This window comes from Qipengyuania sp. SS22 (genome assembly GCF_025736935.1).
GTDB lineage: Bacteria > Pseudomonadota > Alphaproteobacteria > Sphingomonadales > Sphingomonadaceae > Qipengyuania.
Window position 1 is genome coordinate 1963247 of sequence record NZ_CP107048.1, and the last position, 111421, is coordinate 2074667.

A 111421-nucleotide genomic window follows, 5' to 3' on the forward strand; every position below is an offset into this window, starting at 1 on the left:
CTTCTGCAGCGTGTAGATGTCGACGCCAGACTGGCCGGCTTCGACATCGCCGATCGCGCGGATGACGATACGCGTCGCGTCGACCTGGTCGACGATGCCGCCGCGGGTCGCAGCGATCGCCGCGCCGCTGTCACGCGCTACGGTTTCTTCCATGCCGGTACCGACAAAGGGCGCCTCGGCCTTGACCAAGGGCACAGCCTGGCGCTGCATGTTCGAGCCCATCAGTGCGCGGTTGGCGTCATCGTTTTCCAGGAACGGAATGAGCGATGCAGCAACCGAGACGAGCTGCTTGGGCGACACGTCCATCAGCGTGATGGTTTCGCGCGGTGCCATGAGGTTGTCGCCATCGTGGCGGGCCGAAACCAGCTCTTCCACGAACGAGCCATCGTCGTTGAGATCGGCCGATGCCTGCGCAACGGTGTGCTTCTGTTCTTCCATCGCCGAAAGATAGACCACCTCTTCGGTGACCTTGCCGTCGAGGACCTTGCGATACGGCGTTTCGATGAAGCCGTACTTGTTGACGCGCGCAAAGGTCGAGAGCGAGTTGATCAGGCCGATGTTCGGGCCTTCGGGCGTTTCAATCGGGCAGATACGGCCATAGTGCGTCGGGTGAACGTCGCGGACTTCGAAGCCGGCGCGCTCACGCGTAAGACCGCCGGGGCCAAGCGCCGAGACGCGGCGCTTGTGGGTGACTTCCGACAGCGGATTGGTCTGGTCCATGAACTGCGAGAGCTGCGAGGAACCGAAGAACTCGCGCACGGCAGCCACGGCAGGCTTCGCGTTGATCAGATCGTTCGGCATCACGGTCGAGACATCGACCGAGCTCATGCGTTCCTTGACCGCGCGTTCCATGCGCAGCAGGCCCACGCGATACTGGTTTTCGAGCAGTTCGCCGACCGAACGCACACGGCGGTTGCCGAGATTGTCGATGTCGTCGACGTCGCCCTTGCCGTCCTTGAGGTCGACCAGTTCCTTGACCACGGCGAGGATGTCTTCCTTGCGCAGCGTGGTCACGGTGTCTTCGGCGTCGAGTTCGAGACGCATGTTGAGCTTGACGCGGCCGACGGCGGAAAGATCGTAGCGCTCGCTATCGAAGAACAGACCTTCGAACAGCGCTTCGGCGGTTTCCTTGGTCGGCGGTTCGCCCGGACGCATGACCTTGTAGATCGCTTCGAGACCCTCGTCGCGGTTCTCGGCCTTGTCGACCTGCAGCGTGTTGCGGATCCACGGGCCGGTGGTGACGTGATCGACGTCGAGCAGGACCATCGAATCCACGCCCGCGGCGTCGAGCACTTCGAGGTTCTCGGCCGAAACTTCCTCGCCCGCTTCGATGTAGATGCGGCCGGTCTTCTCGTCGATCATGTCGCGGCTGGCATAGCGGCCGAAGATTTCCTCGGTCGGCAGCAGCAGCGTTTCAAGACCATCCTTGGCGGCCTTGTTGGCGGCACGCGGGCTGATCTTCTGGCCGGCGGCGAAGACTTCCTCGCCGGTCTTGGCATCGACCAGCGCGAAGGCCGGCTTCTGGCCACGCCAGTTTTCGGGGACGAAGGGTATATTCCAGCCTTCGCCCTTTTTGCCGGTTGCGCGCTTCCAGATGACGGTCTCGTAGAAATGCGCGAGGATGTCTTCACTATCGAGGCCAAGCGCATACAGCAGCGCGGTGACCGGCAGCTTGCGCTTGCGGTCGATCCGGACGTTGACGATGTCCTTGGCGTCGAATTCGAAATCGAGCCACGAACCGCGATAGGGAATGATGCGGGCGGCGAACAGCAACTTGCCCGAGGAATGCGTCTTGCCGCGGTCGTGGTCGAACAGCACACCCGGCGAACGGTGCATCTGCGACACGATCACGCGCTCGGTACCGTTGATCACGAAGGTGCCATTGCCGGTCATGAGCGGCATATCGCCCATGTAGACATCCTGCTCCTTGATATCGAGGACCGAGCGGGTCTCGGTTTCCTGGTCGACCTCGAACACGATCAGGCGCAACGTGACCTTCATCGGCGCGGCATAGGTGATCCCACGCTGGCGGCATTCGACAATGTCGTATTTCGGCGCTTCGAGTTCGTAGTGGACGAAGTCGAGTTCGGCGGTACCGGCGAAGTCGCGGATCGGGAACACCGAGCGCAGCGTCTTCTCGAGGCCGGAGACGTAATCGATCTCCTTGTTCGAGCGCAGGAACTGTTCGTAGCTCTCGCGCTGCACCTCGATCAGGTTAGGCATATCGACGACTTCGTGGATGTCGCCGAAGATCTTGCGGATCCGGCGTTTCGCCGTGCCCTGCGCATTTGCTCCGCGTGCCTTCTTGGGGGACTTCGCGGGAGCTTTCGCCTTGGTAGCCATAAGGGGTACGTACCTCTTCTCGTGTGCGCCGGTCCCGTGCGGGAAGACCGGTGATTGTTTCTCATGCGCGTGAGATCCATGGTCGGGACGCGAAAAGGCCGCAGCGTATGGCACACCGGTTGCGGTGGCTGCTGCAGCTTCTCGAGCGTCGCGATTATGGAAACGCCGCTTCCATCCTGTGTCCGATTCCCGCGCATGAATCGGACTCGCTCGAAGCGTGCGGTCGGAGCAGCATGTAGGAATTGCCCCCGCGCCTGTCAAACGCGGAATCTATCGGGCCGGATTGTCGTGTGGCTCAACCCTCCGCGCGGGCGCTCCACATCATCCGCTCGATCCTCCAGTGACCTGCGGCATCGGGGCGGGCGTGGATGATGTAATGGCCGCGCTGTGCGATGCGGGTGCCGTCGAAGACGAAGGCGATTTCGCTGTAGCCAGTGATCGCAGCCAGCGCGACCGAACCTTCGACATCGATCGTGCGATGGTCGATATATTCGATTCTGGTCGGCGGGGCGCCTTCGGGAAACCAGAAGCCGCGCAATTCCTCTATCCCGGACAGCGGGCCGCCGCCGCGCCCGGGATAAACGATCGCATCGGGCGCGAACAGCTTCAGCAGCGCCTCCGCCTGCGCCTCGGTACCATCCTCGCGCCAAGCTTTGACATAGGCCCGGTCGAGCGAATGCAGCGCCTCGCGATCCCCTGCGGTCAGCCCCCCGATCCGCACTTCGGTAGGGACGGGCGCATCGGCGGCGGACCCGGAACAGGCCGCCAGACCAAAGGCCGCCACCAGGGGCGCCAGGCGATACATACAGTTCCTCCTTCGATCCAAGGACGCGGTGGCCGATCCGACCCGCAGGGTCGAAACCTCCTCCACCAATGACCGCCAGCACCCGGCGAATGGCATGACCCAACCGACCCCACCGAATTCGGTATGGTCGATTGACGATAATTGGCAGCGTTGTCATATCGAAACTCGATAAGGGGAACCACCTATCTTTCCCCTCATAGTCAACGGCTTGCATGCCGCCAACCAGCGCAATCGGGTTGTCGCCGAATTGCGGGCACTTTTCTTTCTGCCCAGGTGTATCAGGATGGGACAATCTGATGGCGCGGCCGCGCCGCCGCCATTATTGCCATGCGGTCGGGCGAGCCGATAATCTATTCCGAAACCGGGGGGACCGACACGATGACCACTTTCCTATCCGCATTCGGTACCGTTCATACGCGAAGTCTCGCCTTTGCGGCGGCGCTGCCGCTCGTCGCGGCGATCCCACTGGTGGCCGAGTTCATCCAGCACGTCGTCGAAATGCGCAGCGGCATGTATGCTGGTCCCGAAGTGGCGCAGGCGCTTGAAGGCGACCCGGACCGGATGATCGCCGGATTTTTCAAGACGGTCGCGTTGGGCCTGCCTGCCTATTTCCTCATTCGCTGGCTGCATACGCAAGGCGATCGCGCCTTCGCGTCGCGGCTCGACAAGCGCGCAGTGACGCTGTTCGCCCTGGTCATTGCGCTGCAGGCGCTGCTCGCCTGGCTCGGGCTCTATGTCTGGACCGAAGGACCGATGAGTATCGGCTTCTTTGTCTTTGGCCTGATCTTCATGCCGCTGATCGTGCGCTTTGTCGTCGCTGCGCCGCTGGGTAGCTTCATCAGTCCGCTGCAGTCGATCCGCGTGATGGCGCCAGACGCGCTGTTCGCGATCCTTTTCCCGCTGATTGCGATACTTCCACTGATGGTGCTGCATTATGCGCTGGGGATCGGCGCGATCTTCGTCGAAAGCACGGCGCTGAAATGGGGGATGCTGGCGCTCGATAGCGTTGTCACCGCAGGGCTCGCGCTGGTGATGATCGCTGCCCAATATGTGACCGCCACACGCCCCGCACCGATCGAAGCGTCATCCGGGTCCGTCGCGGGATAGCGCCAAACGCTTGACAGAATCGTCCAAATCCTTAGAGGCCCGCGGTCGAACGGCGGGTCTCTTTTGATTCCACCCGTTCATCCGTCCGAGACAGTTGGTGAAGGCGAATTGGCGCCTTCTTAATTTCCAGCCTAGGCGGGGACAGAGATTTCCGGTGCTTCGGCACCGTTTCGCGCCACCAGGCGCACTCCTTCCCCATCAACGGACTCGCCCGTTCCGGTTCGCCGGGGCGGACAAACGTAGCCGGTCGCGGCGGGTCTTCCCGGCGTGGCCATAGTGAAGGAGTATGGCATGGATCGTTCGCAGAAAACCGATGCGGTCGCCCAGCTCAACGAAGTCTTCGCCCAGTCCGGCGTGGTGGTCGTCACCCGCAATCTGGGGCTTACGGTGGATCAGTCCACCGAACTGCGTACGAAGATGCGTGAAGCCGGTGCGTCCTACAAGGTTGCCAAGAACCGTCTCGCCAAGCTCGCCCTGAAGGACACCGACTATACAGGTCTCGAAGAGTACCTGACCGGTCCGACCGCCCTTGGTTATTCCGAGGATCCGGTTGCTGCGGCGAAAGCCGTGGTGGAGTTCGCCAAGACCACCGACAAGATTGAAATCGTCGGTGGTTCGATGGGCGCGCAGAAGCTCGACGAAGCAGGGGTTCGGGCGCTTGCCTCGATGCCCAGCCTCGACGAACTTCGTGGCACTATCGTGGGCCTCCTCAACGCGCCGGCAACCAAGGTTGTCCGCACGATCAAGGAACCCACGTCGATGCTTGCACGCGTTGTTGGCGCCTATGGCGCCAAGGAAGCCGCGTAAGAGCTGGTTCGACGTACGAACACACATTCATCGGGGCATTCGTCCATCAGGACACCCCGGCCTTATATTTGGAGTGAAACATCATGGCCGATATCGCCAAGCTTGTTGAAGAACTGTCGAAGCTGACCGTCATGGAAGCCGCTGAGCTTGCCAAGGCACTTGAAGAAGAGTGGGGCGTGAGCGCCGCCGCTGCTGTTGCTGTTGCTGGCCCCGCCGCCGGCGGCGATGCCCCCGCAGCCGAAGAAAAGGACGAATTCGATGTCGTCCTGACCGGCGACGGTGGCAAGAAGATCCAGGTCATCAAGGAAGTCCGCGCCATCACCGGTCTGGGCCTCTCGGAAGCCAAGGCTCTCGTCGAAGGCGCGCCCAAGCCCGTCAAGGAAGGCGTCAACAAGGCAGAAGCCGAAGAAATCAAGGGCAAGATCGAAGCAGCCGGCGGTACCGTCGAGCTCAAGTAAGCTACTGCCCGTTTGGGCGCTTACGCTTCGATCTCGCGTGCGAGATCACGGAAGGGCGGTGCCGTAAGGCGCCGCCCTTTTCGTGTGTCGGGGTGGCGCGCTCGCTAGGTCGTGGTCGTGACTCGCAAACCGATCGCGCCGACCAGCACCATGGCGATGCACGCATACTGGATCGCGCCAAGTTTCTCGTCGAACGCCAAGACCCCGATCGCCGCCGCGGCGACGATGCCCACGCCCGCCCATATCGCGTAGACGATCCCGACGGGCAGGACCTTCATCGCCGGCGCGAGCACCCAGAAGCAGGCCGAATAGCACGCGATCGACAGCGCCCCCCAATGCCATTTCTCGAAGCCGTCCGACAGCTTGAGCAGAAAGGTGCCCGTTACCTCCAATGTGATGGCGAGGCCGAGATATATCCATGCGTTCATAGCGGGTGTTCCTGTGTGGGGAATGGCGATCGGGCCGCGAAAAGTGTGCCTCTATGGCTGCACCGACAGGACGAATTCAAGCCATAGGCCAGATCGCGATTGGCGTCGGCACCCCTCGCCCCTATCCGGTCCGGCTGCATGACGAACGCAACCGCCATGGAGCCCACGCCTCCTGGCGGTGATGGCTGGCGCACCGAGCTGCGCGCGACGCTGCGGCTGAGCTGGCCGCTGGCGGCCGCAAACCTGTTGCAGATGCTGACCTATGCCATCGACGTGATCTTCATCGCGCGGCTGGGCGAGGACCAGCTAGCTGCCTCGGCGCTGGCAATCGCGCTGTTCGGCCTCGTGCTGTGGGCGCTTTCGGGCCTGACCGGGGCGGTGGCGCCGGTGGCGGCTGCCGAGCTGGGCGAACGGGCCCCCGCGCTGCGTCCGGTCCGGAGGACGGTGCGCATGGCATTATGGCTGGCGTTGTTCTCGGGTGTGGCCGGCATCGGTGTGTGCCTGCTGCTCGGCCCGCTGATGCGCGTGACCGGGCAGCAACCGCAGATCATCGCGATGGCGATCGAATACAACTCGCTCCTGGTGCTCAGCCTGGTGCCGATGCTGTTCTGTAATGTGCTGCGCAGCTTCGTCTCCACGCTCGACCGGCCGATCTTCGCCACCGCGATTACTGCGGGCGGCATCTTCGTCAATGCGCTGGCCAATTACGCTTTCATCTTCGGCAATCTGGGCGCGCCCGAGCTGGGGCTGCAGGGCGCCGCCGTGGCGACGATCCTCACCACGCTGACCACGCTGGGCGCCTATGTGGTCGCGATCCGGCTGGACCCCAAGCTCCACCGTTACCGCGTGTTCGGACGGTGGTGGTCGCCCGACTGGGCGCGCTTCATGCACATCGTCCGCGTGGGCACGCCAATCGCGCTGACCATCACCGCCGAGGCGGGCATCTTCGGCGCGGCCGCTTTCCTGATGGGCAATATCGGCGCGAGCGAACTGGCTGCGCACACGGTGGCGCTGCAGATCGCGGCGCTGGCGTTCCAGGTGCCCTTCGGCGTCGGTCAGGCAGCGACGATCCGGGTGGGCTATTTCTATGGCGCACGCGATCCGGAGGGGGTCAAGCGCGCGGGATGGACCGCGATCATTGTCGGTACGGGCTTCATGGCGCTGACCGCGCTGGCGATGGTGGTGATACCCAAGCCGCTGATCGCGATCTATGTCGATCCTTGGGACCCGAAGAATGCCGTGCTGGTTGGCTTCGCGCTGCAATATATCGTCATCGCCGCGGCCTTCCAGCTGTTCGACGGGATGCAGGCGGTCGCCGCAGGCGCGCTGCGCGGGCTGCAGGACACCCGCATCCCGATGTGGATCGCCGCCTTCGCCTATTGGGTCCCGGGGATCGGCACCGCTCTGGTGCTGGGCTTCTACACCCCGCTGCAGGGCATCGGCGTATGGATCGGGCTGGCGACCGGGCTGACCGTGGCCGCCGCGCTGCTCGGCTGGCGCTGGCACCGGCGCGAGGCGCTGGGATTGACCCGGCACCCGCTGAAGGCATAGCTCAGGCGGCGCGCTGCACCACCTCGCGCTGCGGGAACGGGATGGAAATGCCGACATCGTCGAAGCGCGCCTTGACCGCTTCGGTGAGGTCCCATGACAGGCCGAGATAGTCGGCCGTGCCGCACCACACACGCAGACCGATACCGACCGAACTGTCATCGAGCGAGCTGACGAAGGTGACCGGTTCGGGTTCGGACAATACACGGTCGTCGGTCAGTGCCAGCTTCAACAGCTCTTCGCGCGCGCGCTGCATGCTGTCGCCATAGGCAATACCCACGACCAGCTCAAGCCGCCGGTTCGGATGGCGGTGAAAATTGACGATCGCCTGGTTCCACAACTGCGAATTGGGCACCATGACGAACAGTCCGTCGAACTGCTTGAGTTCGGTAGTAAACAGGCCGATCTGCTGGACTGTGCCGGTCACCGATCCGGCCGAGATCGCCTCGCCCACCTTGAACGGCTTCTGGACGAGGATCATCACGCCCGAGGCGACATTGCTGAGGGTCCCCTGCAACGCGAGGCCGACCGCGAGCGCCATGCCGCCGAGCGCCGCGAGGATGCTGGTGGTTTCCACTCCAAACTGCGCGAGCACGGTGACCAGCACCACCGCCCAGAGAGCGTATTTCACGATGCTCGAGAGGAAGTTGGCCACTGTGGGCTCGAACCGCGGCGAGCGCGTCATCGCGCGTTCCGCCCAGCGCGAAAGCACCCCCGCAAGCAGCAGGCCGATGACCAGCACCGCGAAAGCACCCGCGATATCCATCATGTGCAACCGCAGCCACAGCCAGATCTGTTCGGGAATCGTCAGTGCGGAAATGGCTTGGTCGGTCGTCATTCGTGGGCGGCCCTTTATCGCGGCATATTCATATCGGTCCGGGTCGGCCCATCGGGGATCGGCCAACCCGCTTCGCCACCCCCAACGCAGCACTGGCGCAAGAGTTCATTTTTTGCTCGCCGACCCGTTGACTCTGCAAACCCGCGCACCCAAATGCCCCGTGCTGGCACTCTCACCGAGTGAGTGCCAACATTCATTTCAACTCTTAGAAGAGAGGTCATCATCATGGCATTTCGTCCGCTGCACGACCGCGTACTGGTCCGTCGCATCGAAGCCGAAGAAAAGACCGCCGGCGGGATCATCATTCCCGACAGCGCCCAGGAAAAGCCGAGCGAAGGCGAAATCGTCGCTGTCGGTTCGGGCGCCAAGGCGGAAGACGGCACGGTCACCGCGCTCGACGTCAAGGCCGGCGACCGCGTTCTGTTCGGCAAGTGGTCCGGCACCGAGGTCAAGCTCGACGGCGAAGACCTGCTGATCATGAAGGAAAGCGACATCATGGGGATCATCGGCTGATCGCCGGATCCTGACGCTTTCCACCAGACACACGAATTCCAGGAGAAACACCAATGGCAGCCAAGGACGTAAAGTTCGGCCGCGACGCGCGCGAAGGCATCCTGCGCGGCGTCGATACCCTCGCCAATGCCGTCAAGGTCACGCTCGGCCCCAAGGGCCGCAATGTCGTGATCGACAAGAGCTTCGGCGCCCCGCGCATCACCAAGGACGGCGTCACCGTCGCCAAGGAAATCGAACTTAAGGACAAGTTCGAGAACATGGGCGCGCAGATGATCAAGGAAGTCGCATCGAAGGCGAACGACGCCGCCGGTGACGGCACCACCACCGCCACCGTGCTGGCACAGTCGATCGTGACCGAAGGCATGAAGTCGGTCGCCGCGGGCATGAACCCGATGGACCTCAAGCGCGGCATCGACCTCGCCGTCATCAAGGTCGTCGAAGACCTCAAGAGCCGTTCGAAGGACGTGTCCGGCAGCGAAGAAATCGCCCAGGTCGGCGTGATCTCCGCGAATGGCGACCGTGAAGTCGGCGAAAAGATCGCCGAAGCCATGGAAAAGGTCGGCAAGGAAGGCGTGATCACCGTCGACGAATCGAAGGGTCTCGAATTCGAGCTCGAAACCGTCGAAGGCATGCAGTTCGACCGCGGCTATCTCAGCCCGTACTTCATCACCAACCCGGACAAGATGACGGTCGAACTCGAAAACCCGTATATCCTGATCCATGAAAAGAAGCTGTCGAACCTGCAGGCAATGCTGCCCGTGCTCGAAGCGGCTGTTCAGAGCGGTCGCCCGCTGCTGATCATCGCCGAAGACATCGAAGGCGAAGCGCTGGCCACCCTCGTGGTCAACAAGCTGCGCGGCGGCCTCAAGGTTGCAGCGGTCAAGGCTCCGGGCTTCGGCGATCGCCGCAAGGCCATGCTGCAGGACATCGCGATCCTGACGCAGGGCGAGATGATCTCGGAAGACCTCGGCATCAAGCTCGAGAACGTGACCCTCGGCATGCTCGGCGAAGCCAAGCGCGTCACCATCGACAAGGACAACACCACGATTGTCGACGGTGCCGGTGACGAAGGCGACATCAAGGCGCGCGTGTCGGAAATCCGCACCCAGATCGACAACACCAGCAGCGACTACGACCGCGAGAAGCTCCAGGAGCGTCTCGCCAAGCTCGCCGGCGGTGTGGCCGTGATCAAGGTCGGCGGTGCCACCGAAATCGAAGTCAAGGAACGCAAGGACCGCGTCGACGACGCGCTGCACGCGACCCGCGCAGCCGTCGAAGAAGGCATCGTCCCGGGCGGCGGTACCGCGCTGCTCTACGCCATCAAGGCACTGGACGGTCTCGAAGGCAGCAATGACGACCAGACCCGCGGCATCGACATCATCCGTCGTGCGCTGCAGTCCCCGGTTCGCCAGATTGCCACGAATGCGGGCCATGACGGTGCCGTGGTCGCAGGCAAGCTGACCGACGCCAACGACATGTCGCTCGGCTTCAACGCGGCGACCGACACCTATGAAGACCTGGTCAAGGCCGGCGTCATCGACCCGACCAAGGTCGTGCGCACCGCGCTGCAGGACGCCGCTTCGGTGGCCGGCCTGCTGATCACCACCGAAGCCGCAATCGTCGAGAAGCCCGACGACAAGGCAGCCGCTCCGGCAATGCCCGACATGGGCGGCATGGGCGGTATGGGCGGCATGGGCTTCTAAGCTCACCCGACCACCGGACAGACAAGAGGCCCGGCGGGAGCGATCCTGCCGGGCCTTTTTACTGGCTCACCGCGCGCTGGAGAACGCGCGACCTACAACCCTGGCGCGGCGGGGGTCTCCGGTGCGAACACTCCCTCGATATCGGCATCGGCAGACATCGGATCGACGCAGACCCGCGCGATCAGGGGGAGGTGATCGGAGCCCACGTCGTCGCCGATCACCAGATCTTCCACCTTGACCCCGTCCTTGACGAAGATCTGATCGAGCGGCCAACCGATCCAGGCATAGTCGGCGGGGAAGGTCGCAAAGCTGCCCCGACCCGCGCGCGGATCGCGATAGCCGCCTTCGCGGGCGAAACGCGCGGTGGTTTTCGACCATGGGACATCGTTGAAATCGCCGATCGCGAGCACGTTCGAAAGGCCGTCGGGTGTGCGCGCACCCGCCCGCGCGATATTCGCATCCCGGCTTTCGGTCGATTGCCCCGGCAGCGGCGGACGCGGGTGGAGGCCGATCAGTTCGAACCGCGCGCCATCTTCCATGCGCATGGTGGCATAGAGCGTCGGGGTATTGGAACTGGTGTTGGCGACCATCTCGGCGCGGTCGACGGTCAGCCGGGTGGCGAAGGCCATGCCGTATTTGTTGCGGAGCGGCTGGTCGAGCCGATAGCCATAGCGCGCCAATTGCGGTTCGAGCGCATCGAGCCACGGCTGGTGGGTTTCCATCAGCAACAGGATATCGGGATCGACCCGCTCGATCAGCGTCGCGGTGTCATCATAGCGGTCGTTGTCCTGCAGCACATTGAACGACAGCAGCCGCGCACAGCTCATCCCGTCGACCTCGTCGGGCAGGGGGACCTGCGCAGTGGCGAGGAAGCTATAGGGCCACAGACGCCACATATTGATACCGATGGTGATCGCCGCGAGACCCAGCACCACCGCCCGTTTGCGCGACAGGATCAGGCCCAGCACCGCCAGCGCGGCGGCCAGATAGACCGACGGCTCGCGCAGCATGTCGAGCATGCGCACCGAACCGCGATTGGTATCGAGCAGCGATATCAGCGCCGCGATGGCGAGCAGCGCAAGCAGGCCGATGACCAGCCTCGCCCCGATCATACGGCTGCGTGAGCGGGCGCCGTTCCGTTGGTCGAGAGCCATCTTAACCGCCCTTGCGGCTGGCCTCCGCCGCCGCGACAACGTTCGCCGGCCAAGTCACCTGCGTCTGTGTCTGCGGATTGAACAGCTCGCGTCCGTATTGCGCCGCTTCGGCCGCCGCGATTTCCTCGGTGGTGAGGAATTCGCTCGGCTCGAGCGCGAAGACATCGAGCCCGCGGGTAATCTCGGTCGCGTAGATGCGGCCATTGTACCAATAGGCCGACCAGTAACCGCCGGTCACCAGCTGGTCCGCGTCGACTGGCCCGCGGTCGAAATAGGCGATCTCGAACGGCTTTTCCGCATCGGTGAAATCGATCACCGAGATGCCGCCCTGATACCATGCCTGGACGAAAATATCGCGTCCCGGCACCGGGATGATCGAGCCATTGTGCGCGACGCAGTTTTCCTTGTCGGTCTGCGGTGCGGGCAGCTTGTAGAGGCTGCGGAACTCGAGCTTGCCATCCTCGATCGCGTAGATCGCATTGGCACCCCAGGTCATCGGATCGCCCGCCTGGCAGCGCGGTCGCCCGCCGCCGCCCCATTCGTCGGTGAACAGCACCTTGGTGCCGTCATTGTTGAAGGTCGCCGAGTGCCAATAGGCAAAGCCCTGGTCGGTCACATCGTCGATCCGCTGCGGTTTGAGCGGGTCGGCAATGTCGAGGATGATGCCATTGCCCGAACAGGCGCCCGCCGCGAGGTTGAGCGACGGGAAGACGGTGATGTCATGGCACTGGTCGGTGACGCGGGTGTCCTGCGTGCCTTCGCCATGATCGCCGCCCCGCCAGAGGCCCGCAATCTGTCCGTCGTTGGCGAAGATACGCGGGCTGTCGACGATCCGCGCCGCGCCCGGATCATTTACGGGAATCGCGATCACGTCGATGCTGAACAGCGCGGTGCTGTCGCCGCCGCTTTCGAAACAGCCCGCCAGTTCCTTGCCATCGCGGACGTAGCTGGTGCCCGAATTATAGACCACCACGCGATCCGCGTCGGCGCTGACGACCGAATGCGTATGGCTGCCACGGCAGGTCTGCACCTGCCCGACCTGGCGCGGGCGGGTGACATCCGAGATGTCGAAAATCCTCAGGCCGCGGAAGCGTTCGTCGCTGACATTGTCGGCAATGCCCTGCAGCCCGCAATCCTTGCGCGCGCGGCTGTCCTGAACGCTCATCAGCAGCAGGTCGCCGACGATCGAGACATCGCCCTGCCCGCCGGGGCAGACGGTCGAACTGACCAGTTGCGGGGCGCCGTCCGCGCCCAGCCGGTAGGTGTTGAACCCGTGGTAATTGCCCGCCACCAGCAGGTCGCGGCTAAAGGCCATGTCGGTATTGGCAAAGCTCAGCAGCGAGCCGCGCTCGCCGAAGCGGGGCTGGCCGTCCTCGTCTTCTTCGTCGCGAATATCGGGGCGGGTCGCATCGACCAGCTCGGCGGCGTCTTCGGTGTCCTCGTCGTCCTCGATCAGCGGCGCAAGCTGGGCCGGGTTCTCGGGATCGAAAAAGCCGGTCGGCTTGGGCAACGCACCGACCAGGCGCAGATTGCTGATCGCTTCCCCGGCATCGCGGAAACCGGCGGCGAGGCTGGCGCGCGGATCGCTCGACAGGGTTGCGAGGATACCGTTCATCCGGTCGATTTCGGATTTCTGTTCCTTGACGATGTCGTTGCTGAATTCGAACATCACCGGGTCATAGGCGCTGCCGGGTTGGCGATGCAGCGTCTCGACCATATCGATCGCGCCTTCGTGATGGCGCACCATCAGCTGCAGGAACATGCGGTCGAAGTCGGTCCCCTCCAGCGTCGCCAGTTCGGCCATCTGTTCGGGCGTCGCCATCCCCATCATCAGGTGATGCGCGGAATGGTCCATCCCCGCGTGGTGCATCATCGCGGCGGGTTGCGCGCGTTCGGCCAGCCAGTCACGCATGAAGGTAATCTCGTCCGCCTGGCTCGCATCGATGCGTCCGGCGAGCTTGGCCAGATCGGCGTGATTGCTGCGGCCATCGACCAGCGCGGCCAGATCGACCGCCTGCTGGTGATGGACGATCATGTCCTGCATGAACTTGACGTCGGCGGGCGAGAAGCGGGTGTCGGACAGGCGGATCGCCTCGTCCTCGTCGATCACGCGCGAGGCCGCGCCCGGTGCACCGGGCAGCACGATCGGCGCAGGCTGGGCGATGGCCGCAGCCGAGGTGGACAGAAGCAGGCCGGTCGCCAGCGCTCGAAGCGTAATTTTCATAGTGTCGATCCCCAAGTTTGCGTGGCCAAAAGGCCCTGCGATCCGCAGCCGGTCAAGCGCCAATTTCGGGAACCGTCTATGCGTCCCGGTCAGGCGCCCAAGAACTTCCCGCGGCGCGGCCCGAGATAGCCGAACAGATAGGCCCCGACCTTGCGCATCTGAATTTCCTCCGCTCCTTCGGTGATCCGATAGCGACGGTGGTGGCGGTAGATATGCTCGAACGGCTTGTGCCGCGAATAGCCGATCCCGCCATGCACCTGCATCGCCCGGTCGGCGGCTTCGCACACCAGCCGGTTCGCCCAGTAATTGCACATCGAGACTTTGTCCGAGATCGTCTTCTCGATCTCTTCATGCGGCATATTGTCCATGTCCCAGGCGGTCTTGTAGATCAGCAACCGCAGCATTTCGCATTGCGTTGCGAGCTCGACCAGCGGGAACTGGATCGCCTGGTTGCGCGCCAGCTCTTCGCCGAACGGCTTACGGGTCCGCGCGTATTTAACGCTTTCCTCGACGCAATATTGCGCCGCGCCAAGGCTCGATGCTGCTTGCCGGATGCGGTTCTGGTGAACGAAGCTTTGCGCCAGCGCGAGTCCGCGCCCCTCCACGCCGAGGATCGCCTCGTCGGGCACCCAGACATTGTTTATCGACAGCCGCGGGTGATCGGTGGGCATGTTGAAGGTCCACATCCATTCCTCGATCTCGAGACCGGGCGTTGGATTGGGGACGAGGAAACAGGTGATCCCGCTGGCATCGCCATTCTCACCGCCCGTGCGCGCGAACATCGCGCAATGCGTGGCGACATGCATGCCGGTGATCCACATCTTCTCGCCGTCGATGCGCCAGCCGGCGACACCGTCGCGCGTTTCGCGCACCGCCCTGGTCTCCATCCAGGTCGCATCCGATCCGTGATCGGGCTCGGTCAGTCCGAAGGCGACGCGGCGCGTGCCCTCGAAGCCGCCGGTGATGAATTCCTGTTTCTGGTCTTCGGTGCCGAAGGTTTCGAACATCGCGACGAAGGGGAAATTGCCGACGATCGAATGCTCGTTCTGCAAATCGTTGTGCAGCCCCAGCCCGCGCTGCGCGAAGCGGTCGCGGATCACCGCCATCCACAGGTTCGAACCATCCCTGCCGCCGTATTTCTTCGGCGCGGAGAAGCGCCAGTGGCCCGCATCGTCGGCGGCCTTGCGGCATTCGCGCAGCAGGTCTTCCCAATCGTGGCTCGGCAGGCCGCCGCGGTCCCAATCGGTGCGCGCATCTTCGCGGCGGTGATCGAAAAAGCGGATGTTGTCGTCACGCGCCACCAGCGGCGCGATCGCATTGTCGATGAAGCCTTCCAGCTCGGCGTAATAGTCCTCCAGCTCCTGCGGTATCGCGAAGTCCATCAGTCCTCTCCTGTCCATTTCGCCTGCGCGAGCGCGAGCATCGGGTATTTGGGTACGTCGGCGGCCAGCTTGTCGAGCGCGGCACGGCGCAGCATCGCCAGCAGGCCGGGGGTTGCCAGCGTTGCCTTGCCGTCGAGCAGATCCTGCGCGAGCATGGCGTCTTCGCTCTGCGTGGCGGCCGCGTCATTGCGCGCGATCATGCCCAGCGCATTGCGCGCAACCGCCAGCTGGAAGCGGTCATGCCCCTCCATCCGGTCTTTCACCGTGGCGAGCCATTCGGTGATCGCAGTGGCGATTTCGCCGGCACTCGCTTCGCCCTCGGGTTCGAGCGGGTCGTCGGCCGGGGGCACGGGCCGGGCCTGTTCGGCCGGAGGGGCATCCTCTTCCATAAGAAGCAACAGGTCGAGCTCCTGCTCGCTCGTCCGCCGCGAGATGACCACGCGTTCGAGCATGCGATCATCGCCGCTGCGCCAGAAGCTCGCCATGCGCAGGCAGCCGAGCGCCCACCACACCGTGCGAAAGACCAGCCAGAAGCGGAACCGCCCGGCATCCACCTGCGCGCCGCTTTCGGCTTCATACGCGTGGACATAGTCCTGCAGCGATCCCAGCCCGAGCGCCGGCCGGTCGACCCGAGCAAACCGCCACACTGCCATGCAGCCGAAGGCGAGGTCCTCATGTCGGTCGCCAAAATGCGCGAGTTCCCAGTCGAGTACGCCGGTAAGCTGCGAATCCTCGGCGAGCAGATTGCCCAGCCGGTAGTCGCCGTGATTAAGCACCGGCTCGACACGGTCGGGGAGGTGATCGCGTAGCCAGCGCAGGCCCAGCGCGATGATCGGGCGGTCGGCCCCGGCCTCGTCGAACTGCTCGGCAAGGCCGTCGACCGCCTCGGCATAGTCCATTTCGGGCACATCGTCGGGCAAGCCATCGCGTGGCAGCGAATGGATTTTCGCCAGGTCGCGCGCCACCTGGCGCAGCAATTGCGCGGCATCGTCCATCGCCAGGATCGCGCGCGGATCGGGCGTCCCGGGCAAGGCACGCATCACGAAACCGCTGCCGATCCCGTCACCGGGCTGCAATTCGACAAGCACTTCGGGAGCGGTGACGCCCGCGCCATGCGCGGCGCGGATGATCGCGGCCTCGGTATCGTGGCCGAAGGGGCGGTCTTCCATGAACGACAGGCTGGGCGCGCGGCGCAGCACATAATCTCCGCCCCCACTCGCAAAGCGCCAGCTTTCCATGGTTGCGCCGCCCGTCAGCCGCGTGATCCCCTCAGGTGCGGCCATACCGACGCGTGCAAGCGCCTGCGCCAGTCCCTGCTCCAGCGCGCCCGCGCTTTCCGTCTCTCCCATGGAATCAGTTGTGCAATGAAACGGGCCGTTGCTCAAGCCCGGACCTGATCGCCGCCTCGGCCGTTGTCAGGGCAAGCAACAATCCAGAGGAGACTCCATGCGCCTTCCCACCAATGCCCATGTCGCCATCGTCGACGGCGAGAACTTCATCGTGATGCGCAACAGCGGCCAGCCGCTCGAACCGAAACTCGGCGCGGCCGAAAAGCCCGATCTGTCGGCGACCAATTTCAGCGCCGGAGTGAAGCATCAGGACGCGGGCAGCCAGCAGCATGGGCGCACCGATCTCAATGAACTCGCGCATGGCGCCGCCGCCAGCGAATGGCTCAATGCCAAGGCTGTCGCGGGCGAGATCGACGATGTGCTGATAATCGCGGATCCCAAGACGCTGGGCGAAATGCGTCGCCATTATCATTCCGAACTCGAAAAGCGGCTGGTCGGCGAGATCGACAAGACCATGTCGGGCGAGCCGACCGAGCGGATCGAACAGGCGATTGCGAACGCCTGACCCATGCTTTCCGCATCAAAGTAACGCGGCGATCATCGAACCTGTCGTGCACGCAACACTTTTCGTCGCGGCGCCCTTGTCTGGCCCCAATCGATCAGCATTAAGCTTCGCCTAACCTTGAAAGGTATACAGGGTCGTTATGGGTAAAAGACTTTTCGGACGATTGCTGGCGATTGCGGCGATGGCGTGCGCCACGCCCGCGCTGGCGCAGGGCACTGGCTTCGAATCGCAGTTCGACACCGTTCTGGGTACCGAAGTCCGCACCCCGCCCAGTTATGATGCGCTGTATGCGACCCCGCTCGAACAGCAAATTGCACAACTGGCCGATGGATCGAACGGGCGCATCGGCGTCTATGCGATCGATCTGTCGACCGGGCGTGAGATCGGCGTATTGGCCGACCAGCGCTTCCCCATGGCCAGCACCAGCAAGGTTGCGATCGCCGCGACCTATCTGGCCGGTGTCGATGCGGGCAAGTGGAGCCTGACGAGCGAATTTCGCCTGTCGCGTCCGGGCGGCGCCTACATGCCCGCTTACCGTCATCTCAGCCTGATGATCAGCAAGAGCTGCAACGATTGCACTGACGCATTGCTTGCCGCAGTCGGCGGCCCGCGCGCAGTCAACAAATGGATGGAAGATGCCGGGATCGAAGGGTTCCAGCTGACCCGCGATATCGCCACGCTTATCCGCGAGGATGGCCGCATCGACCCAGCATGGAGCGTCGATACCAAGGATAGCGCGACGCCGCGCGCGATGGGCCAGCTGCTCGCCGGGATCTACCAGGGCAAATGGCTGAGCGATTATTCGCGCCGCGTCCTGCTCGACGCGATGGAAGAAACCACGACGGGCAAGAAGCGCATGCGTTCGGTGCTGCCGCTCAGCGCCAATTTGGCGCACAAAACCGGCACGCTCGCCCGCACCGCCAGCGATATCGGCATTTTCCACACGCCTGATGGCCGCGCGATCGCCGCTGCGATCTATGTCACCGGACAAAGCCCGTCGATGGCGGTGGAGAATGGCAGCCGCACGCGCAAGCTCGAGGCGCGCTACAATCGCGATTCGCGGATCTCGACCATTACCCAGGCGCTGTATGACGGCTTTGGCCGCGAAGCGCGGGACGGTCGCAACTGGGCCACGGCGGACTACGGCGGGGACTGACCCCAGCTTACCATCCGGACAAACAAAAAGGGCGGCGCCGTGAGGCACCGCCCTTTCTGTTCGTGAACGTAAAACCGTCCGCGAAGCGAGGTTGACTTAGTCAGCCTGTGCTTCAGCAGCAGTTTCGTCGCCTTCGACAGCAGCTTCAACTTCAGCAGCAGCCGCATCGCTTTCGGCAACGACTTCGTCAGCGCCGGCTTCCATGGCTTCGCCAGTGGCTTCCATGTTGGCTTCAGCGTCGGCAGCAACCGAATCGGCAGTTGCTTCGGCGCTGTCTTCGGTAGCTTCCGAGCAAGCGGCGAGGGTCAGGGCAGCGGCCGAAGCAGCAGCGAAAAGAGCGATCTTGCGCATAGTTCTAAATCCTTGAACAGCGAGTGTTGGGTGCGGTGCGACGGCCAGTGGCCCCCTCCCCGCGCGAACCCCCAATTGGGGCCTCACAGTGTCTAAATAGTGGCAGAATTGGGGCGCGGCAAGAAGATTCACCGCATTCTCGCCACATTCTGGTCTTATTTCGGCCAAAATTGCCTGAATCCCGCGACTTATGGGGATCGGCGAAAATCGCGCTCCCCATTGTGCCAACCCGTTGCTAAGCCGCTTCGCCATGGCTGAAACACCGCACCTCTACCTCGTCGATGGCTCGGCCTATATCTTCCGTGCCTATCATCGCCTCCCCCCGCTGACCGACCCCGAAGGGACCCCGGTGGGCGCGGTTTATGGCTATACCACCATGCTGTGGAAGCTCGCCGATGATCTGCACAAGGCCGATGGCCCGACGCATCTGGCCGTAATTCTCGACAAGTCGAGCCGCAGCTTCCGCAACGAGATCTACGACAAGTACAAGGCCAACCGGCCCCCGCCCCCAGAGGATCTGGTGCCCCAGTTCCCGCTGATCCGCGATGCCACCCGCGCCTTCAGCCTGCCCTGCATTGAGGAACCCGATGTCGAGGCGGACGACATGATCGCGTCCTATGCGCGCGAAGCACAGCGGCAGGGGTGGAACGTGACGATCGTCTCGTCCGACAAGGATCTGATGCAACTCGTCGGCGAGCAGGACGGCGCGCGGATCGACATGCTCGACACGATGAAGAATGCGCGCATCTATATCGAGGAGGTCGAGGAGAAATTCGGCGTCCCGCCGGAAAAGGTCGGCGATGTCCTCGCGCTGATGGGCGATTCGGTCGACAACATCCCGGGTATCTTCGGTGTCGGCCCCAAGACTGCCAGCCGGTTGATCGCCGAACATGGCGATCTGGTTGCCGCACTCGATGCCGCCACGGGCATGAAAACCAGCAAACTCAAGGAACGCCTGCTCGAGTACCGGGCCGATGCCGAACTCAGCCGTGTGCTGGTGACACTGCGCGAGGATTGCGGCCTGCCGGTGTCGCTCGACGACATGAAGCTCGACCAGGTGCCCAGCGAACCGCTCGCCGCCTTTCTTGGCAAGCATGGCTTCACCAGCCTGCTCAAACGCCTCGATGCCGGCACCGGCAGCCCTTCGCGCACCACCGATCTCGACCCGGCGAAGCGCGACAAGGCCGGGGCGCCCGCCGATGCGGCGGGCAATCGCCAGCCGCTGCCCGATTTTCCCGCGGTCGATCGCAGTGCCTATGAATGCGTGCAGGCGCTCGACCGGCTCGAGGCGTGGGTCGAACGTGCGCAGGCCGCGCGGCTGGTCGCGGTCGACACCGAAACCAGTTCGCTCGACTGCATGCAGTGCGATCTGGTCGGCATCAGCCTGGCGCTGGGCGCCAATGATGCCTGCTATATCCCGCTCGGTCATGGCGGCAGCGACATGTTTGCCGAGAAGCCGACGCAGATCGACAAATCTTCCGCGCTGCAGGCGCTCGCGCCGCTGCTGGCGAACGACGCCGTGCTCAAGGTGTTCCACAACGGCAAATACGATCTCAACGTGCTCGCCCGCAATGGCGTGGCGGTGTCGCCGGTCGACGATACGATGATCATCAGCTTCGATCTCGATGCCGGGCGCCAGCTCGACGGGATCGGCGGCGGTCACGGCATGGACGAACTGGCCGAACGCCACCTGGGCCACACCTGCCTGACCTTCAAGGAATTGTGCGGCACCGGACGCAAGGCGATCCCCTTCGGCGAGGTGCGACTCGACAAGGCGACCGAGTATGCCGCCGAGGATGCCGATGTCACCTGGCGGCTCTACCAGCAGCTGAAGCCGCGGCTCGCGACTGAAGGCGGGACCAGGATCTACGAGCGGGTCGACCGCCCGCTGGTCCCGGTGGTGGCGCAGATGGAACGGCACGGAATCAAGGTCGACCGCGCACGGCTGGCTAAACTGTCGGAGGAATTCGCTGGCGAAACCGCCCGGCTGGAGAAGGAAATCCACGCCATTGCGGGGACCGAATTCACCGTCGGAAGCCCCAAGCAATTGGGCGAAGTGCTGTTCGTCACGCTCGGCTACAAGGGCGGCAAGAAGGGCAAGAGCGGACAGTATTCGACCGATCAGAGCGTACTCGAACGCCTTTCCGGCGAAGGCGCGCCGATTGCCGCCAAGGTCCTCGAATGGCGCCAGCTGGCCAAGCTCAAGAGTACTTATACCGATGCGCTGCAGGAAGCGATCAACCCGCAGACGGGCCGCGTGCACACCAGCTACAGCCTGGTCGGCGCGCAGACCGGGCGGCTGAGCTCGACCGATCCCAACCTGCAGAACATCCCCATCCGCACCGAGATCGGTCGCCAGATCCGCGAGGCTTTCGTCGCCGAGGAAGGCAATGTCCTGCTCGCCGCCGACTATTCGCAGATCGAATTGCGGCTGGCCGCGCATATGGCCGATGTGCCGAGCTTGAAGGAAGCCTTTGCGCAGGGCGAGGACATCCACGCGCGCACGGCGATCGAGATGTTCGGCGAGGTCAATCGCGACACGCGCGGGCGCGCCAAGACAATCAATTTCGCCATCCTCTACGGCATCTCGCGCTGGGGCCTGGGCGGACGGCTGGGCGTCGAGGCGGATGAGGCGCAGGCGATGATCGACACCTATTTCCAGCGCTTCCCCGGTATCCAGAAATACATCGTCCGTACGCTCGAGGAAGTCCGCGAGCGGGGCTATTCGGAAACGCTGTTCGGGCGCAAGACCTGGTTCCCGCGGATCGGTTCGAAGAACCAGGCCGAACGGCAGGGCAGTGAGCGCGCAGCAATCAACGCGCCGATCCAGGGGACCAGCGCGGATATCATCAAGCGCGCGATGGTGCGCATGATGCCCGCCTTGCAGGAGGCCGGGCTGGGTCATGTCCGCATGCTGTTGCAAGTGCATGACGAACTGGTGTTCGAATTGCCCGAAGACGATGTGGCTGCGGCTTCCGCGGTTATCGAGCGGGTCATGGCGGGCGCCGCCGAACCCGCGGTGACGCTCGATGTCCCGCTGGGTGTCGATATCGGCACCGGCACCAGCTGGGGAGCAGCACACTGACCGAGATCGAGGAATTCGTCGCGCGCACGCGCGATCCGCGCTGGATGAATGTCGCGCTGCTCGGCATCATCGCCGCGGCAATGTTTGCAACCCTGTTCCTGGCCTACCAGACGGTCGAGGCCGAACGCGCGCAGCGCGAACAGGTCCGCCGCACGGTCGAGGTGCTCGAGGAGCTGCGCCAGGTGAACCGCTCGGTGCTGAGCGGCGAGACCGGCCAGCGCGGCTATCTGATCACGCTCGATCGCCGCTACCTCGCGCCCTACCAGGCAGGCAGGGAACAGATCGATCCGGCGCTCGACCGCATTCGCACGCTGATTGGCGAGGAAGCGACCGCGCGCCAAATCGAGCTGATCGACCAGATCGACGCGCTTGCCCGCGCCAAGTTCGACGAGATGGGCGACAGTGTCGAACTGCTCGAAGACGGGCGGTTGCTCGATGCTCGCCGCGCGGTGCTGACCGATGAAGGCATCGAATCGATGGAGCGGCTCATCCGCGCGATCGCCGAGATGGAGAACATCGAGAACGAGATCCTCGCCGATCACAGCGCCGAGGCCGCACGCTCAGAAGCCCGCGTCTTGCCGCTGCTCGGTGCGCTGCTGGTGCTGCTGGTGCTCGCCATGTTTGCCGGGACCCGGTTGGTCGGGCGTGCGGCACGCGCGGAGGCGGAAGCAGCGCAGGCGGCGATCGTCAGCGAAGCGCGCGACCGCGCCGACCTGCTTGCGCGCGAACTCAACCACCGCGTGAAAAACCTCTTCGCGGTGATCCTCGCGATCGTTCAGATGAGCGCACGCGACAAGCCCGAAGCCAAGGAAGTGACCGACAGCATTGCGCAGCGCATCCGCGCCCTGCTGACCGCGCATGAGGTAAGCCAGGGCGAACTCGAGCGCCCCGTCGCCTCGCTCCGCGCACTGGTCGAGACCTCACTTGCGCCCTATCGGTCGAGCAAGCACCCGGCACAGATCGAGGGACCCGACATCATGCTGCCCGCCAAGCGGGTCACCCCGCTCGGCCTCGTACTGCACGAACTGACCACCAATGCGGTCAAATATGGCGCGTGGAAGAACCAGGGCACCGTGCATGTCAGCTGGACCGAAGAGGACGGCACGGTGATGCTCAGCTGGCGTGAAACCGGAGCCGAACTGACAGAGATGCCCGAACGCAAGGGTTTCGGCAGCCTGCTGATGACCAGCGCGGCGCGCCAGTTCGGTGGCACTTTCGAACGCAGCTTTACCGAAGACGGCCTGCAGGTCACGATTGAGCTTCCCGCCGACGACTAGCTTGCGTTAACCCGGCTGCGCCCATACCCCAGCCGCAGATGCTCGAACGCTACGATCCGCGCAATTGGCCGATTTCCTATGAGGGCCTGATCCACACGCTCATCGTGCTGGGCAGCGCGGTGGTGGTCGCGCTCATCGCGCACTGGATCATCTTCGCCGTCCTGCGCCGCCTGGCGCGCGCTTCGGAAAGCACCCTCGACGACGTGGTGGTCGAAGCGGTGCGCAAGCCGTTGCGCTGGGCCGCGATCGCTTTCGCAATCACCGCCGCCGCGGAAAACGATGCGCTGGTCGGGCGCGGCTGGGACCTGCTCGCCAAATTCCTCATTCCCGCCGTGATCGGCTGGGTCGCCTATGCGGTCGTGCGCGGCCTGGCGCGTGGCTACGAGGCGCAGATTTCGGAAGCGGGCGACCCGGTGGCGCAGCGCGGCCGGCTGACTCGGATCGCGATCCTGTCGCGCACGGTGAAGGTGGGGATCATCATCATCACCGTGTCGCTGATCATGCTCAACATCCCCGGCGTGCGAGATATCGGGACGACCATGCTCGCGTCCGCGGGCCTCGCTGCACTCGCGGTCGGTGCCGCGGCGCAGCCCGCGCTGAAATCGCTGATCGCGGGCCTGCAGATGGCGATCACCCAGCCGCTGCGGATCGGCGATCTGGTCAAGGTCGACGAGCAGGCGGGGCGGGTAGAGGAAATCCGCATGAGCTTCGTCACCGTGCGCACCTGGGACGAGCGCGTGCTGGTGGTCCCGACCATGCGCTTCCTCGACGAAAGTTTCGAGAACTGGTCGCGCGTCGATGAAAAGCTGACCGGCCCGGTCATGCTCAATCTCGACCCGATCGCCGATATCGACCCGATCCGCGCGGAATTCGAACGCTACGTCCAGGCCCACCCGCTGTGGGACGGGCGCAACCTCCAATTGCTGATGACCGAAGCGCATCCCGAAAGCGTTGAACTGCGCCTGTCGATGAGCGCAGAGACGATCGGCGATCTGTGGACGCTGCGCTGCGCGGTCCGCGAACACATGCTGGGCTGGCTGAAGGCCAACCAGCCCGAGGCGTTGATTCGCCACCGGCTCGAGGTCGAAGCCGCCAACGCGCGCGCTGCGGGCGGCGGCTAGCCTTCGGTCTCGGGCCCGTGCTTCGCGTCGCGGGTGCTTTCGACCATGCCGTCGTAGAGAAAACCGATCGGGCGCACTTCGGCGGCACGCTTCTTCAGCTCGCCGCGCATCTTCTTGTACTCGGCTTCCATCTTCGAGGTGACTGTCGCGCGGCTGTCTTTGAGCGCTTCGGTGAAGTCGACTCCCGCCACTTCCTGTACATCGCCGCCCGCGCGGTGGAGCGCGTTGAGGCCCGCCCGGCGGACGACATCCTCGAGATCGGCCCCGGTGAAGCGCGCGGTCTTGCTCGCCACGTCGCCAAGGTCGACATCGTTGGCCAGCGGCATGTCCTGCGTATGGATACCGAGTATCTGTTCCCGGCCCGGCTGGTCGGGCGTACCGACATAGACCAGTTCATCGAAGCGGCCGGGGCGAAGCAGCGCGGGATCAACCAGCGTCGGGCGGTTGGTTGCCCCGATCACCACGACCGACTGCAGTTCTTCCAGCCCATCCATTTCGGCGAGGATCGTGTTGACCACGCGCCCGGTGACCTGCGGTTCGCCCTGGCCCGACCCGCGCGCGGGAACGAGGCTGTCGATTTCGTCGATGAACAGGACACAGGGCGCCACGGCGCGGGCGCGTTTGAACATGCGCGCGATCTGCTGCTCGCTTTCGCCATACCATTTGGACAGCAGGTCCGAGCTTTTCATCGAAATGAAATTGGCCTTGGCCTCGCGCGCCACCGCCTTGGCCAGCAGCGTCTTGCCCGTGCCCGGCGGGCCATAGAGCAGGAAGCCCTTGGCCGGGCGAATGCCGAGACGATGGAACGCCTCGGGGTTCTTCATCGGCAGTTCGATGCCTTCCTTGAGCTTGCCAATGGCATCGCCGACGCCGCCGATGTCGGACCAGCCGACCTTGGGCATCTGGACCATGACTTCGCGCATGGCGGAAGGCTGGATCCGCTTGAGCGCGGAGAGGAAGTCCTCGCGCCCGACGTAGAGCTCGTCGAGCACTTCGGGCGGAATGGTCCGCTCGTCGAGATCGATCTTGGGCATGATCCGGCGCACCGCGTCGATCGCCGCCTCGCGCGCCAGCGCCGCGATGTCGGCCCCGACAAACCCGTAGGTCGCCTTGGCCAGTTCATCGAGATCGACCTTGTCCCCCAGCGGCATGCCGCGGGTATGGATGCCGAGGATTTCGCGGCGGCCCTGTTCGTCGGGCACGCCGATCACGATTTCGCGGTCGAAGCGCCCCGGGCGGCGCAATGCCTCGTCGATCGCGTCGGGGCGATTGGTCGCTGCGATCACCACGAGGTTCGAGCGCGCTTCGAGCCCGTCCATCAGCGTCAGCAACTGCGCCACGAGGCGTTTTTCGGCTTCGCCGGGCACACGGTCGCGCTTGGGAGCGATCGAATCGATTTCGTCGATGAAGACGATCGCAGGGGCGGATTTACCCGCCTGTTCGAACACCTCGCGCAGCGCCTTCTCGCTCTCGCCATAGCCCGAGCCCATGATTTCGGGACCGTTGATGGTGAAGAAATTGGCGTCGCTTTCATTGGCGACCGCCTGCGCGAGCCGGGTCTTGCCGGTCCCCGGCGGGCCATGCAGCAACACGCCCTTTGGGGGATCGACGCCGAGACGGGTGAACAGTTCGGGATAGCGCAGCGGCAGTTCGACCATCTCGCGCAATTGTTGGATGGTGTCTTCCATCCCGCCGACATCGTCGTAATTGACCACCGCGCGGGCATCGCGCGGGGCTTCGAATTCGGCGCGCAGCTCGACCTCTGTATCCTCGTCGATATGGACGATGCCCTTGGGCGTGGTCGAGACGACGCTGAGGCGGATTTGCGTCAGTGCATAGGCGGGCGCATTGAACATGCGGCGCACTTCGGGCGGCATGTTCTGCACCGGCTGCTGGCCGGTGGTGGCGACCAGATCGCCCGCGACCAGCGGTTTGCGGAAGAAATTGCGCTTCAGCGCCTGCGCCGGCCCCTGCAGCCGCATTTCGCGCTGTGCAGGAGCGAAGACGACACGCGTCGCGGGGCGCGATTGGCCCACTGCAATCTTTACATGTTCGCCCGAACCGACCTCCGCATTACCACGCTGGAGCCCGTCGAGCCGCACCACGTCGAGGCTCTGGTCCTCGTCATAGGCGGCCATGGCGATTGCCGCGGTGGCGCGCTTGCCGGTGATCTCGACCACATCGCCTTCGGTGATCCCCAGCGTCTGGAAGGCCGAGCGCGGCATGCGCGCAATGCCTTGCCCGCTTTCATCCTGGCGCGCGGCTGCAACCTGCAGTCTGACGGTGGTTTCCTCTGCCGCTGTTGAAGCGTCCGCATCGGGCATCTGGGTGGGGCTCCGGTTACCTGTGGTCTGGTGAGGCCCCACTTGGGGACCGGTCGCCGCCGATGCAATGCAAGAGCGCGGGCAGCGCGTTTGCCACAGACAGAAAAAAGCCCGGCTGGCGAACCAACCGGGCTTGGAAGTCTTGGGAGAGGATGCCTAAAAGGCACGAGGAGATATGCGCGGCAAGCGGATATTGTGCAAGTGCGAAAAGAACAAGTTTTGTTGCATGAACCGCAACAGACAAGGTTGCAAATATCGTAAGCCCTTGATTTACCGTAGCTCGAAGATGCACGGAATGCACATTTCCATATTGCGCCGCACAATACGCATCGCCGATTGCGCCGCGCGTCGGCAGGTGACAGCGCCCGTTCGGCGGATTAGGCAGGACGCGAGGAGAATGCGATGCCGGACACCGTCGCCGCGATCGAGCAGCTGGTCACCGATGCCTATGCGGTAATCTCCGGTCCCGCAGGCGCGGAACGTGACTGGGCAGCGATGCGCGCACTGTACTGGCCCCAAGCGCGGATGACCGCGCTGCGTCCCACCGGCAGCGAAAGCTGTACGGTCGAGGAATATATCGCGGGCAAGCGCGCCTTTCTCACCGATAACGGCTTTGCCGAGACCGCGCTGGTCAACCGCGTGGAGGTCTATGGCGACATTGGCCATGCATGGTCATCCTATGATGGCGCGTGGACCGAAGCTGGCGGCACCACCGGTGCGACTCGCGGCATCAACTCGTTCCAGGTAAGACGCGACCAAACCGGACGCTGGCGGATCCATTCGCTGCTCTGGCTGGGCGAGACGCCCGCCTACCCCCTTCCCGCCGATATGGAGACCCGCCGATGACCCGATTTTTCCTGCTTGCCGTGAGCACCCTTACGCTTGCCGGTTGTGCAACCGTGGACGCGCCCCCGATCGCCGCTGCTCCGATCGCAGCCACGAGCGACGACCAACCCGCCCCCGACACAATGCGCTGGCTCTATGGTTCTGGCGAGGCTGCGGGCGCATCGATCCAGACATGGCGCCAGCTGGCCGATTACACCATCGCAGTTTCACGCCAGCGCAGCGCGCCGCGCTCGGTGCCGCTTGGTCTGCCCGATGCAGCGGGCGGGATCGGGACGCCGTCATGTGTCTCTGAAGACGGAACGGCGAAGCCCTTCGCCGCGGTGTTCGATGTCGACGAGACCGTGCTGCTGAACACCGGCTATGAATATTGGCAGGCCCTGACGGGCAAGGCTTTCGACCCGGCCGAATGGAAGCAATGGGCGGATCAGGGTGCAGGGATCGCCCCGCCGGTCCCGGGCGCGGTGACCGGTCTCAGGCGGCTGCGCGAGGCAGGCATCACGGTGATCTTCAACACCAACCGCAATTCGGACACGGCGGCAGGCACCATCGCCGCGCTTGACGCTGCAGGGACCGGACCGGCAGTCCATCTCGAAACGCTCTATCTGCGCGGCGACGACGATATGGGCAGCCGCAAGGATGGCCGCCGCGCGGCGATCGCGGAAAACTATTGCGTGATCGCCATGGCGGGCGACAATCTCGGCGACTTCGCCGATGTCTTCAATAACGACGAGAGCGCGATTGCCGCGCGCCGCGCGATGGTCGCCCGGGGTGAATATGCGCAATTGTGGGGCAATGGCTGGTTCCTGATGCCGAACCCGGTCTACGGCGGCTGGCAGCACGGCAGCGTGGGCGAGGTCTTCCCCCCGGCCACCCGCTGGAAGCCTGCGCCGGGCGATGCGCCGGAAATCATGGACGGCCAGTAAAGCCCGCTTGCACCGGCGCGCCTTGCGGATAGGGTGACCTTCGAGAGGAGACACCTATGCCGATGAACCGCGTGTGCGAAATGACCGGGGCCGAATTCCCGCTCTTCGCCTTCAGTCACTGCCGCGATGTCGTTGCCGCAGTCAGCAAGGCGGGGGGCTTCGGCGTGCTCGGTGCGACGCGGTTCAGCCCCGAACAGCTCGAGGAAGAGCTCGCCTGGATCGACGCGCATGTCGATGGCGCGCCCTATGGCGTGGATGTCCTCGTTCCCGAAGTCGTGGACCCGCGGGTTCGCGAGATGGAGGACAACAAGAGCCGCGCGGCGGTGATCGACCCGTCATACCAGGGCTTCGTCAATTCGGTGCTGGGCGAATATGGCATCGCGCCCGAAGCGGAAATGCCGATCCTGCGCGAACGTATGGGTATCACACCTGAAAACGGGCTCGCGCTGATGGAAGTCGCATTCCGCCATCCGATCAAGCTGATCGCCAATGCGCTGGGCATCGCACCGCCCGCAATGATCGAGGAAGGCAAGCGGCGCGGCGTCCCCGTGGCGGCGCTGGTCGGCGCCAAGGAACACGCGATTCGTCAGGCGGAGGCCGGGGTCGACATCATCGTTGCGCAGGGCACCGAAGCGGGCGGGCACTGCGGCGAAGTCTCGACACTTGTGCTGATCCCCGAAGTTGTCCGCGAACTGGCGCGCGCGGATCACGATATTCCGGTCCTTGCCGCGGGTGGGATCATGACCGGGGGACAGATGGCGGGGATGATGGCGGCGGGCGCGCAAGGTGCGTGGACCGGATCGATCTGGCTCGCCACCCCCGAAGCCGAAACCTCCGATGCCTTCCGCGAGAAGATGGTCGCCGCGCGCAGCCGCGATACGGTGCGTTCGCGCAGCCGCACCGGCAAGCCCGCACGCCAGCTGGGAACGCCGTGGCATGCCGCTTGGGACGCCGCCGAAGGGCCGGGCACCTTGCCCATGCCGCTGATGGGCATGGTTTCCGAACCCGCCTTTGCGCGGATCGAGCGCGAGGCAGCGGCGGGCAATGCAGGCGCGCGTGAACTGGTCAGTTATTTCGTCGGCCAGGGTGTCGGACTGGTCGAGCAGGTCCGCTCGAGCCGGCAGGTGGTGCAGGATTTCCGCGAGGAGTTTATCGACTCGGTAAGCGGGCTAATGGCGGCGATGGACACGCAGTGACTTGACCGCCGGGTCAAGGCTGCGCAAGCCGCGGGCCATGTGGCTCGATCAACCGCGCAACCCGCAGGCTCCTCTCGCCGGACTGAAAGTCCTCGAACTCGCCCGCGTCCTGGCAGGGCCCTGGGCCGGACAGATCCTCGCTGATCTCGGCGCAGACGTGATCAAGGTGGAAAGCCCCGAGGGGGATGGGACACGGCTGTGGGGGCCGCCATGGATCGAACGCGAGAATGGCGACCGTGAAGCGGCCTATTACCATGCCGCCAATCGCGGCAAGCGCTCAATCGTCGCCGATTTCAAGGACCCGCAAGATTTGGCGCGGGTGCGCGATCTCGCCGCCTCGGCCGATGTCGTGCTGGAAAATTTCAAGACCGGAACGCTGGCCAAGTTCGAGCTCGATTACGCCAGCCTTGCGGCGACCAACCAGGCCCTTGTCTATTGCTCGATCACCGGTTTCGGCCAGACCGGGCCGCGCGCGCATGAGGCGGGATACGATTTCGTCGTCCAGGCGATGAGCGGCTTCATGGCGCTGACCGGCGAACCCGCGGGCCAGCCGATGAAGATGGGCATTTCGATTTCCGACCTTACCTGCGGACTTTATGCCGTGATCGGGATCCAGGCCGCGCTGGCCATGCGCGCGCGGACCGGACGCGGACAGCATGTCGACATGGCGCTGCTCGATTGCTCGGTCGGGCTGCTGGCGAGCCAGGCGACGCATTTCTTCACGACCGGCGAGAACCCGCCGCGCATGGGCAATGAGCATGCGCAGGTGAGCGCTTATGGCGTCTTCCCCGTGGCGGATGGCGAAGTGGTGCTGGCGCCCGCCAATGACGGGCTGTTCCGGCGGCTGCTGTCGCTACTGGGCCGCGACGATCTGCTGGGCGACGCGCGCTTCGCCACCAATGAAAGCCGCCTCGCCAACCGCGCCGAGCTCGACGCTATGATCGCCGATGAGACGCGCAAATGGCAATTGGCAGAACTGCTCGGCGCATGCGGCGAAGCGGGGATCCCCGCCGGACCGATCAACCCGATCGACGCCGTCTTCGCCGATCCGCAGGTGCACGCGCGCGGCATGCGGATCGAACTCGACGGTATAGCGGGCGTACGCAGCCCGTTCACCTTCTCGGACGCCGAACTCGCGCTCGACCACCCCAGCCCGCGCAAGGGCGAACACGGCTAATACGCGTCACATCAGATTAGGCCGTAGCGGGCACAGCGGATGGGCGATCCTGCCCACCCTACCCGGTCAGGCCAGCGCCGCCTTGAGGTCGTCGACCAGATCGGTCCGTTCCCACGGGAAGAACGCGCCTTCGGCCTGCCGCCCGAAATGGCCATAGGCGGCGCTCTTGCGGTAGATCGGCTGATTGAGTCCGAGATGCGTGCGGATACCGCGCGGGGTCAGCCCGCCGAGCTTTTCGATCCCGCGGATGGCCTCTTCGAGCGCTTCGTCGGTCACGCCCGCCGCACTGGTTCCATGCGTATCGACATAGAGCGACAGCGGCTGCGACACGCCGATCGCATAGGCCAGTTGGATCGTGCAGCGCCTGGCTAGGCCCGCTGCGACGATGTTCTTGGCGAGATAGCGGGTGATATAGGCGGCCGAGCGATCGACCTTGGTTGGGTCCTTGCCGCTGAACGCACCGCCGCCATGCGGCGCGGCCCCGCCATAGGTATCGACGATGATCTTGCGCCCCGTCAGGCCGGCATCACCATCGGGCCCGCCAATTTCGAACGCCCCCGTGGGGTTGATGTGCCATTGCGTATCGGCGTCGACCCATCCATCGGGCAGCAATTCGGTGACGACGCCCTTTATATAGGCCTTCAGCTCGGCTTCCTTGGGACCTTCGTGATAGCCCTTGGCGTGCTGGGTCGAGACGACCACCGCGGTGCAGGCGACCGGCGTGCCGTTCTCGTAGCGCAAGGTGACCTGGCTCTTGGCGTCGGGTTCGAGGAAAGGCGCGGCGCCGCTCTTGCGGTCCGCCGCCAGCCGTTCAAGGATCTTGTGGCTGTAGTCGATCGTCGCCGGCATGAGATCGGGCGTCTCGTCGCAGGCGAAGCCGAACATGATGCCCTGGTCGCCCGCGCCCTCGTCCTTGTTGCCATTGGCATCGACGCCCTGCGCGATTTCGGCGGACTGGCCATGCAGATGGTTCTCGAAGGTCAGCGTCTTCCAGTGGAAGCCGTTCTGTTCATAGCCGATTTCACGCACCGTACGGCGCACGGCCTTCTCGATTTCTTCCTTGGCGCCCGGCGCCCAACCCGCATTTTCGGCCCAGTCGAGGTTCTTCGCATCATACATCGGCGCGCAGCGAATTTCGCCCGAGAGGATGACCCGTTGCGTTGTGGTCATGGTCTCGCAGGCAACCCGCGCTTCGGGGTCCTTGGCCAGCATCAGATCGACGATGGCATCGGATATCTGGTCGGAAACCTTGTCCGGATGGCCTTCCGAAACGCTCTCGGAAGTGAAGAGGAAACTGGCGCGCATGAAGGTCGAATTCCCGATATAAAGAAATCTTTATGTGTTCTTTACGGGGTAGCCTCCCGAACGACGCATGGCAACCAGCGATAGCGCCAGCAGCGCGATCGCCCAAAGCAGCGTGAGCCAGTGACCCAGCTGCGCAAACCAGGTGGGCGCCTGCGGCGGGGGGACGTGCGTATCGATCCGGTCGGCGATATTGCGCCCGATATGCTCGCGCACCACCCCGCGCGCATCGATCACCGCGCTGATCCCGGTAGTCGTCGAACGCAGCACGGGCAGGCCCTCCTCGGCCGCGCGCATCCGGGCTTGCGCCAGATGCTGCGGCGGGCCCCACATGCCGAACCAGCCGTCATTCGAGGGGTTGAAGATATAGTCGGGCCGGTTCGCGCGGTCGACGGTCTCGCCCGAGAAGACGATCTCGTAGCAAATCTGCATGCCGGCGGTGCCGTGATCGCCCAGATCGTAGCTTTGCGGCCCCGGCCCCGGAATGAAATCGAGCGTGCCCGCAACCAGCCGCGAAAGGCCAAGCGGTTCGAGCCAAGTGCGCAGCGGCAGATACTCGCCATAGGGCACCAGATGCGCCTTGGCATAGCGCGCGCCCAGCCGTCCCGCGGAGTCGATCGAGCTGATGGCGTTATAGGCACCCACCGCGCGCTCGCGCCCGTCGACCGTAGCAATCTCCAGATCGACCATGCCGGTCAGCAGCAGGCTGCCCTCGCCGATCGCATGGCCAATGCGTACGCGGGCAAAGGCAGGATCGCCGGCTGCGGTCATCTGGGTATAATAGCGCTGCGGATAGCCATCGCGCAGGTAATCGGGGATGCCGCTTTCGGGCCACAGGACGAGGCGGTGGCTTTGCGGCTTCAGCGGCCTGCTCAACCGCGCAGTGCGTTGGAATTGCTCCTCGAACCGTGAAGCGTCGTTGATCTCGTCCTGCCCGAGATTGGGCTGGACCAGCGTCAGCGGCAGCGTGCCCTCGCGCCCTGCACCGGCGGGCAGGTAGACCAGCGCGGCAAGCGCGATGGCGGCCAGCCCGAAACCTGCCCAACGGCGCCTGCGCACCAAATCGGCGAGCAGGATGGCGAACCCCGCCGTAAGACCAGACAGCGCATAGCTACCGACGAAGGGCAGCGCCATGGCCAGCCCCGGTCGGTCCCACGGGCCCAGCAGCATCATCGACAGCGGTCCCCAGGCATATCCGCTGAAGACCCAGCTGCGCAGCCACTCGGCGGCAATCCACATCGCGGCGAAGGCCAGCGCGAACGCGACCAGGCTGCCGCGCCGTGCCACCAGCCATGCGGCGCAGGTCGCCAGCGCGGGCCACAGCGCGAGATAGAGCGATAGCAGGGGCACCGCCGCCCAGCCGAGGACGGCAGGCATTTCCGCCTGATAAGTGAAGGCAGTCGCGATCCAATTATTCGCGACCGAGAAATGCGCCACGCCGAACAGCCATCCGGCGAGCAGCGCGCGTTGCCAGCTGGGCATACGCCACGCGAGCCAGCCGAACGCCCCCACTGCGGCAAGGCCCAGCGGCCACACATGGAAGGGCTGGAACCCGAACGCCGACAACACGCCCAACAGGAGCGCGGCGAGTTTCGGGTGGGTGCGGGCCAGGCCGGGGATTCTCTCCATCGGCCTGCCCCTTAGATCGTCAGGTCAGCGGTGCAAGCGCGATCAACCGACCGCGCTCACTTCGCTGTCGTCGTCCTGCTTGCGCTTGCGTCGACGCGGTGCGGGCTTGGCATCCCCTTCGGCGTCGTTGGCGCCGATCGAGGGCGGCAGGACCGTCGCATCGATTTCGCCTTCGCTGCCGGGTGTGCCTTCCTCGTCCTTTTTCGCCTTGCGCGGAGCGCGGCGCTTCTTGGGCGCTTCGCTTTCTTCCTCGCGGGTGAAGGGATTGTCCGAGGATTCGAATTCGGCGGAATCACCGTCGTCGCCAGCGCGCGGCTTGCGCGCCCGCGGCTTGCGATTGCCGTCGTCCTGGTCATCGCGGCGGCTCCGTTGGCGATTGCCGCCGTCCTGCTCGTCGCCGCGACTGCGCGGACGACGGTTGCTGCGGCGATCGTCGCCACCATCATCATCGTCGTCATCGTCCGACTGGTTCTGGCCGCGATCGTCGCCGCGCTTGCCCTTGGCTTCTTCCTGGCGCGCCTTGTTGTCGGCGATCACACGCAGATAGTGGTCGGCGAACTGCAGGTAGTATTCGGCCTGCACGCGGTCGCCATTGTGCTGGGCGTCCTGCGCAAGCTTCTTGTACTTGTCGAGCAGCTGCGGGGCATTGCCGCGCGCGCGGCTGTCGATGCGGTTGGCCGAATTGGCGCCGCCCTGATTGCGGTTACCGCGTCCACGACGACGGTTATTGCGATTCATGTTCAAGGGTAGTTGGTCCTCATACAAAGCGCGGCGCGAACCTTATCCGGTTCGCAAATGGCCGCGTGACCCCTTGCGCGCCTGCGCTTGTCGCAGCCCGCGTGCTCCGGTTTGTGCATGGTATGCGTAGCGGTAGGCTGCGCACCGTAACTGCAATGTCGGAGCTGGAACCGGCGGGGTGGCGTTAGCCGTACACCGCAGGCCTAGGGCCAGAAGTAAAGGCTCGAGTCGGCTTTGCCAAGTCTTTTATCGCAGGACCAGCGCGCGCGGGCGTCCGGCCAGATCGCGCCGCAGGGTAACGGCGAAGCCCGATTCGCTGGCAAGAGCGCTCACTGCCGCGTCCTGCGTGGCCCCAATCTCCAGCACAGCCACACCGCCGGGGCGGACCAGCTTGCCAAGTTGCGGAATGATCACGCGATAATCATCAAGCCCCGCATGCCCGGCGAAGAGCGCGGAGGCAGGCTCGAAGTCGCGCACATCGGGCTCTAGTTGCGCATCGGCCTCGACATAGGGCGGGTTGCACAGGATCAGGTCGAACTGGCCCAGCCCGTCGGCCCAGCCGGGCATGGTCCAGTCGGCGGTCAACATGCGTGCCCGATGCGACATCCCGACCGTGGTCGCGTTTTCTTCCGCCACCGCGATGGCAGCCGCGCTGCGGTCGATGCCAATCCCTTCGCCGCCCTGTTCCGCCAGCACGGTCAGCAGCAGCGCGCCGGTGCCGGTGCCCATGTCGAGCACGCGGCCCGGCCCGGCGCTGGCTTCGAGCGCGGCCTCGACCACCGCCTCGCTATCGGCGCGCGGAATCAACGTGTCGCGGGTGACGCGGAATTCGCGGCCATAAAATTCCTGGTGCCCGAGGATATAGGCGACGGGTTCGTGCGCTGTACGACGGGCGAGCAGATCGTCGAACCCAGCGGGCACACTCTCGCCCATACGCTGCAGCAGCATATGCGAGCGCGAAACGCCAAGCGCCTGCGCCATGAGCAATTCGGCGTCGAGACGCGGGGTCGGGCTGGTTGCGCCGAGCCGGGTCGCGGCCGCGCGCAGCGCATCGGTAACCGTCTGTCCGTCGCTCACTCGGTCATCGCCGCAAGACGCTTGGCTTCGTCCTCGGCAATCAGTGCATCGACCAGTTCGCCCAGCCCGGTCCCGGCGAGGATTTCGGGCAGCTTGTGCAGTGTCAGCCCGATACGGTGATCGGTCACGCGCCCCTGCGGGAAATTATACGTGCGGATGCGTTCGGAGCGATCGCCCGAACCGACCATCGCCTTGCGCGCCTCGGCCTCGGCACCCTCGGTCGCCTCGCGCTGCTGTTCGAACAAGCGTGCGCGCAGCACCTGCATCGCCTTTTCGCGGTTCTTGTGCTGGCTGCGGCCATCCTGGCAGGTGACCACCGTATTGGTCGGCAAATGGGTGATGCGGATCGCGCTGTCGGTGGTGTTGACATGCTGGCCGCCCGCGCCGCTGGCGCGGTAGGTATCGATCTTGAGATCGCCCGCATCGATCTGGACATCGACCTCGTCGGGTTCGGGCAATACGGCCACGGTCGCCGCACTGGTATGGATGCGTCCGCCGCTTTCGGTTTCGGGCACACGCTGGACGCGGTGGACGCCGCTTTCGAACTTGAGCCGCGCGAACACCCCGGTGCCGGCAATATTGGCGACCACTTCCTTGAAGCCGCCGACTTCGGCCGCGCTCATGCTGACCGGTTCGACCTTCCAGCCCTGTTCGGCCGCGAAGCGTTCATACATGCGGTAGAGATCGCCCGCGAACAGGGCCGCCTCGTCGCCGCCCGTGCCCGCACGAATTTCGAGCATGGCGGGTTTGGCATCGGCGCTGTCGCGCGGGAGCATGGCGATGGCCAGCTCGCGTTCGGCTTCGGGCAGGCGCTGGCGCAGTTCTTCCAGCTCCTCCTCGGCCATTGCTTTCATCTCGGGATCGGCGAGCATCTCCTCGAGGCTCGCCACTTCCTCGCGCGCCGCCTTCACCTCGGCGGCGACCCTGGCGACCGGCTCGAGCTCGGCATAGTCGCGGCTCGCCTGGACGAAGGCATCGCCCACTAACTGGCCCGACGCCATCCGCGCCTCGAGCTCGGCGAAGCGATGGGCGATCTGGTCGAGGCGTTCGGCGGGGATGGTCAAGGACTACACTCAATCTTTCGTCATCCCGGCTTTCGAGCCGGGATCCCGCTTACTTAATCGCCCGCCGCGAGAAGAAAAGCGGGACCCCGGATCAGGTCCGGGGTGACGGCTTATTTATATTCGGGAAGCGTTTCGAGAACCTGCGGATTGGATTCGTCGTCTCCGCTGATGCTGTACTCCATGTCCTGTTTGAGCGAAATGATCGTCTTGGGTGACCGTTTGACCGCCTTGTCATAGCGCTTGCGAGGCGATCCGCTGGCGATCAGTTCGCCCGAAAGTCCGGCATCGCGCGCCCGCTTGAGCGCCGACACCGCTTCGGGAATGCGCGCATCGTGTTCGACCACGATAACCACATCAGCAGCCGGCTCCGCTTTCTCGCCCACCAGCATCGCCAGCCGCTCGATTCCCGCAGCCCAGCCCACCGCAGGCGTCGGCGCGCCGCCGAGGCTCTCCATCAGCCCGTCATAGCGCCCGCCGCCGAGGATCGTACTCTGGCTGCCGAGCTTGCCCGCGGCCTCGCTGCCCTCGTCGGGAATGAATTCGAAGGCGGTGTGGCGATAATAGTCGAGCCCGCGGACGAGGCTTTCGGCGCGCGCCCATTTCACGCCTGCCGCATCCAGCCCGCTGGTGACCGCGTCGAAGAAGGCGCGCGCATCGTCCGAAAGGAACTGGTCGATCTTGGGTGCATCGGCGACGAATTTCTGGTCGCGGCGGTCCTTGCTGTCGAGGATGCGCAGCGGGTTCTTTTCGAGCCGCTCCTGCGAATCCTCGCTCAGTTCGTCCTTCACGCCAAGGAAATAGTCGACCAGCGCGGCGCGCCAGGCCTCGCGGCTGTCGCCATCACCCAGCGTGTTGAGGTGCAGCGTCACGCCGGTGATGCCGAGTTCCTTGAGCAGCTGGTCGGCCATGGCGAGCAATTCGACATCCGCCTGCGGTTCACCCGCGCCGATGATTTCCGCGTCGATCTGGTGGAACTGGCGATAGCGCCCTTTCTGCGGGCGTTCGTAACGGAACAGCGGTCCATGCGTCGCCAGCTTGACCGGCGCGTGCTGCTGCCACCCGTTCGACAGGAAAGCGCGCGCGATCCCGGCGGTAAACTCTGGGCGCAGCGTCAGGCTTTCGCCGCCGCGATCGTCGAAGGAATACATTTCCTTGCTGACCACGTCGGTCGTCTCGCCGATCGCGCGGCTGAACACTTCGGTCTTTTCGAACACGGGCATTTCGACGCGGCGGAAGCGATAGAGCTTGCGCACGCGCTCGAAGGTTTCGACGACGAATGCGAACGCTTCCGCCTCGGCGCCGAAGATGTCCTGCGTGCCGCGGATTGCCTGGGGTGTCTTTGCCATGGTGCGCGCGATTAGGACCATCGTCCCCCTTCCGCAATGCTTCACAAGCCGCTATCGGCGCCGCGAAGTCTTTCCGGGAGAGGGGCTGACCGCAAAGAGAGAAGACATACAATGCGCATCGACATGATCCCCATCGGCGACAATCCGCCCGAAAGCCTCAACGTCATCATCGAAGTCCCGACTGGCGGCGAACCGGTGAAATACGAATTCGACAAGGATTCGGGCGCGCTGTTCGTCGATCGTATCCTGCACACGCCGATGCGCTATCCGGCCAATTACGGCTTCATCCCGCACACGCTCAGCCCCGATGGCGACCCGCTCGACGCGCTGGTCATCGCGCGCTCGTCCTTCGTCCCGGGCTGTGTGGTGCGTACCCGCCCGATCGGCGTGCTCAACCTCGAAGACGAGCATGGCGGCGACGAGAAGCTGATCTGCGTGCCCGTGGACACGACCTTCCCCTATTATTCGGACATCGCCGAAACGAAGGATCTGCCGAGCATCATCTTCCAGCAGATTGAGCACTTCTTCACCCATTATAAGGATCTCGAAAGCGAGAAATGGGTGCGGATCGGCAATTGGGGCGATGCCGCAGAAGCGCGCCGCATCGTGCTCGAGAGCATCGATCGGCATAACGCCGAGAAGTAGCGGCTATTCGACCGGGCGGGAGGAGTCGAGCAGGTCGGTTTCCTGCTCCCCTCCGGTCCGGCGTTCTTCCTCGACCATCGCGGCGATCTCGTCGGAGGGGCGCACGTCCTCGTCGGCTTGCGCGGTAGCAATAGTCTGGACCGGGCGCGGTTTTTCCGTCGCAGCCGTATCGGACGATGCGGTCGCTTCGGTGGCGAAGGGAACGCTGGCCGAGCGCGGGTCGAAACGCAGCCGGTAGATCGGCTCGGGCAGGCCGAACCCGGCATCTTCGAGCGCTTGCTTGACCGCCGGAATCGCCTGGCTTTGTGCCTTCCACCAATCGGTTTCGCGCTGGTCGATCCAGCCGAGGAACCGGATCACCACATTGGAATCGCCCACTTCCATGATCCGCGCCTCGGGCGGCGGATCGGCGAGCACGAATTCGAGGCCCGCCAGCGTATCGCGGCCCAGCTGGCGCGCCGCGCGGGCATCGTCATCGGCATCGACACCCAGGTCGAATTCGAAGCGGCGCTGCGGGTTGCGCGTGTAATTGAGGATCACCGCGCGAAACACCTGCCCGTTGGGAATGCGCAAATGGTTGCCGTCGAGCGTCATCAGCACAGTGGCGCGGCTGGTCAGCCGGATCACGCGACCGTCGAAAGTGTCGATCCGCACCCAGTCATTGGCGCGAAAGGGCTGGCGCAGGCTCAGCATGAGCGAGGCGACGTAGTTCTCGATCGTGTCGCGCATGGCGAAACCGAGCGCGATGCCGATCACCCCCGCGCCGCCAAGCACGGCGCCCAGCAGCGCAGTCGCGCCGATCATGTCGAGCGCGACCACCAGCCCGCCGACGAGGAACACGAAGCGGATCGCGCTGGCGATCAGTTCGGCGAGGAAATTGTTCGGCGCGACGCGCTTCCACAACCGGCCCAGCCCCGCGATCAGATAGCCGATCGCCGCGATAACCAGCCATACGCCCAGCGCGGCGGCGATCAGCGGCAGCATGCGGACGAAGGAGCTCCAGCGTTCGGCGAGGCTCGAAATGCCCGCGCTGTCGGCGGAGAGCGACAAGTCGCGCTCGAGCCCGTTCTCCACCGTCACCACGCCCGTTACGCGGTTCACGATCGCTTCGGCGCGAGCGATATCCTCGGGCTTGGGCACTGTGCCCGAAAGCGAAACCACGCCTTCGCTGACGGCGACCTCGACCGCGCCAAAGGCCGGCAGTTCGGCGAAAATGCCCGAGATCCGCTCGGCGATACGCTCGTCGTCCCCCGCATCCTGCGTTGCGGCGATGGTCTGGACCGGGGTCGGGGTGGCAACAGGTTCGGCGGTGGTTTCAAGCTGCGCCGCCAGCGGCATCGCCCACATCAGGGCAAACGCGGCGAGCAGACGCTTCATTGGCCCGCCACCGACATGCCGTCGATGCGGAAGGTCGGCACGTCGATCCCGCGCTGCAATTCAAGGTCATTGGCGGGCACCAGCGCGCGGAACATCTCGGGCAGCGTACCCGCGATGGTGATTTCCGCCACCGGCCCCGCCAGCTCGCCATTGCGGATGCGCAACCCGCTGGCGCCGCGGCTGTAATCGCCGGTGACGAGGTTGACGCCCTGGCCGAACAGGTCGGTGACGAAGACGCCGTCCTCGATATCGGCGATCAGCTCGGCGACGCTGGGGCCGCCCGCTTCCATATAGACATTGCCCGGCGCAATCCCCGGCGCACCGCCGCCGCCACGGCTGGCATGGCCGGTCAGCCCAAGATCGAGCTGCGCCGCGCTGGCGACATTGGTCAGCCAGCCGGTGATCCGGCCTTCCGCGACCAGCGCGCGCTGGACACTGGCAACGCCTTCGCCATCGTAATGCCGCGAGCGCAGGCCGCGCAGGCGGTGCGGGTCCTCGACGATCCGCAGCGCGCTGTCGAACAGCTGCTCCTGGTCGCGGCCGATCAGGAAGCTCGCCTTGCGCGCGATCGAGGGGGCGGCCATCGCGCCAAGCAGATGACCGAGGATCCCGCCCCCCACGCGCGGGTCGAACACCACGGGCATCTTAGCGGAGGGAATCGAGCCGGGTCCGACCTTGCGCACCGCGCGCTCGCCCGCCTCGCGGCCGATCCCCGCGGGATCGGGCAAATCGCTGCGGTGGCGCTGGGTGCGATAGGCGTAATCGGTCTGCTTGTCGCTGCCCTCGCCCGCGACGACGCTGGCCGAAAGCGTGTGCGCCCCGCCCGAATGGCCGCGCGCAAAGCCATTGCTGGTGACCAGGGCGAAAACCGAGCGCGAACTGGACGCGCTGCCGCCGTTGGAATTGGTCACGCCGGCCACCGCCCTCGCGGCATCCTCGGTCGCCAGCGCGGCCTCGCGCAAATCGCCGGGCGACGGTTCACCGCCATCGGACAGATCGAGATCGGGGCCGTCACCGCTGAACAGCGCCTCATGCGGCACCAGCCCGCCATAGGGGTCCTCGGGGGCCAGCCGCGCCATTTCGACTGCACGCTGGGCCAAAGTCCTCAGCCCGTCGGGCGCGAAATCGCTGGTGTTGATCGAAGCGGAGCGGCGGCCGACGAAGACGCGCAGACCGATCTCCTCGCTTTCCGACCGTTCGACCTCCTCCAGCGCACCGAGCCTGACGCTGACGCTTTCGGAAGAGGAGGCACGGGCAACCGCATCGGCTTCATCCGCGCCCATATGGCGCGCGAGCTCGACGAGGTCCTGGCAGCAGGCAAGCGCCGCGTCGGAGGTGATCATGGCAGGGTCCGGAAGTGGGCAGTCATGCGCGCGAGGTAGGCCCCGCGCCGCCTACTGGCAACCGCCCGGCCCGTCAGGAAAAGATCAGCTTGAAGATGAGCGTAAGCACCACGGGAAGCCCGATCGCCAGCACCCACAGCATGATCTGGTCGCGGCGGAAGGCGGGCTTGAACGCGAGGTCGGCGGCTTCGTCGTCCGACAGATCGGACCAGCGGCGCTCGAACCAGCGACAGGCGGGGATAATCCCGGCGACCAGGATGATCAGCGCGAGATAGGGCACGATGGAGGAAACGCCCTGTTTCATCGCCCCCACGGTCATGAAGATCTGGAGGCCGGTATAGACCAGCAGCGCGAGCGCGACATTGTCGCTCATGGCCTTGCGCCAGTCGCGCCTGCGTTCGGTCATCGGACCGCTGACGATATCGTTTTCCCGGAGCGCCTTGTTCAACGCGTCTCTCCTTGCTCTCTCCAACCCGAATCGTATTGTTTCAAAATTGCTTCCGTGTGGCAAGCAATCCTGCGTAATTGCGATGTGCGGCGTCCTTTTGCGGCACAGGCCCGCATCGACTGCCGCCCATGCACAAATCCTGCCAGATTATCGAAAAGGCGTGCCTGCGGGGTTTTCACGCGCAGTTGGCATGCTATGTCGCCGCGCATGGCCGATATCGCAACCGACCCGGACCACGCTGCGCTGCACGATGCCGCCCCGCCGATCCCGCAGGGCGGGCTCGAGGTAATCTCGATCGCCAAGAGCTATGACAAGCGCGCGGTCCTGACCGATATATCGCTGTCGGTGGGCAAGGGCGAAGTGCTCGGCCTGCTTGGACCCAATGGGGCGGGCAAGACCACCTGCTTCTATTCGATCATGGGGCTGGTGCGCCCCGATGCCGGACGCATCCTGATGGACGGCGAGGATGTCACCAACCTGCCGATGTACCGCCGTGCGATCCTGGGGCTGGGCTACCTGCCGCAGGAAACCAGCATCTTCCGCGGCATGACGGTCGAACAGAATATCAATTGCGTGCTCGAAATGGTCGAGCCCGACAAGGACACGCGCGCCGCGGAGCTTGAACGCCTGCTCGGCGAGTTCGGGCTTACCCGCCTGCGCGCCAGCCCCGCGATGGCACTGTCGGGGGGCGAACGCCGCCGCTGCGAGATTGCCCGCGCGCTGGCCGCCAAGCCTTCGATCATGCTGCTCGACGAACCCTTCGCCGGGATTGATCCGCTGTCGATCAGCGACATCCGCGACCTCGTCAAGGATCTGCGCACGCGCGGGATCGGCGTGCTGATCACCGATCACAATGTCCGCGAAACGCTCGAGATCGTCGACCGCGCCTGCATCATCTATGGCGGACAGGTGCTGTTCGCCGGGACGCCCGAAGCGCTGGTCGCCGACGAGAACGTGCGCCGCCTCTATCTGGGCGAGAGCTTTACGCTGTGATCCACACGGAACCCGGAACGTAACGCATGGCGCTGGGTCCGCGCCTCGATCTGCGGCAAACCCAGTCGCTGGTGATGACGCCGCAGTTGCAGCAGGCGATCAAACTGCTGGCGCTGTCCAATCTGGAAATCGAGACCTTCGTCGCCGACGCACTCGAATCCAATCCCCTGCTGGAAATGGGCGAGGTCCAGCGCGAAGCGGGCGAGGATACCGCCCCCGAACCGCAGGAACATGACAGCGCGCCCGATTTCGATGGCGACAATGCGCTCGATATTGCGGACCATGCGATCGACCCCGAAGCCGCGCCGGGCGACATGGGCGACTGGAGCCGCGCCGATATCGGCAGTGGCAGCGCCGAACTGCCCGATCTCGAAAACCGCTCCGCCAATGGGCCGACGCTGGCCGAGCATTTGTCCGACCAGGTCGGCGCGGTGGCGCATGACAATCGCGAAGCGCTGGTCGCGCAGCGCATCATCGGCGATCTCGACGAGGCGGGATATCTGCTCGGCGAGCTGCGGTTGATTGCCGAGGAAATGGGCGTCCCGCTGGCCGAGGCCGAGCGCGCGCTGGCCACCGTCCAATCGCTCGACCCGACCGGCGTGGGCGCGCGCAGCCTCGCCGAGTGCCTCGTGCTGCAGGCGCAGGAAGCCGATCGCTACGATCCCTGCATGGCGCGGCTGATCGACAATCTCGACCTGGTCGTGACCGGCGATATCGCGCGGCTCAAGCGTATGTGCGAGGTCGATGACGAGGATTTCGCCGACATGCTCGGCGAATTGCGCGGCTACGACCCCAAGCCGGGGCTGGCGTTCGGTGGCACTGCCGAATCCGCCATCGTGCCCGATGTGCTGATCGCACCGAGCGCGGATGGCTGGGATATCCGCCTCAATGAAGCGAGCCTGCCGCGGCTGGTGGTCAATCGCGACTATTATCTCGAGCTCAAGACGGGCGCGCGCGACAAATCTTCGCACAGCTGGCTCAACGAACAATTGGGCGAGGCCGACTGGCTGATCCGCGCGCTCGACCAGCGGCAGAAGACGATCCTCAAAACCGCCGCCGAAATCGTCAAGAAGCAGGAAGGCTTCTTCCGCGAAGGGGTGACCGCCATGCGCCCGTTGACGCTGCGCGAGGTCGCCGAACAGATCGAGATGCACGAAAGCACCGTCAGCCGCGTCACCAGCAACAAATATCTCGCCTGCCCGCGCGGCACCTTCGAACTGAAGTATTTCTTCTCCAGCGGTGTCTCGGCGGCCGATGGCGAAGGCGCCTCCTCCGAAGCGATCAAGGCACATATCAGGACGCTGTGCGACGCCGAGGATCCCAAGAAGGTCCTGTCCGACCAGAAGCTCGCCGACCTGCTCAATGAAGAGGGCTTCGACCTCGCGCGGCGCACCGTGGCCAAGTATCGCGAGGCCATCGGGATCGGCTCGAGTGCGCAGCGGCGGCGGCAGAAAAAGCTCGCAGCGATTTGATTTTCCACGATCCTTGCAGAAAAAGTTAACGTCTTTTACCTCGCGTTAACCTTTTCCATTCAGATGTTGTGTGGTTAATACAAGGCAACCCCCCTTACCGGGGAGTTACCGCGAGACACTAGGGGCCAACAGGGGAGTTCCCATGCGTGTACTGCTGATCGAAGACGAGCCGACAACCGCCAAGGCGATCGAGCTCATGCTCACGACCGAAGGCTTCAATGTCTACTCGACCGACCTCGGCGAGGAAGGCCTGGATCTGGGGAAGCTGTATGATTACGATATCATCCTGCTCGACCTGAACCTGCCCGACATGCATGGCTACGACGTGCTCAAGAAGCTGCGCGTCGCCAAGGTGCAGACCCCGGTCCTGATCCTCTCGGGCATTGCCGAAATGGATAGCAAGATCCGCAGCTTCGGCTTTGGCGCCGACGATTACGTGACCAAGCCCTTCCACCGTGAAGAACTGGTCGCCCGCATCCACGCCGTGGTGCGCCGGTCGAAGGGCCACAGCCAGTCGATCATCCGCACCGGCAAGCTGGCGGTGAACCTCGACGCCAAGACCGTCGAAGTCGATGGCGCCCGCGTCCACCTGACCGGCAAGGAATATGCGATGCTCGAGCTGCTCAGCTTGCGCAAGGGCACCACGCTGACGAAGGAAATGTTCCTCAACCATCTCTATGGCGGGATGGACGAACCCGAACTCAAGATCATCGACGTTTTCATCTGCAAGCTGCGCAAGAAGCTCAGCCATGCCTGCGGCGGCGAGAATTACATCGAGACCGTCTGGGGCCGCGGCTATGTGCTGCGCGACCCGAACGAAGAGGCCGAAGCGGCCTAATCCAGCTGCCCGGGACGGGATAGCAAGCGACGCCCGGAGCTTCGGCTACCGGGCGTTTCGCTTATGCGGGGCAGACCAGGCAGATAAATCAGCGGTCACGATCGGGTCGCTGCGCGTCACGCCGGTGTGGCCAGAACCTGCAAATCAAGCCCGCTCGGCTGCTGGTAAACGCGCAGGCCGAATTCGGGCAGGATCGCCAGCATATGGTCGAAGATATCGGCCTGGATCGCCTCGTATTCCGCCCACTCGATCGTGTCCGCAAAGCAATAGATTTCGAGCGGCAGGCCCTGCGGGCTGGGCGGCAGCTGGCGCACCATCAGCGTGAAGCCCTTATCCGCAATCCGCGGATGGCTTTGCAGATAGGCGATCACATAGGCACGCAGCGTGCCGATATTGGTGATCCGGCGGGCGTTGATGGCATCCGAATCGCTCGCCAGTTCATGGCGGTTCCATTCGGCGATCTCGTCCTGTTTGCGCGCCAGATACTTCTCGAGCAGGCGGAACCGCTTGAACCCCGCGACCTCGTCTTCGCCCAGGAACCGGATCGAGTTCTGGTCGAGCACCAGCGCCCGCTTGATCCGCCGGCCGCCGCTGTCGCTCATCCCGCGCCAGTTGCGGAAGCTGTCGGCGATCAGCTTGTGCGTCGGGATGGTGGTGATGGTCTTGTCGAAATTCTGCACCTTCACCGTGTGCAGCGCGATATCGATGACATCGCCATCGGCATCCATGCTCGGCATTTCGATCCAGTCGCCCACGCGCAGCATGTCGTTGCTGGTCAGCTGGACACTGGCGACAAGGCTGAGGATGGTGTCCTTGAACACCAGCAGCAGGACCGCCGCCATCGCGCCCAGTCCCGACAGCAGCAGCAGCGGCGACTGTTCGATCAACACCGCGATCATCAGGATCGCGGCGCCGCAGAACATCGCGATCTTGACCACCTGGATATACCCCTTGATCGGGCGGCTACGCGCTTCGGGGCGGCGCGCATAAAGCTCGTTGGCGTAATCGAGCGCCCCGCTGATCGCCATCGCCACCGACAGCACGATCAGCGCGCGCACGACATTGACCGTGATGGTCACCAGTTCGGGGGGCAAATTGGGGACCAGATCGATCCCGCGCGACATCACGAGCAGCGGGATCACCGTGGCGAGCCAGGCCACCGCGCGATCGACGGTATCGGTGCGCCGGTCGAGATAGGGCGCCGCCGCGCGCAGCAGCACCCGTTTGATCAGCCAGTTCACCGTCAACGCCACCACCACCAGCCCGGCGAGGGCGATCAATGACTGGAGCCACAGTGCGAGGCCGGCATAGCGGTCGAGAAGTCCGTCCATGGCGCGCTGCCTAGCCGCAGGCGGGAGCCCGCTTCAACCCCCGAGACCGGCAGAGATTTTCTATCTCGCGCGGTTTCGCGAGTCGCTGTAGATGCCGCTGGTATCAACAGCGAAAGGCCCGCCCCCGCAATGGAGGTGTTCGGTTTCGATCTGGGGCCCATCGCCCCATTCATCCTGATCGGTTTTGCAGCACAAATGGTCGACGGCGCACTGGGGATGGCCTTTGGAGTCATCACCAATACGCTGATGGTCGGCCTGCTTGGCGTGCCGCCCGCGCTCGCCTCGCAGCGTGTGCATCTGGTCGAGTGCTTCACCACCGCGACGTCGGGCATCAGCCATCTGCTGCACGGCAATATCGACAAACGGCTGTTCTTCCGACTGCTGGTTCCCGGCGTGGTCGGGGGGCTGCTGGGCACCTATCTGATCACCTCGATCGACGGTGATACGATCAAGCCGTTCGTGCTGATCTATCTTGCCGGGATCGGCGTGTGGCTGCTGATCCGCGGCCTGCTGTATCCGCCCAAGCTGCGGCAGGCGAAGCATGTCGCACCGCTGGGGCTGGTCGGCGGCTTCCTCGATGCGGCGGGTGGCGGCGGCTGGGGCCCGGTGGTGACGTCCAATTTGCTGGTCCAGGGGGCCGAACCGCGCAAGGTCGTGGGCACGGTCAATTCGGTCGAGTTTTTCCTCACACTGAGCATTTCTGCGAGCTTCATCTACCATCTCGGCATCTCGCATATCGCGGGGGCGACGCTGGGGCTGATCATCGGGGGGATCGCCGCGGCGCCCTTCGGCGCTATGGCAGCCAAGCATTTCAGCCCCAAGCTGATGCTGGTCCTTGTCGGCATCGCGCTGAGCGTGACCAGCGCCTACGGCATCTGGACGGCGTGGGGGTAGGCTTGTAGGCGCCCGCGCCATGAGCGCGTTTAAAGAAGGCGACCCCACTACCCTCAACCGGCTGTACGGCCGTAGCCAGGGCAAGCCGCTGCGCGCGTCGCAGCAGGAGCTGGTCGACAAATTGCTGCCGCAGATCGCGGTGTCCGCGGAAGGCCCGGTGACAGCCGAGAGCCTGTTCGGCTTCGATCGTCCACTGCATTTCGAAATCGGCTTCGGCGGCGGCGAGCATATGGCCGAACGCGCCGACATGCTGCCCGACCACGGCTTCATCGGTGCCGAGCCCTTCGTCAACGGCGTGGCGCAGGCGCTCACCCATGTGCGTGACCGGACGCTGGCCAATGTCCGCATCCAGCATGGCGACGCGCTGGATGTGCTGCGCCGCATACCCGATGGCGCGCTGACCATGGCCTATCTGCTCCACCCCGACCCCTGGCCCAAGAACAAGCACGCCAAGCGGCGAATGATAAACGACGGGCCGGTGCGGATGATCGCCGACAAGCTGAAGCCCGGCGGCGAGTTTCGCTTCGGCACCGATCACGCCGTCTATCTGCGCCACGCACTGATGGTGATGCGCCGGTTTACCGACGAATTCGAGTGGGTCGCCGACAGCCCGGCGAGCTGGCAAAATCGTCCCTCTGGGTGGCCCGAAACGCGCTACGAGCACAAGGCGCGCACGGTCTATAACCACGAAGTCTGGTATTTCCGCTTCCGCCGTAAATAGCAGAAGGCCGCCCGGTCGCCCGGACGGCCCTCCATCATGCCGGTTGGCACAAACTCGAGATCAGAAACGCAGGCCGAGCCCGGCCACGACCTGGTCGGTCGTCGCATCGCCGAAATCGCCGGCGATGTCGTCATATTGCGAGCGGCGGTATTCGACGCGTCCTTCGAGCGGTCCGGGCAGCTGGATCTGCAGCCCGCCGCCGAACCGCAGCCCGCTGGCATTCTCTTCCAGATCGTCGAGCGATCCGGCGCTGGTGAAGGCCTTGGTGTCGAGCGCGGTATAGCCAACCTTGCCATAAGCCGCGATCCCCGGGGTCACCGCGAAACCGGCGCGGGCGCCGATGTAATACTGGCCATCGGCATCGAGCCCGTCACGGGCACCGCCGAAGCTGTCGGGGAATTCGGTCGAACCGCCGCTGGTGGACAGTTCGCCCTCAACGCCGACGAAGGCGCTACCAAGCGAGAGGTCGTAGCCGGCAGTAACGCCGTAAACCGCCGAATCGGCATCGGCGCTGACGCTGCCGTCGCCCGAATCGACATTGAGTCCTTCATAGCCGGCCAGTGCGCCGACATAGAACCCGCCCGGGGCGGTGTTCTGGGCCTGCGCCATGGCAGGGACGGCCAGCATGCCGGCGGCGATGGCGAGCGTTGCGATTGTCTTTTTCATCTCGATTCCTTTCGCGTGCGTTGGGGGGATGCACAGTCAGGCCGCTTGCAGATACCGCGCTTGCGCCCGGATGAACCGCGCGACGATCCGGCACAGCGCGGCGATGGACGACGCCAATTTTCGACCAAGGGTTTTGCCAAGCCGCCCAAAGGCGAGCTAGCCTGCCGCGAAAGGCACAAGGGCCGGCGGAGAGCAAGACATGGCAGACAGGACGGTATTCATTCTCGGGGCATCGCGCGGGATCGGGCTTGGCCTCGTCGAGGAGTTCTTGGCGCGCAAATGGCGCGTGGTGGCAAGCGAGCGTTCGCATGGCGACGGCTTGCACGCGCTGGAATGCGATGCGCTGCGTATCGTAACCTGCGACGTGACCGAACCCGGCAGCTATGCCGACCTCGGCCTTGGCGCGGGCGAGCTCGACACGATCATCATCAATGCGGGGATCGGCGGGGCGCGCCACCAGGACGCCATGCAGGCGACCACCGAGGACGTTGCCGAGATCATGATGACCAATGCCTTTGGTCCAGCCCGCGCGGCCAAAACGCTGCTGCCGACGGTGAAGGATGGCGGCACGCTGGCCGTCATGTCCTCGCAGCTGGGTTCGATCGCCAACAGTTCCGGCGGCTTCGAGCTATACCGCACGAGCAAGGCGGCGCTGAACATGCTGGCCAAGGGCATTGCGGTGCAGCTGGCCGAACCGCGCGGGATCGGCGTGCTCGCGCTTCATCCGGGCTGGGTGCAAACCGAAATGGGCGGCCCGCAAGCCACGCTGACAGTGACGGAAAGCGTCAAAGGGATCGCCGACGTGATCGAGGGCGCAGGGCCCGACAGCGGATTCCGCTACCTCGACTATAGCGGCAAGACGCTGCCTTTCTGATTGAAGGCACCGGGCGGCATCAGGCCAGACGTCCGGCGCCCACGGCGAACCCGGCGGTAGCCACCGGCCCGCGACACAGGCGGGCCGGTGCGGCCTGTCTCACCCCACGATACCCGCGCTGGCCAGCACTGCGAGCGTCAGCAGGTCGGGCGCGATCGCGGTCATCGGGGCGATCTGGACCGGCTTCTCGCTGCCGATCATCATCGGGCCGACCATCGTCTCGCCGCCCAGCTCGCGCAGCAGCTTGGCCGACAGATTGGCCGATTGCAGCCCGGGCATGATCAGCACGTTCGCGGGCCCCGACAGGCGGCTGAACGGATAGAGTTCCATCACCTTGCGGTTGAGCGCGGCATCGGGTGCCATTTCGCCTTCATATTCGAAGTCTACCGCGTCGTCCGCGTCGAGCAGCGCGACAGCATCGCGCAGATTGCCCAGCCACTGGCCCGAGGGGTTGCCGAAGGTCGAATAGGACAGGAAGGCGACGCGCGGTTCGTGGCCCATGCGGCGGGCGACCGCGGCGGTTTCCTTGGCGATATGCGCCAGCTCGGCGGCGCTGGGGCGTTCGTTGATCGTGGTGTCGGCGAGGAAGGTGGTCTGGTTCTTGCCGATCATCATGTGGATGCCGAAGGGCGTCGCGCCGGGCTTGGGATCGATCACCCGCGCCACTTCGCGCGCAGTCTGCGCATAGGTCCGCGTCAGCCCGGTGATCATCGCATCGCCATGGTCGAGCGCGACGAGCAGCGCGGCGAAAACGTTGCGTTCCTGATTGACCATCCGCTGGACGTCGCGCTGCGTGTAGCCGCGGCGCTGGAGGCGCTTGTAGAGATAGTCGTTCATCGCCGGGACCTTGTCCGACAATGCCGAATTTTCGATAATCCAGTCGTCGGGATCGTCCACGCCCAATTCGCTCAGCTTCTCGAGCACTTTCTCGGTGCGACCGACGAGGATCGGTTCGCCATAGCCGAAATCGCGGAACTGGATCGCCGCGCGCAGCGCGACATCCTCCTCCGCCTCGGCGAAGACCACGCGCTTGGGATTGGCCTTGGCCTGTTCGTAGATATTGGTCAGCGCCGCGGTGGTCGGATTGAGCCGTGCCTTGAGCGAGAGGCGATAGGCGCCGAAATCCTCGATCGGGGCTTCCGCGACGCCGCTGTCCATCGCCGCCTGCGCAACCGCGCTGGAAACGACCTCCATCAGCCGCGGATCGAACGGTGCGGGAATGATGTATTCCTCGCCGAACTGGTGGCTGACGCCATAGGCCGCGGCGACTTCGTCGGGCACGCGTTCGCGCGCGAGTTCGGCGATGGCATGCGCGGCAGCGATCTTCATTTCCTCGTTGATCGCGGTGGCGCGCACATCGAGCGCGCCGCGGAAAATGAAGGGGAAACCGAGGACATTGTTGACCTGGTTGGGATAGTCGCTGCGCCCGGTGGCGATGATCGCGTCGGGACGCACCGCCTTGGCATCTTCGGGCATGATCTCGGGCACCGGATTGGCCATGGCGAAGATGATCGGCCGGTCGGCCATCTTGGCGACCCATTCGGGTTTCAGCGCGCCCGCAGCGGACAGGCCGAGGAAAATGTCGGCACCGACCAGCGCTTCTTCGAGACTTGTCGCTTCGGTGGGCACGGCATGCGCGCTCTTCCACTGATCGACCTTGTCACGGCCCGGCGTGATCGGACCCGAACGATCGCAGACGATCACGTTCTCGTGCGGCACGCCGATCGCCTTGATCAGCGCGGTGCAGGCGAGCGCGCTTGCACCCGCGCCGTTCACGACCATGCGCACGTCCTTGAGGTCGCGGCCGGTGAGGTGGCAGGCGTTGATCAGCCCGGCGGCGGCGATGATCGCGGTGCCGTGCTGGTCGTCATGCATGACGGGGATGTTCATCCGCTCGCGCAGGGCCTGCTCAATGATGAAACATTCGGGCGCGGCGATGTCTTCCAGATTGATGCCGCCGAAACTCGGCTCCATCAGCGCGACCGCTTCGATGAACTTGTCGGGATCCTCGGTATCGAGCTCGATATCGATCGAATCGACATCGGCGAAGCGCTTGAACAGCACCGCCTTGCCTTCCATCACCGGCTTCGATGCCAGCGCGCCGAGATTGCCCATGCCGAGAATGGCGGTGCCGTTGGAGATGACCGCGACGAGGTTGGAGCGCGCGGTGTAGCGCGCGGCGTCCTGCGGATTGGCGGCGATCGCTTCGACGGGGGCAGCCACGCCGGGCGAATAGGCCAGGCTCAGATCGCGCTGGCTCGCCATCGGCTTGGAGGCGATGATCTCGATCTTACCGGGGCGAATAGTCTCGTGATAGAACAGCGCCTCACGCGTGGTGAAAGCGGATTTTTCGTCGGCCATGGGTGTCCTCGTCTCGCTGCCCCCTGCCCCTAACCGCTCGCGCGGCGAAGTCATAGGGGAAAGGGGGCCGCGGCGACTCCCCAATCGCGAGCGCGCTCGCTAGGTCCGGCGCCATGGCCGACACGCCCACCCCGATGATGCAGCAATATCTCGCGCTCAAGCGCGAGGCGGGCGATGCGCTGCTGTTCTACCGCATGGGCGATTTCTTCGAACTGTTCTTCGAGGATGCGCGGGTCGCCGCGGGCGTGCTCGATATCGCGCTCACCACGCGCGGCGAACATGCCGGGGAACCGGTGCCGATGTGCGGCGTGCCGGTGCATGCCGCCGAAGGCTATCTCGCGCGGCTGATCAAGGGCGGCTGCCGCGTCGCCATTGCCGAACAGACCGAGACGCCCGAGGAAGCGAAGGAACGCGCCCGGCGCGACGGGACGCCGGTATCCAAATCGCTGGTGGCGCGCGATATCGTGCGCTTCGTCACTGCCGGCACGCTGACCGAGGAAGCGCTGCTCGAACCGCGCCGCGCCAATCTGCTGGTGGCGGTTGCCCCGGTGCGCGACGGCGTGGGGCTGGCGTCCTGCGATATCTCGACCGGGCGGATGGAGCTGGAGCAATGCACCCCCGATGCGCTCGACGCGGCGCTGGCACGGATGGGCGCGAGCGAAATGGTCGCACCCGATGACTGGGACGCTGCCCCCGCCGACATGATCGCCCGCCCGCGCGCCGATTTCCGCAGCGAAGATGGCGAAGCGCGGCTCAAGGCCATCCACGGGATCGCCACGCTCGACGGGCTGGGTGATTTTACGCGACCGATGCTGGCGGCGGCGGCGGGTCTGATCGCCTATCTCGACCATGCCGGACGCGGAACCCTGCCCTTCCTGCTGCCCCCGATCGCGCGCGGGACGGGCGCGCATCTGGCGATGGATGCAGCGACGCGGACCAGCCTGGAGATTCTCGAAGCGCAGGGCGGCGGGCGCCCGGGCAGCCTGATCGCCTGCGTCGATCGCTGCGCCACCGGCGCGGGCGCGCGCCAGCTGGCCGAAGACTTGTCCGCTCCGCTCGCGGATCGCGGCGCGATCGAGCAACGGCTGGCCAGCGTCCATCATTTCCACACCGATCCGCTGCTGCGCGCCGACCTGCGCGCGGTGCTGCGGCAAGCACCCGATATCGGGCGCGCGCTGGGGCGGCTGGTTGCGGGGCGCGGCAGCCCGCGCGATCTCGGCCAGATCCGCGACGGCCTGTCCGAAGCGCGCCGGGTACGCGCGATGCTGAGCGACAGCACGGACCTGCCCGCGCTGCTACAACGGATGATCGAGGCGCTGGGCGGGCATGCGGCGCTGGTCGACCATCTCTCGCGCGCGCTGGTCCCCGCCCCGCCCACCGAGCGCGGCCAGGGCGGCTATGTCGCCAGCGGCTACGACCATGCGCTCGACGCGCTGCGCGAAACCTCGGGCAATGCGCGCAAGGCAATCGCCGCGCTCGAGGCGAAGTATCGCGCGGATACCGGCACCCCCTCGCTCAAGATCAAGCACAACAAGGTGCTCGGCTATTTCATCGAAGTGCCCGCCAAGCACGGCGACAAGTTGATGGCGGCGGACAGCGGCTTCACCCACCGGCAGACCATGGCGGGCGCGGTGCGCTTCAATTCGCTCGGCCTGCACGAGGAAGCCACGCGCATCGCGGAAGCCGGCGCGCATGCGCTGGCGGCCGAGGAAGCGCATTTCGAAATGCTCGTCGGCGAGGTGGTGGCCGCGCGCGAAGCGATTGCCGCGACTGCCGCGGCGCTGGCGCGGATCGACGTATCGGCGGCGCTGGCCGAGCGTGCGGTCGAAGGCGACTGGGCCCAGCCCGAAATGCTCGACGAGCCCTGTCTCGAGATCACCGGCGGGCGGCATCCGGTGGTCGAGGCGGCGCTGGCGCAAGCCGGCGAGCGCTTCGTCGCCAATGATTGTTCGCTGGGAACCGATGACCGGCTGTGGCTGATCGGCGGGCCCAACATGGGCGGTAAATCGACCTTCCTGCGGCAGAATGCGCTGATCATGCTGCTGGCACAGGCGGGCAGTTTCGTGCCTGCCCGCGCTGCACGTATCGGGCTGGCCGACCGTCTGTTCAGCCGGGTCGGCGCGTCCGACAATCTTGCACGGGGACGCTCGACCTTCATGGTCGAGATGGTCGAGACCGCCGCGATCCTCAGCCAGGCGACCGCGCGCAGCTTCGTGATCCTCGACGAGGTCGGGCGCGGCACCTCGACCTATGACGGGATGGCGCTTGCCTGGGCAGTCGTCGAGGCGGTCCATGAGAACCTGCAATGCCGCTGCCTGTTCGCCACGCATTACCACGAGCTCTCACGCCTCGCGGACACCTGCGACAGACTGAGCCTGCACCATGTCCGCGCACGCGAATGGAAGGGCGACCTGGTGCTGCTGCACGAGCTTGCCAAGGGCGCGGCGGATCGCAGCTACGGGCTTTCGGTGGCCAAGCTGGCAGGTGTCCCCGCCCCTGTCATCAAGCGCGCGCGCACGGTGCTCGACAAGCTCGAAAAGGGCCGCGAACAGACCGGTGGGCTCGCCGCGGGACTGGGCGAACTGCCGCTGTTCGCAGCGACCGCGCAGCAGCCGGAGGACGAACCCGATGCGGTGCGGACTGCGCTCGAGACGCTCGATGTCGATGCGCTCTCGCCGCGTGAGGCGCTCGAGACGCTCTACGCGCTCAAGGCACAGGCCAGCGAAACGGACACTTAACCCGCTTGCGTGTAGGGTGCGTCGCTATGGATGACGGACTGCCTCCCGGAGTGCTGAAAAAGCTGGCGATGGTCGGCCTTTTCCTGCTCGCCGTGCTGCTGCTGGTGGGCGGCGAAGACGACCCCGGACTGATCGGCCAGCTTGGCGACGGCGCACCGGGCGATGCCGACTATGGCGAACCGCGCGAGACAGAGGTCGTTTCGTCCAGCCCCGAGCCGCCGCCACCGGCACGGCGCCCGGACCCGTCGCTATCCGCATGGTATGCCGAGAGTGAAACCTCCGGGCCCGCCGAACCGACACCGCTCTCCCCCGCCCCGCTCGATGACAGCTATCTGATCAACGATGCCGCACCGACCGTCGACACGTCAGCCTCGGCCCCGCCGCCTGGTGCGGTAGTGAGCCGGGAGGCCCCGCCCGAGATCATCGAGTAACGGCGGAACCGGCGCGCCGATCCGCGATTGATATCCTATGGCGCAAGACGATCCCCCCGACTATCCCGACAAGTCGACCGAATGGGCCGAATTGCGCACCGATCTTGCCGAAGACCGTAATATCATGGCGCTGGAGCGCACCTTTGCCGGGTGGATGCGCACCGCCTTCGCAGCGATCGGTATCGGCCTGGGGTTCAAGGCGGTCTTTGGCGCATTCGATCCGCCATGGCTGGCGAAGGCGATTGCGACGGTGTTCATCCTCGCGGGCGGGTGGCTGGCAATTACCGCACAGCGCCGTGCCTGTCATACGATGGCGAAGCTGAGTGCACACAAGTTCGAGGCCGTATCGGCCCCGAACTTCCGTGTGCTTGCTTATGCGATTGCTGCCGGTGCGCTGATCCTGACCGCGGGTCTGTGGATCCTCAATGACGGCAGCCTGACGAACTAGGTCCCGTCGCCGCGCAATCCGTCGGGTTTGGCGGGCTTGCCGTATTTGTCGACATTGTCGTCATGGTTGGGTTCGCCGCGATAGGCCGACATGTCGATCCGGCCCGAGCTTTCCATGTCGCGCATGTGGTCGATCGTGTCTTGCGTCGAATCGCCCATCAGGTCGCTCTTGTTGTCGCCCTTGCTGCTTTCGGTTGGCGATCCCGTTTCGGGGGTCTGCGCTTCCTCGGACACTTCCTGCGCCTGGTTGCGATGATCGTCCTGCTCGTCGTTATGCGTTTCGGGCGCGAGGTCGGCCTGGCGCTCCTCCTGGCTGCTTACCTTCTTGTCGGTCATGCGTAGTCTCCTTTGCCTGACCAACGGAGAGCAAGGGCGCAGGGTTCCTGCGGAGATGTTTCTTGTAGGGTGCGCAAACGGCATCCGCCGCCAGCTAGCGGCTGCACCAGCCCACGCCCCCACCCGGCCACCCATAGAATATCGTGCCGTGAGTGGCCGGGTGGGGGCGTGGGACGGAACAGCAAGGTCAGGACGGATGTCCTGACCGCACCCACAAACTACCGCGTCGGCACCGGCTCTTCGCCCGTGTAATCGTAGAACCCGCGACCCGTCTTGCGGCCGAGCCAGCCGGCCTCGACATACTTCACCAGCAGCGGTGCGGGGCGGTACTTGGCATCGCGGGTGGTCTTGTAGAGCACCATGATGATGTCGAGGCAGGTGTCGAGCCCGACGAAATCGGCCAGTTGCAGCGGCCCCATCGGGTGGTTGAGGCCGAGGCGGCAGCCCTTGTCGATATCCTCGATCCCGGCAGTCGACTGGCCCAGCACGAACACCGCTTCATTGATCATCGGCAGCAGGATGCGATTGACGACGAAGCCCGGCTCGTCCTGCGACAGCACGACTTCCTTGCCCAGGCTTTCGGCAAAGGCGGTGGTGCGGTCGGTGGTCGTCTGCGCGGTCGCAAGGCCGGGGATGACCTCGATCAACTTCATCACCGGCACCGGGTTGAAGAAATGCAGCCCGATGAAGCGCGCGGGATCGGGCGCATAATTGGCCATCCGCGTGATCGGGATCGAGCTGGTATTCGAGGCCATGATCGCATCGGCGGACAGGTATTGCCCGGCCTTTTCGAAGATCGCCTGCTTGATCGCTTCCTTCTCGGTCGCCGCCTCGATGATCAGGCTGGCGTCCTGCATCGGCGCGTAATCGGCGACCGGTGTGATGCGCCTCAGCGTGGCTTCGGCATCGGCGATCTCGATCTTGCCCTTGCCGACCAGCTTGCCCAGCGCCTTGTCGATCCCGGCGTGCGCCTGCTCGGCGACCTCCAGGCTGACATCGGCGAGCAGCACATCGATGCCGTTCGCGGCCACGGTCTGCGCTATTCCCGAGCCCATCTGGCCCGCACCGATGATGGCAACCGTATTGTTCATCGAAATTTCCTTCGCGTCTGCAGCATTGCCGCTGCACTAGCGAAGGTGCGGAGCGCTGGCTAGCGCCTCAGCGGTTGGCGCCAGGCACCCACTTCACGTCTGCGCGCCCATCATCATTGGCAACGCGCGCCAGCACGAAGAGGTAATCCGACAGGCGATTGATATAGGCGAGCGCCTCGCTGTTGGTGGGCATTTGCGCCGCCATCGCGGTCATTGCGCGCTCGGCTCGCCGGGCGGAGGCGCGGGCGACATGCAAGCGCGCAGCGGCTTCGCTCCCACCGGGAAGGACGAAGCTGGTCAGCGGTTCGAGCCGGGCATTCGCATCGTCGATTGCACTTTCGAGCCATGCGACCTGTCCCGCGACGATCCGCAGCACCATTTCCGAAGGCGCGAAATCGCCATCATCGCCCGCGGGCGTCGCCAGATCCGCACCGAGATCGAACAAATCGTTCTGGATACGATAGAGCGGTGCGGCGAATTCGCCGTCGGCCAGCGCAACTGCGGCCTGGCCAAGCGCGCTGTTGGCTTCGTCGACCGCGCCGATCGCTTCCATCCGCGCATCGTGCTTGGGCAGGCGCGAACCATCGACGAGACCGGTGGTGCCGTCATCACCCGTGCGGGTATAGATCTTGTTGAGCTTGACCATGCTGCGGAGGCCGTCCGGCTCAGTTCGCGATGGCGAGGATCACGGCGACCACCACTACTGCCAGTGCTTGGTACTTGATGCGGGCGAACATCATCTTGTTCTGCATCAGCTGCATGTCGGTGGCATCGGTCTGCTCACCACTTTCCAGATCGATCTTGGTGCTTTTCATGAAGGCGACGATCCCGCGGATGAGCGAGGCGACCACGAGAACCATCAGGATGACGAGGAGAATGATGAGGAATGTGTTCATAGCCCAACGGACTTAGGCGCTCGCGAGCGAAATGCCAGCCGGAAAACTGTGCAAGCGCAGTTGCTCTGCAAGCAACAGTCCGTCCTCGCCCGCCTCCCGCCGATCGGCCAGCGATGGCGACCCGCGCCGCTTGGCGAGCTTCTGCCCGCTATCGTCCACCAGCAAGCCGTGATGGTGCCAGCGCGGCACCGGCAGGCCGAGCAGCGCCTGCAGCAGACGGTGGATCGGCGTTGCCGCGAACAGGTCCATTCCGCGCGCCACCAGCGTCACCCCGTCGGCTGCATCGTCGAGCGTCGCGGCAAGGTGATAGCTCGCGGGGGCATCCTTGCGCACGATCACCACATCGCCCGCCTCGCGCGGATCGGCGGTCTGCGGGCCGGCCAGCGCATCCTCCCATGTCAGCGCGCCGACATCGGCCAGCGCCCGCGCGACATCGAGCCGCAGCGCCGCGGGTCTGTCCGGATCGGGCGGACGGGTCTTGCACGTACCGGGATAGACCACGCCCTGCGACCCCATCTGCGGTGCGAGCGCCTCGATCTCGGCGCGCGTGCAGGTACAGCGATAGAGGTAGCCGCGCGCAAGCAGATCCTGCGCGGCGGCGGCATAGGCCGCGAGCCGGGTCGATTGCGCGGGCACTTCCTCCCATTCGAGCCCCAGCCACGCGAGATCGCGGCGAAACGCATCGGCCAGTTCGGGCCGCGACCGCGGGCCGTCGATATCCTCGATCCGCAGCAGGAACCGTCCCCCCGCCTGCCGCGCGAGGTCATGCGCGACCACTGCCGAATAGGCATGACCCAGATGCAGCGGGCCGTTTGGACTGGGGGCAAAGCGGGTGACGGTCATACGTTCTGGAAAGGAGAGCGCGGAATAGCGCCGGTTGCGGATAAGTTTGTGGACAGCCTGTCTGTAACAGGCTTGACGCTTTTCCTTGCAAGTGCATTTTCTACTGCATCAGGGAGGAACGCACAGGTGTTCAGGGCCGAACTGCTTGAACGGGCCGCAAGGTTCCGCAGTACCGACGAAGATCCGACGCGTAATCTGCAGTCGTGCCCTTCGCTCGTCCTCAATGCCGATTACACGCCGCTGTCCTATTACCCGCTGAGCCTGTGGCCGTGGCAGACCGCGATCAAGGCGATCTTCCTCGACCGGGTCGACGTGATCGAGACCTATGACCGCGAGGTCCATTCGCCTTCGCTCGACATGAAAATCCCCAGCGTGATCGCGCTCAAGCAATATGTGAAGCCGAGCGAATTTCCCGCGTTCACCCGCTTCAACCTGTTCCTGCGCGACCGCTTCAGCTGCCAGTTCTGCGGCGCGATGCACAATCTGACCTTCGACCACGTCGTCCCGCGCCGGCTGGGCGGCAAGACGACATGGGAAAACATCGCCACCGCCTGCGCGCCCTGCAACATGAAGAAGGGCGGGCGCACGCCGAAGCAGGCGGGGATGCAGCTTTACAACGAGCCGATCCGCCCGACGCACTGGCAGCTGCAACAGCACGGCAAGCAGTTTCCGCCCAACTACCTCCACAAAACCTGGCGCGACTGGCTCTACTGGGACATCGAACTGGAGGCGTGAGATAGTCCATCTAGGTCAATCTTACATCTTTTGGCGTTTCAGCTCAGGAATTTCTCTATCGCTACAAGCGCAAGCAACCAAAAAATGACCCGCAGACTCTTCCGTTGCCAAATTGGTTTAGAGTCCTCGTATGCGTCGACATCCGTAATTCTAATTCCTGGATCTTTGTAACGTCGACCACTCCAAGAATAAACCGAGCGAAACTTGGTCATCAAGTCCCCTCGCCTTGCTTCCGCCGAGTTCGAACGCGCAGCAATTAGATTTGCGTAGATGTGGCGACCCTGATCGCGATCATAAGCTTCCTTGCCCTCCCCTTTCCGAAGGGATGGGTGCGTCGGCCGCAGTCCGCAATCGATACAGGGGTCGAAAAGGCTGTATCTCGGCGCACCGCAATTGAGACAGACTTGAGTCATGGGCTCCGCTTAGCTTCGGATGCTAAACAATGATTTACAACCGCGGCTCGGTTCAGGTCACGGCTGCCCGCTCGCGGAATTCTGCGCGCTGCCATTCGCCTGTTTCGACCACCTCGCCAAGGTGCCGCGCGGCTTCGGCGATGTCCTCGAACCGCAGATAGGCGGGGGCGAAGCCGAACCGCAGGATATCGGGATCGCGGAAGTCGCCGATCACGCCGCGCGCGATGAGCGCCTGGCAGATCGCGTAGGCTTCCCGGTGGCGGAAAGAGAGCTGGCTGCCGCGCTGTGCGGGATCGGCGGGGCTGACGAGATCGAGCGCGACGCCGCGTTCCGACAGGCACTGGCGGAAGAATTCGGAGAGCGCCTGCGACTTGGCGTACAGCTGGTCGACACCGATCTCCGCGATGAGGTCGACGCCCACTTCGAGCGCTGCCAGCCCGAGGATCGGGGGCGTACCGCAGAGCAGCTTTTCGATCCCCGGCGCGGGTTGGTAATCGTCGCTGAACGCGAAGGGCGCTGTGTGTCCGAACCAGCCGGTCAGCGGCTGCTGTGTCTCGCCTAGGTGCCGTTCGGCCACGAAGGCGTAGGCAGGCGCGCCGGGCCCGCCGTTGAGATATTTATAGCCGCATCCCACCGCGAAATCGGCCGCGCATCCGCCCAGATCGACGGGCAGCGCACCGCCCGAATGCGACAGGTCCCACAGCACCAGCGCCCCCGCCTCATGCGCGGCGCGGGTCAGTTCGGCCATGTCGAACAGTTCGCCGGTCTTGTAATGCGCATGGGTCAGCAGCAGCAGCGCGACATCGTCATCCAGCGCCTCGGCCAGCCGCTCGCGCGGGGCCAGCCGCCGCTCGGCAAGCCCTTGTTTTTCCAAGCCATCGATCATGTAGAGATCGGTCGGGAAATTGCCCGGCTCGCTCAGCACCACCTTGCGCCCGGCGCGCATCCTGAGCGCCGCGGCAATCAGCTTGAACAGATTCACGCTGGTGGAATCGCAGGCAATGACCTCCTGCGGCTGCGCGCCGATCAGCGGCGCGATCTTGGCGCCGATCCGGGCCGGCCAATCGACCCAGCCGGCCGTATTCCAGCTGCGGATAAGGTCCTGCCCCCATTGCTCGCGCACCACCTGTTCCATCCGCTGCGGTGTCGCTTTCGGCAGGCACCCCAGTGAGTTGCCATCGAGGTAGATCACTCCTTCGGGCACGAGGAACCGGTCGCGGAATTCGGCCAGCGGATCGCCTGCATCGAGGATCCGCGCGCGCTCGAGCCCTGTCTCAGTCATTGGGCAGCTCGCGCAGGATGGCACGGGTAAGACCGGCATCGCCGCCTGCTATCTTGAGTGGCAGTGCGATCAGTTCGTAACGCCCCTCGGGCACGTCATCGAGCACCAGCCCTTCGAGGATACGCATGTCATGCTCGAGCACCGCCTTATGCGCATCCATCGTCTTGCTGTCCTGCGGATCGACGCTGGGCGCATCGGTGCCGACGAGTTTGACGCCCTGCAATGCCAGCCATTCGATCGCTTCGGCATCGATGGCGGTGAAGCTGCTGTTCCATTCGCCATGCGGAAAGCGTTCGAAGGTCCGGAACAGCACGCGGTCGGCGCTGTCGATATGCGGAAGATCGCCGACCGAAATCCTACCGCCGCCGACGCGCGTGGCATCGACCACCAGGCACTCGCCGATATAGGGATCGAGCGCGACATTCGCGATATCGGGCGCGGTTGCCGAATAATGCAGCGGCGCATCGCCATGCGTGCCCGAATGCGTGCTCATCGTCATCCGCCCGACATTGACCGGCGAGCCGTCCTCCATCTTCCATGTCCGGTCGAAGGCGAAGGCGGTGTCACCCGGCCAGACGGGCAGGCCGGGGCGCAGCGTCTGCGAAATATCCCAGATCCGGCGCGCGCTTTCCCAACTGCTCATATCGCAGTCCTCACGCTGAGAAGCTCGGGGAAGAAGGCGGCCTTGAGCACGCTGGCGAGATAGGGAACGCCGGGGGTGCCGCCGGTGCCTTTCTTGAAGCCGATGATCCGCTCGACCGTCTTGAGATGACCGAAGCGCCAACGCTGGAAATGGTATTCCAGATCGACCAGCTTCTCGGCCAGTTCGTAAAGGTCCCAATATTCCTTCGGGTCGCGGTAGATCTCCGCCCAAGCCGCCTCGACCGCGGGTGCGTGTTCCCACGGACTGGCGTGATCGCGCGAAAGCACATCCTCGGGAATGGCGAAGCCGCGCCGCGCGAGCAGCGCGATCGCTTCGGCATAGATCGATTTACGTGTGAGTTCAGCGCGCAGGCCGTCGGCCACCTCGGGTGTCGCCTCATGCATGGTGATCATGTCCGGATTGCGCCCGCCGAGGAGGAATTCCATCATCCGGTATTGCGCGCTCTGGAACCCGCTCGACCCGCCCAGATGCGGGCGGATGGTCGAATAATCATGCGGGGTCATCGTGCTGAGCACGTCCCAGCTCTGGATCAACTGCCCCTGCGCCCGCGCCACGCGGGCGAGCATCTTGAATGAAGGCCGCAAGCGATCCTCGCAGATACACTCGCGCGCTTCGGACAATTCGTGGAGGCACAGTTTGAGCCATAGCTCGCTGGCCTGGTGGACGATGATGAACAGCATCTCGTCATGCGCATCCGAGGTCGGATGCTGCGCCGCCAGAATGCGGTCGAGATCGAGATAGCTGGAATAGGTGACGTTGGATGCCATGCGGGCTGCCCTAGCGCGCATCAGTCACCGATGAAACTACCCCTCGATCACCTGCGTATGCGGGTGGTGCGTGTCGAGGTGTTTTTTCACGATGCGCAGGTTCTTGGTGTTCGAGCGATAGACGACGTCGAAGGCATCGCCGATAAGCGGAACGCTGCCCACGGTGCTGTCGATCGCGATATTGCCGATCATGCGCCAGAGCTTCCAGCGCGGCAGGCCGAGGTTCTTCGCTTCCCAGACGATATAGCCGGCCAGCGCGGCGGTGATGATATCGCCGGCTACCGGGATGAAGCCGATGATCGTGTCGAGACCGATGGGATATTTCGTTCCGGGGACCACCAGGCTGCGTTCGAGCAGATGCTCCATCGCCTCGATCCGTTTGCGGATCGATACCGGATCGGTGCCGGTCGGGAGGTCCAGCCCCATCGGGCGCGGGCGGTTCGGATTGTCCATGATGCCCTAGATGGGTGCGCGGGAAAGGGGGAACAAGGGATGAATACTCCACGGGTTCTCGGTAAAGGCCTCGATATCCGCGCGGACCAGCGACCAACGGATCGGCGCGCCAAGCGGGATATAGAGATTGGTCCCCAGCAAGGTGGCTTCGGCTTCGTAGAGGTATGAAGCTTCCTCCCCGCCATCGCGCGCATCGAGCGCGAGCGTGACGAGATAGTCGGCATCCTCGCTGCATTGCCGGCGGCTGACGGTACAGTTGAACTGGTTGAGGAACCAGCGCGGCGAGGCATAGCGCGCCACGCGGTCCCGCAGCGTAAGATCGGCTGTATCGAGAGTATCGGCGCGGGTAGCCGAGACACCGATCGCGGCGAAATCCTCCGCCAACCCTTCGAACAGGAGGTCGGACCCGGGTCCTGCCGGCAGGAACAGGCTGACCTGCGGTTCCTGGCCGCTGCCCGCGCGCCATTGCGCAACTCGCTGGCGGGCGTCGGTCCGGCGTTGCTCGAGCGAGAGCGCTGCCCAGCGCTCGCTGCGCGATTCCGCCGGAGTTGACAGGATAGTCGGCACAATCCGGGTCGAGGCGATCCAGCCGCCGATGTTGAACGGCTGCATCAGGCCTTCGCGGTCGATCGCCATGGCCAATGCCTCGCGGGTACCGATCGTGCCGAGGAAGCCCGCCGCGCGGCGGACATCCAGACCGAACAGGCCGACCGCCGCGTCGAGCCGCACATTGCCGCGTGACAGCGGGCCGGTGCTGGCCAGCGGCAGTGTCGCCACCCGCCCGCCGAGCACGACGTCGAACCGGCCCTCCGCGAACCCATCGGTCGCGGCTTGCGCGCTCGCCGAGCGCACCCGCACGGTGCGCACGATTTCGTCCCAGCCCGGCTGTTCGGGAAGTCCGCGCAATTCGGGTCGCAAGGGGGACAGCAGCAGCCCATCGTCCTGTACACTCTGCGTCATGAGACCCACGCTCTGCTCGCCGAAAGCGATCCCGAGTTCGGGTTGCGCGAGCACCTGGAGGAAATCGGGCATCAGGCTGGTCAGGCGAATTTCGATCACTCGCCCGGTCATCGCGCGGATATCGCGGACCTTGGCGAGGTCGAGGCCGAGCGAAGTGCCCTGCAATTGGCGCATGCGACGCTGGAGCGCATCGCGGACCGCCTGCGCGGTCAGGCGTGAGCCGCCGGGCAGGTCGAATTCTTTGATGCGGAAGATATAGCTCGCGCCGCCATCGGTCACGATCCAGCGTTCGGCCACGCCGGGGACCACTTCGCCGCGCGGGTCGAGCCGCACTAGGCCGGTTGAAACCGCGGCCCGGACATGCTGGCCAGCGGGGCTTAGCCGGACGCCTTCCGCGGCCAGTTCCCCCGGCTCGGCAATAAACGCGACATCGACGATACCGTCATCGGTGCCCGCGTTGCACGCAGCCAGCGAAGCAGACAGGAAGGCGAGGAGCCACGAGCGCATTAAAGCCGGTTAGCAGCCCCCGCGCCCGGCGTCAGCCGAACAATTCAGAGTTTGCGGAGACGACGTTCTTCGTCGGAGAATGTGGTCGGCTGGGTTGTCGGATGGGTATAGCGCGGCGCTGGCACCGTGGAACCGACGGGGGCGCGTACGATCTTGGGATCGATCTCGTTTTCGAAAGCCACGCCGAAGCGGTTGCCCTGCGCCCAGGCGACGCTGCCCTTGACCATGCCGATATTGCGCAGTTCGATCATCAGCCGGTCGCCGCGCGAGGCTGTGACACCGCTTTCTTCAGCCATCATCCCGCCGGCCGACAGATTGCGCACCTTGACCCGGATCGCTTCCGAGCGACCTTCGAAGGTCAGCTGGGCGAACAGGAGCAGACTATCACGCGAAACATTGCGAGTCTCGACCGAGGACATGGCGTTTATCGTATCCCTACATGCGTTGCTCGGGCCCGGGGCCCGGACGATTGCTGGACCGATACTACACTAGCGACGAGACATAAACATTCGGTTATCTTACGCCTAGTCGTCTAGTCGTCGCGCGAGATCTTCTCGCGGCGCTCGTGCGCTTCCTGGGCTTCGACGGTCATGGTGGCGACGGGGCGGGCAATCAGCCGCTTGAGGCCGATCGGATCGCCGGTCACTTCGCACCAGCCATACTCGCCCTGCTCGATACGGCGTAGCGCGGAATCGATCTTCGAGATCAGCTTGCGCTGCCGGTCGCGCGTCCGCAGCTCGATCCCCCAATCGGTTTCGGATGAAGCACGGTCGTTGAGGTCGGGTTCGCGGATCGGGCCATCCTGCAGCGACTGCAGCGTCTGCCCGGCGGCGTCATGGATCGACTTTTTCCAGTCGAGCAGCAGCATGCGGAAGTAATCCTGCTGCTGCCTGTTCATATATTCTTCGTTTTCGTCGGGAACGTAGGAATCGCCAAGCGCAGCGCGCGCTTCGGCAAGTTTTTTCTTTTCGTTTGCCACGGAGGCCATTGAGGACCCTCTCACCACAGTCGAATACTGACGTCAGGCCATCGTCGTCCTGTCGGCCCGAAGTTTTCCGGTGCCCCCGATGACCCGTTGGGCGCGGCCTATAGGCAAGCGCTACCGGAGGCACAAGCGCCAATCCGACGAGCCGTTGAATTGCCCTCCGGACATGGCGGGTGCGGCTTTATTGGGGGACCAGTTAAGAAATCGAATGCCCCATTAACCGTTTATTGACCATGATTTGAGCATTTCTTGATTGTCCGGTTCATCAACCGGTCTTTTTTGGGGGAATGACAATGCAACTTACCAGTATCGAAGGAGGCAGCGGGACGATCGTCCAGGGCGAAGAAGCCGCGGCGCTGGTCGCCGATTGCCTCGCACAATTCGCACAGGGCCGCATCGCCGCGCTGTATGATCTGGGTGTCGCCTTTTCGACCGGCAGCCACGGGACGGCCTGCGATCTGATCGAAGCCCACAAATGGTTCAACATCGCTGCTTCGAAAGGGCACGAGGAAGCCAGCTGGTGCCGCGCCGACATTTCGGAGGAAATGACGGCCCGCGAAATCGCCGAAGCCCAGCGCCGCGCCCGCGAATGGCTGGCAGAAGACCGCCGCCGCGCCGCCTAGGTTTTCCGGAACGGCGTCCGCGTCGCCAGATAATTGCGATCGGCCGCCACGCCCGCACGCTCGCGTTCGAGGAAGTCCGCAATCGCGGCGCGAAACCCCGGGTCGGCGATCCAGTGCGCCGAGACCGTTTCGACCGGTTGATACCCGCGGGCCAGCTTGTGCCCGCCCTGCGCCCCGGCCTCGACCCGCGCCAGGCCCAGTTCGATCGCCGCATCGATCGCCTGATAATAGCACAGTTCGAAATGCAGGAAGCGCACCTCGCGCGTACAGCCCCAATAGCGGCCATAAAGCGCCTCGCCGCCGATAAAATTGAGCGCGCCGGCGATCGGCTCGCCATCCTGTAGCGCCAGCACGAGCAGTATTTGCTCGCCCATCCGCTCGCTCAGCAGGTCGAAAGCCGCGCGGGTCAGATAGGGTGTCCCCCATTTGCGCGCGCCGGTATCCTGGTAGAATTCCCAAAAAGCATCCCAGTGTTCGGCGCGAATGTCCGCGCCGCGCAAGCGCTGAATCTCGACCTCCGCCTGCGCCGCCGCGCGTTCCTTGCGCAGATCCTTGCGCTTGCGCGAAGCAAGCGTCGCGAGGAAATCCTCGAAGCTGGCGAAATTGTGATTGTGCCAATGGAACTGGAGGTCGGCGCGCAGCATCCATCCAGCCTCATCGAACAGCGCCTGCTGGCCAGGCTCGATAAAGGTCGCATGCGCCGAGGAGAAACCGTTCTGCAGGCACAATTGCTCGGCCGCCGCCAGGAGCGGTGCGGCATAGGCGGGATCCGACAGCAGCAGGCGTGGCCCCGTCGCAGGAGTGAATGGCGCGGCGATCTGGAGCTTGGGGTAATAGCTGCCCCCTGCCCGCTCGAACGCATCCGCCCAATGATGGTCGAAGACATATTCGCCCTGGCTGTGGCCCTTGAGATAGGCGGGCATGGCGGCCACCAGCGGTCCACCCTCTTCGCTGATCACCAGCGGGGTCGGCTGCCAGCCGGTGCCCGGCCCGACGCTGCCCGAATCTTCCAGCGCAGTAAGGAATTCGTGGCTGACAAAGGGATTGTCCGCGCCCGCGAGCGCGTTCCATTGGTCGCGGTCGAAGGCGCCGACCGACCCGCCGACCCGCGCGGCGAGACCGCCATCGCTCATGCGACACCGGCCCCTTCGGCAATCGGGGCATCGGCATGGTGGCGGGCATGCGCGAGCAGTTCGGGCGTGTTCACCGTCCAGGTGAGCACCGGCATGCCGCCCGCGCGCAAAGAGGAAACCATCGGACTGGGCAAAGCCGCGACATGATAGGCGATGAATTCGGGCCGCGCGACCCACAGCGCCAGATGCCGCTGCCACGCCTGCTGGGTCATGCCGTGCGCATCCTCGCGCATGACCAACCCGCGCACGATGGACGGCGCATGGTGGCGGAACCAGCGCGCCACCCGCGGATCGAAGCTCATCACGGCATGGCGGCCCGTATAGCCGGCCAGCGCATCGCGCACCGCGATGCAGCTTTGCTCGACATCGTAGTGGCGGCGCGACTTGATCTCGATCAGCAGCGGGACCTCGCCGTCGACCAGCGCCAGCAAATCGTCCAGCCGCGCAAGCCGGTGTTCGCTGTCGAGAAACGCGATCTGCGCCAGTTCTTCGGCGGTATAGCTAGCGGTCGGTCCGGTCACACCAGTCAGCCGCTCGAGCTCCCAATCGTGCACCAGCATCGCGGCGTGATCACGGCTGCGCTGGATATCGCATTCGATCCCCATGCCCCGGTCGATCGCCCCGGCAAAGGCCGCGAGCGAGTTTTCCGGGACTCCCTCCCCATGCAATCCGCGATGGGCATAGGTCCAGTCGCGCAACCAGCCGACCCGCGCAGGATCGGGAGCAGCTACGAAGAAACGATCAAGCCTTGAGAGCAACGATCGCATCGACCTCGACCGCGGCGTTGAGCGGCAGGACCGGGACACCCACCGCGCTGCGCGCATGCTTGCCGGCATCGCCGAACACTTCGGCCATCAGGTCCGAGGCGCCATTGGCGATCTTGGGCTGGTCGGTGAAATCGGGGGTCGAGGCGACGAAACCGCCGAGCTTGACCATATGCGCCACGCGCTCGATCAACCCCGCCGCTTCGAGCTGCGCCAGGATCATCAACCCGCAGGCGCGGGCCGCTTCCTGCCCCTGTTCAAGCGTGACGGTATCGCCGAGTTTGCCGGTGACCAGCTTGCCGTCGATGAAAGGCAATTGTCCCGAGACATAGGCGGTGTGGCCGTCGACCACGACCGGCTGGTAACTGGCGACGGGCGCAGCGGCATGCGGGAGCTCAAGCCCGAGTTCGCGGAGGCGTGTGTGAATGCTCATGCGGTTTCCTTCTCGATTTCGTCCAGCAGCCACGGCAGCGCGGCATCCCAGCTGTCGATCCGCGCATCGGCGTGGCCCGACGTATGCGCGCAGTCTATATGCGGGGCGAGCAGCGGTTCGCCGCACAGATGCAGCGTGGTGATGTTCCCCACCGTCTCTCGCGCAGAGCGGTGGTGCTGCGCAAGGTCGTCGATGAAGATCGCCTTTGAGGGATTGTATTCGTCGACGATCGCCTGCAGCGCCGGACCCTTGGGGCCCTGATTGGTGAAGACGCGCGCCTCCAGCCCGTGATCGAGCAATTGCGCTCGGCGCATTTCCTGCCGCTTGTCGACGAGATTGGTGAGGATCACTACATCCGCGTTCTCGCGCAGCGCGCCCAACCCCTCGATCGCGCCGGGAATCGGCGTCTGGCGGTACATTTCGGTGTCGAAGAACCCGCCCAGCTTCTGCCAGATTTCTTCCGGAGCGAGGAACTCCCCGCTCTCCTGCCAGCGCAGCGCCTTGGCAAAATCATTGCCTTCCATGCGGAATTCGACGCCCTGCGTTTCGGCCAGCCAGTCGCGGAAGGGCGAGACCATATAGAGCAGCACTTCGTCGCAATCGGAAATGATCAGCGGGCGGCTCATGCGTTCAACTCCCGTGCAGCGGCGACCAGCGTTTCGGGTGCGGTCCCCAGCGCATCCGCGGCGAGGACCAGGTCGGGTTCGTGATTGGCGAGAAAATCGAGCACTGCTGCCTGAACGCCGCGGTCGCTCAACCCGTTCCGCAGATGGTCTGGGGTGAGACCGGTCAACGACAGCAGCCGCTCCGCGCGCTTATCGTCGGCCAGCGCCCAGCCAAGCGCTTCGAGGGCCAGCACTTCGGGTGCCCGCGTATCACTGCCTTTTGGTTCGCGAATAATTGTCAGCGCTCCCGCTTTTGCATAAGGCCACGCGCATTGCATGGAAGGTCTGGCCAAGTGGCAAAGAGAATCCTCGTTGTCGAGGACAACGATCTCAATCGTAAACTGTTCTGTGACGTGTTGAAGGCCAACGGCTACGAGGTGGTGCCCGTGTCCGATGGACAAAACGTGCTTGCCACTGCCAAGCGCTTCGGGCCTGATCTGGTGATCATGGACATCCAGCTGCCCAACATCAGCGGGATTGACCTGATCGCGCAGCTCAAGCGGGAAAGCACGCTCGCCGAAGTGCCGGTGCTCGCGGTGACGGCCTATGCCGGCAAGGGCGACGAGGAACGGATCCGCGATGCGGGCGCGGCGGACTATCTGGCCAAGCCGGTGTCGATCGGCCCCTTTATGGCTACGGTCCGCGCGCTGCTGCCCGACTAGCTGATCGCCATTTCGATACCGAACACCGCCAGCGTCACGAACAGTCCGGTCATGAACACCTTGTAGGCCAGCGCGAGGAAGCGGTACTTCTTCCCCGCCAGCACTTGGCCGTTCTGGTACATGTCATGCGCCATCGTCTCGAACACGGTGCGGTCGGTTTCGAGCCGGGCGAGCAGTTCCTTGGTCCATTCGTCCTCGTCCATCCACGTGTAATGGCCGAAGAAAATCAGGTTGCGGTTCTTCACCGGGCCATCCGGCCGCCCGACCTTGGGCAGCACCGCCATCACCGCGCAGAGCGAGCTGGCGAAGCTGAAGCTGGCAAGGATCATCAGCGAGACCGGCATCTCTCCGGTCAGCGCGCGGCTGACCGAGAGCGAGAAGACGAGGAAGGTCGCACCAAGCAGGATCGAGGCCTTCTGGTCGGCCATTTGCGACAGCTTGAGCGTGCTCATCTGCGCGGTGCGCATCAGGTGGATCGCGTGGTTGGAATAGGTCGCCTCGCGCTTCGCCCGGACCGAATCCGCTGGACGTCCGTCGTTCGCGGCGGGACCTTCCGTCGGTGCCGGTTTTGCGCTTGCTGTATCGCTCATCCGTTTTCCCCTGTTCGAACAGACGATTGCGACTTTTTCCCAAGCTTGCCATTGCGGCCTGCGCTTGACAAGGACCGCCACAAGCCGCTTTGCCGCGGCAATCATACGCACGCTGCCCTGGTAGCGGGTGCGCGCACCACAAGGATTGGAAACCCCCGCCATGGACCGAGCCACAGTCGACGCCAAGATCCGCGAACTGGCCGAACCCTTCAACAAGAAGGGTGTGGAGATCACCGAAGCCACCACTTTCGCCACCGATCTGGAATTCGACAGCCTGACCGTGATGGATTTCGTCGCCGCCATCGAGGACGAGTTCGACATCATCATTTCGATGAACCAGCAGGCCGAGATCGAAACCTACGGCCAGCTGGTTGATACCGTCACCCGGTTGCAGGCCAACTGATGAGCGAGGGCATTTCGCAACCCGACAAGCCGCGGGCGCTCGAGGGAGAGGGCAGGGACCTCTTCTCCAAGTTCGACGACATTATCGCGCTGCGCGAGGGACTGCTGTCGGCCGGACAGGAGGATCCCTTCAACCTGGTGATGGAGAAGGTGCTCTCGCCGACCCGTGCGATCTGCAACGGGCGCGAGACCATCCTGCTCGGCACCTATAACTACATGGGCATGACCTTCGACCCCGACGTGGTCGAGGCGGGCAAGCAGGCACTCGCCGATTTCGGCAGCGGGACCACGGGCAGCCGCGTTCTAAACGGGACGTACCAAGGTCATAAGGAAGTCGAGCAAGCGCTCATGGACTTCTATGCCATGGACCACGCGATGGTCTTCTCGACTGGCTACCAGGCCAATCTCGGGATCATCTCGACCATCGCCGGCAAGGGCGATTACATCATCCTCGACATCGACAGCCACGCCAGCATCTGGGACGGCTGCGCGATGGGCAATGCCGAAGTCGTGCCGTTCAAGCACAACGACATCGAGGCGATGGAAAAGCGCCTCCGCCGCGTTCCCGAAGGTGCCGGCAAGCTAGTGGTGCTCGAAGGCGTCTATTCGATGCTGGGCGATATCGCCCCGCTCAAGGAAATGGTCGCGGTCGCCAAGAAGTACGGGGCCATGGTGCTGGTCGACGAAGCGCATTCGATGGGCTTCATCGGCGAGAACGGGCGCGGCGTGGTCGAACAGGCCGGCGTGCTCGACGATGTCGATTTCGTCATCGGCACGTTTTCCAAGAGCGTGGGCACGGTGGGCGGCTTTTGCGTTTCCAACCATCCCAAGTTCGAGATCATGCGGCTGGTTTGCCGGCCCTATGTCTTCACCGCTTCGCTCCCGCCGAGCGTGGTGGCGACCGCCTGCGTCTCGATCCGCAAGCTGATGCACGGATCGAACAAGCGCGCGCATCTGTGGGAAAACTCCAAGACGCTGCACAAGGGGCTCAAGGATCTCGGCTTCCAGCTCGGCACCGAGGAACCGCAAAGCGCGATCATCGCGGTGATCATGCCCGATCTCGAAAAGGGCGCGGCGATGTGGGAGGCGCTGATCAAGGGCGGACTCTACGTCAATCTCGCCCGTCCCCCCGCGACCCCGGCCAACATGACCCTGCTGCGCTGCTCGCTCTGTGCCGAGCATAGCGAAAGCGAAGTCAGCGAAATCCTCTCGATCTTCGAAGAAGCCGGCAAGGCGGTCGGGATCATCTGATCCGGAACGAACCGACCCGATGAGGCGTCCCATGGTGGAAAGGAGATTCCACCATGAAGACGACCAATTCAGGCAGCGCGCGCTACGAGGGGCTGGGCAAGGACGGCAAGGGGCATGTCAGCACGCAATCGGGCGCGCTCGACGACCAGCCCTATGGCTTCCAGACCCGGTTCGAGGATGCGGCGGGCACCAACCCCGAAGAGCTGATCGCGGCGGCGCATGCCAGCTGCTTCACCATGGCGCTGTCGTTCAAGCTGGCCGAGGCGGGCCATGCTGACGGATCGGTCGAGACCGAGGCCAAGGTGACGCTGGAAAAGGGCGATGACGGGTTCGTGGTCACCCGCTCTGCCCTGTCGACCAGGGCCAAGGTGCCCGGGCTCGACCCATCGAAATTCGAGGAACTGGCGGCCGATGCCAAGGCGACCTGTCCGATCTCGAAACTGCTCAATGCCGAAATTACGCTGGAAATCGCCTTCGAAGGCTGACCGCCGCAGTGCTCAAGCGGCCGAGACGATCTCGGTCGCCTGCGCGCACGGGCCGCCGTCTTCGCCTTCGCTGCCGCCAATCTGCGTCAGCGCGATCACCCCGCCGACCACCAGCAGCACGAAGATCGTGGTCACCGTGCCGAGATATTCGTCGATCACGCGCTTGATCGGCGCGCCGAAGACGCGGAACAGGATGCCCACGGTCATGAAGATCAGCGCGCGGGCGAACAGGCTGGCGAGCACGAAGGTGACGAGGTTCATGCCGATGAAACCGGCGGTGATCGTCAGCAGCTTGAACGGTACGGGCGTGGCACCCGCAATCAGGATCGCTTCAAAATCATATTCGCGCAGGTGGCAGGCGGCGATGGGGAAGGCCTCGGTCAGGCCCAGCGCGCCGATCAGCCACACACCTACAGTATCATAGAGCCCCCAGCCGATCGCATAGCCCAGCAACGCGCCCGCCACCGATGCCAGCGTGCAAACCACCGCGAATTTGACCGCCTTTTTGGGTTCGGCGAGACACATCAACCCGAGCAGCGGGTGCGGCGGGATCGGGAAGAAGCTCGACTCGACAAAGCTGAACAGCGCCAGCCACCCCACCGCATGCGGATGCGAGGCCTTGGCCATGGTCCAGTCGTACAGCCCGCGCAGCGGTTTCATGATCATGGTATTGGGGAAATCCCTGGGATCGCGTGATGCGACGGGATTAGGCGAGGCCCGCAGCGTAGGCAAGCGCGACCGAATAACCTATTTGGTTCTTTTCTATTGACATCGTCACGCTGTTTGGGTACATAAAAGGAACATCGCGATAGTGTGATTCACCGGCCAGCGGGTCGGAACGGGGCGGCCTTCTACGGGCCGCCCTTCGTCGTTTTGCGCTACGCACACAATCGGAGAACCATCATGCCGAAGGCGGCCAAGGCCCGCACGAAGCGGACCAAGATCGCCGACGTCTACCGGCGCGGCGAAAAGGACAATCTCGACCGCCACTGGCGCGGCTTCTTTCTCGACCATCTGGCCGAGACGTCCAACGTGACCGCCGCTGCGCATTTTGCCGGGGTGAATCCCGGCCGGGCCTATAAGGTGCGCCGCGAGGATGCTGCATTCGCGCGCAAATGGTATGCCGCGCTGCTCGAAGGATATGAGCATCTCGAACTCGAAACGCTGCGCCGCCTGCGCGAAGGCGTGCCCGCCGACGGACCCAAGTTCGACATCGCCAATGCGCTGCGGCTGCTGACGCTGCATCGCGAGACGGTGGCGCGCGAACGGACGCAGCTCGAAAATTCGGACGAGGCCAGCGTGCTTGCCTCGCTCAACGCCAAACTCGAAGCCATGCGCCAGAACGAAATGGCGCTGCAGGCGGCGCTGGCCGAGGACGAGACCGATCCGGTCGATCCCGCCGATGCTGGGTGACGGCTTCCTCGACTGGCTGCGCAAACAGAACGACTGCACCAAGACGGGGCTGATCGCGCAGCTGGAAGAGCGCGAACGCGCGCTGATCCGGCATGACTGGCCGCTCTGGCGGCGCGAGGCACAGTCCCCGCCGCGCGGCGCCTGGAATTGCTGGGTGATCTGCGCGGGGCGCGGCTTCGGCAAGACCCGCACCGGAGCCGAATGGGTGCGCGAATCCGCCATCCTCGACCCCGATGCGCGGATCGCGCTGGTTGCCGCGTCGCTTGGTGAAGCGCGCAGCGTGATGGTCGAAGGTGAAAGCGGGGTGCTGGCGATCTGCCCGCCGAACTACCGGCCGTTCTACGAACCCTCGCTCAAGCGGCTGACCTGGCCCAATGGGGCAATGGCCTTTCTCTACTCGGCCGCCGAGCCCGAAAGCTTGCGCGGCCCGCAGCACAGCCACGCCTGCGGGCCAGGCGCAGAAAGAACTTTTCGTCAACGAGGCGTTTTCGCGGATCGATGCGCTGCTCCATCCGGTCGTCGAGGGTGCGGCCAGCGCGCCACCAGCCTCCCCCGCCGCAGGCGAGAGCTGGGTAGTCGCCGATCCGGCCAGTGGCGAATGGGCGGGCCATGCGCATGAGCTGGCCAACTGGGACGGCGCACAATGGACCTTTTGCGCCCCTGCCGACGGCACGCAAGTCTTCGACCGCACGCTCGGTGCACGCCGGGTCTTTTTTGGATCATGGCAGTGTCCGACGCGGCCCACCCAGCCCATGGGCGGGACCGTTATAGACAACGAGGCACGCGCAGCGGTCACCGCGATCATCGACATGCTTGCAACACTCGGGATTATTCCGCCAGAATGACGGGAACCGCCGGGCCTCACTGTCGTTCGGCTGTCACGGAAGGGGTCCACTCGACGGAACTCATTCTCATCGTGCGGGAAAAGCGGTATTATTACCACAGTTCCCGGCGATTGTTTGCTTGCCACCTTTGGGGTAGAAAGTTAGATATGTTCCACTCGGTGGCTCCAATTCGCAAAAAGGGGAAACTATAATGCGGAAATTCGTCATAGGAATGGCGATGGCCTCTACGGCCCTTGCATCGCCTGCCCTGGCAAAAGACGACAGCTGGTATATCGGTGCCGAATTCGGCTCGATGCTTGTCGAAGATGCCGATTTCGACATCAATGATACGGCCGAAGCGCACGAAGTCAGCCATGACTTCGGCTTCGACGGCGGTGGCTACGTTGGCTACGACTTCGGCGGTTTCCGTCTGGAAGCCGAAGTCAGCTATCGCCAAGCCGACATCGATGGTATCACGGTCGGTGCGCCTGGCCTGACCTACGGTCCCGGCTCGGTTGCTCCAGCAGGCTTTTACGATGTTGGCGGTGACGTCAACGCGCTTTCGTTCATGCTCAATGGCTTGCTGGACTTCGGTCCGGAGGACAGCCTGCAGGGCTATGTCGGTGGCGGTGTTGGTGTTGCTCGTACCAGCTACGAAGTGACCCCCTACTCAAACTTCACATCGTCGATCGATGATTCGGACAGTGGTCTTGCTTGGCAGGTTCTGGCTGGCGTGCGCGCTCCGCTGACCGACAATGTCGATGTCGGCCTGCGCTATCGTTACTTCAACGCGGAAAGCGTGGAACTGGTCGATCTGGGCGGCAACTCGCTGGAAGATACCTTCACCAGCCACTCGCTGATGGGTACGCTCGAATTCAACTTCGGTGAACCGGCTGCTCCGCCGCCGCCGCCGCCGCCGCCCCCGCCGCCGCCTCCCCCGCCGCCTCCGCCCCCGCCGCCGCCGGCGCCGGTCTGCGAGACGGGTCCGTACATTGTCTTCTTCAACTGGGACAAATCGGACATTACTCCGGAAGCAGCGACGATCCTCGACAACGCGGTTTCGGCCTACGCCAACTGCGGCACCGCCGCAGTCATGCTGGCCGGTCACACCGACCGTTCGGGTTCGACGACCTACAATATGGGTCTCGCCGAGCGTCGTAACGCCTCGGTCCGTGGTTACCTGAGCTCGCGCGGTATTCCGGATACCCGGATTACCAGCGAAGCCTTCGGTGAATCGCAGCCGCGCGTTCCGACTGCAGACGGTGTTCGCGAACTGCAGAACCGTCGCGTCGAAATCACTTACGGTCCGGGTTCGGGCATGTAAGCGAGGCGACACGCCAAAAAACATGAAAGGGGCCGGAGCGATCCGGCCCCTTTTTCGTTGGCTAGAGAAGATCGCTGTTCAATTCGAAAGGATCGTCATGTCATCCCGTCTTCTGTTGCCCTCGCTCGCCGCCCTGCTCATTGCAGGTTGCACTACGGTCGACGACCTGCCGAGCAACCGCGTTGGCGAAACAACACTGTATTTTGCCAACGGGCTGCCCGCGGGCACCGTCCAATTGTTGAGCAACGGCCAGACCGTTTCAGTTGCGATCGCCGCAGTCGGTATGTCGCAGGGCGAGCATGGGTTCCACCTGCATACCACAGGTGCGTGTACCGCCCCCGACTTTACCAGCGCCGGCGGTCACCTCAACCCGGGCATGGCCACGCATGGCGCGATGTCGCCCGGCGGGAAGCATCTGGGCGACATGCCAAACCTGACCATTGGCGCCAACCGCACCGGCACGGCCGAGGTCGCCCTGGACGGCGATGCCCGCGATGTGATCGATGATATCTTCGACGCCGATGGTACGGCCGTCGTCGTTCACGCAGGCGCCGACGATTACCGCACCGATCCCGCCGGCGACGCCGGCGCCCGGATTGCCTGCGGAGTGTTGAAGCCGGTCTAGATCGGCTCGCCAGCCGCGCGGGCGCGTTCGACCACGCTTGCCGCTGCCTGCGGCACCAGTTTCAGCGCAGCGATCAGCAGGACCAGCCCGAACGGGGCGGCGACCAGCGTCGACAGCACGCCAAGCGACAGATCATCGCCATTGGTGGCCGAGACATAGCCCGCCATGAACGGACCAAGGCCCAGCCCGATGAGGGTTGTCGCAAGGAAGAAGGTGGCGGTTGCCAGCCCGCGCATACGCGGCAGCACCAGAGCCTGGCTCGATGCGGCAGCGGCCCCCAGCGCCGCAGCGCTGAGCATTTGCGCCAGGAATGCCCCGATATAGAACAGCACGACATCGTCGGTCGTATAGGCCATCCACATGGCGGGTAGCGGCGTTACCAGCCCGAACAGGATGACCCACACGCGCCCTGCGGGACGACGTTCGAGCAGGTGGTCGGCCATACGCCCCCCGAGGATTACGCCAAGGAAACCCGCGACTGCCGCGGGCGCGCCGAGGAACCAGCCAAGATCGGTCTTGTTTACGCCCAGCGCGCGCTCGGCATAGGGCGCGCCCCAATAGGAGGCGGCATAGGCGGTGAAGGCGACCGTCCCGTAGCCGAGGACAATACACAGGAATGCAGGCGAGCCCCAGGTCAGCTTGAAGGTCGGCAGGTCGCGCGCGCGCAACCCCATCGCCCAGCTGAAAACAGCGTAATAGCCGACGCCCAGAAACAGCCATTGTTCGAACACGCCCGTGAGGCGCCACAGCGTCCAGGCGAGCGCCGCAAAGAAGGCCGCCCCCAGCAGGTTCAGCATCAGTGCCCCGGTCCCGCGCGCAGCGGCTCCGAAGATCGTGAAGGGCGGAATGACCTGGAAAAGCTCGCGGAAGAAGCCGCGGAAGGGTTCCGGGTCCTCTGGCGTGATCAGACCGTCGATCGCGCCGCGCACCGGTTCGCGCAGCGTCAGCACCCAGAGTGCCAGCGCAAGCCCCGGAAGCCCAACCGAAAGGAAGGCCGCCTGCCAACCGACCAGCCCCAGCGGACCGCCATCGGGATAGGCCGCGTTCCAGTTCTCGACCACCAGACCGCCGATCAGCAGCGAGATGCCGCCACCGATATAAAGGCCCGACGAATAGATCGCGAGGGCAGTGGCGCGCAGGCGTGCCGGAAACCAGTCGGAGATGAGCGAATACGCCGAAGGGCTGGCGGTTGCCTCGCCCACGCCCACGCCGATCCGCGCCACGGTCAGCGTCGTCCCGTTTTTCGCGAAGCCGGACAGCGCGGTCATGGTCGACCACAGCGCCAGGCCGATGCTCATCAGGCGGATGCGTTTCCAGCTGTCCGCGAGCCTGCCGAGCGGAATTCCGAAGAGCGCGTAGAAGACGGCAAAGGCAGTGCCGTAGAGAAACCCGAGATAGTCATCCTCGACACCGAGGTCGGCCTTGATATCATTGGCCAGGATCGAGAGGATCTGGCGGTCGATGAAGTTCAGGACATAGATCAGGACCAGAACGCTGAGGGCATACCAACTGTATGCCGGGACCTTGTCCGCCCCGACGCCGGTTTCTGCTTCGGTCGGCGCGGCGGCATCGGTGGCTTCGCTCAAATCCCTACTCCGTCAGTTCAGGGGCATCCGTGGAATAGGGGGTGGTATCGACAAGGCCCGCCTCGGCAAAGCCTTTTCGCCGCAAGCGACAGGAATCGCAGGCACCGCAGGCAAGTCCCTCTGCGGTCGGGTCGTAGCAGGACCAGCTCCAGGCCGGATCGAGACCCAACCGATGGCATTCGCGCGCGATGTCCGCCTTGGCCATATGCTGGAGCGGCGCATGGATTGCGAAGGGTGCTCCCTCGACCCCCTGCTTGGTCCCCAGCCGCGCGGTCTCTGAAAAGCTGGCGATGAATTCGGGGCGGCAATCGGGGTAGCCGGAATAGTCGAGCGCGTTCACGCCGATGAAAATGTCGCGCGAGGCCGCGGTTTCGGCAAAGGCCGTGGTCAGCGCGAGGAACACGAGATTGCGCGCAGGCACATAGGTCACCGGGATATCGCCGCCGTCAACGCCGGTCTTGGGCACATCGATATCGTCGGTCAGCGCCGATCCGCCGAACCGGCGCAGGTCGAGGGGCAGTTCGACATGGCGGGCTACCCCGAGCCTGGCTGCGATGGCGCGGGCGGATTCCAGTTCACGCACATGACGCTGGCCATAGTCGATCGTCAGTACGTGCAGGGCATGGCCGCGTTCGCGCGCGATGGCGGCGGTGACCATGGAATCGAGCCCGCCCGAAAGCAGGATAACGGCGGGTCCGGAAGGATCGGCTTTACTCATGGCTGTCCGCTATGCGCGAACGCAGTGGCCTGCAAGTCGAGCGATTAATCGCAGCTGCCCGTCCGGCGCGCTTCGGCGGTAAACTGGAAGGGCTTGCCGCCGGCGATCCCCTGGCTGTCGATCTGGACCAGCGTGTCGGATTCCTTGCGAATATGCGTGCGGCCATAGCCATTGCCGCGGCAGGTATATTGAACCGTCGTCTCATCCGCCGAGTTCTCGACTACGAACCGGTTGCAGGTGCTGTCGGGGTGGCGCAACTGGATCAGTTCACGCCCGGTGCGCACGCATATCTTGCGCACCGACCCGCCATCGCGCGAGCGGACTTCCCACCCGCCATGCGTGAGCGTGTCGAGCATCGCCAACGATGCCTGCGCGACGACCGGCGCGGCCAGAAGTGCAACCGGCGTGGCCAGCGCTGTAAACAGGAAAGCTCGTGTGCGAGCCATAGGAGAGGTGACCTTTCGTCGGCGAAACCAGTCGCGTTCGTGATTCGGTATCGATACGCCAGATGTAATACAGGAAATTGTCAGCGCAGCGTTGTACGGCAACGACACGCCGGTCAGACGTCGATGGCGAACTGCCTGGAACAGAATGCGCAATCGACCAGGACGATCCCGTTTTCGTCGCGCATGTCGACGCGCTGATCTTCGGGAAACCGCTCAAGAACGTCGCGATAATGCTCGACCGAGCAGCGGCATCCGCGCTCGATCGCCGCACCACGCTGGATGCGGACCTCGTCCTCCTCGTGGAACAGACGCCAGGCAATCGCCTCGAGCGACAGTCCGTCATCGAGCAATTCGTCATGGCGCAGCGATCCGGAAAGGATGGCGACATGCTCCCACTCAGGATGGTCGAGCTGGCTGTGCAGGCGTTCGCGCCCCTCTTCGCCCGAGGGCAGATGCTGCACCAGCATCCCTGCCGCACGCACGCCCGCTTCGTCCGAGCGCACCGCGCAGCGGATCAGCGTGGGCACCTGTTCGGACTGGTGGAAATAGCGCTCGCAGGCTTCGGCGAGGCTGTCGCCTTCGAGCGGCACGATACCCTGATACCGCCCCTTGTCGCCGGCAAGGTCGAAGGTGATCGCGAGATACCCCTTGCCGAACAGCGCAAAAAGCGAGGGGTTCGCGCCCAGCTCGGCAAGCTTGGCCGGGTCGAAATCGACATAACCGCGCAATTCGCCGCCCTTGTAGTCGCAGACCAGCAGGCTGACCGCCCCGGCCTCGGTCTGCGCCTGCATCGTGACCTGCGAGCCATCCTCCTTGACCAACCCGCCCATCAGCACCGCAAGCACCAGTGCTTCGGCAAGCAGATGGGTGATCGGGGGCGGATAGTCATGCGCGGCGAGGATCTGGTCCAGCGTGTGGTCGAGCCGCACCAACCGGCCGCGGGCATTGCGGGTGGGAATGGCGAAGGCCAGCAGGCGGCCCGCGTGGGTCTCTTCGGTCATGTCGGGAGTAGCGTTCATCGCCGCCATATGGGGCGCGTTCGCCAAAATGGTAGAGTGCGGCCAACGCGGTCAGATTTTGTCGAAACACCACAACAGGACCGACTTCTGCGCGTGGATCCGGTTCTCGGCCTCATCGAATACGACCGAGCTATCGCCTTCGAAGACCTCTTCGGTCACTTCGTCGCCGACATGCGCTGGAAGGCAGTGCAGGAACTTCGCTTCCGGCTTGGCCGAAGCCATCAATCCGCTCGAGACCTGAAACGGCGCCATGGCGGCGAGCTTGTTGTGGACATGCTCCTGCCCCATCGAGACCCAGGTATCGGTGACGATGATGTCGGCCCCCGTGGCCGCCTCCTGCGCATCCTGCGTCAGCGTAACGGTGGACCCCGCCGCGCGTGCCAATTCGACGAATTCCGCTTCGGGCTCGTAGCCTTGCGGCGTGCCGATGCGAACGTTGAACTTCATCAACGCAGCGGCTTCGAGGATCGAATGCAGGACATTGTTGCCATCGCCCAGCCAGGCGAGTTCAAGCCCGGGCAACGCCTTGCCTTGTTCGATCATGGTCAAAAGGTCGGCGACGATCTGGCACGGATGCGAGCGATCGGTCAGCCCGTTGATCACCGGCACGCTGGCATGGCGCGCCATTTCCAGCGCCTTTTCGTGGTCGTCGGTGCGCAGCATGATCGCATCGACCATGCGGCTGAGCACACGCGCAGTATCGGCAATGCTTTCACCGCGGCCCAGCTGGGTGGTACCCGAATCGAGGATAAGCGCCGAACCGCCAAGCTGACGCATGGCGATGTCGAAGCTGACCCGCGTCCGGGTCGAGCTTTTCTCGAAGATCATGCCGAGCACGTGGCCCGCCAGCGGCGCATCCGCATCTGCCCGGCCCTTCGGCCAGACGGCGCGCGCCGCCTTGCGGTCCTGCGCGTCGTTGATCATGGCGGCGATCGCATCCCCGCCAGCGTCCGAGAGGTCGAGGAAATGCCGCATCGTCGCGCTCCTGATCAGTTAGCCGGATCGTAGCTCGCGGCACCCGCCGAAAGCTTGTCGAAGAACTCGTCGAACTCGGCATCGCCGGCGACCAGCGGGGGCAGGACGCGCAGCGTATTGTCGCCTGCAGCCACTGTCAGCAACTGGTGATTGTCGCGCAGGTGGACGAAGAAGGGCCGGCTTTCGACCTTCATCTTGATGCCCAGCATCAGCCCCTTGCCGCGCACCAGTTCGAACAGTTCGGGATAATTACCGATGAACTGTTCAAGCCGCGTACGCAGCCGCTCGCCCTTCTCGGTAACCTCGGCGAGGAATTCGTCATTGGCGACGGCTTCCATCACCGCCATCCCGGCTGCCATGCCGAGCGGGTTGCCGCCATAGGTCGAGCCGTGCGAGCCGAAGCCCATGCCGCGCGCCGCCTTTTCGGTGGCGAGGCAGGCGCCTAGCGGGAAGCCGCCGCCGATCCCCTTGGCGCTGGCCATGATGTCGGGTTCGATGCCGTAATGTTCATAGGCATAGAGCTTGCCCGTCCGGGCGACGCCGCACTGGACTTCGTCGAACACAAGCATCAGATCGTTCTCGTCGGCGAGTTGGCGCAGGCCGTGAATGAACTCGTCCGAACCGGGGCGGATGCCGCCTTCACCCTGGATCGGTTCGACCAGGAAGCCGGCGGTCTTATCGCTCATCAGCGATTTTGCATGGTCGAGATTGTCGAATTCGGCATATTGGAACCCGGCGAGCAAAGGGCGGAAGCCCTGATGCATCTTCTCCTGATTCGAGGCGCTGATCGTCGCCATCGTGCGTCCATGGAAAGCATTGGTGAAGGTGATCAGCTCGGTCCGGTTGGCATCGCCATCGGCATGCTGGTGATAGGCGCGTGCAGCCTTGATCGCGGTTTCGACCGCCTCGGCGCCCGAATTGGTGAAGAACACCGTATCGGCAAAGGTCTTGTCGACCAGCCGCTGCGCCAGCGCTTCGCCCTGCGGGCTGCCATAGAGGTTGGAGACGTGCATCAGCGTTTCGGCCTGGCGCTGGATCGCGCCGATCAGGCCGGCATGGCTGTGCCCCAGCAGGTTCACCGCGATGCCGCTGGCGAAGTCGAGATAGCGCGTGCCATCTTCGTCGATCAGGTGGCAATGCTCACCCTTGACCGGGCGCACCCCGCAGCGGGGGTAGACGGGCATCAGCGGTGAAATCGACATGGATCCTCCAGCGGCACCACGCGCGGGTGCGTTACTCGGGTGAAAGACAAATGGCGGTCCCTGGGGAACCGCCATCTGCGTGTTTGCCAGCGATCTATTGCGTCTCGCGTCCCGGGTCAAACCGGATCGCGGGGCGCGGCCTCACTCCTGAACGGGAACGAGGTTGACCGCCGAATATTTGCCGCGTCGGTCGACTTCGAGGTCGAATTCGAAGCGTTCACCCTCGTTGATGCCGGCGAGACCGGACCGCTCTACCGCGCTGATGTGCACGAAAGCGTCGGGTTGGCCGTCATCGCGGGTGAGAAAGCCGAAGCCCTTCATCGAGTTGAAGAACTTGACCGTCCCGGTCGCCTTTTCGCCGGTAAGCTCGCGGCGCGGAGCACCGCCCGCATCGCCGCCGGGGGCACCGCCACCCGACTTCACGGGGATCACGTCGCCCACGACCTGGAGGTCCTGAGCCGAAACCTTACCGCCTCGGTCGATAAGATTGAATTCGAGTTCCTGGCCTTCGGCGAGACCTTCGAGACCGGCACGTTCGACCGCGCTGATGTGCACGAACACATCCTCGCCGCCGCCATCCTGCTGGATGAAGCCGAAGCCTTTCTGGCCGTTGAAGAATTTCACGGTACCCTTGCCGGTACCCACGACCTGGGCGGGCATGCGGTTGAAACCGCCGCCACCGCCACCAGCGCCGCCACCGCCGCCGCGCGGGCCGCCGCCGAAGCCGCCTCCACCGCCGCGATTACCGCCGCCAAAGCCGCCACGGTCACCACCGCCGCCGCCGAACCGGTCGCCGCCGCGATCGTTGCGGAACGCATCATGCGGAGCGAAATCCGCCGGAGGGCCACCGCCGAAGCTGTCGAAACCCTCTTCCCCGAAACCGTCGCGCTTGTCCTTCCCGCGGCGGCGCCCTTTGTCGTAACCCATAACTCGAACAATACCTTGTCGTGCAGTCCGCAATCAGAAGTCACCGGGACGGAGAACTGCATCCTGTTCCGGCGCGGACGGGCACAAAACCCACCCTCAGGCCATCATCATAGCGTGAAAGATAGCTACGCGCGAATGATTTAGCCTGAGGGACCAGCAAAGCGCGGAATTGTGACATTTTCGCAAAGCGGATGGGCGTCGATCCTGTCTTGAATGCGTCCGGCTGCTACGGCAGGGAGTTTCCATGGAATTCATCGCCCTGCTCTCGGATCCGGCCGCCTGGCTGGCCCTGCTTACCCTGATCGCGCTCGAAGTCGTGCTCGGCGTCGACAACCTCATTTTCATCGCGATCCTGTCGAACAAGCTACCCGAACACCAGCAGCAACGGGCCCGCCGAATCGGCCTTGCGCTGGCGCTGATCATGCGAATCGGACTGTTGATGCTGATCGGCTGGCTGGTCACCCTGCAGACGCCGATCTTCGACCTGGGGCTGGTCGGCACGCCCAATGCCTATGGCGAGCCGAGCTTCGAAACCGCCTTCTCGGGCCGCGACATCATCCTGCTCATCGGCGGGCTGTTCCTCCTGTGGAAGGCGACCAAGGAAATCCATCACCTGATGGAGCCCGAAGACGATTCGGGCGATTTGCTCGACAAGACCCCCGGCACCGCCGATGCGGTCAAGGCAACCTTTAGTGCAGTGATCGCCCAGATCGTCGCCATCGATATCGTCTTCTCGGTCGATTCGATCCTCACCGCGGTCGGCATGACCGACCAGATCCCGATCATGGTCACTGCCGTGGTGATCACCGTGGGCATTATGATGGTCGCCGCCGATCCGCTGGCCCGGTTCATCGAGAAGAACCCGACACTGGTGATGCTGGCACTCGCCTTCCTCGTGATGATCGGTCTGGTGCTGATCGCCGATGGCTTCGGCTTCCACGTACCCAAGGGTTACATCTACGCCGCGATGGGCTTCTCGATCGGGGTCGAACTGCTCAACATGACCCAGCGCAAGCGCCGTGTGACCGAACCTGCCGGCACCAAGGAGAACGGATAATGAGCGAGTTTCGCAAGCTGTCCGCCAGCTTTTACGCCAGCCCTCAGGTCACGCCTCAGGAAATCTCCGAAGCGGCGGCGATGGGCATCGCGCTGGTGGTCAACAACCGCCCCGATGGCGAAGCACCCGGCCAGCCGGCGAGCGCGGACATCGAAGCAGCGACGCGCGCGGCGGGTATGGATTACCTGGCCATCCCCGTGGGGAGCTCGGGCTTCAGCGAACCGCAGGTCGAGAAACTGCAAGACGCGCTCGCCGCGGCGCAGGGCCCGGTGCTCGGCTTCTGCCGCTCGGGTACGCGCTCGACCCTGCTATGGGCACTGGCGCAAGCCCGCACCGGCGAAGATCCTGCGACCATCGGCGAGGCGGCGGCGGACGCCGGCTACGATGTCGGCCCGGTGCGCCCGGCGATGGATATGTTCGCCGCCCGCGCGCGGGGCTGATCAGCGGCGATAGTCGAGCGGCGGAGCGCGATCGCCGAGCAGCGATTCGTAGACATAGTCCTCGCCTCGCGCCGCGATGAATTCGGCTTTCGCCTCCTTGCGCAACTGCGGATTGGTATAGAGTTCCACGGCCGCCAGCATCATCGCCTTGGCGGCATGCTGCGTGCCCTTGGTGCCGTAGCTGTGCCCGCTCGCGGCGACCGCCTGCCAGCTGTGCGCGGCAGTCCCGGGCACCCAGGTGGCGGCGCGCACGCTGACCGTCGGGACGGCGCGGCTGACATCGCCGACATCGGTCGAGCCATAGCCGGTCAGGACGGCGTATTCCTGCACCTCGCGTGATTGCGCCTGGTCGGGTGCATCGTCGTCAAAGCTTTCGCGGATCGTCTCGGCCCAGGCCAGTTCTTCCGCAGTGTATTCGATCGGCTCAAGCTGTCGCAGCTTGGCATCCATCATTGTCTGCAACGATTCGAGCGGCAGCGTGGGATTGTTGCCGTGGATGATCTCCCAGTCGACATCGGTCCCCGTTCCCATTGCCGCACCTTTGGCCGCAGCTTCAAGACGCGGCCACAGCGCGCGGACCTCGTCGGCCTGCGAATGGCGGACGTAATAGAAGACCTCGGCGAAGTCGGGGACGACATTGGGCGCTGAGCCGCCGCTGGTGATGACGTAATGGATGCGCGTATCCATCGTGGTGTGTTCGCGCATCATATTGACCATCATATTCATCGCTTCGACCCCGTCGAGCGCGCTGCGCCCGCGTTCGGGCGCCCCCGCCGCATGCGCCGACACTCCGCGGAACCGGAACTTGCCCGAGCGATTGGCGAGACTCATCCGAGAGGCGGCGGAATTGCGATCCGCCGGGTGCCAGTCGATGACGAAATCGGCATCGTCGAACAGGCCCGCGCGCGCCATATAGACTTTCCCCGAGCCGCCTTCTTCGGCTGGCGTGCCATAGAGCCGCACCCTACCGGGTGTTCCGGTCGCTTCGAGCCAGTTGCGGATCGCGATCGCCGCGCTGAGCGAGCCCGCACCGAAGAGATTATGCCCGCATGCATGGCCCGCATGCTTGTCTTCGACCGGCTCGCGCGTCGGTGCGGCCGACTGGGTGATGCCCGGAAGAGCATCGAATTCGGCGAGCAGACCGATTACCGGCCCGCTTGTCCCCCATTCGGCGACAAAGGCGGTCGGGATATCGGCGACACCCGAACGGATGGCAAAGCCCTCGCGCTGCAATTCATCCATCAGCAGACCGCTCGATCGAGTCTCGAGATAGCCGAGCTCGGCGAACTGCCAGATCTGCTGCGCGACCCGCTGGGTGCGGTCTTCCTGCGCTTCGACCTGCGCGATCGGATTGGCGTCCTGCGCGGCGGCGGGCGCGGAGAGCAGCGCGGCTCCGGCTGCAAGAATGGCTAGCGATTTCATATGCGTCTCCCTGTTACAGCCAGCTTGCCGCAAAGCGGCTCCCGTGCCAATCACCTTGCGCATGGATGTTCCGCCCGCCCTGCTCCAGTTTCTCGGCTCGCTCGTCGCCATCCTTGCGCTGGCCGGACTGGCCTATTGGCTCAAGCTTGGTCCCGCGCCGCGGCTGGCCGATGAAGACGCCGCGCGTCGCGCAGCCGACGATGCGGTTAGCGGATACGAGCCGGTCGCGATCGGGCTCGACCGTGACGGTCGAGCGGCCGTGATGCGCGATGCCGCCGGCCGTATTCTTCTGGTACGCCCGCATGGAGTGCATTTCGCCGGACGCATCCTCACGGCCGCAGCGCGGGTACATCGCAGCGACAGGGAACTGGTGATCGACACGGCCGAGAAGCGCTATGGGTCGGCGCGGCTCGTGCTCGACGATCCGGCGGCTTGGGTTCGCGCGATAGAGGCGATACAAAGGTAATTGCCATGCCCGATTTCTCGCCCACCGAATATGCCGTACCCGGCTTCATCGCACTGGTCCTGATCGAGATGGTCTGGGCCTGGCGCAAGCGCCCCGATGCCTATGAGTCCAAGGACACGTTCACCAGCCTCGCCTTCGGCCTGGGCTCCACTGTTTCGGGGTTGCTGTTCGGCGGGCTCTTCTTTGCGCTGTTCCTGTGGCTATGGGAATTCCGCCTGTTCGATGTACCCTGGACATGGTGGGCCTTCACGCTGTGCTTCGTCCTCGACGACCTCAAATATTACTGGGTTCACCGGTTCGGTCACCGGATCCGCTGGTTCTGGGCGAGCCATGTGAACCACCATTCGAGCCAGCACTACAACCTGTCCACCGCGCTGCGGCAGACCTGGACCGGCTTTCTCACGCTGGGGTTCGTCTTCGCGTTCCCGCTGGTCCTGCTCGGCTTTCATCCGATGATGATAGCGATCTGCGGCGGGTTCAACCTGATCTACCAGTTCTGGATCCATACCGAAGCGATCGACCGGATGCCGCGCTGGTTCGAAGCGGTGATGAACACCCCTAGTCACCACCGCGTCCACCATGCCACCAACCCGCGCTATCTCGACCGCAATTACGCCGGTGTGTTTATCGTGTGGGACAAGATGTTCGGCACTTTCGAACCCGAAGTCGAAGGCGAGAAAATCCGCTATGGCATCGTCAAGCAGCTCGGCAGCTTCAACCTGCTGTGGTCGGTATTCCATGAGTGGGTCGGCATCGCGCAGGACATGTGGCGCGCACCGTGGAAGCACAAGCTGTCCTATCTCCTGCGCGAACCAGGCTGGACGCATGACGGGAGCCGCGAGACTTCCGACCAGATCCGCAGCCGCTGGATCGAGAGGACCGGCGGGAAAGAAAAATCGGTTTCATCTGAAAACCCGATTGCGGGCGAGGCCGAGGCTGCCTAACCTCTCGAATCGAGAGGAGATATCATGGACGAATTCGATGTCATCGTAATCGGTGGCGGCAGCGCGGGGAGCGCTGTTTCCGGTCGGCTGGCTGAGGCCGGCAAGAGCGTGTGCCTGCTCGAGGCCGGCCCGCGCAACGACACAATGCTGGTCAAGACACCCGGGCTCATGCCGTTCCTGCGCGCACGCTCGAACTATCGCTTCGAGACCGTCCCGCAAAAAGGGCTGAACGGAAGGACCGGTTACCAGCCGCGCGGACGCGGTCTCGGCGGTTCCTCGGCGATCAACGCCATGATCTATATTCGCGGCAATCGCTGGGATTATGACCAGTGGGCCGAGCTTGGCTGCACCGGCTGGAGCCATGACGACGTGCTGCCCTACTTCAAACGCGCCGAACATAATGTGCGTGGCGCCGACGATTGCCATGGGGCAAGCGGTCCGCTGTGGGTGTCCGACCAGAAATGGCCCAACCCGGGCAGCGTCGCCTTCGTCGAGGCCGCCGCGCAGCTGCAGTTGCCGCGCAATGCCGACTTCAATGGCGCGCAGCAGGAAGGCTTCGGACTTTACCAGGTGACGCAGAAGGACGGCGAGCGCTGGTCCGCGGCGCGCGCCTATGTCGAGCCCAAGCGCGGGTCGAAGAACCTCGATGTGCGGATCGGTGTCAGCGTCCAGCGGCTCGAGATTACGGATGGCCGGGTGACCGGCGTGACCTATACCGTCGGCGATCAGGAACGCAGCATCAGGGCGCGCGGCGCGGTGGTGCTGTCAGCGGGTGCGTTCAACTCGCCGCAGATCCTGATGCTTTCGGGCATCGGACCTGCAGCGCATCTAAGGGAGCATGGGATCGACGTTGCGGTCGACCGGCCCGCGGTGGGCAGCGACCTGCAGGACCACATCGACTATGTGTCGAGCTGGCAGACCGAGAGCAAGGATCTGGTCGGCGACAGCCTCGCCGGCACCGTCCGGATGGTCAAGGCGATCATCGAGCACCGCCGCAAGCGCACCGGGATCATGACCACCCCCTATGCCGAGGCGGGCGGATTCTGGACCGTCATGCCCGACGCGCCCGCACCCGATATCCAGTGGCACTTCGTCCCCGCCATGCTCGAGGATCACGGCCGGACGAAGGTGAAGGGGCACGGTTTCTCGCTCCATGCCTGCGTGCTGCGGCCCGAAAGCCGCGGCACGGTGCGGCTCGACGGGCGCGATGCGCGGCTTGCCCCGCGGATCGATCCCAACTTCCTCGACGACGAGCGCGATATCGCGACCTTGCGTGCAGGCGTGCGCCTGTCGCACCGCATCGCTGCTTCGCCGAGCCTGGCGAAATACGACCCGCAGGATCGCTATCCGATCGATCTCGAAGACGACGCCCAGCTCGATGCGCTGATCCGCAACCGCGCCGACACCGTCTATCACCCGGTCGGCACCTGCCGGATGGGCGGGGACAAGGATGCCGTGGTCGATCCGACGCTCAAGGCGAACGGGATCGACGGCCTTTATGTCGCCGATGCCAGCGTCATGCCGCGACTGGTCTCGGGCAATACCAATGCGCCGAGCATCATGATCGGCGAGCGGTGCGCAGACTTCGTCAAGGACGCGCTCGCCGCCTGAACGGCAAAGCGGCCCCGGCGCTTCACCGCCGCAGCCTTACATACATCGCCAAAAGAAAGAGGGGCCGGAGAATAAATCTCCGGCCCTTTAAGGTCGGTGTTCGCAGGAGGAACACGGTAAGGCGAGGACGTTCGAGGAGAGGAAAGAGGCGCCCCCGCCAATTCGGTAGTCAGTTGGCCCGGGCGAATTCCGGATAGGCTTCGATCCCGGTTTCGCCGAGGTCGAGGCCTGCCATTTCTTCTTCTTCGCTGGGACGCACGCCGATCGTCGACTTGAGTGCGAACCAGACGATGCCCGAGGTCACGCAGACGAACACGCCGGTCGCAACCACACCGGTCAGCTGCGCCACGAAGGGCACGCCGGTGTTGGTCAGCGGCACGGCGAGCGTGCCCCAGATACCGGCCACGAGGTGGACCGGGATTGCGCCAACGACATCGTCGATTTTCAGCTTGTCGAGCAGCGGGACGAAGATCACGGGCAGTGCGCCGCCGATCCCGCCGATGATGATCGCCATGCCGACATTGGGCGTGAGCGGTTCGGCGGTGATGGCGACGAGCCCGGCCAGCGCGCCGTTGAGCGCCATGGTGGTGTCCGCTTTGCCGTAGCGCAGCTGCGTCAGGATGATCGCCACGACCACACCGGCCGCAGCGGCCATGTTGGTGTTGACGAAGATCTTCGACACGTCGGAGACATCGCCGATCGTGCCCATGGCAAGCTGCGAAGCACCGTTGAAGCCGAACCAGCCGAGCCACAGGATGAAGGTCCCCAGCGTTGCGAGCGGGATGCTCGAACCCGGGAAGACCGTCACGCCCTTGTCGGTATAGCGGCCCAGACGCGGCCCGATGATCAGCGCACCCATCAGAGCAGCCCAACCACCGGTCGAGTGGACCAGCGTCGAACCGGCAAAGTCGGAGAAGCCCATCGCATCGAGCCAGCCAGCGCCCCATTCCCAGCTGACGATGACCGGATAGATGAAGCCGGTCAGCAGCGTGACGAAGATGAAGAACGGCACGATCTTGATCCGCTCGGCCACGGTGCCCGAAACGATCGAGGCGGTGGTGGCGCAGAAGACCATCTGGAAGAACCAGTCGGACGCGATCGAATAGCCGGTGTCGGTATCGGCTTCACCCACGCCCTGCATCCAATAGGGGAAATCGGCGATGCCGAAGAAGCCCCCTTCGAAACCGGGATAGGCAATCGAATAGCCGATCACCCAGAACATCAGGCCCGCGATCGAATAGAGGCCGATATTCTTGAGACACTGCACCGAAACGTTCTTGGAACGCACGAGGCCGGCTTCGAGCATGGCGAAGCCGGCGGCCATCCACATGACGAGGAAGCCGCCGATCAGGAACAGCAGCGTGTTGAAGATGTAAGCGGTGCCTCCGGAAACCGCGCCGGCGGCTTCGAGCGCCTCGGCGCTGACGGCGTCCTGCGCGAAGGCAGGTTCGGAAAGAAGCAACCCGGCCACGGCCAGGGGTGCTGCATGGAGAAATTTACTAGTCATTTGCGGAAGCCCCCTCAAAGCGCGGTGTCGCCGGTCTCGCCGGTGCGAATGCGCGTCGCGCTGGCGAGATCGAATACGAAGATCTTGCCGTCGCCGATGGCCTCGGTGCTGGCGGTTTGCTGGATCGTCTCGACTACCTGACCGGCGAGGTCGTCGGCAGCGGCGATCTCGAGCTTCACCTTAGGCAGCATGTTGGTCGAGTATTCGGCGCCACGATAGATTTCGGTCTGGCCCTTCTGGCGGCCGAAGCCCTTGACCTCGGTAACGGTCATTCCGGCCACTCCGATGCCGCCGAGCGCTTCACGCACTTCGTCGAGCTTGAATGGCTTGATGACAGCGATGATGAATTTCACGCCTTCACCCCCTGTATGATCCACCGGCCAAGCACCGGCAGTCACACAAGCAGCAATGTGCGTGCCAAACGGGATTTCGGTAAGAAAAGAGCGCGGAAGCGTGCGACACGCTTCAATTATTGCCTGTGAATTAAGCTCGTGCCTATATTTTAATCAGGTCGAGCGTTGCCATGACGGGCAAATGGTCCGACGCCACTGCCGACAGGCCAGTGTGATGCACCCCGGTATCGACCAAGTCCCAATGCCTGCTCGCCACGATACGGTCGAGCGTCGCCACCGGCTGGCGGCTGGGGTAGCTGCGACCAGGGGTGATGATGCGCCACCCATCGGTAAATTCGCGCATCGCCCCGGTGCTGCGGCCCCATTGGTTGAAATCACCCATGATGACGGTGGGCAGGTCGCCGGCGCATTCATCGACAAAGGTGAGCAGCGAACGGATCTGGTCGCGGCGGCGCAGGCCCGAAAGATCGAGATGCGTGCCGATGACACGCAGGCGCTGGCCCTCGATCATGAACTCGCCGCAGGCGGCACCACGCGGCTCAAGCGTGGGCAGGTCGAGCGCCTCGCCCGAGACAACCTCTAGATCGCGCCGCACCAGCAGCGCATTGCCGTGCCAGCCGATGCTGCGCGGGCGTTTGGCTACCTCGATCACCCGCCAGCGAGTGTCATCGATCTCGGCGCGCGGGAGCACGCTCGCGCGTTCGCCGATCCGCCGGTCGGCCTCCTGCAGCGCAATGATGTCCGCATCGATCTCGTGCAGGACCGACAGGATGCGCTCAGGATCGCGCTTGCGATCGAGCCCGACGCCCTTGTGAATGTTGTAGCTGGCGAAGGTAAGCTGCACGCGGGGCTAATCGCCTTCGAAATAACGGTTGGTCGGTCGGGTCGGAAGACCATCGATGCTGGCGGTGCGTCCCTGCGTCTTGGCAACCCACTCATCGGGATCGGACTGGCCATGCGCTTTCTTGAGCGTGTGCCGCTCCTCGCGGTAATCCATGAAGGGCACACCCCAGCCGCAACTCGTCTGCACGCTCTCGACCGCGATGTCGAAGATCTGCCGCGTGCCTGGCATCAAATCGAATTGGCTGGCAAGTTCGTCCCAGTCCGCATCTTGCGGGAGGACGGGTCGGCCCCGCCCATAGATCCGCAGGATCAGGGCAGGCCGGTCGAAATTGCAGAACATCACCGTGATGCGCCCGTCGGCCGCGAGGTGGGCATGCGTCTCGTTGCCCGAACCGCCAAGATCGAGATAGGCGACGCGGGCCGGCGATATCACGCGGAAGGCATCATACCCCTTGGGACTGAGGTTGATGCGCGCATCTTCGGCGGCGGTGGCGACGAAAAAGACCGGCTGCTTGCCGATCATGGCAATATGTTTGTCATCCAGCCGATCGAAGAATTCAGCCACTACAGAAAGTCCCTCAGCGTAGCCATAAAGCGGTCGAACTGGTCGTGATGAAGCCAGTGGCCCGCATTCTCGAACTCGATCACTTCCGCATTGGCAAAATGGTCGAGCCGTCCGTCGCCTTCGGGATTGGAAGCCCAGCTGTCTGCGCCATACAGCAGCAGCGTCGGCGCGCTGATGGCCGCCCAGGTCTGGAAAAGGAATTCATCGGCCACATCCTCGACCGCCCAGACATTGAGATGCGGGTCGAACTTCCAGCTATAGGTGCCGTCTTCGTTGCGGTTGACCCCGTGGACCGTCAGGTGACGCGCCTGTTCCTCGGTCAGATAGCTGTTCTCTTCGATCATCCGCGCGAAGGCGGCTTCGATGCTGTCGTATTTGCGCGGGCTGCGGCCCGAGGCGGCACGTTTCTTGCCGATCCATTCGTTGAGGCGCTGCGGATAGGGATCGGTGCGCATTTCCGCCTGCCGCTTAGGGCTTGGTCCCAGCCCTTCGATGGCGACGATCTTGGTGACCATTTCGGGGAAGGTCCCGGCATAGCGCAGCGAGACATTGCCGCCCATCGAATGGCTGACAATCGTCACCGGGCCGACACCCAATTGATGGATCAGCTGGGCAAGGTCGTAAACCATGTCGTTCGACGAGTAATTGCCATCGCTGACCCAGTCGGAATCGCCATGGCCGCGGTGATCGAGCGCGACCACATGCCAGTCGTCGCGCAATTGCTCGGCCACCCAGTCCCAGCTGCGCGCATGGTCACGTCCGCCATGCACCAGCACCAGCGGCGGTTTCCCGCGATTGCCCCAGTCGAGATAATGGAGGCGCAAGCGCTGCGAGATGAAGGTCTGCGAAGTGGGTCCGGCGTGAAGCGTCATGCGATTTCCATGCCGCGTCCCCGCCGTGCTCGCAAGCCTACCGCTCCTTCGTGGCCGAGAAGATGAGATCGGGGTTCTTTTCCTGCTGGTAGTTCACGTCCCAGGGGCTCTTCGCCATGAACACCAGATCGCCGTCGCGATCCTTGGCCAGTGTCGACAGGTTGAATTTCTCAAACTCTGCCAGCGCCTTCGCATCCCCTTGGATCCAGCGTGCAGTGGCGAAGGGCGAGGCTTCGAGTTTGGCCTCGACCTTGTACTCGGCCGACAGGCGACTGATCAGCACTTCGAGCTGGAGCTGGCCGACCACGCCGATGATCCACTGGCCGCCAAGCTCGGGATAGAACACCTGGATGACGCCCTCTTCGGAGAGGTCATCGAGCGCCTTGCGCAATTGCTTGGTCTTGGTCGGATCGACCAGCGCCACGCGGCGCAGGATTTCGGGCGCGAAGTTGGGCAGGCCGGTGAAGCGGATCACATTCTTTTCGGACAGCGTATCGCCTACCCGCAGTGTACCGTGGTTGGGAATGCCAATGATGTCGCCCGGTTCGGCAGTGTCGGCCACCTCGCGGTCCTGCGCAAAGAACAGGATCGGCGAATGGATCGCGACCGGTTTGCCCAGCCCGCTCGGCGTCAGCTTCATCCCGCGTTTGAAGGTCCCCGACACCTGCCGCATGAAGGCGATCCGGTCACGGTGGTTGGGGTCCATGTTCGCCTGGACCTTGAAGATGAAGCCGGTCACCTCGTCGCGGGTGGGCGGAATCTGCTCCTCGCCCGCGGGCTGCGGGCGCGGCGGCGGGGCGTATTGCGCAATTGCCTCGATCAGTTCGGTGACGCCGAAATTTTTCAAGGCCGAGCCGAAATAGACCGGGGTCAGATCGCCATTGCGATAGGCCTCGAGGTCGAATTCGGGATAGCCGATCTGCGCCAGCTCGATATTCTCGGCGAAGCGTTCGGGGATTTCCGCATCGCAATCACGCGTGCCCTTGAATTCCTTGCTCGGCCCCTCGGGCCGCGCGACGCAGCCGCTGGCGAAATCGAGCACGCCTTCGAACTCGCCGCCCATGCCGACGGGATAGGCCTGCGGGCTGACATCGAGCGCGAGCATGTCCGCGATCTCGTCAAGCAGCTCGAACACCGGTCGGCCCTCGCGGTCGACCTTGTTGACGAAGGTGATGATCGGCACGCTGCGCAGGCGGCAGACCTCGAACAGTTTGCGCGTCTGCGGCTCGATCCCCTTGGCCGCATCGATCACCATGATGGCGCTGTCGACCGCGGTCAGCGTGCGATAGGTGTCTTCGGAGAAGTCTTCGTGGCCCGGCGTGTCGAGCAGGTTGAAGGTAATGCCCTCGCGCTCGAAGGTCATCACGCTCGAGGTGACCGAGATGCCGCGCTGCTGCTCGATCTTCATCCAGTCAGACCGCGCGCGCCGCGCCTGTCCGCGCGCCTTGACCTCGCCCGCCAAATGGATCGCCCCGCCGGTCAGCAACAGCTTCTCGGTGAGCGTGGTCTTGCCCGCATCAGGGTGCGAAATGATCGCGAAGGTACGGCGGTTCGACATTTCAACTTTCCTCGTCATTCCCGCGCGGGCGGGAATCCAGATAACATATTAACGGGCGGAAAGGTCGGCTGGACCCCCGCCTTCGCGGGGATGTCGGTCAGTGGTGCTCTCTGGCCACCCGAAAACCAGCAAAGTCCTGGTTCACCGGCATCGGTTCGAGCCGGTTGATGTTGAGATGCGGCGGCAGTTCGGCGACCCATTTGATCATGTCGGCGATATCCTGCCCGGTCATCGGGTTCGCGCCGCGGTAGAGATCGTCGCTGGCATCCTGGCTGCCGGTGCGCACCAGCGTGAACTCGGTTTCGACCATGCCCGGTTCGATGCTCGTCACGCGCACCCCGGTGCCGTGCAGGTCGGCCCGCAGCGCGAGCGTGAAGTGGTTCGCGAAGGCCTTGGAGCCAGCATAGACGTTGCCGCCCGGATAGACATAATTGCCCGCCACCGAGCCGATCGCGATGATCGCGCCCTTGCGCTCAATCAGCGTCGGCAGGAGCTGGCGGGTGAGCACCACCATCGCCGTGACATTGGTGTCGATCATCGCCTGCCAGTCATCGAGACTGGCTTCCTGTGCGGGCGAAAGACCCCGCGCCAGACCGGCATTGTTGACCAGCAGGTCGATACCCGCAAAACCATCCGGCAGCGCGGCAATAGCAGCGTCCATCGCCTCGGCATCGCGCACATCGAAAACCGCGGCATGGACCTTGTCCGCGCCCAGCTCGTCCACCAGCGCGTCGAGCCGTTCCTTGCGGCGTCCGGTCGCAATGCAGCGCCAGCCGCTTGCGACCAGTGTGCGGACGGTGGCCTCGCCAATGCCAGCAGTGGCTCCGGTAACGAAAGCAGTCTTGGTCATCCGCGTAGCTCCGCACCCTGTTTGCCAGCCGCGGCGACGACCTTGTCGGCGATCGCCTTGATCTCGGCATCGGTGAAGCTCTTCTCACCCGGCTGGAGCACCACTTCCACCGCGACCGACTTGCGGCCCTCGGGCACGCCCTGGCCTGCGAACACGTCGAACACCCGCGCCCCGACGATGGCCTGCTTGTCCGCACCCCTGACCGCGCGGACGAGATCGTTTGCGGCAAGGTCTGCTGGGACGAGGAAGGCGAAATCGCGCGTGACCGCCTGCAGCGCCGGCGGCGCATAAGGGGTACGGGCAAAGCTGCCGCCGCCCTTCTTCGCGGGGATGGCGTGGAGGAAAATCTCGACCGCCATCACCGGGCCGTCGATATCGAAAGTCCTGAGCGTCTTGGGATGCAGCGCGCCAAAGCGGGCGAGCACGTTCTTGGGGCCGAGCCGCAAGGTGCCCGACTGGCCGGGGTGGAACTGGTCGCCCGCTTCACCCATCACCATGAGGTTGTCGACCGGCGCGCCGGCGGCGGCGAGCAATGCTTCGGCCTCGGCCTTGGCGTCATACGCGTCGAACTGCGTCGCCTTGCCTTGTGCCCAGCCGCGCGGCGTCTTGTCGCCCGCGAGCACCACGCCCAGCGTCGGCTTTTCGTCGCTCGCGCCATCCTTGCCGCGGAAGTACCGCCGCCCGAGTTCGAACAGGCGCGAACCATCCGCGCCGCGATCGGCATTGCGCTTGGCAGCAGTGAGCAGACCAGGGATCAACGAGGGGCGCATCGCCTTCATGTCTTCGCTGATCGGATTGTCGAGCACCCATAGCGCGGCGCCATCGGCGAAATGCTCGGCTTCGGCGGTGGGAAGGAAGGACCAGGTCACCGCTTCATTGAGCCCGCGCCCGGCAGCCGCCCGGCGCAGTTTGCGCTCAAGCTGCTGCTGCGGGGACGCGGTCGCCTTCGCCACGCCTTCGGCCCGCGGAAGCGCGACGCTGGCGACATGATCGAGCCCGTGGATGCGAACCACTTCCTCGACCAGATCCGCCGCCCCTTCGATATCGTGGCGGCGCGGCGGGCAGGTGACCTGCCAGTCGGCACCAACCGTGAAATCGAGCGCTTCGAGAATGCGGCGCTGTTCGTCCTGCGCCACATCGACGCCGCCCAGACGCGCAGTCAGCGCGGGCTCGAAGGCGACGATTTTCGCTTCGGCGGGCGGCTCGCCCACGCGCAGCACTTCGCTCGGCTGGCCGCCGCAGGTCTGCACGATCAGATCGGTCAGCAGGGCCAGGCCATCGTCGAGAAAAGCCGGGTCGACGCCGCGTTCGAAGCGCGTGCGCGCATCGGAGGCAAGGCCGAGCTTACGCCCGGTCACGCCGATACGCTCGGGATCGAAATAGGCGATCTCGAGCAGGACATCCACGGTGTCATCGGCTGCGCCCGAATGCGCGCCGCCCATGATGCCGCCGATATCGTGCACGCCGGTATCGTCCGCGATCACGGTCATCGTGTCGTCGAGCGTGTAGGTCTTCTCGTTCAGCGCCTCGACGCTCTCGCCATCGGCAGCGCGCCGCGCAACCATTGCGCCGGTCAGCTTGGCAAGGTCATAGACATGCGCCGGGCGGCCGGTCGCAAACATCAGATAATTGGTGCAATCGACCAGCGCGCTGATCGGGCGCTGGCCCGCAGCCTTGAGACGGCGCTGCATCCATTCGGGCGACGGGCGATTGGCCACGCCCTTGATCACGCGCGCGTAATACGCCGGACACGCATCGCTATCCTCGATACGGATCTCGATCGGGCATGAACCCGTGCCAGCGATGTCGGGGACCACGGCCGGCTGGAACGTGCCGAGGCCAGTGGCCGCGAGATCGCGCGCGAGCCCCATCACGCCCATGCAATCGGGGCGGTCGGGCGTAATCGCGACATCGAACACGGGCGAGGCATCGCTATAGTCGGCAAAGCTCGTTCCGACCGGCGCATCCTTGGGCAATTCAATGATACCGTCGTGCTCGTCGCCGAGCTCAAGCTCGCGCACCGAACACATCATGCCATTCGATTCGACCCCGCGGATCGCGCTCTTGCGCAGCTCCATGCCATTGGCCGGCACCACCGCACCGGGCAGACCGAGCACGCCTTTCATGCCCGCGCGGGCATTGGGCGCGCCGCAGACCACCTGCAGCGGATCGCCTTCGCCGGTATCGACGCTCAGCACCTGCAGCTTATCGGCATCGGGATGCTTGGCGGCAGTGAGCACCTTGGCAACGCGGAAACCGGCGAGCCGGTCCGCCGGGTCCTCGATCCCTTCGACCTCATGGCCGATCCGGTTGAGCGCCGCTGCAATCTCCGTCACCGTCGCATCGGTATCGAGGAAATCTCGGAGCCATTCGAGCGAGAACTTCATGCCTTCGCTCCCACGCCTGCGGAAAGGGTCGGCTGGTCGAACGGGCTGAAGCCGTAATGATCGAGCCAGCGGCCGTCGCCGTCGAAGAAGGCGCGCAAATCATCCATCCCGTACTTGAGCATGGCGAGGCGGTCGACGCCCACGCCGAAAGCGAAGCCCTGCCACTCGTCCGCATCGAGCCCGGCAAACTCGAGCACGCGGCGATTGACCATTCCCGAGCCGAGCAGTTCCATCCAGCCATGGCCCGGCGCATCGCCGTCACCGCCCAGAACGCGGCGGCCCTTCACATCCTGCCAGCCGACATCCACTTCGACCGACGGCTCGGTGAAGGGGAAGTAGGAGGGGCGCAGGCGCAGCACGATATCGTCGCGTTCGAAGAAGGCCTTGAGAAAGGTCTCCAGCGTCCATTTGAGATGACCCAGATGGATATCGCGATCGATCACCAGACCTTCGACCTGGTGGAACATCGGCGTGTGCGTCGCATCGCTGTCGCTGCGATAGACGCGGCCCGGGGCGATGATCCGGATCGGCGCGCCCCCTGAATTCTTCGCCACCACATCGACCATCGAGCGGATCTGCACCGGCGAGGTATGCGTGCGCAGCAGCATGCGGTGCCCGTCGCTATCGCGGTCGGGGAAATAGAACGTGTCGTGCATGGCCCGCGCGGGATGCGTTTCAGCCATGTTGAGCGCGGTGAAATTGTGCCAGTCGTCCTCGATCTCGGGACCGGTCGCGACCGAGAAACCGAGGTCGGCGAAGATCTCCGCCAGTTCATCCATTACCTGGCTGACCGGGTGGACCGAACCCTTGGGCGTCGCCGGTGCGGGCAGCGTGAGATCGAGGCCTTCGGTAGCGAGGCGCGCTTCGAGTTCCGCATCCTCAAGCACCGCCTTGCGCGCGGCGATCGCATCGGCGGCCGCGCTGCGCAGACCGTTGAGCAGCGGACCTTGCACCTGCCGGTCTTCTGGCGACATCTTGCCGAGCGTTTTCATCAAGCCCGAGATCGACCCCTGCTTGCCAAGGAATTCGATCCGCAGCGCTTCGAGCGCGGCAGCATCGGGAGCATTTTCGATCCGCGTCAGCGCATCGGTCTTGAGTTGGTCGAGGTCGGTCATCATGTCTGCTTGGAATTATCGGGACTCTGTGCTCCGCGCCCCTAGCCCGATGTGGCGCAATGCTAAAGCCCCAGTTCGAACTCGCCGCCAGTCTCGTGCCTAATCGCGCGCCGGCTGGTGCAGGACCTGCATCGCCTGCCCTGCCACCGCCATGCGCCCATGCGCGGCGGCGATCAGCACGGGATGCGGGCGCTTGGCATAGGCACTTGGCGACATGGTCATGAACCGCTTGAAGTCGCGCACGAAGTGGGCTTGGTCGTGATAGTGGGTGTCGAGCGTGTCGATCCATCTGAGCGAAGGATCGAGCATGAATTTGGCGAGACTGCGCATGAAGCGCTGGCGGCGCAGGAGCAGCTGCGGGGCAAAGCCGAACACGCGGCTGGAAAACCGCTCCATCGTCCGCGTGCTCATGCCGAGCTCCTCGGCCAGTTCGGCCACGGTGCCGAAGCGCGGATCGACCAGCGCCTCCTCGACCCGCAGGATATCCTTCTCGCGCGCGACGGGCCGCGCCAGAAGCCGCTTCAGCTCGCGTAACAACGCAGTCTTTTCGGTGGCCAGATCGCCGCTGTCGGCGGGCACACAGGCACCGAGCGGTTGCAGGCGGGCGAATGCTGGATCAGCGGTAATATCGGCATAGTCGTCGGCATACATGCTGGCAGGTGCGGCGGTCAGGCGCGCCCAGCCCAATGGCAGCAAACCGATCCCCCACGAGCGACCGTTGCAGGAGCGGAAATGGGTCGCGACGCTGGTCGGGCCGACGACCACCGCGCGGGGTATCCGCTGGAGCGGCTTGCCCCCGATCCCGGCGGCGACGGTTCGGTCGGGAATGATCCTCAGATTGGCCCATTCAGGATGCAGCCAATCTTCGATCGGCTGCGGATCGGCACCGGAAATCTCCATGTGATAAAGCGTCGAGACGAACGGGCGCAGGCTCGGGGGCGGCAGGAAGAACCGCAGAGCCACGCCAGCCTGGGCATGCCCCGTGCTCATGGGCGCCCTGCCCTGTCGGCATCCGGCTCCTCAATCATGAAGATCATCGAACCCCTCGCTGCATAGTCGATAGCCACGCTGGCCTCCGTCAGTCCGGTGTGTCGAGCGTTTGCGCGGGCGATCCCCAGATGCGCTTGCGCTCGGCCATGAAGGCACCCAGCACGGGATGCGGCTGAGCGGCGAATTCGCTGGGCGTGCAGCGCATGAAAGCGTGGAACTCGTGTACGAAATGCGACTGGTCGTGATAATGGCGGTCGATCACGGCGGACCAGTTGGACCGTGGTTCGAGCATGAAGGCAGCCAGGCTGCGCATCAGCCGTTGGCGGCGCAGCAACAGGCGCGGCGAGAACCCGAAATGACGCGCGCAAATCCGTTCGAGCGTGCGCTTGGACATCCCGCTGCGCTGCGCGAACTCCTCGACCAGCAAGAGCTGCGGATCGACCATCACCCCATGGATCTTCTGGATCCGCCGCTGTTCACGCGGCGGGCCCGCCAGCTGGCGGAAGAACTCGGTCAGGAAGCCGAACTGTTCTTCGTCCGAATAGTCGCGGGTGCATAGCTTTTCGCACAAGGGCGCGAACCGATCGAAAATCGGCGACTGCTCGCCATCGACGATGGTGTTGCTGTGATCACCGGCGGGGGTCCCGATGAAGCGCGCCCAGCCCAGCGGAAACAGGCCGATGCCCCACATGCGCGTGCGCCCGATGGTGAAATGCGTCGGACAGGAACTTGGCCCCGTCGCCTGGAAGCGCGCACCGCTGACGCGCGGCCCGTCGGGAAACTCCGCCGTGGGTGGATTGTCGGAGAAGAAGCGCAGATTGGCCCATTCGGGCTGCAACCAGTCCTCGAGCGTCTCGCCCGCAGGCAGGTTCACCTCGAGCCGGTAGAAGGTTGTAAAGCAGGGGGCCAGATCGGCAGGCGGCGCAAAGAAACGCACATCGATACTGTCCAAACCGGTCAACCGCGCCCTCCGACTTGCGAACCCGGATAATAGCCAGTTGTCGGTCGGCGACAAGTTTCGCCCATGCAAAAAGGGCGCCCCTTGCGGAGCGCCCTCTGAAAGTTCCTGGAAAAACAGGAGCTTAGGCCGGAAGCGCCTTTTTGGCCTGATCGATGATCGACTTGAAAGCAGCCGATTCATTCATCGCCAGATCGGCCATGACTTTTCGATCGAGCTCGATGCCGGCAAGCTTGGTGCCGTGCATGAACTGCGAATAGGTCAGGCCTTCGGCGCGGACCGCAGCGTTAATGCGCTGGATCCACAGGGCGCGGAAGTTGCGCTTTTTGACCTTGCGGTCGCGATAGGCGTACTGGCCGGCCTTTTCGACGGCCTGACGAGCGACGCGGATCGTGTTCTTGCGACGGCCGCGATAGCCCTTCGCCTGATCCAATAGCCGCTTGTGCTTCTGGCGCGTGGTGACGCCGCGTTTAATGCGAGGCATTTCGTATTCTCCTTAATTCGCGCTCAGTCGAGGCCGTAGGGCGCCCACTTTTTCACTGTTCTGCTGTCGGCATCCGACAGGACAGTGGTTCCGCGGTTCTGGCGAATATACTTCGCATTATGGCTCATCAGGCGGTGGCGCTTGCCGGCGACACCATGCTTGACCTTGCCGGTTGCGGTGATCTTGAAGCGTTTCTTCACACCGCTCTTGGTCTTAAGCTTGGGCATTTTCATCTCCTTGACAGAGACACGTCCAACCAGCCCTGGCAGCCCTTACGGCCAGACCGGCAGATGAATCACGTGTCGGTGAAGGGCGCGCTGATAGCGATTCTGCCTACAAATGCAAGTCAGAAGTGGGTCAGATACCCGCCGTCGACCGCCAGCGTATGCCCGGTGATGTAACTGGCTTCGGGCGAAGCAAGGAAAGCGACCGCCCCGGCGATCTCGTCGGGTTCGCCCCAGCGGCCGAGCGAGGTGCGCCGGGCGAGGTGTTGGGCGATACCCGGATCGGCCGCCATTTCCCCATTCGCCTCGGTGGCGAAATAACCCGGGGCAACCGCATTGACCGTAATCCCGGAGCTCCCGAGTTCGGCGGCCAGTGCGCGGGTCAGCGCGGCCAGCCCGCCCTTGCTCGCGGTATAGAGCACATCGCCGCGCGCGATATCGGCGGCGATCGAGGTGATGTTGACGATCCGCCCGTATTTGCGCGCCTGCATCAGCGGCACCGCGCGTCGCGCGAGATCGAAGGGCGCGACGAGATTGGTCGCCAGCATCGCCGCCATATCGTCACGCTGCAGCTGGTCCAGCGGCCGCCGGTCGCGCTGCCCGACATTGTTGACGAGAATATCGAGGCCGTCCTCGGCAAGGCGCGCAAAGGCTGCGGCAGTCGCCTGATCGTCGCCGATATCGAAGGGGAGCGCCCGCGCGCGCGAACCGATCCGGTCGGCAGCGTTGTCGAGCGCCTCGGCATCGCGTCCGTTGAGCCATACGATAGCGCCCCGCTCGGCCAGCCGCTGCGCGATCTCGAAACCGAGCCCGCGCGCCGCGCCGGTTACCAGCGCAATGCGTCCTGCAAGTGATCCCTCCGCGGTCATGTCAGTGCTCGTAGATCATCTTCGCGGTCATGCCACCGTCGATATTGAGATGCTGGCCCGTCACGAAGCCCGCCTCGTGGAGATAGGCGATCGCTTCGGCGATATCCTCGGGGCGCCCGATACGGCCGACCGGGTGCTGGTCGCGATCCTTGGTACGGTGATCGGGATCGCTGCGCCTGTCTTTCTTCTGCCATGGCCCGGTTTCGATCCAGCCGGGCCGGATCGCGTTCGCGCGGATCGTCGGGCCGAGCGAAACCGCCAGCGAATGTGTCAGCGCATCGAGCCCGCCCTTCGCCGCGGCATAAGCAAATGTATCGGGCTCGCTCATGACCGCACGGGTCGAGGAGATATTGGCGATGCTCGCGCTGGCACTACGCCGGAGGAATGGCAGCGCGGCGCGGCTCACAAGAAATGCGGCGGTCAAGCTGGCATCGATCCACGCCTGCCAGTCCGCCAGAGCGAGGTCTTCGAGCGATCCCGCATAGGGATCGGCGATCCCGGCATTGTTGACAAGACAATCTAGCGCCGCCTCGCCCAGCCACGCGGCGACGCGCTCAAAGGCCTCACCGACTTCGCCTTCACGCCCGACGTCGCAAGTGAGGAACAGCGCATTTTCGCGCGGTAGCGCATCGCGCAATTCGGCCAGCGCCGCGGCATCCTTGTCCAGCCCGATCACGCGCCAGCCGAGACCGTGGAAATGCATGGTGATTGCACGCCCGATCCCATTGCCCGCGCCGGTTGTCAAAATGGTCTGCATGGCAGGGGAAACGGGTGCGCGGGCGATCAGTGCCCGTGCGTGGAAATCGTCGAACCGCCCATGGCCTCGAGCACATCCTCGAGCCGCGCGGCATCGCCCAGCGCGATCACGCGCCCGTCGCTGCCCGCGTCGAGCGGGTTGCCCTGCCAGTCGCTCATCACGCCGCCCGCGCCTTCGACCACCGGGACGAGTGCCGCGAAATCATACAGCTTGAGGCCAGCCTCGACCACGATATCGACATGACCCGAGGCGACGAGCCCGTAATTGTAGCAATCGCCGCCATAAATGATCTTGCGCTCGGCCACCGCCTTGGCGACGCCCATGAAAGCTTCGACATCGTCACCGGAGAACTGGTGCGGCGTGGTGGTGCCGAGGACCGCGTCGGATAGCTCCTTGCAGCCCACCGCGCGCACCGGGCTGCCGTTGAAGGTGGTGCCCTCACCGATCCGCCCGACCCAGCGTTCACGCGCGATCGGCTGGTCGATCACGCCCAGCACCGGCCAGCCGTCCTGCATCAGCGCGATCAGCGTGCCGAAAATGGGGCGGCCGGCGATGAAGCTGGTGGTGCCGTCGATCGGATCGAGCACCCATTGCCGCCCAGCGCCTTCGTTGCGCGTGCCGTATTCCTCGCCAATGATGCCGTCATCGGCGCGCTCGCCCTCGAGGATCGCGCGCATTGCGGCTTCGGCGGCGCGGTCGGCCTCGGTGACGAAAGTGCGATCACTCTTCTGTTCCTGCGACCATTCGCCGCGGAACAGCGGACGGATCGCTTCGCCCGCCGCATCGGCAAGACGATTGGCAAGCGCGAGATCGGCAGCGGTCGCCATGTTCAGTCGAACAACGAGCTGACCGAGCTTTCGTCGGCAATGCGGCGCACCGCCTCGCCGATCAGCGGGGCGATGGTAAGGATACGGATGCGGTCGGAATCCTTGGCATCGTCGGTCGGGCGGATCGAATCGGTGATCACCAGTTCCTTGAGCGCCGAGCCATCGACCCGCGCCACCGCTCCGCCCGAAAGCACGCCATGGGTGATGTAAGCCGCGACCGAAGCCGCACCCTGGTCGAGCAGCGCCTGCGCGGCGTTGCACAGCGTTCCGCCCGAATCGACGATATCGTCGATCAGGATGCAATGCCGGCCCGAGACTTCGCCGATGATATTCATCACTTCGCTTTCACCGGGACGGTCACGGCGCTTGTCGACGATGGCCAGCGGGGCGTTGTCGAGCCGCTTGGCCAGGGCCCGCGCACGAACCACGCCGCCGACGTCGGGGCTGACCACCATCAGATCCTGGTCGCCATACCGCGCCTGGATATCCGCTGCCATGACAGGCGCAGCGAAGAGGTTGTCGGTCGGGATATCGAAGAAGCCCTGGATCTGCCCGGCGTGGAGATCGACCGCGAGTACGCGATCAGCGCCCGCCTTGGTGATGAGGTCGGCTACCAGCTTGGCCGAGATCGGCGTACGCGGGCCCGGTTTCCGGTCCTGGCGGGCATAGCCGAAATACGGCACCACTGCGGTGATCCGCCGCGCCGATGCACGCTTGAGCGCATCGATGCAGATCAGCAGTTCCATGAGATTGTCGTTGGCGGGATAGCTGGTCGACTGGACGACGAAGACATCCTCGCCGCGCACGTTCTCGTGGATCTCGACGAAAATTTCCTCGTCGGCGAAGCGCCGCACCTGCGCATCGACAAGCGGCATTTCGAGGTAACCTGCGATGGCCCGCGCGAGCGGCAGGTTCGAGTTGGCGGCCATGATCTTCATGCGGAGAATCCCCGGGCAAACTGGATGTGCGCCCCGCCTAGCCGAGCGTCACGGATATGCAACATCGGACGGGCGCGTTTCCCCGCCCCGACATGCCTAGTCTCCGCGGTGCTCACCCTTGATCCAGCGAACCGTGCCGCTGCTGGAGCGCATGACCACGCTTTCGGTCGTCATCCGCCCGTCGCGCAGGTATTTCACCCCGTCGAGCAAGGACCCTTCCGTGACCCCGGTCGCGGCGAAGATACAGTCGCCCTTCACCAGATCGTCGCGGGTGTAGATCCGGTCGAGATCGTCGATTCCCCATTTGGCGGCGCGGCCCCGCTCGTCATCGTTGCGGAACACGAGGCGGCCGTTGAACTGCCCACCGACGCAGCGCAGCGCCGCAGCAGCCAGCACGCCTTCGGGGGCGCCACCCTGCCCCATATACATGTCGATCGTGGTGTCTTCGTCGGTCACTGCGATCACACCAGCGACATCGCCATCGCCGATCAGCACGACACCGCAGCCCAGCCCGCGCAGTTCGGCGATCAGGTCCGAATGCCGCGGACGATCGAGCACGCAGACGATGATATCGGCGGGCGCGACACCCTTGGCCTTGGCGACCGCCTCGACATTCTCGGTCGGGGTCTTGGCGAGGTCGATGACGCCATCGGGATATCCCGGACCGACCGCCAGCTTGTCCATATAGACGTCGGGCGCGTTGAGCAGGCAGCCCTCGGCCGCAGCGGCCAGCACGGCCAGCGCATTGGGGCCTGCCTTGGCGGTGATGGTCGTGCCCTCGAGCGGGTCGAGCGCGATATCGATCTTGGGACCCTTGCCCGGGGCGCCGCCGACCTTCTCGCCGATATATAGCATCGGCGCCTCGTCGCGTTCGCCCTCGCCGATGACCACGGTGCCATCCATATACAGCGTATCGAAGGCCTTGCGCATGGCTTCGACTGCAGCGGCATCGGCCGCTTTTTCGTCGCCGCGACCAATCAGCTTCGAGGCGGCGACCGCCGCGGCTTCGGTCACGCGGACCATTTCAAGTACGAGGACGCGGTCGATCGGGTTTTCGGCGAGCGAGTTCATAGTCGGTTCAGTCCCTCGTGTGTTTGGCGCATGACACGGGGCCACGCGAACATTCCATCGTGCGGCGGATAGACAGGGAGCCTGACATTGTCGAGACGCTGGTGGGTGGCCTGCGCGGCAATGGCGGTAGCCGGTGCCCCATTTCCGGGCATGGCGCAAGATGCCGATGGCCCGCCCGAGCAGATCGATATCCTCATTCCGCAGGACGATTACGATCGCCCGCTGGAGGATTGCAGCGACGACCAGGAAGCCGCGCTCATCTCGGGCGAGATCATCGTCTGCCGGCGGCGACGCGACCAGCGCGAATTTGCCTATGACGCCGAGCGCGCCGAGCAGAGATACGCTGAGGAGACGATGGACAAGGGCGATCCGCGCGCGCCCGATTTTGGCGAATCCTGTAAAAAGAACCCCGAGAAAGGGCCCTGCATCGGGTTCGGAAGCGTGCCTCCGCCTGCGTATATCGTAGATTTTTCCGCACTGCCCGAAACGCCGCCGGGATCGGATGCGGATCGGATCGGGCGGGGCCTCGCGCCGCTCGGCAATACGGCCGCGACGTCGCCTCCGCCAAGCAAGGCCGAACTCGGCCTGCCGCCTGCCCCTGCCGACGACAACGGCGAGGACATCAGTCCTTCAGGATCGGCATCACCAGCGGCGGAGCCGTCAGGCTAGGCGACCCGTCGAGCAGCTCGAGCGCCTTGGTCACACAGCGCTCGGGTCCTTCATGCGTAACCATCGCCACCAGCACCTCTCCGCCTGCATGGTCGCGCCCGCGCTGGATGAGGCTTTCGATCGAAACCTCGGCATCGCGCATCGCGGCAGTGATCTCGGCCAGCACACCGGGGCGGTCGTTAACGGTAAAGCGGATGTAATCGCGGCCCACCCGGTTGCCCGCATCTGCAGGTTCGAAGGGTTCCAGCTCCTCCACCGGCACGGAAAACGGCGCGCCGAGATCGCCGCGCGCAATATCGATCAGGTCGGCCACGACGGCGCTGGCGGTCGGCCCCGCGCCCGCGCCTGCGCCCTGGAACAGCAGCCGCCCGGAGAAATTGCCTTCGGCAACGACTGCATTGGTCGGCCCGGTGACTGCCGCCAGCGGATGGCCGCGCGCCACGAGGCAGGGCCGGACACGCTGGAGCAACCGTTTTGTACCATCGCTCTCGTCGAGCGATGCAATGCCGACGAGGCGAATGACATAGTCCAGCGCGCCGGCCTGGATGATATCGGCCGCGCGCACCTCGCGGATGCCCGTCGCCGCGACAGCGCCGAAATCGACCCGTGCACCAAAGCCGATCGCCGCGAGGATGGCGAGCTTGTGCGCCGCATCGATGCCGTCAATATCGAAGGTCGGATCGGCTTCGGCATAGCCCTTGTCCTGTGCTGCCTGGAGCATCTCGCCAAAATCGGCGCCCGTGCGCTCCATTTCGGAGAGGATGTAATTGCAGGTTCCGTTGAGAATGCCGTAGATGCGCTCGATCCGGTTGGCCGCCGCGCCTTCGCGCAGTCCCTTGACCACGGGGATACCGCCCGCAACTGCCGCCTCGAACTTGAGCGAGGCACCGCGCAAGGCCGCCTGTTCGGCCAGCGCAAGGCCGTGATGCGCAATCATCGCCTTATTGGCAGTGACGAACCCCTTGCCAGCATCGAGCGCCGCGCGCGCCAGCGTAAGTGCCGGACCATCGGACCCGCCGACCAGTTCGAGCACGACATCGACATCGGCCCGCTGCGCCATCGCCTGCATATCGTCGACCCATGCATAGGGCGTGAGATCGACCCCGCGATCGCGCGCACGGTCGCGCGCATTCACCGCGACGATCTCGAGCGCGCGACCAGCGCGGCCTTCGATCAGCGAGCGGTTGGTTTCGAGCAGCTCGATCACGCCGGTGCCGACGGTGCCGAGCCCGGCGAGGGCAATGCGAAGAGGTTCAGCCATGACAGCCGCCTAGCGCAGCCATCCCCTTGGTTGGAACCAGTTTGTCTTGGCCGAGGTGAAGCGGGGCCTTTATTCGCGTGTGCGGGTGCAGGGCCCGAGCGCCTCGCGCACCAGCGCATAGTCCGCCGTGGCGAGCGCCCGCGCCCGCGGATCGCGCGACAGATTGGCATTCGCGGGCAGCGTGGCGGGGAGCGAGCAGGCCAAGCGGTACCAGGCGAGCGTATTACGCTGCGGGGCGCGCGCCGACTGGTCGACGATTTCGGTCCAGGACACACCCCAGCGCGGCGTCTGCCCGGGACGCCGGACGATCGTCACCGAGACCGGCCCGTCATCGGCTGTGTCGAGGAAAAGCTGGGTTTCCGATTCGCCGACCAGCGTGCCTTCGACCGCCAGCGCATCGCGGATACCGGTCACGCGCGGCGGAGCATCGGCGGCAAGCAATTCGGAAAGCACCGGGCGCAGCCGCGCTTCGAACTGTTCGCTATAGGGGAACTGCGCCTGCGGATCGACCAGCTGCAGCTGGTCCGGGCGTCCCGATACAGGCCGAGCGAACAGGATCACTTCCTGCTTCTTGAGTTTGGGCGCCTTGCCCTTCGCATCGAGCGGCACGTCGACTAGGTAGCGCAGCGCTTCTCCGACGGGGGCATTGCCCGCGATGAGCGCAGTGGTGCGCGCCTCGACATAGAGTCGTACGTAGCCGGGCGCGAGCCCGGGGGACCGCTCGCGCTCGACCGTCGCCTGCTGGCGGATCTGCGCGCGCAGGACCAGGGGCGCACTTTCGGCAAGATCGACGATGTCGGCATAGGTCATGGCCGGGGGTCTGACCGCCTCCTGCGCCATGGCCGCGGCCGGAGCGCATATAAGCGCGGCGCTGAGGAGCAGGAGCTTCGCGGGATGGCGTTGGGTCGACATGCGAGGTGATTCTTTTTGCTGAGAAAATCGAGAGGCCCGAATCGGTGAACTCACGGGCATTGTCTACGGTTCCTCGCCCTAGGTCACTGAATCCGCGCTTAACCGATAAAGGGTTTGCGGTGGCAGGGCATCGTAGCTAAAGGGTCGAGCCGGACCCGAGCGCATGACACAATATTGCTTGGGGAGAGGTATCCGGGTTCTTATCGAGAACTTTGGTTTACCTTCGTCGCTTGGACTTTTGAATAAAGCCAAGGGGCGCGACTGCGTTAATGATGCCCCATGTCACGCCAGCCTGGCGGGTCGCAAAATGGGCATCCAGATACCCCGGATTTTCCGGGGTGACCGATGGAGTGATGCAACCGAATGGCTTATGCTGACCAACAGATGAGCGGCAATCGCGTTGTCGCGATCATCATTGTTGCCCTCATCCATATTGCTCTCGGCTATGCTCTCATCACCGGCCTCGCATATGATGCGGTCCAGCAGGTGGTCGAGCGCGTGACGACGATCGATATCGATGAACCCCCGCCGCCTGAAGAAGAGCCGCCGCCGCCGCCGGAGAACGTGCCCGACACGCCGCCGCCGCCGGTAGCACCGCCGCCGCCGATCAATATCGCACCGGCGCCGCCGCCAATTCGGACGCAAACGACGATCCCGCCGCCGGCACCGCCGCGGTTGGTCATCCCGCCGCCCGCACCGCCCGCTCCGCCGCCGCCGCCTTCGCAGGCGCGTGGTGCCACGGCCAAGGGTCAGAACGGTTGGGCACGCCGGATTCAGAGCAATTATCCCCGCCGCGCAGAACGCGAAGGCATCGAAGGCAACGTCGGCGTGACCATCACCGTCGGAACCAACGGTCGCGTAGCTTCCTGCCGGGTAAGCAATTCCAGCGGATCGAGCGATCTCGATGCGGCGGCTTGCGACGGGATGACACGCTATGCGCGGTACGATCCGGCCCTGGATGCCGCAGGCAATCCAATCCAGGACACCGTTTCGACCACCATCGTTTATCGGCTCAATTAAACTCATCCCTGCTTAGGGGTCGGCTGGCCCGGCAGGGAACGACGCATCAAAAGGACTACTCGTTATGACCTTCGAACTTCTTGCTGCTGCCGGTGAAGCGGCTCCGCAGAACTCCTTCGGCTTCATCGAAGCCATGGAACAGGGCGGCATCATTGCCTGGTCGATCCTGGCCGTGCTGGTGATCATGTCGGTCGGCTCGTTCTACATCCTGTTCACCAAGCTGTTCGAACAGCGCAAGGTGCTGGCCCAGTACAAGGCCGTTCGCACCCAGTTCTGGAAGACCAACTCGCTCCGTGACGGTGCTACCAAGCTCGAAAAGAACAGCGCCTGGCGCCAGCTCGTCGACGATGCGATCCTCGCTGAAGACCAGCACGCCAAGATGACCGACAAGCTCGAAGCGCATGACTGGATGCACGGTTCGCTGCAGCGTTCGGAAGACACCATCAACTCGAAGCTTGCGGGCGGCCTGTCGTTCCTCGCAACGGTCGGTGCAACCGCACCCTTCGTCGGCCTGCTCGGAACGGTTATCGGTATCTACCGCGCCCTGATCAACATCGGCATCGCCGGTTCGGCTTCGATCGACAAGGTCGCCGGTCCCGTCGGTGAAGCACTGATCATGACCGCCATCGGCCTGCTGGTCGCGGTTCCGGCCGTGTTCGCCTACAACTGGCTCCAGGGCCGCAACAAGCGGATCTCCGAGCTGCTGCACGCATTCTCGACCGACCTGCTGGCGAACATCAACTCGAACGGCGTCGTCAAGCCGACCTTCATGACTGCGACGACCGCTTCGACTGCTCGTACCGCCACGGCTGCCAAGCCGGCTGCGGCGACCACCACGGTCAAGAAGTAATCGATCGGATACGGGGGCGGCGCGCAGCCGTCCCCGCACCCACCGCATCGAACCCAAGAATTTCGAACGTTAGGAACTGAACCATGGCGATTTCGACAGGAGGTGGCGGCGATACGCCCATGTCGGACATCAACACCACGCCGCTCGTGGACGTGATGCTGGTGCTTCTGATCATCTTCCTCATCGCGGTTCCGGTCGCGATCCAGACCATCGAGAAGCTGGAAATCCCGGTCTTTGAATCGGTCGA

General features: G+C 64.5%; 114 protein-coding genes (2 of these 114 cut by a window edge). 45 read left to right on the forward strand and 69 right to left on the reverse strand.

What is annotated here, in order from left to right; genetic code table 11:
• Both rpoB and N6L26_RS09785 read right to left on the reverse strand, forming a co-directional pair.
• Positions 1 to 2343, reverse strand: the 5' portion of a protein-coding gene (gene rpoB / locus N6L26_RS09780; protein WP_263605395.1) for a DNA-directed RNA polymerase subunit beta. It extends 1878 nt beyond the left edge of the window; the window shows 2343 of its 4221 coding nt (coding positions 1–2343); the start codon lies at positions 2341 to 2343; the stop codon falls past the left edge of the window.
• 295 nt (positions 2344 to 2638) lie between these two features.
• Positions 2639 to 3148 (reverse strand): YybH family protein, encoded by a 510-nt coding sequence (locus N6L26_RS09785; protein WP_263605396.1) that lies wholly within the window; start codon positions 3146 to 3148, stop codon positions 2639 to 2641.
• 378 nt (positions 3149 to 3526) lie between these two features.
• Between N6L26_RS09785 and N6L26_RS09790 the strand changes: the two genes are divergently transcribed.
• The 3 genes from N6L26_RS09790 (at position 3527) to rplL (ending at position 5520) form a co-directional block, all read left to right on the forward strand.
• Complete coding sequence (locus N6L26_RS09790; RefSeq protein ID WP_263605397.1) at positions 3527 to 4255, forward strand: hypothetical protein; 729 nt, start codon at positions 3527 to 3529, stop codon at positions 4253 to 4255.
• 291 nt (positions 4256 to 4546) lie between these two features.
• Entirely contained in the window at positions 4547 to 5062 is a 516-nt protein-coding gene (rplJ, locus tag N6L26_RS09795) for a 50S ribosomal protein L10 (protein ID WP_253521785.1), read from the forward strand.
• An 83-nt stretch (positions 5063 to 5145) separates the two neighbouring features.
• Positions 5146 to 5520 carry a 50S ribosomal protein L7/L12 gene (rplL, locus tag N6L26_RS09800; RefSeq protein ID WP_263605398.1) on the forward strand — a complete coding sequence of 125 codons (375 nt, stop codon included), beginning with the start codon at positions 5146 to 5148 and terminating at the stop codon, positions 5518 to 5520.
• Positions 5521 to 5624: 104 nt separating this feature from the next.
• Here rplL and N6L26_RS09805 read toward each other — a convergent pair whose 3' ends face one another.
• Positions 5625 to 5948, reverse strand: a complete 324-nt coding sequence (locus tag N6L26_RS09805) for a DMT family transporter (protein ID WP_263605399.1) — start codon at positions 5946 to 5948, stop codon at positions 5625 to 5627.
• 138 nt (positions 5949 to 6086) lie between these two features.
• Here N6L26_RS09805 and N6L26_RS09810 point away from each other — a divergent pair, with 138 nt between their 5' ends.
• Positions 6087 to 7499: an MATE family efflux transporter gene (locus N6L26_RS09810; RefSeq protein WP_263605400.1), complete on the forward strand. Its 1413-nt coding sequence runs from the start codon at positions 6087 to 6089 to the stop codon at positions 7497 to 7499.
• Position 7500: 1 nt separating this feature from the next.
• On the opposite strand, the gene N6L26_RS09815 is transcribed toward N6L26_RS09810, so the two are convergent.
• Positions 7501 to 8334: a mechanosensitive ion channel family protein gene (locus N6L26_RS09815; RefSeq protein ID WP_263605401.1), complete on the reverse strand. Its 834-nt coding sequence runs from the start codon at positions 8332 to 8334 to the stop codon at positions 7501 to 7503.
• Positions 8335 to 8559: 225 nt separating this feature from the next.
• On the opposite strand from N6L26_RS09815, the gene groES reads away from it, so the two are divergent.
• On the forward strand, positions 8560 to 8847 hold the full coding sequence (gene groES, locus N6L26_RS09820; protein WP_263605402.1) for a co-chaperone GroES: 288 nt from the start codon (positions 8560 to 8562) through the stop codon (positions 8845 to 8847).
• Between the two features lie 53 nt (positions 8848 to 8900).
• Positions 8901 to 10550 (forward strand): chaperonin GroEL, encoded by a 1650-nt coding sequence (gene groL / locus N6L26_RS09825; protein ID WP_263605403.1) that lies wholly within the window; start codon positions 8901 to 8903, stop codon positions 10548 to 10550.
• Between the two features lie 92 nt (positions 10551 to 10642).
• On the opposite strand, the gene N6L26_RS09830 is transcribed toward groL, so the two are convergent.
• The 4 genes from N6L26_RS09830 to N6L26_RS09845 form a co-directional block, all read right to left on the reverse strand.
• Complete coding sequence (locus N6L26_RS09830; protein ID WP_263605404.1) at positions 10643 to 11704, reverse strand: endonuclease/exonuclease/phosphatase family protein; 1062 nt, start codon at positions 11702 to 11704, stop codon at positions 10643 to 10645.
• A gap of 1 nt (position 11705) precedes the next feature.
• Positions 11706 to 13928, reverse strand: coding sequence for a DUF305 domain-containing protein (locus N6L26_RS09835; protein WP_263605405.1), 2223 nt, complete (start codon positions 13926 to 13928; stop codon positions 11706 to 11708).
• Positions 13929 to 14017: 89 nt separating this feature from the next.
• A complete protein-coding gene (locus tag N6L26_RS09840; protein WP_263605406.1) occupies positions 14018 to 15310 on the reverse strand; it encodes an acyl-CoA dehydrogenase family protein in 1293 nt (430 codons plus the stop codon).
• Positions 15310 to 16659, reverse strand: coding sequence for a phosphotransferase family protein (locus N6L26_RS09845; protein ID WP_263605407.1), 1350 nt, complete (start codon positions 16657 to 16659; stop codon positions 15310 to 15312). The genes N6L26_RS09840 and N6L26_RS09845 overlap by 1 nt, the downstream gene beginning before the upstream one ends.
• Before the next feature lie 97 nt (positions 16660 to 16756).
• Here N6L26_RS09845 and N6L26_RS09850 point away from each other — a divergent pair, with 97 nt between their 5' ends.
• Both N6L26_RS09850 and N6L26_RS09855 read left to right on the forward strand, forming a co-directional pair.
• Positions 16757 to 17164, forward strand: coding sequence for a host attachment protein (locus N6L26_RS09850; protein ID WP_263605408.1), 408 nt, complete (start codon positions 16757 to 16759; stop codon positions 17162 to 17164).
• Between the two features lie 139 nt (positions 17165 to 17303).
• Positions 17304 to 18320, forward strand: coding sequence for a serine hydrolase (locus tag N6L26_RS09855; RefSeq protein WP_263605409.1), 1017 nt, complete (start codon positions 17304 to 17306; stop codon positions 18318 to 18320).
• 96 nt (positions 18321 to 18416) lie between these two features.
• On the opposite strand, the gene N6L26_RS09860 is transcribed toward N6L26_RS09855, so the two are convergent.
• On the reverse strand, positions 18417 to 18671 hold the full coding sequence (locus N6L26_RS09860; protein ID WP_263605410.1) for a hypothetical protein: 255 nt from the start codon (positions 18669 to 18671) through the stop codon (positions 18417 to 18419).
• A 250-nt stretch (positions 18672 to 18921) separates the two neighbouring features.
• Between N6L26_RS09860 and polA the strand changes: the two genes are divergently transcribed.
• Genes polA through N6L26_RS09875 form a run of 3 tightly spaced genes read left to right on the forward strand, consistent with a single transcriptional unit; the run spans position 18922 to position 24154 of the window.
• Positions 18922 to 21756, forward strand: a complete 2835-nt coding sequence (gene polA, locus N6L26_RS09865; RefSeq protein WP_263605411.1) for a DNA polymerase I — start codon at positions 18922 to 18924, stop codon at positions 21754 to 21756.
• 44 nt (positions 21757 to 21800) lie between these two features.
• A complete protein-coding gene (locus N6L26_RS09870; protein WP_263605412.1) occupies positions 21801 to 23033 on the forward strand; it encodes a sensor histidine kinase in 1233 nt (410 codons plus the stop codon).
• A gap of 38 nt (positions 23034 to 23071) precedes the next feature.
• Positions 23072 to 24154, forward strand: coding sequence for a mechanosensitive ion channel family protein (locus N6L26_RS09875; RefSeq protein ID WP_263605413.1), 1083 nt, complete (start codon positions 23072 to 23074; stop codon positions 24152 to 24154).
• On the opposite strand, the gene N6L26_RS09880 is transcribed toward N6L26_RS09875, so the two are convergent.
• A complete protein-coding gene (locus N6L26_RS09880; RefSeq protein WP_263605414.1) occupies positions 24151 to 26478 on the reverse strand; it encodes a CDC48 family AAA ATPase in 2328 nt (775 codons plus the stop codon). The two genes, N6L26_RS09875 and N6L26_RS09880, sit on opposite strands and share 4 nt — an antisense overlap.
• 402 nt (positions 26479 to 26880) lie before the next feature.
• Between N6L26_RS09880 and N6L26_RS09885 the strand changes: the two genes are divergently transcribed.
• Genes N6L26_RS09885 through N6L26_RS09900 form a run of 4 tightly spaced genes read left to right on the forward strand, consistent with a single transcriptional unit; the run spans position 26881 to position 30620 of the window.
• A complete protein-coding gene (locus N6L26_RS09885) occupies positions 26881 to 27324 on the forward strand; it encodes a DUF4440 domain-containing protein (RefSeq protein WP_263605415.1) in 444 nt (147 codons plus the stop codon).
• Positions 27321 to 28247, forward strand: coding sequence for a 5'-nucleotidase, lipoprotein e(P4) family (locus N6L26_RS09890; protein WP_263605416.1), 927 nt, complete (start codon positions 27321 to 27323; stop codon positions 28245 to 28247). The genes N6L26_RS09885 and N6L26_RS09890 overlap by 4 nt, the downstream gene beginning before the upstream one ends.
• 56 nt (positions 28248 to 28303) lie before the next feature.
• The gene (locus N6L26_RS09895; protein WP_263605417.1) at positions 28304 to 29443 is read left to right on the forward strand and encodes a nitronate monooxygenase; all 1140 of its coding nucleotides are present in this window, start codon (positions 28304 to 28306) and stop codon (positions 29441 to 29443) included.
• A 37-nt stretch (positions 29444 to 29480) separates the two neighbouring features.
• Complete coding sequence (locus N6L26_RS09900; protein WP_263605418.1) at positions 29481 to 30620, forward strand: CaiB/BaiF CoA transferase family protein; 1140 nt, start codon at positions 29481 to 29483, stop codon at positions 30618 to 30620.
• 66 nt (positions 30621 to 30686) lie between these two features.
• On the opposite strand, the gene metK is transcribed toward N6L26_RS09900, so the two are convergent.
• The 6 genes from metK to hisS form a co-directional block, all read right to left on the reverse strand.
• The gene (gene metK, locus N6L26_RS09905) at positions 30687 to 31925 is read right to left on the reverse strand and encodes a methionine adenosyltransferase (protein WP_263605419.1); all 1239 of its coding nucleotides are present in this window, start codon (positions 31923 to 31925) and stop codon (positions 30687 to 30689) included.
• A gap of 30 nt (positions 31926 to 31955) precedes the next feature.
• Entirely contained in the window at positions 31956 to 33551 is a 1596-nt protein-coding gene (gene lnt, locus N6L26_RS09910; protein ID WP_263605420.1) for an apolipoprotein N-acyltransferase, read from the reverse strand.
• Between the two features lie 42 nt (positions 33552 to 33593).
• Entirely contained in the window at positions 33594 to 34289 is a 696-nt protein-coding gene (locus N6L26_RS09915; protein WP_263605421.1) for a DUF4167 domain-containing protein, read from the reverse strand.
• Between the two features lie 246 nt (positions 34290 to 34535).
• Complete coding sequence (gene prmC, locus N6L26_RS09920) at positions 34536 to 35366, reverse strand: peptide chain release factor N(5)-glutamine methyltransferase (protein ID WP_263605422.1); 831 nt, start codon at positions 35364 to 35366, stop codon at positions 34536 to 34538.
• Positions 35363 to 36430, reverse strand: coding sequence for a peptide chain release factor 1 (prfA, locus tag N6L26_RS09925; RefSeq protein WP_263605423.1), 1068 nt, complete (start codon positions 36428 to 36430; stop codon positions 35363 to 35365). The genes prmC and prfA overlap by 4 nt, the downstream gene beginning before the upstream one ends.
• A 110-nt stretch (positions 36431 to 36540) precedes the next feature.
• Positions 36541 to 37776, reverse strand: coding sequence for a histidine--tRNA ligase (hisS, locus tag N6L26_RS09930; RefSeq protein ID WP_263605424.1), 1236 nt, complete (start codon positions 37774 to 37776; stop codon positions 36541 to 36543).
• 111 nt (positions 37777 to 37887) lie between these two features.
• On the opposite strand from hisS, the gene ppa reads away from it, so the two are divergent.
• A complete protein-coding gene (gene ppa, locus N6L26_RS09935; RefSeq protein ID WP_263605425.1) occupies positions 37888 to 38421 on the forward strand; it encodes an inorganic diphosphatase in 534 nt (177 codons plus the stop codon).
• A 3-nt stretch (positions 38422 to 38424) separates the two neighbouring features.
• Here ppa and N6L26_RS09940 read toward each other — a convergent pair whose 3' ends face one another.
• From N6L26_RS09940 to N6L26_RS09950, 3 genes are all read right to left on the reverse strand, one after another.
• Complete coding sequence (locus N6L26_RS09940) at positions 38425 to 39798, reverse strand: mechanosensitive ion channel family protein (RefSeq protein ID WP_263605426.1); 1374 nt, start codon at positions 39796 to 39798, stop codon at positions 38425 to 38427.
• Positions 39795 to 41141: a TldD/PmbA family protein gene (locus N6L26_RS09945; protein ID WP_263605427.1), complete on the reverse strand. Its 1347-nt coding sequence runs from the start codon at positions 41139 to 41141 to the stop codon at positions 39795 to 39797. Before N6L26_RS09945 ends, N6L26_RS09940 begins: the two co-directional genes overlap by 4 nt.
• Positions 41142 to 41214: 73 nt before the next feature.
• Complete coding sequence (locus N6L26_RS09950) at positions 41215 to 41589, reverse strand: hypothetical protein (protein WP_318173598.1); 375 nt, start codon at positions 41587 to 41589, stop codon at positions 41215 to 41217.
• Positions 41590 to 41796: 207 nt separating this feature from the next.
• On the opposite strand from N6L26_RS09950, the gene lptB reads away from it, so the two are divergent.
• The 3 genes from lptB (at position 41797) to ctrA (ending at position 44892) form a co-directional block, all read left to right on the forward strand.
• On the forward strand, positions 41797 to 42582 hold the full coding sequence (lptB, locus tag N6L26_RS09955; RefSeq protein ID WP_253521705.1) for an LPS export ABC transporter ATP-binding protein: 786 nt from the start codon (positions 41797 to 41799) through the stop codon (positions 42580 to 42582).
• Positions 42583 to 42608: 26 nt separating this feature from the next.
• Complete coding sequence (rpoN, locus tag N6L26_RS09960) at positions 42609 to 44054, forward strand: RNA polymerase factor sigma-54 (RefSeq protein WP_263605428.1); 1446 nt, start codon at positions 42609 to 42611, stop codon at positions 44052 to 44054.
• A gap of 142 nt (positions 44055 to 44196) precedes the next feature.
• Positions 44197 to 44892 carry a response regulator transcription factor CtrA gene (ctrA, locus tag N6L26_RS09965; protein ID WP_142787809.1) on the forward strand — a complete coding sequence of 232 codons (696 nt, stop codon included), beginning with the start codon at positions 44197 to 44199 and terminating at the stop codon, positions 44890 to 44892.
• Between the two features lie 116 nt (positions 44893 to 45008).
• On the opposite strand, the gene N6L26_RS09970 is transcribed toward ctrA, so the two are convergent.
• On the reverse strand, positions 45009 to 46223 hold the full coding sequence (locus N6L26_RS09970) for a mechanosensitive ion channel family protein (RefSeq protein ID WP_263605429.1): 1215 nt from the start codon (positions 46221 to 46223) through the stop codon (positions 45009 to 45011).
• 129 nt (positions 46224 to 46352) lie between these two features.
• On the opposite strand from N6L26_RS09970, the gene N6L26_RS09975 reads away from it, so the two are divergent.
• Both N6L26_RS09975 and trmB read left to right on the forward strand, forming a co-directional pair.
• Positions 46353 to 47117 (forward strand): sulfite exporter TauE/SafE family protein, encoded by a 765-nt coding sequence (locus N6L26_RS09975; protein ID WP_263605430.1) that lies wholly within the window; start codon positions 46353 to 46355, stop codon positions 47115 to 47117.
• A gap of 19 nt (positions 47118 to 47136) precedes the next feature.
• Positions 47137 to 47838 (forward strand): tRNA (guanine(46)-N(7))-methyltransferase TrmB, encoded by a 702-nt coding sequence (gene trmB / locus N6L26_RS09980; RefSeq protein WP_263605431.1) that lies wholly within the window; start codon positions 47137 to 47139, stop codon positions 47836 to 47838.
• 60 nt (positions 47839 to 47898) lie between these two features.
• On the opposite strand, the gene N6L26_RS09985 is transcribed toward trmB, so the two are convergent.
• Entirely contained in the window at positions 47899 to 48504 is a 606-nt protein-coding gene (locus N6L26_RS09985) for an outer membrane protein (RefSeq protein WP_263605432.1), read from the reverse strand.
• 199 nt (positions 48505 to 48703) lie between these two features.
• On the opposite strand from N6L26_RS09985, the gene N6L26_RS09990 reads away from it, so the two are divergent.
• Positions 48704 to 49378 (forward strand): SDR family NAD(P)-dependent oxidoreductase, encoded by a 675-nt coding sequence (locus N6L26_RS09990; RefSeq protein WP_263605433.1) that lies wholly within the window; start codon positions 48704 to 48706, stop codon positions 49376 to 49378.
• A gap of 99 nt (positions 49379 to 49477) precedes the next feature.
• On the opposite strand, the gene N6L26_RS09995 is transcribed toward N6L26_RS09990, so the two are convergent.
• Positions 49478 to 51739, reverse strand: coding sequence for an NADP-dependent malic enzyme (locus N6L26_RS09995; protein ID WP_263605434.1), 2262 nt, complete (start codon positions 51737 to 51739; stop codon positions 49478 to 49480).
• 113 nt (positions 51740 to 51852) lie between these two features.
• On the opposite strand from N6L26_RS09995, the gene mutS reads away from it, so the two are divergent.
• Genes mutS through N6L26_RS10010 form a run of 3 tightly spaced genes read left to right on the forward strand, consistent with a single transcriptional unit; the run spans position 51853 to position 55356 of the window.
• Positions 51853 to 54477, forward strand: coding sequence for a DNA mismatch repair protein MutS (gene mutS / locus N6L26_RS10000; protein WP_263605435.1), 2625 nt, complete (start codon positions 51853 to 51855; stop codon positions 54475 to 54477).
• Positions 54478 to 54503: 26 nt separating this feature from the next.
• Positions 54504 to 54908: a hypothetical protein gene (locus tag N6L26_RS10005; RefSeq protein WP_263605436.1), complete on the forward strand. Its 405-nt coding sequence runs from the start codon at positions 54504 to 54506 to the stop codon at positions 54906 to 54908.
• Between the two features lie 37 nt (positions 54909 to 54945).
• Entirely contained in the window at positions 54946 to 55356 is a 411-nt protein-coding gene (locus N6L26_RS10010; protein ID WP_263605437.1) for a YidH family protein, read from the forward strand.
• Here the strand turns inward: N6L26_RS10010 and N6L26_RS10015 are convergent.
• The 5 genes from N6L26_RS10015 to gluQRS form a co-directional block, all read right to left on the reverse strand.
• A complete protein-coding gene (locus N6L26_RS10015) occupies positions 55353 to 55691 on the reverse strand; it encodes a hypothetical protein (protein ID WP_263605438.1) in 339 nt (112 codons plus the stop codon). The two genes, N6L26_RS10010 and N6L26_RS10015, sit on opposite strands and share 4 nt — an antisense overlap.
• Before the next feature lie 218 nt (positions 55692 to 55909).
• On the reverse strand, positions 55910 to 56782 hold the full coding sequence (locus N6L26_RS10020) for a 3-hydroxyacyl-CoA dehydrogenase NAD-binding domain-containing protein (protein ID WP_263605439.1): 873 nt from the start codon (positions 56780 to 56782) through the stop codon (positions 55910 to 55912).
• A 67-nt stretch (positions 56783 to 56849) separates the two neighbouring features.
• A complete protein-coding gene (locus tag N6L26_RS10025) occupies positions 56850 to 57428 on the reverse strand; it encodes a cob(I)yrinic acid a,c-diamide adenosyltransferase (RefSeq protein ID WP_263605440.1) in 579 nt (192 codons plus the stop codon).
• A gap of 19 nt (positions 57429 to 57447) precedes the next feature.
• Positions 57448 to 57678: an HIG1 domain-containing protein gene (locus tag N6L26_RS10030; protein ID WP_253520528.1), complete on the reverse strand. Its 231-nt coding sequence runs from the start codon at positions 57676 to 57678 to the stop codon at positions 57448 to 57450.
• 12 nt (positions 57679 to 57690) lie between these two features.
• Positions 57691 to 58521, reverse strand: coding sequence for a tRNA glutamyl-Q(34) synthetase GluQRS (gluQRS, locus tag N6L26_RS10035; protein WP_263605441.1), 831 nt, complete (start codon positions 58519 to 58521; stop codon positions 57691 to 57693).
• Positions 58522 to 58647: 126 nt separating this feature from the next.
• Between gluQRS and N6L26_RS10040 the strand changes: the two genes are divergently transcribed.
• On the forward strand, positions 58648 to 59256 hold the full coding sequence (locus tag N6L26_RS10040; protein WP_263605442.1) for an HNH endonuclease: 609 nt from the start codon (positions 58648 to 58650) through the stop codon (positions 59254 to 59256).
• A gap of 465 nt (positions 59257 to 59721) precedes the next feature.
• Here the strand turns inward: N6L26_RS10040 and kynU are convergent, their stop codons facing one another.
• The 7 genes from kynU to dksA all read right to left on the reverse strand — a co-directional run bounded on the left by kynU (position 59722) and on the right by dksA (position 65290).
• Positions 59722 to 60951 (reverse strand): kynureninase, encoded by a 1230-nt coding sequence (kynU, locus tag N6L26_RS10045; RefSeq protein ID WP_263605443.1) that lies wholly within the window; start codon positions 60949 to 60951, stop codon positions 59722 to 59724.
• Positions 60944 to 61594, reverse strand: a complete 651-nt coding sequence (gene kynB / locus N6L26_RS10050; protein ID WP_263605444.1) for an arylformamidase — start codon at positions 61592 to 61594, stop codon at positions 60944 to 60946. The genes kynU and kynB overlap by 8 nt, the downstream gene beginning before the upstream one ends.
• Positions 61591 to 62382, reverse strand: coding sequence for a tryptophan 2,3-dioxygenase (locus N6L26_RS10055; protein WP_263605445.1), 792 nt, complete (start codon positions 62380 to 62382; stop codon positions 61591 to 61593). Before N6L26_RS10055 ends, kynB begins: the two co-directional genes overlap by 4 nt.
• A gap of 36 nt (positions 62383 to 62418) precedes the next feature.
• Positions 62419 to 62835 carry a DUF4112 domain-containing protein gene (locus N6L26_RS10060; RefSeq protein ID WP_263605446.1) on the reverse strand — a complete coding sequence of 139 codons (417 nt, stop codon included), beginning with the start codon at positions 62833 to 62835 and terminating at the stop codon, positions 62419 to 62421.
• Positions 62836 to 62841: 6 nt separating this feature from the next.
• Positions 62842 to 64302 (reverse strand): ABC transporter substrate-binding protein, encoded by a 1461-nt coding sequence (locus N6L26_RS10065; RefSeq protein WP_263605447.1) that lies wholly within the window; start codon positions 64300 to 64302, stop codon positions 62842 to 62844.
• A 44-nt stretch (positions 64303 to 64346) separates the two neighbouring features.
• Entirely contained in the window at positions 64347 to 64721 is a 375-nt protein-coding gene (locus N6L26_RS10070; protein WP_263605448.1) for a PilZ domain-containing protein, read from the reverse strand.
• Positions 64722 to 64834: 113 nt separating this feature from the next.
• On the reverse strand, positions 64835 to 65290 hold the full coding sequence (gene dksA, locus N6L26_RS10075; protein WP_263605449.1) for an RNA polymerase-binding protein DksA: 456 nt from the start codon (positions 65288 to 65290) through the stop codon (positions 64835 to 64837).
• Positions 65291 to 65580: 290 nt separating this feature from the next.
• Between dksA and N6L26_RS10080 the strand changes: the two genes are divergently transcribed.
• Positions 65581 to 65910, forward strand: coding sequence for an SEL1-like repeat protein (locus N6L26_RS10080; protein WP_263605450.1), 330 nt, complete (start codon positions 65581 to 65583; stop codon positions 65908 to 65910).
• On the opposite strand, the gene N6L26_RS10085 is transcribed toward N6L26_RS10080, so the two are convergent.
• From N6L26_RS10085 to N6L26_RS10105, 5 genes are read right to left on the reverse strand one after another with little or no spacing between them, the layout of a single operon-like run.
• A complete protein-coding gene (locus N6L26_RS10085; RefSeq protein WP_263605451.1) occupies positions 65907 to 67043 on the reverse strand; it encodes a GNAT family N-acetyltransferase in 1137 nt (378 codons plus the stop codon). The genes N6L26_RS10080 and N6L26_RS10085 overlap by 4 nt on opposite strands.
• The gene (locus N6L26_RS10090; RefSeq protein ID WP_263605452.1) at positions 67040 to 67810 is read right to left on the reverse strand and encodes a glycerophosphodiester phosphodiesterase family protein; all 771 of its coding nucleotides are present in this window, start codon (positions 67808 to 67810) and stop codon (positions 67040 to 67042) included. The genes N6L26_RS10085 and N6L26_RS10090 overlap by 4 nt, the downstream gene beginning before the upstream one ends.
• A complete protein-coding gene (locus tag N6L26_RS10095; protein ID WP_263605453.1) occupies positions 67785 to 68240 on the reverse strand; it encodes a RidA family protein in 456 nt (151 codons plus the stop codon). The genes N6L26_RS10090 and N6L26_RS10095 overlap by 26 nt, the downstream gene beginning before the upstream one ends.
• Positions 68237 to 68866 carry an HAD family hydrolase gene (locus tag N6L26_RS10100; RefSeq protein ID WP_263605454.1) on the reverse strand — a complete coding sequence of 210 codons (630 nt, stop codon included), beginning with the start codon at positions 68864 to 68866 and terminating at the stop codon, positions 68237 to 68239. Before N6L26_RS10100 ends, N6L26_RS10095 begins: the two co-directional genes overlap by 4 nt.
• Positions 68863 to 69099, reverse strand: coding sequence for a DUF3572 domain-containing protein (locus N6L26_RS10105; protein WP_263605455.1), 237 nt, complete (start codon positions 69097 to 69099; stop codon positions 68863 to 68865). The genes N6L26_RS10100 and N6L26_RS10105 overlap by 4 nt, the downstream gene beginning before the upstream one ends.
• 99 nt (positions 69100 to 69198) lie before the next feature.
• Between N6L26_RS10105 and N6L26_RS10110 the strand changes: the two genes are divergently transcribed.
• Positions 69199 to 69567, forward strand: coding sequence for a response regulator (locus N6L26_RS10110; RefSeq protein ID WP_263605456.1), 369 nt, complete (start codon positions 69199 to 69201; stop codon positions 69565 to 69567).
• On the opposite strand, the gene N6L26_RS10115 is transcribed toward N6L26_RS10110, so the two are convergent.
• A complete protein-coding gene (locus N6L26_RS10115; RefSeq protein ID WP_263605457.1) occupies positions 69564 to 70157 on the reverse strand; it encodes a Pycsar system effector family protein in 594 nt (197 codons plus the stop codon). The two genes, N6L26_RS10110 and N6L26_RS10115, sit on opposite strands and share 4 nt — an antisense overlap.
• A gap of 160 nt (positions 70158 to 70317) precedes the next feature.
• Between N6L26_RS10115 and N6L26_RS10120 the strand changes: the two genes are divergently transcribed.
• Genes N6L26_RS10120 through N6L26_RS10130 form a run of 3 tightly spaced genes read left to right on the forward strand, consistent with a single transcriptional unit; the run spans position 70318 to position 72295 of the window.
• Positions 70318 to 70560: an acyl carrier protein gene (locus N6L26_RS10120; protein ID WP_263605458.1), complete on the forward strand. Its 243-nt coding sequence runs from the start codon at positions 70318 to 70320 to the stop codon at positions 70558 to 70560.
• Complete coding sequence (gene spt, locus N6L26_RS10125) at positions 70560 to 71810, forward strand: serine palmitoyltransferase (RefSeq protein ID WP_263605459.1); 1251 nt, start codon at positions 70560 to 70562, stop codon at positions 71808 to 71810. Before N6L26_RS10120 ends, spt begins: the two co-directional genes overlap by 1 nt.
• A gap of 53 nt (positions 71811 to 71863) precedes the next feature.
• Positions 71864 to 72295 (forward strand): OsmC family protein, encoded by a 432-nt coding sequence (locus N6L26_RS10130; RefSeq protein ID WP_263605460.1) that lies wholly within the window; start codon positions 71864 to 71866, stop codon positions 72293 to 72295.
• Positions 72296 to 72307: 12 nt separating this feature from the next.
• Here the strand turns inward: N6L26_RS10130 and N6L26_RS10135 are convergent, their stop codons facing one another.
• Complete coding sequence (locus N6L26_RS10135; RefSeq protein ID WP_263605461.1) at positions 72308 to 72961, reverse strand: YqaA family protein; 654 nt, start codon at positions 72959 to 72961, stop codon at positions 72308 to 72310.
• 237 nt (positions 72962 to 73198) lie between these two features.
• Here N6L26_RS10135 and N6L26_RS10140 point away from each other — a divergent pair, with 237 nt between their 5' ends.
• The 5 genes from N6L26_RS10140 (at position 73199) to N6L26_RS10155 (ending at position 76481) form a co-directional block, all read left to right on the forward strand.
• Positions 73199 to 73708 (forward strand): hypothetical protein, encoded by a 510-nt coding sequence (locus N6L26_RS10140; RefSeq protein WP_263605462.1) that lies wholly within the window; start codon positions 73199 to 73201, stop codon positions 73706 to 73708.
• Positions 73698 to 74327: a terminase large subunit domain-containing protein gene (locus tag N6L26_RS10145; protein WP_318173599.1), complete on the forward strand. Its 630-nt coding sequence runs from the start codon at positions 73698 to 73700 to the stop codon at positions 74325 to 74327. The genes N6L26_RS10140 and N6L26_RS10145 overlap by 11 nt, the downstream gene beginning before the upstream one ends.
• Entirely contained in the window at positions 74212 to 74553 is a 342-nt protein-coding gene (locus N6L26_RS13295) for a DUF2793 domain-containing protein (RefSeq protein ID WP_412071353.1), read from the forward strand. The genes N6L26_RS10145 and N6L26_RS13295 overlap by 116 nt, the downstream gene beginning before the upstream one ends.
• Before the next feature lie 190 nt (positions 74554 to 74743).
• Complete coding sequence (locus tag N6L26_RS10150; RefSeq protein WP_263605463.1) at positions 74744 to 75856, forward strand: OmpA family protein; 1113 nt, start codon at positions 74744 to 74746, stop codon at positions 75854 to 75856.
• A gap of 22 nt (positions 75857 to 75878) precedes the next feature.
• Complete coding sequence (locus tag N6L26_RS10155; protein WP_263605464.1) at positions 75879 to 76481, forward strand: superoxide dismutase family protein; 603 nt, start codon at positions 75879 to 75881, stop codon at positions 76479 to 76481.
• Here the strand turns inward: N6L26_RS10155 and N6L26_RS10160 are convergent.
• The 7 genes from N6L26_RS10160 to N6L26_RS13260 form a co-directional block, all read right to left on the reverse strand.
• Positions 76478 to 78067: an MFS transporter gene (locus N6L26_RS10160; RefSeq protein WP_263605465.1), complete on the reverse strand. Its 1590-nt coding sequence runs from the start codon at positions 78065 to 78067 to the stop codon at positions 76478 to 76480. The genes N6L26_RS10155 and N6L26_RS10160 overlap by 4 nt on opposite strands.
• A 4-nt stretch (positions 78068 to 78071) precedes the next feature.
• Positions 78072 to 78785, reverse strand: coding sequence for a 7-cyano-7-deazaguanine synthase QueC (gene queC, locus N6L26_RS10165; protein WP_263605466.1), 714 nt, complete (start codon positions 78783 to 78785; stop codon positions 78072 to 78074).
• Between the two features lie 44 nt (positions 78786 to 78829).
• Positions 78830 to 79231, reverse strand: a complete 402-nt coding sequence (locus tag N6L26_RS10170; protein WP_263605467.1) for a hypothetical protein — start codon at positions 79229 to 79231, stop codon at positions 78830 to 78832.
• 113 nt (positions 79232 to 79344) lie between these two features.
• Complete coding sequence (locus tag N6L26_RS10175) at positions 79345 to 80259, reverse strand: Hsp33 family molecular chaperone HslO (protein WP_412071325.1); 915 nt, start codon at positions 80257 to 80259, stop codon at positions 79345 to 79347.
• Positions 80260 to 80301: 42 nt separating this feature from the next.
• Positions 80302 to 81225 (reverse strand): ornithine carbamoyltransferase, encoded by a 924-nt coding sequence (gene argF / locus N6L26_RS10180; protein WP_263605468.1) that lies wholly within the window; start codon positions 81223 to 81225, stop codon positions 80302 to 80304.
• 14 nt (positions 81226 to 81239) lie between these two features.
• The gene (locus N6L26_RS10185) at positions 81240 to 82427 is read right to left on the reverse strand and encodes an aspartate aminotransferase family protein (RefSeq protein WP_263605469.1); all 1188 of its coding nucleotides are present in this window, start codon (positions 82425 to 82427) and stop codon (positions 81240 to 81242) included.
• Between the two features lie 141 nt (positions 82428 to 82568).
• Positions 82569 to 83354 carry a cold-shock protein gene (locus N6L26_RS13260; protein ID WP_318173600.1) on the reverse strand — a complete coding sequence of 262 codons (786 nt, stop codon included), beginning with the start codon at positions 83352 to 83354 and terminating at the stop codon, positions 82569 to 82571.
• A gap of 244 nt (positions 83355 to 83598) precedes the next feature.
• Between N6L26_RS13260 and N6L26_RS10200 the strand changes: the two genes are divergently transcribed.
• Positions 83599 to 84411, forward strand: coding sequence for a TerC family protein (locus N6L26_RS10200; RefSeq protein WP_263605470.1), 813 nt, complete (start codon positions 83599 to 83601; stop codon positions 84409 to 84411).
• Positions 84411 to 84851, forward strand: coding sequence for a TIGR01244 family sulfur transferase (locus tag N6L26_RS10205; RefSeq protein ID WP_263605471.1), 441 nt, complete (start codon positions 84411 to 84413; stop codon positions 84849 to 84851). Before N6L26_RS10200 ends, N6L26_RS10205 begins: the two co-directional genes overlap by 1 nt.
• On the opposite strand, the gene N6L26_RS10210 is transcribed toward N6L26_RS10205, so the two are convergent.
• Complete coding sequence (locus tag N6L26_RS10210; protein ID WP_263605472.1) at positions 84852 to 86273, reverse strand: amidohydrolase; 1422 nt, start codon at positions 86271 to 86273, stop codon at positions 84852 to 84854.
• 61 nt (positions 86274 to 86334) lie between these two features.
• Here N6L26_RS10210 and N6L26_RS10215 point away from each other — a divergent pair, with 61 nt between their 5' ends.
• From N6L26_RS10215 to N6L26_RS10225, 3 genes are read left to right on the forward strand one after another with little or no spacing between them, the layout of a single operon-like run.
• Positions 86335 to 86739 (forward strand): hypothetical protein, encoded by a 405-nt coding sequence (locus N6L26_RS10215; protein ID WP_263605473.1) that lies wholly within the window; start codon positions 86335 to 86337, stop codon positions 86737 to 86739.
• Between the two features lie 5 nt (positions 86740 to 86744).
• The gene (locus N6L26_RS10220) at positions 86745 to 87683 is read left to right on the forward strand and encodes a sterol desaturase family protein (RefSeq protein ID WP_263605474.1); all 939 of its coding nucleotides are present in this window, start codon (positions 86745 to 86747) and stop codon (positions 87681 to 87683) included.
• Between the two features lie 24 nt (positions 87684 to 87707).
• A complete protein-coding gene (locus tag N6L26_RS10225) occupies positions 87708 to 89294 on the forward strand; it encodes a GMC family oxidoreductase (protein ID WP_263605475.1) in 1587 nt (528 codons plus the stop codon).
• A gap of 169 nt (positions 89295 to 89463) precedes the next feature.
• Here N6L26_RS10225 and N6L26_RS10230 read toward each other — a convergent pair whose 3' ends face one another.
• The 18 genes from N6L26_RS10230 to glpX form a co-directional block, all read right to left on the reverse strand.
• Positions 89464 to 90801 (reverse strand): ammonium transporter, encoded by a 1338-nt coding sequence (locus tag N6L26_RS10230; RefSeq protein ID WP_263605476.1) that lies wholly within the window; start codon positions 90799 to 90801, stop codon positions 89464 to 89466.
• 14 nt (positions 90802 to 90815) lie between these two features.
• Complete coding sequence (locus tag N6L26_RS10235; RefSeq protein WP_263605477.1) at positions 90816 to 91154, reverse strand: P-II family nitrogen regulator; 339 nt, start codon at positions 91152 to 91154, stop codon at positions 90816 to 90818.
• A gap of 142 nt (positions 91155 to 91296) precedes the next feature.
• Positions 91297 to 91998 carry an endonuclease/exonuclease/phosphatase family protein gene (locus tag N6L26_RS10240; protein WP_263605478.1) on the reverse strand — a complete coding sequence of 234 codons (702 nt, stop codon included), beginning with the start codon at positions 91996 to 91998 and terminating at the stop codon, positions 91297 to 91299.
• A 6-nt stretch (positions 91999 to 92004) separates the two neighbouring features.
• Positions 92005 to 92562: a pyridoxamine 5'-phosphate oxidase family protein gene (locus tag N6L26_RS10245; RefSeq protein WP_263605479.1), complete on the reverse strand. Its 558-nt coding sequence runs from the start codon at positions 92560 to 92562 to the stop codon at positions 92005 to 92007.
• A complete protein-coding gene (locus tag N6L26_RS10250) occupies positions 92562 to 93434 on the reverse strand; it encodes an alpha/beta fold hydrolase (protein WP_263605480.1) in 873 nt (290 codons plus the stop codon). The genes N6L26_RS10245 and N6L26_RS10250 overlap by 1 nt, the downstream gene beginning before the upstream one ends.
• 37 nt (positions 93435 to 93471) lie before the next feature.
• Positions 93472 to 94992, reverse strand: coding sequence for a peptide chain release factor 3 (locus tag N6L26_RS10255; RefSeq protein WP_263605481.1), 1521 nt, complete (start codon positions 94990 to 94992; stop codon positions 93472 to 93474).
• A gap of 97 nt (positions 94993 to 95089) precedes the next feature.
• Positions 95090 to 95842: an SDR family NAD(P)-dependent oxidoreductase gene (locus N6L26_RS10260; protein WP_263605482.1), complete on the reverse strand. Its 753-nt coding sequence runs from the start codon at positions 95840 to 95842 to the stop codon at positions 95090 to 95092.
• Complete coding sequence (gene pheT, locus N6L26_RS10265; protein ID WP_263605483.1) at positions 95839 to 98229, reverse strand: phenylalanine--tRNA ligase subunit beta; 2391 nt, start codon at positions 98227 to 98229, stop codon at positions 95839 to 95841. The genes N6L26_RS10260 and pheT overlap by 4 nt, the downstream gene beginning before the upstream one ends.
• Positions 98226 to 99344 (reverse strand): phenylalanine--tRNA ligase subunit alpha, encoded by a 1119-nt coding sequence (gene pheS / locus N6L26_RS10270; RefSeq protein ID WP_263605484.1) that lies wholly within the window; start codon positions 99342 to 99344, stop codon positions 98226 to 98228. The genes pheT and pheS overlap by 4 nt, the downstream gene beginning before the upstream one ends.
• A 99-nt stretch (positions 99345 to 99443) precedes the next feature.
• A complete protein-coding gene (locus N6L26_RS10275; protein WP_263605485.1) occupies positions 99444 to 100334 on the reverse strand; it encodes a helix-turn-helix domain-containing protein in 891 nt (296 codons plus the stop codon).
• Between the two features lie 88 nt (positions 100335 to 100422).
• Positions 100423 to 101295, reverse strand: a complete 873-nt coding sequence (locus tag N6L26_RS10280) for a helix-turn-helix domain-containing protein (protein ID WP_263605486.1) — start codon at positions 101293 to 101295, stop codon at positions 100423 to 100425.
• A 121-nt stretch (positions 101296 to 101416) separates the two neighbouring features.
• The gene (rplT, locus tag N6L26_RS10285) at positions 101417 to 101776 is read right to left on the reverse strand and encodes a 50S ribosomal protein L20 (protein WP_263605487.1); all 360 of its coding nucleotides are present in this window, start codon (positions 101774 to 101776) and stop codon (positions 101417 to 101419) included.
• 23 nt (positions 101777 to 101799) lie between these two features.
• Positions 101800 to 102003 carry a 50S ribosomal protein L35 gene (rpmI, locus tag N6L26_RS10290; protein WP_253520667.1) on the reverse strand — a complete coding sequence of 68 codons (204 nt, stop codon included), beginning with the start codon at positions 102001 to 102003 and terminating at the stop codon, positions 101800 to 101802.
• Positions 102004 to 102122: 119 nt separating this feature from the next.
• Complete coding sequence (locus N6L26_RS10295) at positions 102123 to 102869, reverse strand: SDR family oxidoreductase (protein ID WP_263605488.1); 747 nt, start codon at positions 102867 to 102869, stop codon at positions 102123 to 102125.
• A 1-nt stretch (position 102870) separates the two neighbouring features.
• A complete protein-coding gene (locus N6L26_RS10300; protein WP_318173601.1) occupies positions 102871 to 103614 on the reverse strand; it encodes an SDR family NAD(P)-dependent oxidoreductase in 744 nt (247 codons plus the stop codon).
• 38 nt (positions 103615 to 103652) lie between these two features.
• Entirely contained in the window at positions 103653 to 104453 is an 801-nt protein-coding gene (gene hisN, locus N6L26_RS10305; RefSeq protein ID WP_263605490.1) for a histidinol-phosphatase, read from the reverse strand.
• Between the two features lie 2 nt (positions 104454 to 104455).
• Positions 104456 to 105391 (reverse strand): ribose-phosphate pyrophosphokinase, encoded by a 936-nt coding sequence (locus N6L26_RS10310; RefSeq protein WP_253520676.1) that lies wholly within the window; start codon positions 105389 to 105391, stop codon positions 104456 to 104458.
• A 96-nt stretch (positions 105392 to 105487) separates the two neighbouring features.
• Complete coding sequence (glpX, locus tag N6L26_RS10315; protein ID WP_263605491.1) at positions 105488 to 106462, reverse strand: class II fructose-bisphosphatase; 975 nt, start codon at positions 106460 to 106462, stop codon at positions 105488 to 105490.
• Positions 106463 to 106549: 87 nt separating this feature from the next.
• Here glpX and N6L26_RS10320 point away from each other — a divergent pair, with 87 nt between their 5' ends.
• On the forward strand, positions 106550 to 107131 hold the full coding sequence (locus tag N6L26_RS10320; RefSeq protein ID WP_263605492.1) for a hypothetical protein: 582 nt from the start codon (positions 106550 to 106552) through the stop codon (positions 107129 to 107131).
• On the opposite strand, the gene N6L26_RS10325 is transcribed toward N6L26_RS10320, so the two are convergent.
• Complete coding sequence (locus tag N6L26_RS10325) at positions 107085 to 108392, reverse strand: homoserine dehydrogenase (RefSeq protein ID WP_263605493.1); 1308 nt, start codon at positions 108390 to 108392, stop codon at positions 107085 to 107087. The genes N6L26_RS10320 and N6L26_RS10325 overlap by 47 nt on opposite strands.
• A gap of 69 nt (positions 108393 to 108461) precedes the next feature.
• Complete coding sequence (locus N6L26_RS10330) at positions 108462 to 109304, reverse strand: hypothetical protein (protein WP_263605494.1); 843 nt, start codon at positions 109302 to 109304, stop codon at positions 108462 to 108464.
• A 363-nt stretch (positions 109305 to 109667) separates the two neighbouring features.
• On the opposite strand from N6L26_RS10330, the gene N6L26_RS10335 reads away from it, so the two are divergent.
• The 3 genes from N6L26_RS10335 to N6L26_RS10345 form a co-directional block, all read left to right on the forward strand.
• The gene (locus N6L26_RS10335) at positions 109668 to 110324 is read left to right on the forward strand and encodes an energy transducer TonB (protein WP_263605495.1); all 657 of its coding nucleotides are present in this window, start codon (positions 109668 to 109670) and stop codon (positions 110322 to 110324) included.
• A 64-nt stretch (positions 110325 to 110388) separates the two neighbouring features.
• Positions 110389 to 111174, forward strand: a complete 786-nt coding sequence (locus tag N6L26_RS10340) for a MotA/TolQ/ExbB proton channel family protein (RefSeq protein ID WP_263605496.1) — start codon at positions 110389 to 110391, stop codon at positions 111172 to 111174.
• Positions 111175 to 111257: 83 nt separating this feature from the next.
• Positions 111258 to 111421, forward strand: partial view of an ExbD/TolR family protein gene (locus N6L26_RS10345; protein ID WP_253520692.1) — the 5' end (the start) only. The gene runs 367 nt beyond the window's last position; only the first 164 of its 531 coding nucleotides appear in the window; the start codon lies at positions 111258 to 111260; its stop codon lies off the right edge, out of view.

What these genes read in the sequence shown, in the direction of transcription:
- N6L26_RS09785 (WP_263605396.1), bottom strand. Translation starts at nt 3,148, where the DNA reads ATGTATCGCCTGGCGCCCCTGGTGGCGGCCTTTGGTCTGGCGGCCTGT.
- N6L26_RS09790 (WP_263605397.1), top strand. Translation starts at nt 3,527, where the DNA reads ATGACCACTTTCCTATCCGCATTCGGTACCGTTCATACGCGAAGTCTC.
- rplJ (WP_253521785.1), top strand. Translation starts at nt 4,547, where the DNA reads ATGGATCGTTCGCAGAAAACCGATGCGGTCGCCCAGCTCAACGAAGTC.
- rplL (WP_263605398.1), top strand. Translation starts at nt 5,146, where the DNA reads ATGGCCGATATCGCCAAGCTTGTTGAAGAACTGTCGAAGCTGACCGTC.
- N6L26_RS09805 (WP_263605399.1), bottom strand. Translation starts at nt 5,948, where the DNA reads ATGAACGCATGGATATATCTCGGCCTCGCCATCACATTGGAGGTAACG.
- N6L26_RS09810 (WP_263605400.1), top strand. Translation starts at nt 6,087, where the DNA reads ATGACGAACGCAACCGCCATGGAGCCCACGCCTCCTGGCGGTGATGGC.
- N6L26_RS09815 (WP_263605401.1), bottom strand. Translation starts at nt 8,334, where the DNA reads ATGACGACCGACCAAGCCATTTCCGCACTGACGATTCCCGAACAGATC.
- groES (WP_263605402.1), top strand. Translation starts at nt 8,560, where the DNA reads ATGGCATTTCGTCCGCTGCACGACCGCGTACTGGTCCGTCGCATCGAA.
- groL (WP_263605403.1), top strand. Translation starts at nt 8,901, where the DNA reads ATGGCAGCCAAGGACGTAAAGTTCGGCCGCGACGCGCGCGAAGGCATC.
- N6L26_RS09830 (WP_263605404.1), bottom strand. Translation starts at nt 11,704, where the DNA reads ATGGCTCTCGACCAACGGAACGGCGCCCGCTCACGCAGCCGTATGATC.
- N6L26_RS09835 (WP_263605405.1), bottom strand. Translation starts at nt 13,928, where the DNA reads ATGAAAATTACGCTTCGAGCGCTGGCGACCGGCCTGCTTCTGTCCACC.
- N6L26_RS09840 (WP_263605406.1), bottom strand. Translation starts at nt 15,310, where the DNA reads ATGGACTTCGCGATACCGCAGGAGCTGGAGGACTATTACGCCGAGCTG.
- N6L26_RS09845 (WP_263605407.1), bottom strand. Translation starts at nt 16,659, where the DNA reads ATGGGAGAGACGGAAAGCGCGGGCGCGCTGGAGCAGGGACTGGCGCAG.
- N6L26_RS09850 (WP_263605408.1), top strand. Translation starts at nt 16,757, where the DNA reads ATGCGCCTTCCCACCAATGCCCATGTCGCCATCGTCGACGGCGAGAAC.
- N6L26_RS09855 (WP_263605409.1), top strand. Translation starts at nt 17,304, where the DNA reads ATGGGTAAAAGACTTTTCGGACGATTGCTGGCGATTGCGGCGATGGCG.
- N6L26_RS09860 (WP_263605410.1), bottom strand. Translation starts at nt 18,671, where the DNA reads ATGCGCAAGATCGCTCTTTTCGCTGCTGCTTCGGCCGCTGCCCTGACC.
- polA (WP_263605411.1), top strand. Translation starts at nt 18,922, where the DNA reads ATGGCTGAAACACCGCACCTCTACCTCGTCGATGGCTCGGCCTATATC.
- N6L26_RS09870 (WP_263605412.1), top strand. Translation starts at nt 21,801, where the DNA reads ATGAATGTCGCGCTGCTCGGCATCATCGCCGCGGCAATGTTTGCAACC.
- N6L26_RS09875 (WP_263605413.1), top strand. Translation starts at nt 23,072, where the DNA reads ATGCTCGAACGCTACGATCCGCGCAATTGGCCGATTTCCTATGAGGGC.
- N6L26_RS09880 (WP_263605414.1), bottom strand. Translation starts at nt 26,478, where the DNA reads ATGCCCGATGCGGACGCTTCAACAGCGGCAGAGGAAACCACCGTCAGA.
- N6L26_RS09885 (WP_263605415.1), top strand. Translation starts at nt 26,881, where the DNA reads ATGCCGGACACCGTCGCCGCGATCGAGCAGCTGGTCACCGATGCCTAT.
- N6L26_RS09890 (WP_263605416.1), top strand. Translation starts at nt 27,321, where the DNA reads ATGACCCGATTTTTCCTGCTTGCCGTGAGCACCCTTACGCTTGCCGGT.
- N6L26_RS09895 (WP_263605417.1), top strand. Translation starts at nt 28,304, where the DNA reads ATGCCGATGAACCGCGTGTGCGAAATGACCGGGGCCGAATTCCCGCTC.
- N6L26_RS09900 (WP_263605418.1), top strand. Translation starts at nt 29,481, where the DNA reads ATGTGGCTCGATCAACCGCGCAACCCGCAGGCTCCTCTCGCCGGACTG.
- metK (WP_263605419.1), bottom strand. Translation starts at nt 31,925, where the DNA reads ATGCGCGCCAGTTTCCTCTTCACTTCCGAGAGCGTTTCGGAAGGCCAT.
- lnt (WP_263605420.1), bottom strand. Translation starts at nt 33,551, where the DNA reads ATGGAGAGAATCCCCGGCCTGGCCCGCACCCACCCGAAACTCGCCGCG.
- N6L26_RS09915 (WP_263605421.1), bottom strand. Translation starts at nt 34,289, where the DNA reads ATGAATCGCAATAACCGTCGTCGTGGACGCGGTAACCGCAATCAGGGC.
- hisS (WP_263605424.1), bottom strand. Translation starts at nt 37,776, where the DNA reads ATGGCAAAGACACCCCAGGCAATCCGCGGCACGCAGGACATCTTCGGC.
- ppa (WP_263605425.1), top strand. Translation starts at nt 37,888, where the DNA reads ATGCGCATCGACATGATCCCCATCGGCGACAATCCGCCCGAAAGCCTC.
- N6L26_RS09940 (WP_263605426.1), bottom strand. Translation starts at nt 39,798, where the DNA reads ATGAAGCGTCTGCTCGCCGCGTTTGCCCTGATGTGGGCGATGCCGCTG.
- N6L26_RS09945 (WP_263605427.1), bottom strand. Translation starts at nt 41,141, where the DNA reads ATGATCACCTCCGACGCGGCGCTTGCCTGCTGCCAGGACCTCGTCGAG.
- lptB (WP_253521705.1), top strand. Translation starts at nt 41,797, where the DNA reads ATGGCCGATATCGCAACCGACCCGGACCACGCTGCGCTGCACGATGCC.
- rpoN (WP_263605428.1), top strand. Translation starts at nt 42,609, where the DNA reads ATGGCGCTGGGTCCGCGCCTCGATCTGCGGCAAACCCAGTCGCTGGTG.
- ctrA (WP_142787809.1), top strand. Translation starts at nt 44,197, where the DNA reads ATGCGTGTACTGCTGATCGAAGACGAGCCGACAACCGCCAAGGCGATC.
- N6L26_RS09970 (WP_263605429.1), bottom strand. Translation starts at nt 46,223, where the DNA reads ATGGACGGACTTCTCGACCGCTATGCCGGCCTCGCACTGTGGCTCCAG.
- N6L26_RS09975 (WP_263605430.1), top strand. Translation starts at nt 46,353, where the DNA reads ATGGAGGTGTTCGGTTTCGATCTGGGGCCCATCGCCCCATTCATCCTG.
- trmB (WP_263605431.1), top strand. Translation starts at nt 47,137, where the DNA reads ATGAGCGCGTTTAAAGAAGGCGACCCCACTACCCTCAACCGGCTGTAC.
- N6L26_RS09985 (WP_263605432.1), bottom strand. Translation starts at nt 48,504, where the DNA reads ATGAAAAAGACAATCGCAACGCTCGCCATCGCCGCCGGCATGCTGGCC.
- N6L26_RS09990 (WP_263605433.1), top strand. Translation starts at nt 48,704, where the DNA reads ATGGCAGACAGGACGGTATTCATTCTCGGGGCATCGCGCGGGATCGGG.
- N6L26_RS09995 (WP_263605434.1), bottom strand. Translation starts at nt 51,739, where the DNA reads ATGGCCGACGAAAAATCCGCTTTCACCACGCGTGAGGCGCTGTTCTAT.
- mutS (WP_263605435.1), top strand. Translation starts at nt 51,853, where the DNA reads ATGGCCGACACGCCCACCCCGATGATGCAGCAATATCTCGCGCTCAAG.
- N6L26_RS10005 (WP_263605436.1), top strand. Translation starts at nt 54,504, where the DNA reads ATGGATGACGGACTGCCTCCCGGAGTGCTGAAAAAGCTGGCGATGGTC.
- N6L26_RS10010 (WP_263605437.1), top strand. Translation starts at nt 54,946, where the DNA reads ATGGCGCAAGACGATCCCCCCGACTATCCCGACAAGTCGACCGAATGG.
- N6L26_RS10015 (WP_263605438.1), bottom strand. Translation starts at nt 55,691, where the DNA reads ATGACCGACAAGAAGGTAAGCAGCCAGGAGGAGCGCCAGGCCGACCTC.
- N6L26_RS10020 (WP_263605439.1), bottom strand. Translation starts at nt 56,782, where the DNA reads ATGAACAATACGGTTGCCATCATCGGTGCGGGCCAGATGGGCTCGGGA.
- N6L26_RS10025 (WP_263605440.1), bottom strand. Translation starts at nt 57,428, where the DNA reads ATGGTCAAGCTCAACAAGATCTATACCCGCACGGGTGATGACGGCACC.
- N6L26_RS10030 (WP_253520528.1), bottom strand. Translation starts at nt 57,678, where the DNA reads ATGAACACATTCCTCATCATTCTCCTCGTCATCCTGATGGTTCTCGTG.
- gluQRS (WP_263605441.1), bottom strand. Translation starts at nt 58,521, where the DNA reads ATGACCGTCACCCGCTTTGCCCCCAGTCCAAACGGCCCGCTGCATCTG.
- kynU (WP_263605443.1), bottom strand. Translation starts at nt 60,951, where the DNA reads ATGACTGAGACAGGGCTCGAGCGCGCGCGGATCCTCGATGCAGGCGAT.
- kynB (WP_263605444.1), bottom strand. Translation starts at nt 61,594, where the DNA reads ATGAGCAGTTGGGAAAGCGCGCGCCGGATCTGGGATATTTCGCAGACG.
- N6L26_RS10055 (WP_263605445.1), bottom strand. Translation starts at nt 62,382, where the DNA reads ATGGCATCCAACGTCACCTATTCCAGCTATCTCGATCTCGACCGCATT.
- N6L26_RS10060 (WP_263605446.1), bottom strand. Translation starts at nt 62,835, where the DNA reads ATGGACAATCCGAACCGCCCGCGCCCGATGGGGCTGGACCTCCCGACC.
- N6L26_RS10065 (WP_263605447.1), bottom strand. Translation starts at nt 64,302, where the DNA reads ATGCGCTCGTGGCTCCTCGCCTTCCTGTCTGCTTCGCTGGCTGCGTGC.
- N6L26_RS10070 (WP_263605448.1), bottom strand. Translation starts at nt 64,721, where the DNA reads ATGTCCTCGGTCGAGACTCGCAATGTTTCGCGTGATAGTCTGCTCCTG.
- dksA (WP_263605449.1), bottom strand. Translation starts at nt 65,290, where the DNA reads ATGGCCTCCGTGGCAAACGAAAAGAAAAAACTTGCCGAAGCGCGCGCT.
- N6L26_RS10080 (WP_263605450.1), top strand. Translation starts at nt 65,581, where the DNA reads ATGCAACTTACCAGTATCGAAGGAGGCAGCGGGACGATCGTCCAGGGC.
- N6L26_RS10085 (WP_263605451.1), bottom strand. Translation starts at nt 67,043, where the DNA reads ATGAGCGATGGCGGTCTCGCCGCGCGGGTCGGCGGGTCGGTCGGCGCC.
- N6L26_RS10090 (WP_263605452.1), bottom strand. Translation starts at nt 67,810, where the DNA reads ATGCGATCGTTGCTCTCAAGGCTTGATCGTTTCTTCGTAGCTGCTCCC.
- N6L26_RS10095 (WP_263605453.1), bottom strand. Translation starts at nt 68,240, where the DNA reads ATGAGCATTCACACACGCCTCCGCGAACTCGGGCTTGAGCTCCCGCAT.
- N6L26_RS10100 (WP_263605454.1), bottom strand. Translation starts at nt 68,866, where the DNA reads ATGAGCCGCCCGCTGATCATTTCCGATTGCGACGAAGTGCTGCTCTAT.
- N6L26_RS10115 (WP_263605457.1), bottom strand. Translation starts at nt 70,157, where the DNA reads ATGAGCGATACAGCAAGCGCAAAACCGGCACCGACGGAAGGTCCCGCC.
- N6L26_RS10120 (WP_263605458.1), top strand. Translation starts at nt 70,318, where the DNA reads ATGGACCGAGCCACAGTCGACGCCAAGATCCGCGAACTGGCCGAACCC.
- spt (WP_263605459.1), top strand. Translation starts at nt 70,560, where the DNA reads ATGAGCGAGGGCATTTCGCAACCCGACAAGCCGCGGGCGCTCGAGGGA.
- N6L26_RS10130 (WP_263605460.1), top strand. Translation starts at nt 71,864, where the DNA reads ATGAAGACGACCAATTCAGGCAGCGCGCGCTACGAGGGGCTGGGCAAG.
- N6L26_RS10135 (WP_263605461.1), bottom strand. Translation starts at nt 72,961, where the DNA reads ATGATCATGAAACCGCTGCGCGGGCTGTACGACTGGACCATGGCCAAG.
- N6L26_RS10140 (WP_263605462.1), top strand. Translation starts at nt 73,199, where the DNA reads ATGCCGAAGGCGGCCAAGGCCCGCACGAAGCGGACCAAGATCGCCGAC.
- N6L26_RS10145 (WP_318173599.1), top strand. Translation starts at nt 73,698, where the DNA reads ATGCTGGGTGACGGCTTCCTCGACTGGCTGCGCAAACAGAACGACTGC.
- N6L26_RS10150 (WP_263605463.1), top strand. Translation starts at nt 74,744, where the DNA reads ATGCGGAAATTCGTCATAGGAATGGCGATGGCCTCTACGGCCCTTGCA.
- N6L26_RS10155 (WP_263605464.1), top strand. Translation starts at nt 75,879, where the DNA reads ATGAAAGGGGCCGGAGCGATCCGGCCCCTTTTTCGTTGGCTAGAGAAG.
- queC (WP_263605466.1), bottom strand. Translation starts at nt 78,785, where the DNA reads ATGAGTAAAGCCGATCCTTCCGGACCCGCCGTTATCCTGCTTTCGGGC.
- N6L26_RS10170 (WP_263605467.1), bottom strand. Translation starts at nt 79,231, where the DNA reads ATGGCTCGCACACGAGCTTTCCTGTTTACAGCGCTGGCCACGCCGGTT.
- N6L26_RS10175 (WP_412071325.1), bottom strand. Translation starts at nt 80,259, where the DNA reads ATGGCGGCGATGAACGCTACTCCCGACATGACCGAAGAGACCCACGCG.
- argF (WP_263605468.1), bottom strand. Translation starts at nt 81,225, where the DNA reads ATGCGGCATTTCCTCGACCTCTCGGACGCTGGCGGGGATGCGATCGCC.
- N6L26_RS10185 (WP_263605469.1), bottom strand. Translation starts at nt 82,427, where the DNA reads ATGTCGATTTCACCGCTGATGCCCGTCTACCCCCGCTGCGGGGTGCGC.
- N6L26_RS13260 (WP_318173600.1), bottom strand. Translation starts at nt 83,354, where the DNA reads ATGGGTTACGACAAAGGGCGCCGCCGCGGGAAGGACAAGCGCGACGGT.
- N6L26_RS10200 (WP_263605470.1), top strand. Translation starts at nt 83,599, where the DNA reads ATGGAATTCATCGCCCTGCTCTCGGATCCGGCCGCCTGGCTGGCCCTG.
- N6L26_RS10205 (WP_263605471.1), top strand. Translation starts at nt 84,411, where the DNA reads ATGAGCGAGTTTCGCAAGCTGTCCGCCAGCTTTTACGCCAGCCCTCAG.
- N6L26_RS10210 (WP_263605472.1), bottom strand. Translation starts at nt 86,273, where the DNA reads ATGAAATCGCTAGCCATTCTTGCAGCCGGAGCCGCGCTGCTCTCCGCG.
- N6L26_RS10215 (WP_263605473.1), top strand. Translation starts at nt 86,335, where the DNA reads ATGGATGTTCCGCCCGCCCTGCTCCAGTTTCTCGGCTCGCTCGTCGCC.
- N6L26_RS10220 (WP_263605474.1), top strand. Translation starts at nt 86,745, where the DNA reads ATGCCCGATTTCTCGCCCACCGAATATGCCGTACCCGGCTTCATCGCA.
- N6L26_RS10225 (WP_263605475.1), top strand. Translation starts at nt 87,708, where the DNA reads ATGGACGAATTCGATGTCATCGTAATCGGTGGCGGCAGCGCGGGGAGC.
- N6L26_RS10230 (WP_263605476.1), bottom strand. Translation starts at nt 90,801, where the DNA reads ATGACTAGTAAATTTCTCCATGCAGCACCCCTGGCCGTGGCCGGGTTG.
- N6L26_RS10250 (WP_263605480.1), bottom strand. Translation starts at nt 93,434, where the DNA reads ATGACGCTTCACGCCGGACCCACTTCGCAGACCTTCATCTCGCAGCGC.
- N6L26_RS10255 (WP_263605481.1), bottom strand. Translation starts at nt 94,992, where the DNA reads ATGTCGAACCGCCGTACCTTCGCGATCATTTCGCACCCTGATGCGGGC.
- N6L26_RS10260 (WP_263605482.1), bottom strand. Translation starts at nt 95,842, where the DNA reads ATGACCAAGACTGCTTTCGTTACCGGAGCCACTGCTGGCATTGGCGAG.
- pheT (WP_263605483.1), bottom strand. Translation starts at nt 98,229, where the DNA reads ATGAAGTTCTCGCTCGAATGGCTCCGAGATTTCCTCGATACCGATGCG.
- pheS (WP_263605484.1), bottom strand. Translation starts at nt 99,344, where the DNA reads ATGACCGACCTCGACCAACTCAAGACCGATGCGCTGACGCGGATCGAA.
- N6L26_RS10275 (WP_263605485.1), bottom strand. Translation starts at nt 100,334, where the DNA reads ATGAGCACGGGGCATGCCCAGGCTGGCGTGGCTCTGCGGTTCTTCCTG.
- rplT (WP_263605487.1), bottom strand. Translation starts at nt 101,776, where the DNA reads ATGCCTCGCATTAAACGCGGCGTCACCACGCGCCAGAAGCACAAGCGG.
- rpmI (WP_253520667.1), bottom strand. Translation starts at nt 102,003, where the DNA reads ATGCCCAAGCTTAAGACCAAGAGCGGTGTGAAGAAACGCTTCAAGATC.
- N6L26_RS10295 (WP_263605488.1), bottom strand. Translation starts at nt 102,869, where the DNA reads ATGACCGCGGAGGGATCACTTGCAGGACGCATTGCGCTGGTAACCGGC.
- hisN (WP_263605490.1), bottom strand. Translation starts at nt 104,453, where the DNA reads ATGGCGACCGCTGCCGATCTCGCGCTTGCCAATCGTCTTGCCGATGCG.
- N6L26_RS10310 (WP_253520676.1), bottom strand. Translation starts at nt 105,391, where the DNA reads ATGAAGATCATGGCCGCCAACTCGAACCTGCCGCTCGCGCGGGCCATC.
- glpX (WP_263605491.1), bottom strand. Translation starts at nt 106,462, where the DNA reads ATGAACTCGCTCGCCGAAAACCCGATCGACCGCGTCCTCGTACTTGAA.
- N6L26_RS10325 (WP_263605493.1), bottom strand. Translation starts at nt 108,392, where the DNA reads ATGGCTGAACCTCTTCGCATTGCCCTCGCCGGGCTCGGCACCGTCGGC.
- N6L26_RS10330 (WP_263605494.1), bottom strand. Translation starts at nt 109,304, where the DNA reads ATGTCGACCCAACGCCATCCCGCGAAGCTCCTGCTCCTCAGCGCCGCG.
- N6L26_RS10335 (WP_263605495.1), top strand. Translation starts at nt 109,668, where the DNA reads ATGGCTTATGCTGACCAACAGATGAGCGGCAATCGCGTTGTCGCGATC.
- N6L26_RS10340 (WP_263605496.1), top strand. Translation starts at nt 110,389, where the DNA reads ATGACCTTCGAACTTCTTGCTGCTGCCGGTGAAGCGGCTCCGCAGAAC.